The sequence below is a fragment of the Variovorax jilinensis genome (assembly GCF_030316885.1).
In the GTDB taxonomy this organism is placed as follows: Bacteria; Pseudomonadota; Gammaproteobacteria; order Burkholderiales; family Burkholderiaceae_C; genus Variovorax; species Variovorax jilinensis.
On the sequence record NZ_JASZYQ010000007.1, the window covers coordinates 56,840 to 171,311 of the forward strand.

Genomic DNA, 114,472 nt, shown 5'->3' on the forward strand with positions numbered 1-114,472 from the left:
GAACTGTTCCAGCTGCTCGGCAAGGCCTCGGAGCGAATCGGTCATTGTCAGGATTGGCGCATAGTTGAGCGGCTGACTAGTTATCCGCCTAGCAGCTCGTTGATACCCCCTGAGTGGTCGAGTATGCCTTCGGAATGCGGGCGCCTTGCGAATGTCGCCACCCACCTTTGCGGAGCCGACAAGAGCCAGCTGGCCGACTACATTGGCATTTTTGCGAGAGTGAATCCGTCCATTTGTTCACGCGCCCTCGCAGCAGCGGGAATGGGTCACTTGTGTGGAGGCGTATCTTTCGGTTACAAGTGATCACTTCCTCACTATTGGCTACCTGCCTCGCCCTCGATGGAAACGCCCGTCGTCGATTCCTTGCGCGCACGTGCTCGGCGCATTGCCGCCGATGGCCGCTTCGTTTCCGTCGATGTCGAGGCCCATCCTGAGAAGGATGACCGGATCTTCGCGATCGGTGCCGTTCGTTCAGATGACACGGCCGGCTTCAGCAGCAACTGCTCGCCCGCCAAGGCACCCTCGGTGGCGGCTTCGCTCAACACCTTCGCCCGCGAGGGCAGAGCACTGTTGGGCCACAACATCCGCCGGCACGATGTTCCCTTGTTGAGAGATCAACTCCCTCAACTCGAGTGCTTGAGCTGGCCGGTGCTGGACACCCTGGAACTGTCGGCTCTTGCCTTCCCCAGCAAACCCTACCACCGGCTCGTCAAGGGCTACAAGCTCCTCAGCGACGAACGCAACAACCCGACCAAGGACGCGCGGGTGGCGCTGAACGTGCTCGAGGAGTCCGTCGAAGCGTTGCTCGAAACGAATGAGCAAGAGAGTTGGTGGCTGGCACTTCTGCATTGCTTGTTCCGCGACGACGAGGGCATGGCCACGCTGCTGTCCCAAATCCGCGAGGAGACAGCACCGTCCAGCGAAGCGGCAGCGCGCAGCGTTGCGAACCGCTTCGCCGGGCGCTGTTGTGCCACCCGCTTGCGCAGTCTGGCGCTGGACGTCGCAGGGGCAGTCGACAGCCACGATCCTTGGTCGCTCGCCTTCGCCCTCGGCTGGATCCGCGTCTCCGGCGGCAACTCCATCCTCCCGCACTGGGTCTTCCATGAACTGCCCGCTGTCCGACAGCTGATCGCCGACCTGCGCGAGATCGACTGCGGACACCCCGACTGCGACTACTGCCGGCTGAACCACCACCCCGAGTCGCTGCTGTCGATGCTGTTCGGCAAGCCGAGCTTTCGGCCGGTGCCGGCGGCGCCCGATGGCAGCTCCCTGCAGCGCGCGATCGTCAGCGCTGGTCTGGCGCGCGAAAGCCTGCTGGCCGTGCTGCCGACCGGCGGGGGGAAATCCATCTGCTACCAGCTTCCCGCGCTCGTCCACTACCGCCGCTCGGGTCGATTGACCGTGGTGATCTCCCCGCTTCAGTCGCTGATGCGCGACCAAGTGGACAACCTCATGAAGGCCGACATCCAGTGTGCCGCCACGGTCAACGGCATGCTCACCCCCTTGGAGCGACGGGATGTCCTGGATCGCATCCGCCTGGGCGACGTCGGCATCGTGCTGGTCTCGCCCGAGCAGTTCCGAAGCCGAACCTTCGTGGAGGCGCTCCGGATGCGCGAGATCGCGGCCTGGGTGTTCGACGAGGCTCATTGCCTGTCTAAGTGGGGCCACGACTTCCGGACGGACTATCTTTACGTCTCCCGCTTCATCCGGGAGCAGTTCCCGGGCCAGGCACCGGTGGCGTGCTTCACCGCCACCGCCAAGCCCGATGTCATCGAGGACCTCTGCAGCCACTTCCAAGACAGCCTCCAGATCGAGCTGAAGACCTTCCTGGGTGGCCATGAGCGAACCAACCTGTCCTATGCGGTCGTGCCCACCTCGGGTGGAGAGAAGCCGCAGCGCATCGTCGAGCTCCTGCGCGACGGCCTGCGCAGGGAGGACGCGGCCGTGGTGTTCTGTGCCACCCGCAAGAACGCCGAGACTCTCGCACAGATCGTTGCGCAGCAGGGCATCTCCTGCGGCTGCTACCACGGAGGACTGAGCGCCGACCTGCGCAAGGAGGCCCAGCGGCAATTCCTTGACGGCGAGCTGCAGGTGATCGCCGCCACCAATGCCTTTGGCATGGGAGTGGACAAGCCCAACGTGCGCCTGGTCATTCACGCGGACATTCCCGGCTCCCTGGAGAACTACCTGCAGGAGGCGGGCAGGGCAGGGCGCGACGGCGAGGAGGCTCGGTGCGTACTGCTCTTCGACGAGCAGGATGTGGAGACCCAGTTCAAGCTTTCCTCCCGCTCACAGCTCTCGCAGCGGGATTTCAGTGGCCTGCTGCGCGCCCTGCGCGACCAGGCGAAGAAGCTGGGCAAGGACGAGATCGTCGTGTCGGCCAAGGAGCTCCTTGCGCAAAGCAGCGGCACCGCCATCGACGTCGATGCGCCAGACGCCTCCACCAAGGTGACCACCGCGATCGCCTGGCTTGAGCGAAACGACTTTCTCAAGCGCAACGAGAACGCGACCAAGGTGTTTCCCGCGAGCCTGCGGGTGGCATCCCTGCAGGAAGCCAAGGACCGGATCGACAAAGCGAACCTGCCGGCCAGCAAGCAGCAGAAGTTCCTGGCCGTCGCGATCGCGCTGTTTCGCTCCGACACGCCGGAGGGCCTGAGCACCGACGAGCTCATGCTCGATGCCGGCATCCAACCGGAGGAGTGCTTTCGGATCATCCACCAGCTGGCCAAGCTCGGAATCCTCGTCAACGACCTCGGGTTGACGGTGCGCTTGATGTGCCGCGTGCGAGGTGCTTCTTCCATTCGCCTGGAATTCCTGTGCGCCATGGAAAAGGAGCTCCTGGACTTGATGTCGGAGCAGGCACCCGACGCCGATCAGGACGAGTCGCACCAGCGCCTCAACCTGCGAGCGGTCTGCACCGAACTGCGTACGCGGCTCAAGGCGGACGGCGAAACGGTGCAGGTAGACCCATCGCAGGTGCGGGCCTGCCTGCGCTCAATGGCCGACGGATTCGGCTCCGGCAACGACAAGCGCAGCATGATCCAGCTGCAGGCCCTGGGGGACGACACCCTGCGCGTGACCTTGCGTCGCTCATGGGCCCAGATCCGCAGGATCTGCGAGCTGCGACGCGCGGTGGCGCAAGTCACCCTCGATCGCCTGCTCGCGGAGGTGCCGGAGGGTGTCAAAGGCGCCTGCATGGTGGAGTGCAAGGCCCAGGCGCTGATCGATGCGCTGAACGACGATCTGGTCCTCAAGACCCAGTTGCGGGAACCCGAGGTGGCTCTCGAGAATGCCCTCCTGTACCTGCACCAGACTCGGGTGCTCGAGCTGGACAAGGGCCGCTCGGTGTTCCGCTCCGCGATGACCATCCAGATGCAGGGCGAGACCTCCAGGCGGTTCACCGTGGCCGCCTTCGCGCCGCTGGAAGAGTTCTACAAGGAACGAACCCTCCAGACCCATGTCATGCACGAGTACGCCAAGCTCGGCGCGGAAGACCCGGCGAAGGCCCAGGACTTGGTCAAGGCGTACTTCACGCTGCCGCACAAGCAGTTCATCAAGGAGTTCTTCCGCGGACGCACGGATCTGTTGGAGCGCAAGACCACCGACGAGTCCTATCGTCGCATCGTCGACGACCTGCAGCACCCTGTGCAGGAAGCGCTCGTCACCCAATCGAAAACGGGCAATCACCTGGTCCTGGCGGGGCCGGGCTCAGGCAAGACACGTCTGATCGTGCACCGCATCGCCTACCTGTTGCGGGTACTTCGCGTCAGTCCTGGCCGCATCATCGCGCTCGCCTACAACCGGAGCGCTGCGGTCCAGCTGCGCCGACGCCTCCAAGCGCTGGCCGGAGACGACGGAAGGGGCGTGTTGGTCATGACCTACCACGCCATGGCGCTACGCTTGACCGGCACCAGCCTCGCGGGGGCCGAGCGCTCGGCCAGCGTGGTCGACTTCAAGAAGATGCTCCAGGACGCGATCGATCTGCTCGAAGGCAGGAGCTCGGCGCTGACCGATGCGGATGAGCTCCGTGACCGGCTGCTGCAGGGGTATGAATACATCTTCGTCGACGAATATCAGGACATCGACGAGCAGCAGTACGCTCTGGTGAGCGCCTTGGCCGGCCGCCGGCGCGTCGATGCGGACAGCAAGCTGAGCATCATGGCGGTAGGGGATGACGACCAGAACATCTACTCCTTCAAGGGCGCGAACGTCGAGTTCATCCGGCGCTTTCGGGCCGACTACGAAGGAGAGCTCACGTACCTGGTCGAGAACTTCCGCTCCACCCAGAACATCATCGCTGCGGCCAATCATGTGATCCAGCGTGGCGCTGATCGGATGAAGGTCGATCATCCGATCCGGATCGACGCCCGGCGCAAGGACGATCCGCACGGGGGGCGGTGGGCCGCTCTGGACGAAGAAGGCCATGGCGCGGTGCGGCTCCTGACCAGCCCGACCAGTCCGAACCTCCAAGCTCAGATCGTCTATGCGGAGATACAGCGCATCCGGCGCATCGATCCAGCCGTGAAGCTGTCAGAGATCGCGGTGCTCTGTCGCACGCATGCCCCGCTGGAGAAGATGCGGGCGATCTGTGAAGTCGAGGGGCTTCCTTGCGAGATCACCGGGCCTGAGGCAGCCAAGGGGCAGATTTCGCTGATGCGAACGCGCGAGGGCTGGGCCTTGGCGCAAGCTCTACGCCGCCGCCAGGTGCGCATGGTTCGCTTGGGCGCGTTGCGCAGGCTGTTGAGTCGACAACGAGGCGCGCAACCCCGGAACGTAGCGCTGCAGGACCTGCAGGAGATCGTCGAGGAGACTGCTTCGACACTGCAGGCGGACGTCGTCCCTGCGGCGGAGGTGTTGGAACTTCTGTACGAGGCTGCCGGAGAGAATTCACGCGATGGCCGGGAGAGTGCCATCAAGTTGATGACGGCGCACGCTGCGAAGGGCCTGGAGTTCGGCCACGTCATCGTGATGGACTGTGCCGACTGGCGTTGGGACCATGAGGACGAGAGGCGGCTTCTCTATGTCGCGATGACACGTGCGCGGCAGACGTTGTCTTTGATGCGGGCTGAAGGCGGGCGCAATCCGTACCTTGTGGATCTCGGGACGGTCAGTGGGGTGCAGGACCGCTTGCCGGCAGTTCGACCTCAGCATCGCGCGGAGCTTGAGCGTCGGTACGTGCTGCTCGGGCCCGCCGGCATGGACATTGGATTTGCAGGGCGCAACCCGCCGGAGGACCCGATCCATCGTTCGATCGCTGCCCTACGTCCTGGCGATCGCGTAGAAATGAGGGGTCGTGCCCTTCACTCGATGAATGGCCAACTTGTCGGAAGGCTCGCCGCGAGCGTCGAAGAACGTCCATTGCAAGGAGGAGCCGCGCAGGTGATAGCGGTGATGGTGCGTACGCGGTCTCAGACGCCCGAAACATACTGGCCTTCCTTGAAATCCAATCAATGGGAGACGCCGCTTGTCGAGATTCAGCTGGGCGCATGAGTGCGAGAGCTGAAGACCAGAGCGACGAAACGAGAGTGTCCGTCGAACTTCCTTTCCTACATCCGAATTTCTCAGATCGTATGAACAACAAAAACCAGGCGAAGTACGAAGCCGTCAAGATCCCCTTTTTTGGAGCTAGGCGCCTCGCAGCCGAGCAGTCCATCAAGATCCAAGAGTTGCGCGATGAGCTGCGCGAAGCTACCAATCAACTTCAGCGACTAGGCGCTTTCTCGGTTCTCGAGATGGAAGAGCGGGCCAAGAAACTTGAGCACGAGATGGCTCACCAGCGACAAGCACTCGCCCGCGAGCGCGAAGCGTCCAAAGAGGCGCTTGCTCTTTTGTTGCGGAGGCAAGAGGAACTGCGGCAAGCCATCGTCGTCACGGAAGACGCTGCGATGCTTCAAGAGGTCGGAATCTACAAGTATCGCCATCCACTGACCGATGCTGTGTCGTTTCGCCTTGCACTCGACGTCGTGCAGGCAACCATCAAAGAAATGGCCAAAAAAGATGGCGGCGCCATCCAGGCAACCACCAACTGGACGGTGAACGGATCCATCACCGAAGGCAAGGCGATGGTGCGCGATTTCTCCAAGCTTATGCTGCGCGCCTTCAACGCCGAGGCGGACAACCTTGTACGTTTACTCAAGCCATATAAGCTTGATGCTGCTATCGAGCGGCTGCGTAAGGTTGCCTCCACCATCGAACGCCTGGGGCGCAGCATGGACATCCAGATTTCAGCGCAGTATCTACGCACCCGCATTGATGAGCTGTCCTTGACCGCCGACTTTCTGCAGAGACAAGCCGAAGAGAAGGAAGCGGACCGCGCCGAGCGCGAGCGGCTCAAGGAAGAGCGAAAGGCTCAACAAGAGCTGGAGCGCGAACGCGAGCGCCTTGAGAAGGAGCGCACGCACTACACAAATGCGCTTGCCGCGCTTGAGGCCAAGGGCGACTTAGAAGCGGTGGGGCGCATGCGCGATCAGCTCGCTGACGTCGATCGGGCGCTATCGGATGTTGACTATCGAGCGGCCAACATTCGCGCGGGCTATGTCTATGTGATCTCCAACATCGGCTCCTTTGGCGAATCGATGGTCAAGGTTGGCATGACGCGCCGGCTCGATCCACGGGATCGCATTCGCGAATTGAGTGACGCCTCGGTGCCCTTCAACTTTGATGTGCACGCACTTTTTTTCTCCAAAGACGCTGTAGGCATCGAAGGTCAGATGCATGCACGTCTCGGCGAGCGACGTGTGAACGCCGTCAACCGACGTCGCGAGTTCTTTCGTGCAACGCCGCTGGAGGCGAAGCTCCACCTGAGCGCGCTCGCAGGAGAGTTGCTGGAATTCGAAGACATCCCTGAAGCTTTGGAATTTCGGCAGAGTTCGTCACAGCGCAACGCAACTACCCTACCCGCAACTTCAACCTCGACACCTTAGGCGTCGGTCATCACGAGAGAAACGCCAGCGCTGGAAGGGCGGAATCAACGCCCATCTTCGATGCAGATTGATGCACTGATTCGAAATTCAATCGCGACAACCCCTTACAAAAGCGCCTAACGCCCGCTCTTTTTTGCCTTCCGTGCGGATTCGTACGCCAGGGTCTGAATTCCGAAGTCAACGCCGTGGGTCGGCAAATGCCTCACAGTCGTTGCGCTTTGATGCGCACCCGACCGAGGCGGGGATGTACCAGCACATCCGCGTAGGGGCCGATGTGAGCTGGCCCGATGCAGCGATCCATGGCCACGCCTTCCTTTCGTAGCTTGTCAACAACGTCGTTCAGGCGCTCAGAGATGGGCCGGCGCACAGCCATATCAATTTGCACCAGAAATGCGGTCACCCAATCCTGGACATCTACAGGACCTTCGGGGGTGCTCGCTCGTCCGGGTGAGCTTGCCAGTACTGCTCACGCTCGGTAGCAGACAACCGTGCAGTTGGGCTATAGCACCACGTCACGATTAGCCATTCCAACTCCGACTCTGCACCCTGCGGCTCGTGCTCGGCAATGTGCTTGAGCAACCCGAACTCCTCAACTAGCGGCTTGAAACCCCCTCCGTATTTTGACAAGCAGTTCAGGGCTAGCAGCAGTAGATGGCCCTTGCCCAAGGTTGACCGGGCGATGTTTGAGTAAGAGACTTTCTGCGCGTAGGGGAGGTCGGCGTTCTTGATGAACTTGAAGATGTGATATAGCGAGCGGAAGTACGGTCCCAGGGCGTGTTCGTTGGATGAATCTGTGTAGATACCCTCGTAGAATTCTCCAAGCCTTTTTGCGCGATGCTCGTTGCTGACGATGGTTTGAAGCCGAAGGCCAACGAACCAGTTGTACGTGGGCAGCTCAAACGCAATGGTCGCCGCAGCTTTTTCAAGAGCCACGACCCGCTGATAGAACTGCCCGTTCTCGTAGTCGAGAAAATCCATCTCGATCCGCACTGTCTGCGCGATGCGTTCATGAATTTCCATAAGATGCAGAAAGAGAGGCTCGAATGCCTGCAAGGCGAGTTGCCGCTGCGCCGCCCTCATTGCGGACGCTTGAAAAATAAGTGCGCCGCTGGCCGCCACGAAGGCGAGCGATGCGAACAGGGCGTTGAAGCCTCCGAACAAGTCACCTGACTGACCTGCGGCCATAAGGTCTGCACTGGCCGTAGGCCCGGCGAAGCGAGCCACCACCATACTCGCGCCTTCGTGCCCCCACCAGTGCCACGCGAGGAACGCGGTCACGACACCAGTAGCTATCGTGACGTAGGGCCAAGCCGCCAAGAACGTACGGTTACGACGAGTTCCGACCGCCCAGAGGCAGAGGCCTATGATCCAAGCCCACGCAAGTGCCGTTGTCCAAGAGTGCATTCGAGATCCGATGAATGATAGTCAATAGATGGGGTGATCGAGTTCGAGTTGGCAACTAGCAAGCTCCGGCTGAGCGGCCATCGCACCTCGACGACCTGCTCGCTTGGCGGCGATCACCACGTTGATCACCCAACTTGCTCCTGGAACTAGGTATATCTGCTGAACGCCATCGTTGAATGACCGCGCGACCACCATCTGGCACGCCTAGATCCAAACCCCTAGGGTCTCTCGATGCCGAGTAAGCTAGCGAACTTTTCGTAGACTCACCCAATGCAGATTAGCCAAATCGCACTCGACAATTATAAGAGTTTTAATGACAAGCAGATCCTCGACTTTGAGTCGGGCTTCAATTTGATTGTTGGCGGCAACAACTCCGGGAAATCGTCTGTTCTAGAAGTCTTAGATCTCGTTTACGCGTCAGAACCACATCGATCGCCAAAAACGCTTCCTGCGTATGGAGACGCAGTACGCGGAAACTCGAAGATGGAAGTCGCTTTCAGTACAACCACGCAGGAGCTTGGAAGGTTATTCGCCCCGCAGTCGTTTCGACTGCCAGTAAGCCAACCCTACAACGGGACCGCTATCGGGGTGGAGTACTTGCAATCGCTGATGGGGACAAACGCACCCCTAGCAGTTAGATTTAGTTCGACGGCCGAGGGCCGTTCGCTTTTGATCTCTTCAGGAACCCCTTTTGAAGGCTTAGTTAGTGAATGGCAGAATCCTTCAATTGCATGCGCAGCTATCGGCCCGGGACCAGTGGGCGAATTTTTAGTGTCTGACTTAAGTTCGCGTCAAATAGGCGGAGAAGTTGACAGTTTCTATCAACAATTTAAGAAGAGAATCTACAAGTTCGGGGCAATGAGAAGGCCTGGTTCTGAATGTTCGATGACGAACTCTCCGATCCTTGATCGAGAAGCGATTCAACTTCCTTACTTCATAAACCAACTGCAGACCAGCGATGCGCATGGGCACCGAATGCTTTGTGAATGGGTGGCGAGAATTCTTCCGAGCATTGCATGGGTGCAGTCAACCCCAACAGGCAACACCTTCTCTCTGCAGTGTCTGCCAACTCCTCCTGAATCTCAACGCAGCGATCTCGCGACTCCTTTGGCGAGAATGGGGTCCGGCATAGGAAACATCATCGCGATACTCTACGTGGTCTTGACGGCTCGCGACCCTCAGGTCATAGCAATTGATGAGCCCAATGCCTTCCTGCATCCTCGTGCTTTGCGTGAACTGCTCGCAATCTTGGAGACCGAGGGTAGGCAGCATCAATACTTGCTCACCGCACACTCCGCAGATGTGCTGACAGCAGTCAACACAAAGACAATTAGTTTTCTTGAGCTCAAGGAGTATGCTACTGTCGCAACGCAGACGAGACAAGCTGATCTCCATTCGCTTCAAGGCGAACTTTCTAGGCTTGGCTTACGTGTGACTGATCTGCACGCCAAGGATAGTGTTTTGTGGGTAGAGGGTCAGTCGGAAGAACTGGTAATGCCAGAGCTCCTTCGATTTGCATGCCCCGAGATCGCGGCAGGAACTGCAGTGCTTCGCGTCGAACACACCGGCACGTTCGAGTCCAAGCGAAAGAGGTCCATGGCGCCCGAAGAAGTCGCTTCGATCTACGCGCGTCTTTCCGGCTCGTCGGGCCTTGTTCCCCCAATGGTTTGCATACTGCTGGACGCCGAGAAGAGGAAGCCGAAGCAACGTCAAGAAATTGAGAATAGATCCGGTGGGAAGCTTCGATTCCTTGATCGCCGCATGCTGGAAAACTATCTCCTAGAGCCCAATGCAATCCATGCAGCTCTCAACGAAATAGGGGCTTTCTTCACAGTTTCACAGATAGAGTCGACATTGGCAGAACTCGTCCCAAATCAAGATCCAGAAGTGCTTGAAGATATTGATGGGGCAGCAGTCCTTAGCGAGTTGTTCTCGTCGATTTCTGAGGCCACGCAAGAGTTTAGAAAGACAAGAGATGTACCGGCTCTAGTCACCTGGCTTCTAGAAAACAAACCAGAAAGCTTGACCGCACTGAAGGCTTCCTTGAGGCGGATTGCAGGGCTTGTGTGAGCTCAACTGAGCACCTCATCGCCCTTGCGCGCTTCACAGATCGAGTCAACTCTTCTTCGCTGAACGTCTGGCCGCCAACCTACTGCTGGTGCTTGGCGAGGTGCTATCGCACACCGGATAGTCGTCTTAGGAGGACGTAGAGCGGAGGTTGTGGTCGCGGCGCTCGATGCCGGCTTGCGCTGATCGAGCAGGATGAGGACGTGCTCGACTGAACGGCCGAAGCACCCGTTTAGGCCTTTTCGGAATCCTGCTTCCCTAAGTCCATCATTCGAGCCACCGCGCTCGCCTGTGCCGCCCCCGCCCTGAAGTACCCTGCCACCGTGTCCGTGCTCCGGTGTCCCGTCATAGCCATCGTCTCCTGCAGCGGCATGTTCTGCCGCCCAGCCTCGGTCACGAACCCCGAGCGCAGTGAATGCGCCGAGAAATCCTCCCCCACACCGGCGAGCGCACACCGCCCCTTCACGATGTCCCGCACCGCCGTCCCCGAGAGCCCGTCGGTGCCGAGCTTGCCGTTCTTGAGGATGCGCCGGAAGAGGGGCCCCGACGCGATGCCGCTCGCCTTGAGCCAGGCCTCCAAGGCCACAGCGGCTGACCCGACCACCGGCTTCACGTCCTCCGCCCGGATCTTCCCGTTGTGGTTCGTCTTCGAACTCGCCAGCGTGTATAGGTAGGCGCCTTCATCCCCGCGGTGCAGGTTCTCGAACACGGCTTCTGACACCTCTGAGCGCCGGCGCCCGCCCGAGGCCCAGGCGAAGAGAAGGAGGGCGCGGTCGCGTTTTCCTTTCAGCGAGTCGTCGCAGGTCTCCAGCACCGCCTCCAGCGGCTCTTTGGTCAGCGCACGCTGCTTGTGGGGCAGGGCGTTGCGCTTCGCATAGGCCTTTCGCGTTTTGCTCAGCAGGGCCTTCACCGCCGGGTCGACGCACGGGTTGGGCTGCTTGGAGACGTGGTGGGCCATCGAGAGCACCGAGACCCGGTGCACTAGGGTGTTGAGCGCCGGCGCCCCCAGCTTTCCCTTGAACCCGGCTTCCACCAGCGCCTGGTCGATCTCGGGCGGCAGCTGGTGCTCGAGGCCGGCCTTGGTCGAGCGCTGGGCGTGGTCGACGATGAACTGGACGACCACGGGGACGGCAACCGGCAGCGCCATCTGCCGCCCGTAGCGCGCGCCGAACCAGGCGGCCCAGTAGCGCATGGCGGCGCGGTACGCGAGACGGGTGTTGTCCGACTCGCCCTCGGCCATCAGGTCGTGCGCGGCTTCCTCTGCCATATCCGACAGCTGGCTGGGGTCGAGCAGCGCGTGGTCGTTTTTCAGGGGCACCAAGGCCTTGGTCACCTTGGGCACCTGGGACGACGACGCTTTCTCAGCAGATTTCATAGATGACCTCCATCGGCATTAGCTCAGCGGACAGCCACAGACGAAGTCCACGTCAGATCGCCTTAGCGTCATTTATCACACATCGCATGTATGATGTCTAACGTATATTCTACATAGTTTCCGATAATCTATTATTATCGCAAGTAATAAGCATGGACTAGCGATGGATCCGAGAAGTTCGCCAGACCCGGGTGACATGAAGTTCCAACATCTGCGACGTGAACGTCCATCCGCAGATCTCGGCCCGCGCCGGGCAGAAATGTTGGCCGTTTAGATTCCCCGAGCTTGAAAGGAGTGAGCCCCACATGACCACGACTGACAACATCCCGGTTTCCGTTTCTTCACCGTCTTCAGCGGCGACGCGAAGTTCGACGCACCGCTTCGCGCGTCGGCCCAGCACGCGAGGCGTTCAACTCGAAGACGTGCTCACCGCAGCCGACGAGATCGTGGCCAAGGGCCAGAAGCCCACGATCGAGCGCGTGCGCCAACACCTGGGCAGTGGCTCGCCCAACACCGTGAGCCCCATGCTCGATGTCTGGTTCGAGCGGCTCCCGCAGCGTCTGGCGGGTCTGGCCGCGCCGCAGGCGCGCCCCCAGCTCGACGGCCCTCCGCTTGCCGTGCTCCAGGCCGCCGAGCAGTTATGGGACGTCGCCCGACGCGAAGCCGAGCAGGTTCAGGTCCAGAAGGGCGAGGCGGACCGGCGCGAGATCGAACTCCAGCGTGACGCCCTCGCCCAGCAGCATGCGCAATTGCAGCAACGCGAAGCCACGTTCGAACAGTCCCGCACCCACCTCGACAAGGCGCTGGCCGTCGCCGAGCAGCGCCTTGCCGAGAAAGAGGTGGGGTGGCATGCGCAGCAGCAGGAGTCCGCACGGATCTTGAGCGAAACAGCAGCGGAAGTGCGGCGCCTGCGCAAAGCACAAGAAGAGGCTTTAACCAGCAAGGAAGCCCTGCGCGAGAAGTCAGAGATGGCGCTCGGCGCTGCGCAACGCGACGCGAAGGAAGCGGAGCAACGTCACGACGCCCGCACACGCCGGCTCCTTGCCGACATCGATCGCGAACGGGTGGCCGCGCGCCAGGCCATGGCCGACCTGAAGAAGGAGCAGAGTGCGCGTTTTGCCGAACAGGACACCTCGCGCGCCGCGCTGGAGGCAGCACGACAGGCACTCCAGGCGGAGAAAGCCGCGCGCACCGATGCCGCCGCGTCCTGGTCGCGTCAAGAGCAGGCGACCCAGATCGAGTTGGCCACGCTTCGAGAGCGCGCCGGCGCAGCCGAGCAACGAGCGGGCGACCTTGCTTCGCAGCTGATGCACCAGCAGGCGCAAGTCGAGCGCGAGATGGCACAGCTGCGCGATAGCCACGCAGCGACAACCGCCGCGCTGCGGCAGCTTGAGGCACGAGAGGCGCGTGATGAAGTCGATACCGGGAAGAAATCGTCCGGCCGGCCACCGCGAGGAAAGAAGTCTTCTGGCTGACCGCGGGACGACATCCAGTCTGTGCGCACGTCGACGATCCAATCGCCCCACCCCTAAGACCCACGCCCTGCAGACGCGCGCCAAGCGCTGGCCGCTGATCGACGACCAGCTTCACTCGACTGATCGCGCATGAGGTGTGGGAAGCCAACAGACGCCTCCCGGCGGTAGAAAGAAACCTTCGAAGTGTCAAAAGCGAAAACGCACAGTGGCGAAGCGCGGCAATGGCATCGCTAACCTCATGACCTTCTGGGCTAAGGCGCCCAATGAATGGGCGTGGCGGCGAGACGTGAAGCTGAACTACACGATACCGGGAAAGCCAAAGGACAATGGGTTGATCCAGTCATTCAACGGTCGCCTGCGGGATGAGTTCCTGAATGTCAATGAGTATCAACCCGCCCAAACTCCCACTTTAGAAGCGACCGAAAAAAGGGGGAGATGTCACACAGCATTGGGAACGGTGAGCTTGATCGCGGATGGTTGGACTTGAGCAAATCCTACAGCGGACGCGCAAGCCAGCGCTATGTATCCGATGCTTGGAAAACGTCATCATGAGGGCCCGGAAGCTCGCGCAGATGCGCAGAAGGAACTATTACCAGATTGCGCGGCAGATGCCATCAGGCATTCCTGCGTGACGCTAGCGACCAACCGCCCCGAACGATCGTGCGCGCGGCCTATGGCAAGACCGCGGCCATCGGAAGCACTTGGGCTCCAGGTGTCGAAATGAAGCCATTCGTCCGCGCGAAACGGCCGATGCAGCCACAGCGCGTGATTGAGGCTTGCAACATAGAGCTTTTCTGCGTGAGCTGCTAGCGGATCCAAGTGACCACCGACAGCTCCGTAGTTGAACCACCAGTCGGACAGGTATGCGAAAGCAGCAGCATGCAAATGTCGATCATCAGCCAATCGATGGCCAACACGCGCCCAGAAGCGAAATCTGGGCGCCGGCAGCTCGAGCCGCATACGCGCAGAACTCGGAGGCAGGCGAAGGTCCAGCACGGGCCGCACATCGTGCAGGTATCCGAGCACGCTCTGCACGTGCCGCGCCAGATCGGTCGGGAGGTCGCCCAGCCCCGGCATGGATGTAGGATCTTCCGCGCGCGCAAGAGGCTCAATGGGCCCCATGTGGTCGGGACCGTCGATCGGAACAGCGAAACTGACCTGCACATCGAACACCGTGCGCTCACCAGCCTGCACGCCGCGCACATGGCGCGAGGAGAAGCGTTTTCCATCCTGCAGCGCCGTCACATGAAAATCGATCGGCTGGTCGTACTGCGTACCTTGCAGAAACATGAATTGCATCGCGGTTGCGGGCCGACCGTCCGGCACGGACAGGCTCGCGGCCATCAGCGACTGCGCCAGCACTTGGCCGCCAAACGCGCGGCCGTGTGAATTTGGATCACCCAAGCGATTGCGGAAATGCATAGGAGCCTGCGTGTCGAGCGCGAGCAACTCGGCCAATTCCACACCGGCCCAGACCGACAGACCATCGGCGCTCAAACCTTTCGCTCCCGCAGCCGTGCGAGCCGCGCGTCGATCTCGGAACGCCCAACCGGGGTGTTCATGGCGAGCGATGCAGCCCGCTCCATTCGTAGCGCCTCGGCGAAGCTCAGTCTTGCTCCGTTATCGAGCAGGCGTTTGTAGGCAACCAGGGCATCGGGCACCCCCATCAGCATCTGGCGGGCAATCGCCTCGGCTTCGAATCTCAAGCGATCGGGCACCACGACGTGGTTGACCATTCCCCATGCCGCAGCCTCCTCTGCGCCAAGAAAGCGTCCGGTCAGCGCGAGTTCTTTGGCGCGATTCAAACCAACGCGCTCCGCCAAGCGTACTGATCCTCCCCAACCGGGGAGCAGGCCGACTTGCACATGCGTATCGGCAAATCGGGCCTCCGTGGACGCAATCAGCAGATCGCAAGCGAGCGCAATCTCCAGCCCCCCCGTAACGGCAATACCGTTGATCGCGCCGATCAACGGACCGGAAAATCGAAGAAGCGCTGCGACCGCATCGTGTTCGTAGGCGCCAGCTGCCACGACTTCTGGCGCGGCCCATTCGTCGAGATCCAGGCCCGCGGTGAATGCACGGCCCGCGCCGGTGAGAATCAGCACGCGCACTGCCGCATCGGCTTCAAGCGCATCGACCGCCTGCGCCATTTCTTGGCGTAGGCCAATCGACAACGTGTTGAGCCTATCGGGACGGTTCAGGATCAGGGTGGCAAAACCTTCGTCGGAACGCTCGACGAGGATGTGCTTGTAGGCCACGTCTCAAGCGCCTCGAAACACTGGCTTTCTGCGTTCGGTCAGGGCCGCAATGCCCTCCTGCGCATCTGTCGTTGACGCCACTCGGGCGAGGGTCAAGGCCTCGTCCTCCAACTGAGATTCGATGTGGGCGGCACCAGCACGCAGGAACAGGCGTTTGGTCTCTGCGTACGCGACCGTCGGCCCACTTGCAAACGCCTTCGCCATGGTCATGGCTTCATCCTGAAGGGACCCGTCGGGCACAACGCGATCGATCAATCCGGTCTGCAGGGCTTCGTCGCTCTTTAGAACTTCCGCCAGCAACACGAAGCGCCGGGCGCGCGATGGCCCCATCCGCGCGGTGAAAGTGGCGCTCGAGCCCGAATCGCAACTGAACCCGAGCTGCGCGAAAGCCGATCCGATCCGGGTTGACTCACCCGCCACGACCACATCGCATCCAGCCATCAGCGCCGCTCCGCCCCCCATTGCGAAGCCTTGCACTGCAGCGACGATCGGTACTGGAAGCTGCCACGCCCGCTGCAGTCCCATATGGAGGTCGGCCGTCCAGCGACGCACCAGCGGCCCCAGGCTGTCGCGGATCGGATAGAACTTCTTGAGGTCACCTCCGACGCTGAAATTCGCCCCGTCAGCACGCAGGAGAACGGCTCGCAGCCCCCGTATGTCCCAAAGGTCGCAGAATACCTGCTTGAAGTCCTGCGTAAAGTCACCGTCGAAGGGATTGCCGCGTTCGGGCTGGGCCAGACTGACGACGGCGAGACCGTCCTGCATCTCGACGCGGATCGAAGAAGTCGAACTCATGGATGTATGCCTCCGGTTGGGTCATGGTAAGTGCTATAGCGTACTGTACGCTTGTGAATTACTATTGGCATTCGTAATTCCCCGAAGGCCACGCCGCCCATGCTGACACCTCAGGACGACCTCATCGGCCACCAGTTGCCGACCACTTTCGATCAGATCGATAACAGCGACCCCGCCTGGATGGAGCGGCTCTGGTACACCGGGCATCCCGTCCCAGGCGGCGAGATCATTTTCGACGTCGGCTTGGGTTATCACCCGAACCGCAACGTGATGGACGCCTTCGCGGGCGTAGCGGTGCCCGGTCGGCAATGGAACTTCCGGGCGTCACGTCGACTTCGACCCGACCCGCTGACCACCCACGTCGGGCCGTTGTCAATCACTGTGCTCGAAGGCTTGCGCCACCATCGCATCGCCCTGGGAGAAAACAGCTCGGGTCTGCGCTTCAACATTGAGTTTCATGCCACCGTCAATCCCCATGAGGAGAAGGCTCACATGCGCCGACGTGACGGAAGAGTCACTGAGAACATGGCTCGCGCGCAGCAACTTGGCCGCTACACAGGTTGGCTTGAATTTGATGGGCGGCGCGTCGAGGTCGATGGCTGGCTCGGCCAGCGCGACCACTCATGGGGCGTTCGATCCGAGATGAGAACGGACGAAAGCAGCCCTCCACTGACTTTCTATCCGCCGTTCTTCTACTGCTGGACAACGGCCCAGTTCAAGGATCGTGGACTGCACATCTTCTTCAAGGAACGCGGCCCCGGGGACAAGATCTACCTCTCGGGCGAAGAAGTATTCACCGTCGGAAGCAAGGTTTCGTCACGGAATCAACTGGTAGACGTGATCCACGAGGCCCAGTGGCACGATGACCCTCACGGGCAATCGATGGAATCGGCGACTTTTAAACTCAGATTCGCAGATGGCAGCGAGCGCCCTATATCGATACGCGTTCTGCCGACCAAGTACTTCTTGAAGGGCGGCCTGTATGGCGGCCTCAACGGCTGGTTCCATGGCGACGACCGCGGCAAGCTCTACTTCGAGCATGAAGTCTGGGACCTTGCGGATCCGGGCACACGCAAGCTCGTCCGTACCCTCGCTGACCAGGTTGTCGAGGTGCGCGACGGCGACGATGTGGGCTACGGCATCATCGAGTACGGGGTCGGCAAGGGCTTCGAGATGTACAAATCAGTGCAGGAGCATCCGCCAATCTGAAAAGCTCGGTCAGCCTTCCTGGCCGCTGGACATCTCGGCGAAGAGCGGTCGAGGGGAATTCCTGAGTTCGATGGCCAGTTCCTCGCGCATCGCATCTCGCAACAAGGCATCGATCCGTGAAGCCGCACCGGGCTCGAGACGGGCTCGTTCGGCGTCGAGCCAATCCAGAAGAGCAACTATCCGCAAGTTCTGACTGTCACGCAACGACAGCAGCGCCTCGATGGGCGTGATCGTAGGCAGCGCGTCGAACGACTGCTCGGGCAACGAGTCCGCCGCATCGGTGTCGCCCGCCACCTGGGTAGCCTCTTCCAGCGCTTTGCGCTGTACGGCGATCTGCTGCAGCAGGAACTCTGCAGACCAATCGGCGCGGACCTTGAACATATTGAGCAGGTTGATGACACCGAACACCTGGCCTCGTGCGAACTCGTCATCGATCCGCGCTAGCACTTCTGTGCGAAGCGTGGCGCACATTCCATCGATCAAGCGATCAAAAGAATTGTTCATTTGGAGGCCTCGATTGTCTTTTCCATCTGGCGCAAGCAGGTCGCGATCTGGCTTCCCATGGCCGGCATCCGCATGTCGTTGAAGCGGCCTTCTTCGAAACAGCGCGCCGCTGCCATGTGCGTGGCGGCGAGCTTCAACAACGACAGTGCTTGGTAGTACCGCACCGATGCCATCGATACCTCGAAGCCCACCTTCTCGCTGTAGCGCGAGTAGAACCATTCGGGCTCGGCCAGGCGACTGATTAGCTTGCTGCCACCCATGTACATGGGGAGGCTGGCCCAGCCGAGGTCCTCATGCGGATCGCCAAGGTGCACAAGCTCCCAATCCAGGATCGATGTGATCCGCCCGCCCTGCTCCAAGAAGTTTCCAGTCCGATAGTCGCCGTGCACGATCGCAACGCGCGGCGCGACGGGGCAATGCGCCTTGAGCCAACGGATGCCCCATTGCGCCATCGGATAGGGGCGCATCGCCCAGCGTGCGATCTGTCCTTCCCAGTATTCAACATTGAGTCGGGCAGCATTCTGCACATCGATGCCGTGCGCCATCGCGGCGATCGGTCGCTCCTGCCAGGGCACGCAGTGCAGTACAGCAAGCGCGTCGATGAAATCCTCTGCGAGTTGCCGCCGGTAGTTCTCCTCGAGTGCAGGTTCCGTCGCCGACACCCACGGCACCACGGCATCGCCCGATACCTTCTCGCAGAAAAGGAAGGGGGCGCCGAGGATGTTTGCGTCGTCGCTGCTCCAATATGCCTTGGGCACCGGCACCGCACTACCTGCGAGCGAGCGCATCGACAGCACCTGGGGAGCCGAGCTGTAGGGGGCGAACAGGCCGTAGTCAGGGCCGAGCCGCAGGATCAGTTCCTGCATGCCCTCCTTTCCGGGTAAGCCATCGACCTGAACGGCATAGGTCAGCCAGGAGAACCCGACCGGAAAGCGCCGGATCGCGCCGACCCGGACGGCAGCGCCGACCTGCTGCGTGAGATAGGCTTCGATCCTGCTCTGCAAGCTGGCTTCGTCATCGATGGTGTTCATGCGTTCGATACCCGTGGCCATGCATGGTGGCCGGTTTCGTTGATGCTGACGACGCCGATCGAGCCCGCATCTCGCACTACCAGACGCGAGATCGATGCATAGCCCGGCCCAAAGCGGACCAACCGGTCAAGCCCCAGCGCATGGGAGAGCACCAGGCTGATCGGCAGTCCATGGGTAAAGACGGCCGTGTGGCCGTCGGCACCGCCGTATTCGACGGTCGTCGAAAACGCGTCAAGCACCCCCGCGCGGAACACATCGGCATCAACGCCCAGATACCGCAATGGGTCGGCTAGAAAGCGCTGCCATTCGCTGTCGCCCTGGGAGCGCAGCGTGTCGACAGAGCGATAGCGCGGCAGATGTTGATCAGCCTCTGCCCAACCGTCCAGGGTGCGAATCGGCAAACCCAGCCTTTCAGATGTCGCCTCTGCGGTCTGGCGGGCCCGCAATTGTGGGCTGCTGACGATGTGCGTGATGTGCTCGCGCGCGAGTTGCTCGGCCACGGCACGGGCCTGACGGAGCCCATCGACACACAATGGCGGATCGTGCGCCAGTTCCTCATGACCCTCGTCAGGCCAGCCGTGGCGTACCAGTATCAGCTTCATCGAAGCAGCTCCGGCATCACTGCGCGATGAAAACCCGAGAAGGGCCGGTTCCGGCTGCTCGGCTCGAGCTTCCAATTGTTCCGCAGATTGGGCGTTCCGCCGTCGATCCGGATACATGAGCCTGTGATGTACGCGGCCGCAGGGGACAGCAGATAGACGATGGCACCCGACACCTCCGCCTCGGTGCCGAAGCGACGCAGCGGCACGACATCGGTGAATTCGAGAATCTTCGCCTTTGCGTCGGGTGTGTACGTGTCAAAGCCACTCGATGCGATGCCTCCGGGCGCCACAGTGTTGACCCGCACGCCCGAACCGGCCCACTCACAGGCAGCTGTTTCGCTCAAGGTCAGCATTCCGCCGCGAGCTGCACCGGAGTGTGCGATGTCAGGCCAGCCGTTCCAAATGTCGGCGATCATGTTCACGATCGCTCCCCCATGGGCCTCCATGTACCGGTTGTAGGCCTCACGCATGAAGATAAAGCCGCCGGTCAGGTTGTTGCGAACCACCGCCTCGAAGCCCTTGGTCGAGATCGTCTTCATTGGCGCGCGATACTGGCCGCCGGCGTTGTTCACCAATCCGTCGAGCCGGCCGCGGTTCTGCAGCACCGAATCGATCGTTGCGCCGACGGCCACCTCATCGCGGATGTCACATGCCAGCGCACTGGCACTTCCGCCGTCCTCAATGATCTCGGCCTTGACCGCTTCGACCTTCTCGATCGAGCGTCCCACCAGCGACACGTGCGCACCAAGTGATGCGAGTTCGTGCGCGGTGCAACGCCCAATGCCACTGCCGCCCCCGGTCACGATGATGGTTTGGCCTGCGAACAGGTCAGAACGGAAAACGGATTGATAGCCCATGGCTTCTCCTGACTCAGTACTGCACCGCGGCGCGGCCGATACGCTGGCGCGCGATGATGAGCTTCATGACGCCGGCTGTCCCATCGCCGATTTCGAGCCCCATCACGTCGCGCAGACGCTGCTGATGTGGCAGGTCCTTCGACCATCCGTAATGCCCAAAGGTCAGAAGGCATTGGTGAATGACGTCGAATGCGGTCCGCGGCCCCATCCACTTCACCATCGCAGCTTCGGACGTGTGCGGCTGGCCAGCGTCGCGTAACGCAAGCGCGTGATAGGCCAGCTGCCTCACCGCAGCGATGTGCGACTCACCCTCGGCGAGCGGAAAGCTCACGCCCTGAAACTGACCGATCGGTCGCCCAAAGGCTTCGCGCTCAGCTGCGTAGGCCCAGGCTTCGTCGAGCGATGCCTGCGCGGCGCCGCAACATTGCAGGGCGATCAACGCGCGGCTGTAGTCAAAGCCCTGCATCACCTGCGTGAAGCCCTTGCCTTCTTCGCCGAGGCGATGGCTCGCCGGAACCCGGACGTCGTCGAAGAACACCGAGCCGCGGCCTATGATGGCGCTACCGACATCGTCAAAGTGCGTGCGTGAGATGCCCGCAGTCTCACCCGGGATGAAGAAGGCCGTGACGCCTTTTGCACCTTCGTCGGGGCCACCGGTACGCGCGAAGATCAGGTAGGCGTCTGCACGGTCAGCGAAGGTGATGGAAGTCTTTTCGCCGTTGATGACGTAATCGCCGCCTTGGCGGCGCGCCTTCAACTGCAGGTTGCTCGCGTCAGAGCCGCCCCGCGGCTCAGTGAGGCAAATGGCAACGATGGCTTCGCCGCGAATCATACGCGGCACCCATTCCCTCGCGACTTCAGGCTGTGCGTGACGAAGCAGTATTGCGGCGTTCAACGAGATTCCGACGGGCACAGCGCTGACATTGAAATCGCCATACGCGAGCTCCTCGGCGATGAGGCCGGTTGTCACAGCGTCTACACCGAGTCCGCCCATATCCTCAGGCAGGTCGACCCCGAGCAGACCGAGTTGACCCATCTCTCTGATGAGGTCACGATCGAGCACACCCGTCTTCTCTCGCTTCTGGTAGTCAGGAAGCAATCGCCCACGTGCGAAACGACGGGCGGTCTCTTGCAAGGCAATCTGATCGTCGGTCAAAATCATTGGGGGATCTCTTTAGAAGAGAAGATTCGGCAACCACAGAGAAAGGATTGGCAATGCGGCCAGCAGGATGATCCTGATCAAGTCGATCGTGATGAACGGGACCATACCATCGAGAATGGTTTTCATCGAGATGTCGGGGACCACCGAACGGATGACGAACAAATTCATGCCGATTGGCGGTGCAATCAGTCCGATTTCGCACGCCACCACGACGATGATCCCAAACCACACGGGGTCGTAGCCCAAGCTCATTACGATCGGAAAAAATATGGGCACCAAGATGAGGATCATCGACAGCTCCTCCATCAGCGCACCCGCGACGACGAAGATTCCGATCATGATCAGGATGACCCCGAACGGGCTTACGCCGCTAGCCTTTACCATCGACTCCAGCACCTTGTGAATGCCCGTCAGGTTGATGAATTCGACGAACATCGCTGCACCGAACACAATCGACAGCATCGCCGCTGAAACCAGGGCTGTGTCCACCAAGATGTCGAGAATCTGCTTGAGCCCAAGCGATCGATGCGTGAGCGCAAACATGAAGGCGCCTCCAGCGCCGATACCCGCAGCCTCCGTGGCCGTGAACCAACCGCCGTAGATTCCTCCCATTACCAGCGAGAAAAGTGCAATCACCGGCCACAACGCACGCAGCGTCGCCAGGCGTTCGCTCCAGTCCGAAACGTCGGCCATGGGCGCAGCGCTGGGGTCTCGCCAGACCACCCATTTCACAGCGGCCAGGTATCCAAGAATTCCAAGCGCGCCAGGGATCAAACCTGCAGCGAACAGCTTGCCGATATGAGTCTGCGTGTTGACGCCGTAGATCACCATGATCACGCTCGGAGGGATCAGAATTCCGAGCGTACCGCCTGCGGCCAACGTCGCAGCCGAAAGTCGATCTGCGTAACCGAACTTTCGCATGGCTGGAATCGCTACACGCGACATGGTGGCGGCTGTCGCGACGCTTGAACCGCAGATCGCGGCGAAGCCCCCGCAGGCGAGAACCGTCGCCATCGCCAAGCCGCCGCGTTGCCTCCCCATGAACATCTGAGCGGCCCGGAAGAGGCTTCCAGATATGCCAGCGCCCGCGACCAGGTTGCCCATCAAGATGAACAACGGCAGCACTGACAACGAGTAAGACATGGTCGAACTCTGCGCCGACATGGCCATCGTTGCCAACGCGGGAACCCAGCCGCTCACTAGTACCAGTCCGCCAAAGCCCACAAGCGCGAGCGACGGACCAATCGGGATGCGCAGGAAAATAAGGACGAACGATACTGCAAACCCGACGATCGCTGCGGTCATGCTGGTTTCCTATCTCGGCGTTTCGGATGTGTCATCACTTCTCAAGTTCCGACAAAGGGACGGGCAGCACGGGGTGGCGTGTGAACACTGCAATAGCGACCACTAGGCCGCTCAATGCCGTGACGACGGACAGGACGCCCATTCCCCACCAGATGTACGCCAAGGAAACGTGTAGCTGCGGTGTCGACTCTCCGTTGGCAGCGGCTCGCAATCCCTGTACTGTGGCCTGCCACGCGAGTAATCCAAACACGGTAGCGGCCACAATCCCGGACACCGCGACCTGGAGCTTGTTCAGGTGCCGTCCCGCCAGCATGTCGAAGAGATCGACAGTGATGTCACGCTGCCGATAGGTCAGCAGTGGAAAGGAGAGGAAGGCCAAGGCACCCATCAACATCTCCGTCAGTTCGGTGCCGCTCGCCAGTGGACGATTGAAAGCGTTGCGTCCGATTACATCGATCAGGACAACGACTACCAGAAGACTAAGGGCCGCTGCGGCGGCGATGGCCATGCCACGCTCTATACGACGGATCACCGCTGCGCACTCCAAGAAGACCTGCGGAGTGGGTCACGCAATAAACGTTCGTAGTAGGGAAGTGGCATCGGGGACATATGAACTCCTGTGAGGCATTCTCGAGTCCATACACTATCGCATCGTACGCTGCCGTACTATCTGGTTTTCCCGACCTTTTTGCTGCGTTTGACGTCCCAGTCGTTGAGCACCTCAAAGGTCTGTTCGCCAGGTCGAGGTGCCGGACGTCGCAACGACGCCGGCGTCCGGCTGAAACGAGGCGCTGGACTTGGATGAATTGCATCGTCGAAACGCTGATGCACAGCTCTTGCACGCATGTGTGGATGCTGGGGTGCTTCGTCGATGTCCAGTACCGGTGCGAAGCACGCCTCGCGCCCCGCCATTGCGCTGACCCATTCGTCGCGACTTCTCGTCGCGAAGACTTTGCCCAGACGCCTCCGCATCTCCGGCCAAGCTGCGCGGTCGTTCTGCGATGGAAGATCTTGATCCGCCATGCCCAGTACGTCCAACAATGCCGCATAGAAATGTGGCTCGATGGCGCCGACGGAGACGTACTTGCCGTCCCGCGTCTTGTACGTACCATAGTAAGGCGCTCCTCCGTCTACGAGATTTTCTCCTCGGTTCGCAGTCCAGCTCCCGGACTGCCGAAAGGCCTGAAACGCCGACATCAGGTGGGTAACGCCATCGACCATCGCGGCGTCAACGACCTGACCCTGCCCGGACACACGCGCCTCGTGCAGCGCCGCGAGCACGCCGACGACCAGATACATTGCGCCTCCACCGAGATCCGCCACTAGGTTCAACGGCGGAACAGGGCCCTGCCCCGGTGCCCCGATGCAGTGCAGGGCGCCAGTCAGCGCGAGATAATTGATGTCATGGCCAGCCTCCTGCGCAAGCGGTCCGTCCTGCCCCCACCCAGTCATACGACCATAGACTAGGCGCGTGTTGGCCTCAAGGCAGATCTCGGGTCCAAGGCCGAGGCGCTCCATGACGCCGGGTCGAAAACCTTCAAGCATGATGTCGGCGCGCCCAGCCATTTGTAGCGCCAAGTCGACCCCCGCGGGGTCCTTGAGGTCCAACACCACGGAACGCTTGTTGCGGTTGTAGAAGTCGAAACGCGGAGGCAGTTCGCCGGGCGAGTTGGACACCGGCGGCCGATCGATGCGCACGACGTCGGCACCTAGATCTGCCAGCAGAGCACCGGCGAACGGCGCAGGACCGATAGCTCCGATCTCGAGTACCCGGATCCCGTCCAACGGACCAGCCATTTCAACCTCCTCCTGCCGATTCTGCGTCGACGTCTTCGTCCCAATTTGCGTTGTCCAGCCGCGGCAGGTTCGGATAGTGCCTGGCGAAGGTCTCGAGCAGGTCCTCACGTGGGAAATCGTCGAACTCGCCGTGGAAGGTCACGTACTCCATATGGCGCCGGCCTTCGAGGTCATAGGGGTGGTAGATCGAGTCTTCGTGCCCGTCGAACTCAAGGGTGTGCAACCCCATCTTCTGGCACAGCTCCACATTGAAAGCCGGCGTCGCCTTGACCCAGCGGCCGTCGACATAGATCGCGGTGTAGCCATGTCGATAGAACATGTCGCTACCCATGGTCTCGCGAAGCCGCGCGGTCGACAAATGGTTGCGGACGTCCGCCAGGCCTACGCGAGCCGGCACGCCCACCGCCCGACATGCGGCGGCCAATAGAATCGCTTTGGGCACGCACCAGCCAAATCCGTCCGACAGCACCCGGCTCGCCTTCAGCCCGTCGACCGAGAGGTCAATCTTGTAGGGGTCATAGCGGAACCCGTCGCGCACCGCATAGTAGAGGTCCACCGCGCGCGCTCGGTCACAGCCGGACTTTGCCGTGACCATCAGCGCGAAGGCGCGCACCGCCGGATGGTCCGCATCGAGATAGGTGGTGCTCCTCAGCGCCGCTCCCAAGGTGTCGTTCATGTCTTGCCTTCGCCCCGTTGTTTACGCCGCGCCAACAGACCATCGGCCGCGCGGTCTAGTTCACCCGTGGTGCGAGTCAGAATCTGAGTCCGATTCTCAAGTTCAATCGCGGCCTGCAGGCTGCCGGCCTCGACATTGGCCCAGGTTCCACGCTTGGTCATCCACACCCCAAAGGAGCTGTTGGCGGCAATCGCGCGAGCAATCGCCATGGCCCTCGGCATCAAAAGGGCGTCGTCAACGACTTCGGAAACCAGCCCGATACGCTCGGCTTCAACGCCGTCCACCATGCGTCCCGTGAGCATGATCTCGAAGGCACGCGACAGGCCAACGCAGCGCGGCAGCAACCAGCTCACGCCGATGTCGCAGCTCGACATGCCGACTCGCACAAAGGCGGCGTTGAAGCGCGCGGAGCGACCGGCGATGCGGATCTCCGCAGCCAGCGCCAGCCCCAGGCCAGCGCCACTCGCCGATCCATTGACCGCTGCGATCACGGGCTGACGCATCGCACGTAAGCGCGTCACCAGAGATGCGAACGATTCCTGGCGCAGCATCCAGGCCGCCGTCTCACCAAGTTCGGCGGTTCCAGGCGCCTCAGTGGCGAGCCCCAGGTCGAATCCCGCACAGAAGCCTTTGCCTTCCCCCGTGATAACCAGCACGCGCACGGCGGGATCGGACGAGACAGCATCGAGCAGACGGCCGATCGCGGCCACAGTGTCATCGCCTAGCGCGTTCATTTTCTCGGCCCGATCCAGGCGCAACAGCGCAATGGTCGGCTCCGGCCGCTCAAGGCGCACTCCGGGGTTCACGTCGACGGGCTCAGACATAGATCTCCTCGATGACCTGCGCGTACTTCTCGAATACGGCCTTGCGCCGCACCTTCATCGTCGCCGTGACTTCACCGTCATCATGGTCGAGTTCCTTGGTCAACAGGTGAAACTTACGAATCTGCTGGACCTGCGGCATCTTGGAGTTGGCCTGGTCCACCTCGCGTTGAATTAGGTCACGCACCTTCTGGTTCTCGACCAGGCTGCGGAACGTGGTGTAGATCACGCCCTGCTCTTCGGACCACTTGCTTACGGTCTCGAAGTCGATCTGAATCAGTGCCGACACGAAATGACGGCGATCGGCGATCACGATCGCTTCCTTGATATAGGGCGAGAAACGCATAGCGTTCTCGATCTCCGATGGTGTGATGTTCTTGCCTCCGGCGGTGATCATGATGTCCTTTTTTCGGTCCACGATCCGCAGTTCACGCCCGGTCGGACCGTCGTCCCATCGCCCGACATCGCCGGTGTGGAGCCAGCCTTCAGCATCGATCGCCTCGCGTGTGGCCTCGTCGTTCTTAAGATAGCCGCGGAAGACGACCTCCCCTCGAATCAAAATCTCGCCATCCTCCGCCAGAGCGACTTCGACACCTGGATAGGGAACGCCCACCGTACCCACGGGCGATCCCTCGCCGGGCTGCATGGTCGTCGCGCCCGAGGCTTCGGTCATCCCGTACGCCTCGCGAATCGGCACGCCAAGCACGCGAAAAAAGCGAAGCACCTCGGGGGCAATCGGCGCCGCAGCGGACACTGCCACCCGGCAGCGCCGCAAGCCGAGAAAATTGAGCAACGCCCGCAACACCAGTAAATACCAGATGGCCCAGCGAGCACGCTGCACGACGCTCCATTGAGAGCGCGGGATCGCAGCAGTATCGTCCAGCGAAAGCATCGCTCGACGATAGAGCCACAACCGGATTCCCCCCGCCTCACGTACCTTGTTCTGGATCGAAGAGTGAAACTTCTCCCAGATGCGCGGTACGCCAAAAAAGATGCGAGGCGACAGTTCGCGCAGATCTTCCTGCACGGTGCGAAGGCTCTCTGCGAAATTGACTACGGCCCCGAACGCGATTGGAATGTGCAGAGAGAACATCTGCTCGCCCATGTGGCACAGCGGCAGATAGGAAACCAGAGAATCGCGTTCAGTGCAACCCAAGACGCTATTGAGCCCTCGAGCCGCAGTGCCGAGGCCGCGCCAACTCATCATGGCGGCCTTCGGCCTTCCCGTGGAACCGGATGTGAAGACGATCAGCCCGATGTCATCGAGCGCCGGACCAACAGTCGCGTCGGCCGCAGCCGTTGCATTCTCACTCTCAAAGCGGCGTCCCAGCGCGACTACCTCGGCGAAGTCGTGCATGCCTGTCGTGTCGTAGCGCCGCAGTCCGCGCGAGTCCATCATCACAATCGAACGCAGATGCGGCAAGCGATCTCGGATCGTCAACACCTTGTCGAGCTGCTCCTGGTCTTCGCACACAATGACAGGCGCATCCGACAGGGTCAGCAAGTATTCGAGCTCGGGTGCCGGCGACGTCGGATACACGCCAGCCGTCACGCAGCGCACCATTGCCGCTCCCATCTGAGCGAAGACCCATTCCTTGCGGTTCTCGCTCAGAACCGCAAGAGCCTGACCTGGGGCGAGGCCCAATTGCAGCAGACCAAGGCCGAACCAGCGTGATTCGTCGGCATACTCCGTCCACGTGATCGGCTGCCAGACACCAAACTCCTTCTGGCGCAATGCAACGTCACGTGGACGTTCCTTCGCCCAGTACTGGAGCTGCTGAGGCAGCGGAAGGTCTCTCAAGGCATCAAGTGAACGGGTCATGGCTTTGCGAACATTTCAGGGAATCAGGACAGCCAGCGCTTGCGCCGCTTGTAGTGCTTGATGTCGCGGAAGCTCACGTGCCCCTCGCCAGAATCACCACTGCCGAGGTAGAAGCGCTGCACGTCGGGGTCATTCAGCAGCTTGTCGGTGGAGCCGCTGATCACGATGCGCCCGCTTTCCATGATGTAGCCAGCATGCGCCACGCGAAGCGCGACATGGGCGTTCTGCTCCACTAGTAGCATGGCCACGCCCTGCTCCCGGTTGATGCGTGCGATGATCTCGAAGATGTCACGCACGACCAGCGGCGCCAGGCCGAGTGAAGGCTCGTCCAACAAAATCAGCCGCGGTTTGCCGACGATCGCTCGTCCGATGGCCAGCATCTGCTGTTCGCCGCCTGACAGATAGCCCGCCACCTGCTTTCGCCGCTCGCGCAGCCGCGGGAAATAGCCATACACCAGTTCGGGATCGACCTCGCCGCGCTGGCGCCCGATAAGCGCATTCGTCGCGGCGACAAGGTTTTCCTCGACTGTGAGGTCGCCAAAAATATGCCGTCCCTCGCGAACGTGTGCCATGCCAAGCCGCGCTAGTTGATAGGCGCTGCGACCGGCAATGTCGTCGCCGAAAAAGCGGATGCGGCCCGATGCGAGCCGGCCCTTCTCATACGGCAAGACACCCGAAGAGGCCTTTAGGGTCGTGGTCTTTCCGGCACCATTCGAGCCGAGCAATGCCACGATCTTCCCGTCTGGCACGTCGATCGAGAGGCCCCGCAGCGCCTGGACGCTGTGGTTGTATATGACTTCGATGTTCTCGATGGTCAGCGCTGCAGTCATGCTGGATCTTTCCCGGGCCGGGCGCTTACACCTTGATCCATGAACCTGCAGGCTCCATCAGCTTTTTATCAGGGTCGTAGCTGTACATGCGACCGCTCGGAATCTGATGGCTGCTGAGGTCGACAAGCAGCCCCGTGACGCCACCGGTGTCCCAGTCCTTCATGGACTCGAGCGCCGCCTTCATGTTGGGCAGAGTCAGAGGCTTGTTGGCCTTGATGCACCGTTCGGCGATCTCGGCGAATGCCATGCCACAAAGCCAACTCGAGATGTAAAAGGGGGAGATATGCTTCATTTCTGGTCTCGCCTTGGCCGCATGGTTGCGCATCGCGTTGATCATCGGGGCATCCTCATGGCCGTAGCGATAGGCGCTCACGCCAGTCAGACGAACGCCGAGCGCCGCAAGCGCGTCGTAGGCGGGCTTGTCGAGCCCCCAGGCCGTCCCCATGATCTGTGGGTTCAAACCAGCCTCACGCATCTGCCGGACAAACTCAGGCATGGGGGCAAGGATGTAACCCTGGAAGATGACAATGTCCGGCCTTGCACGACGCAGTTGTGCGACTTCCGTTGTGACGTCGACGCCTGACTGTTTGGTTACGATCTCCGCCACGATCGGTAGTCCAAGTTTCTCCGCCCGGGCTTTGCCGCCGGGAATCCCATCCCTTCCAAATTCGGTATCGGCATACACATAGGCAATCTTCGGCTTGGTTGCTGCACCTTGCGAAGTCCGCGCAATGTGTTCCATGAGAATTTCGTGCAGACGCGGGTATGTCGGACTGGGCACAAAGTGCTGGGGCATCCTGACTGGGTCAGCGACCGATGCGGCCAGCGAAGTCGACGTCGTCATCACGTGCCCCGAAGCAATCGCATCCTGCGCAACCGCCTTGACACACGGCGTGCCGTCGCAATAGAAGAAGGAAGGCTTCTCGCTGGCCATGATCTTCTTGAAGATGGCAGCCGCTTGGTCGACCTTGAAGCCGCTGTCCTCGGCGACATAACGCAGTTTGTGCCCCGCGACGCCACCATTGGCATTCTTCCACTCGACAAAGTCGCCCAGACCGTTGTTCATTGCGGCGCCCGCGAAGGCGAACACGCCCGTAATAGGTTGCGCCGCACCGATGACGATGTCGCCTTTGTGGGCCTGCGCGCGGGGCGATCCGACCGCAAAAGGGCCGATGGTTGCTGCCGCGCCGATGGCCTGCACAAGTTTGCGGCGATTGAAGTCGGTCATGGTTGTCTCCTGTTGTGGAACTGATCGAGTGAAAGCATCGGCCCGGGTCAGGTGCGAAACGGCCAGAGATGAAACGTGCGACGCACGCGTGCCCAGATCGCCGCCAGGCCGTGCGGCTCGAAGATCAGGAACACGATGATGAGAAGACCAAACACCACTTGGCCCATCGGCAGAAGCAATCCGGCAATGTTGGGAAACCACTGGGAGCTAAGCTGCGCGCTGATCCGCAGTGCCTCCGGAACGAAAGTCATGAACACGGCACCTAGTACGCTTCCAAGCACGGTTCCCAAGCCACCCACAATGACGGCCGCAAGGTAGAAGACTGCCAAGGTCAGCACGAAATAGTCTGGTGTGATGTTTCCGTAAAAGTAACCTAGCAGACCGCCAGCAACGCCGGCGTAGAAGGCGCCGACCGCGAAGGCCGTCAGCTTGGTACGCAACAGGTTGACGCCCAAGATTTCCGCCGAGATGTCACGATCGCGAACTGCAACGAAGGCCCGGCCGATATGGGTGCGGGCCAGATTGCGTGCAGCGACTGCCATCGCGAATGCGCAAATGAAGATCAGGTAGAAGTTGCGGCGATCCCCGACCAACTCGATACCGAAGAGGCTAGCGCGTGGTATGGACGTACCTGACACGCCCCCAGTCACTGAGTCCCACTCCCGGAAGATGAAGGTAAGGATGAAGTGCGCGGCGAGCGTCGCGATGGCTAGATAGAGCCCCTTCACGCGGAGGCTCGGCAGGCCAACGATGATGCCGAGGAACGCCGTCACGAAGCCGGCCAAGGGCAGCGCGAAATAGAATGGGATGCCGTGACGGCCCAACCAGGCGACGGTATAGCAGCCTACCCCGAGGAAGGCCCCATGGCTCAGGGAAATCAATCCGGCATTGCCTGTCGTTAAGTTGAGGCCCAGCGAGGCAATCACGTGGATGCCGACGATGCAGGCCATAGCGAGCATGTAATCGCTGCCCCAAAATGGGAGCGTAAAGACCGACAGTGCGAATGCGATCATCCAGTTGCGCGCGGTGGACGAATCCCACAGCCGCTCTTCGGACGCAAAGTTCTCGTGAAAGACGCCAGTTCTCACTTCACAGCCTCTCGATGGTTCGGGTGCCGAACATCCCGTACGGCTTGACGACTAGGATGGCCAGAACGACGACGTAGGGCACGATGTCGCGCGACTTGCCGCCCAGGTATCCAGCGGACACGGCCTCGACCCAGCCGATCAGCAGACTGGCGACGATGGCCCCCAGAATGCTGTCGAGCCCGCCAAGAATGATGGCGGCGAACACGCTGAGCGCCGCTGCCGCGAGCAGCGGCGAGAGGCCGGCAGAGCTGGCGATCAAGACCCCGGCCACTGTCCCAACAAGCCCTGACAAGACCCAGGTCAGTCGCTGCGAATAGTTGATGTTGATGCCCAGCGTGGCGGCGGTCACCGGGTCACTTGCCGTGGCACGCAGGGCGATGCCTGTCTTCGAGTAACGGAAGAAGGCCAGAAACCCACCGATCAGAATGGCCGCGACCGCGAAGTTGCCGAGGACCGTGCCCGGAATAAGGACTTCGCCGAGCAGCAGCGGTGTGCGGGGAAGCAGAGTCGGGGGAGAGAGCGTGTCCCCCCCCCAGAACGCCTCGACGCCCCCATGCACGATACTGGCCATCCCGATGGTTGCCATCAGCACGGCGACCGCGGGCTGGCCCGACAGGGGGCGAAGCACCGCACGCTCAAGCCCGACGACCAGCAATCCAATGACGACCAGGGACAGCACAAAGGCGATCCAAGGCGCCAGACCGAAAGTGACGGCGCCTGCGTAGTAAATGTAGGCGCCGAGCATCATGACCTCGCCCACCGCGAAGTTCACGACCCCTGTGCCCTTGTAGATCAGCACGAAGCTCAGCGCGATCAGTGCCATCACGCCTCCAGACAGCAGGCCCAGAAGGCTGTATTCCAGAAACTCGCTCATGCAACTGCCTCGCTTTCCGCGCCCAGATAGGCTTCGATGACTTTGGGATGGGAACGAACCTCCGCCGGCGTACCGCAGGCGATGACCTGGCCGAAGTTGAGCACCACGACATGGCTGGATATGTCCATGACCATGCCCATGTCGTGCTCGACGAGAAGCACGGTCACACCCCACTCCTCCTGCACGTCGAGGATGAAGCGCGCCATGTCTTCGGTTTCCTCTCGATTCATCCCGGCGACGGGCTCGTCGAGCAACAGAACCCGTGGACGCATTGCAAGGGCGCGCGCCAGTTCCACGCGCTTCTGCAGGCCGTAGGGCAACGCATCGACGGAGAGATGGCGGATGTGGTCGATCTCCAGGAAATTGATGACCTTGCGCTCAACTTCACCGCGCAGTTCGAGTTCTTCCGAACGCGCTGCGCGACCATATCCGAGCGCGGAGAAGATGCTGGCTTTCATCGTGTGATGTCCGCCGAGCTTGATGTTCTCCAGGACAGTCAACCCACGAAACAACGCGATGTTCTGAAAAGTTCGCGCGAGCCCTCGAGCAGCCCGTGCGTGCACGGGCGTCGCAGTGATGTCGTCGCCGCCAAGCAGAATCCGCCCAGCGGCCGGCCTATAGAAGCCCGAGATCGTGTTGAAGACGCTGGTCTTGCCGGCCCCGTTCGGACCGATCACCGCCGTGATCTGACCAGGCGTCGCGGCGAACGACACGCCGCGTAATGCATGAATGCCCCCGAACCGAAGGTCGACGGCTTCGACGGAAAGCCCGAGTCCATTGCAGGGAGCGGTATCAGAAGACAGCATGGTAGCGACACGTTCCGGACCGAAGGGATCAGCCCATACCGTACACTACCGCACAATATCCTGGTGCACCTTAGTGTTTTCCCGTGCCGCGGTTGCTATCGAAGGATCAGACCTCGTTCTGCTGCAGATAGTCGAGCAGGTTGCGCTTCATGGCGTCCAGCGTGGTGGCCGCCGCTTCGAGTTTTTCGTCGACGAGACCGGAAAGGATCTGCTCGTTCATCCGGTGGCTGACCTTGCGCATCTTCGCGATGAGTTGCTTGCTCTTCGGTTCGAGGAAGACGCGATTGACACGGCGATCGCTTGGATCGGCGTCCCGCCGCACAAGACCGCCCTTCTCCAACCTGTCGATCAGGCCGCCCACCGCCACCTTGCCGAGGTCGAGTTCTTCAGCCAGTTGCGATTGCGTCATGCCATCTTCGCGGGAAAGATAGGCAAGCACCCACCATTGCGAGCGGGTGACGTTCAGAGGCTTCAAACATCGGTCGAAAGCGCTGCGGCGCAGGCGCGACACATCGTGAATGAGGAAACCGAGCCGAAGCTCCCAATCAATCGACGTCGCATCGGTCGCCATAAGTTCTGAGAATCGCCCTTTGGCGATCCATTACTGTAATGATGCGTACATTCTAGCGACTGACTTCGAAACACATGGTCCGGAACGCGACAGCCGGCTGCAATCCGAGGTTGCAGATCTTGGCACCAGCGTGAGTCTAGCCGCCCCAAACCCTGAGCCTTCGCTAGAAGGCGACGGCATCTTTGCCCTTGAGCGCAAGAATCTCGCGCGCCTCCGCAGGAGTCGCGACCGCCAGCCCCAGCCCCTCAATGATCTCACGTGCTTTACGCACTTGTTGCGCATTCGATTCGGCGAGCTTTCCGGCACCGATCCAGAGGCTGTCTTCGAGGCCGACACGCACGTTACCACCCATGGACGCTGACATCGCTGCGATCGGCATCTGGCTGCGTCCGGCCCCAAGCACCGACCAACGGTAGTCGGCGCCAAAGAGGCGATCTGCTGTGCGCTTCATGTGCATCACGTCCTCCGGATGGCTACCGATGCCGCCGAGGATGCCGAACACCGTCTGTACGAAGAATGGCGCCTTGACCAGACCGCGATCGACGAAGTGTGCAAGGTTGTAGAGATGCGAAGTGTCGTAGCATTCGAATTCGTAGCGGGTGTCGTTGACCGACAATTCAGTCAGGACAGTCTCCAGGTCGCCGTACGTGTTGCGGAAGATCAGGTCCTTGCTGCCTTCGAGGTAGGGTCGCTCCCACTCGAACTTGAACTCCTTGAAGCGCTGGAGCATCGGGAATAGGCCGAAGTTCATCGTGCCCATGTTCATGGATGCGACCTCGGGCTTAAGCACCTTGGCCGGCTGCATGCGCTCCTGCACTGTCATGTATGGCGAGCCGCCGGTCGTGAGGTTGATGACCGCGTCGGAGCGCGCCTTGATGTCCTTCAGGAAGGGGACGAAGGCTTCGGGCCGCTGGTCGGGTTTGCCCGTGACGGGATCGCGCGCATGCAAATGAATGATCGCCGCGCCTGCCTCTACCGCACCCACCGCTGCATCCGCTATCTCCTGCGCCGTGACCGGCAGGTATGGCGACATCGAAGGCGTGTGGATCGCGCCGGTCACGGCGCAGGTGATGATGACTTTGCGTTGTGTGGACATGCGAGTTTCCTTGATTGTCAAACGGGATCCCAGGTGAATACGTCGCCCGAACGTTCGAGCGGGAAGAAGCTGGCGCGCAGCATCGGCAAGGCTGTCTCGATCACACCTTCGGGCGTCCACCCCTCTCCGCAGTGCGCGCTGCGAATCGGACGCGGTTGGCTGAACAGATAGATCTCGTTGTTGCGCACGCCGAATATCTGCCCGGTCACGTCCTGCGCCTCATCGGCGCACAAACCGACCACGAAAGGAGCGACGCGTTCAGGCACCAGTTTCTTGAGCCCTTCGACCCGCTTCTTCTGCTCCGGTGTCTCGCTCGGGATCGAATCAATCATACGTGTCCATGCAAAGGGAGCGACGGCATTCGAACGCACGCCGAACTTTTGCATGTCGAGTGCAATCGACTTGGACAGGCCGACAATGCCGAGCTTGGCCGCGCTGTAGTTGGCCTGACCGAAATTTCCGACAAGGCCGGAAGTCGAGGTCATGTGCACATACACGCCGCTGCCCTGCTGCTTGAAATGCGACGCCGCGGCTCGGCTGACGTTGAAGCTCCCCTTCAAATGCACGGCCAATACCTGGTCGAACTCTGGCTCGCTCATGCGGTGGAACATCACATCGCGCAGGATCCCGGCGTTGTTGACCACGATGTCGATGCGGCCGAACGCGTTGACTGCCGCCTCGACCATCCCGTTCGCCGCACCCCAATCCGATACCGAGCCGCCATCAGCAATGGCGTCGCCCCCAATCGCCTTGATCGACGAGACGACCTCGTTCGCAGGTTGCTCGTTGTCCGGTATACCGTCCAATGAAGCCCCCAGGTCGTTAACGACGACTTTGGCTCCCGCAGCTGCCATAGCCAGCGCGATGCTTCGCCCGAGGCCCCGGCCGCCGCCTGTGATCAGCGCCACTTTACCTTCGAGAAGTCTGCTCAATTCAGGTCTCCTTGGATTCCGCCGTCGAGGGTAAACCCCTGCTCAACCTCAACTTTGCGGCTTGCAAAAATATCGTGCACTAGCGTACCATGCACCACATGATGATGTACAGCCGTCGCTGGTGACCACGCGAAAATCCATGAACGAATCCGACGCTCAGTTCGGCCTGCTGGCCACCACTCGCTACGTGCCCCGCCTGCGGCTGGAACGCGCCGAAGTGGCCGCCCAGCATCGGTGGATGGCGCCCAGCCTCAAGTCACTGGCCAAAGGCCAGCGCGCCATGGCGAACTGGGACGAGGACGTGGTGACCATGGCGGTCGATGCCGCCCGCGCTCTCCTCATTGCGGCGCCGGCGTCCGGCGCGGCGGAACTGACCCTCGCCTCCACCACCCTTCCCTTCGCAGATCGGCTGAATGCCGGGATCGTCGCTGCCGCGGTTGGCCTCGACTCGGCTACTGTCACACGGGACGTCGCCTCGAGCGCTCGCTCGGCATTGACCGAACTGGCATCGGCAATGCGTCATCCTGTGACGGAGACAACACGCATCGTCGTCGCCGCCGAGCGCCGGACGGCGAAGCCGGCGAGCCCGCAGGAGCTGATCTTCGGCGATGGCGCGGCCGTGGCCTCGGTCGGCCCGGGCCGGGCGATCGCCACCTTCGTCGCGGCGCGCACCCTGCATGCCGATCTGATCGATCACTTCCGGCAGTCGGGCGAGCCGTATGTCTATGGTTGGGAAGAGCGTTGGATTCGCGACGAAGGGTACATGAAGCTCGCCACCGACACCATCGGGCACTGTCTGGCCGACGCAGGCGTTGGCCCATCGGACGTCAAGTACTTCGCGCTACCAGCGCCGATCTCACGCATCAACGAGGCGGTCGCCAAACGGGTAGGCATCGCGGCGACAGCGCTCGTTGCCACCGCTTCCGACACAGTAGGCGATCTCGGCTGCGCGCAACCACTGGCTATGCTCGATATGGCGGTCCGCGCGGCCGAGCCCGGCGCACTAATCCTTGTTGCGGCCTTCGGCAGCGGCTGCGACGTTCTGCTTCTCAAGCGCACGGCGGCGCCCTGCCCGGGCGCCATACCCGATGCGGGAAAGTCCGAGACCAGCTATCTGAAATACTTGTCGTTCACCGGCCAGCTCGATCTGGCTTGGGGCATGCGCGCAGAGATGGACAACAAGACGGCTCTCACCGCGGCTTGGCGCGATCACGCGCGCACCGAACGCTTCGAGGGGGGTCGCTGTACGCGCTGCGACACCGTTCAGTTCCCGCGTTCACGTCTGTGCGTCAACCCAGCATGCCATGCGCAGGACACGCAGCAGCCGACCAGCCTCGCCGAAGTGCCTGCACGCGTGATGTCTCACACGACCGATTTCTTGGGATACACGCCCGATCCACCGTTTCAGTTCGGCCACATTGACTTCGAGGGCGGTGGTCGCGTGCTGATGGAATTCACGGACACCGATGTCGGCGAACTCGCGGTCGGCGTGCCACTGCGCATGGTCTACCGCGTGAAGGAGTTCGATCGCAACCGAGGATTCCGGCGCTATTTCTGGAAGGCAACGCCCACCCGGGCCGCCATCTCCAGCGCGCCGTCCTCTATGGGGAGCAAGTAAATGGCCAGCGGTATTCGCGACAAGGTCGCCATCCTAGGCATGGGTTGCACTCGCTTCGGCGAACGCTGGGACTGTGGTCCGGAGGACCTCATGCTCGAAGCTTTCAACGAGGCGATAGCCGATGCTGGCATCGAAGCTGGTCAGATTGAGGCAGCCTGGTTTGGCGTCTGCCTCGAGGAAAACAACGTCGGAAAGACCGCTGGGCCACTGGCGCAGGCGCTTCGACTTCCGCGCATTGCAGCTACTCGGGTCGAGAATGCATGCGCTACCGGCACCGAGGCACTGCGCGGTGCAGCGTATGCCATCGCCGCCGGCGCCTACGACATCGTCCTGGCGCTTGGTGTTGAGAAGCTCAAGGACACCGGCTACGGCGGACTGCCGGCACGTACTCGTGGCGTTGCCAATGATCTGTGGCTGCCGAACTCGACCGCCCCGGGCGCCTTCGCCCAGCTGGCTTCGGCCTATGGCGCCAAGCATGGCATCGCGATGGCCGACCTGCGTCGGGCTATGGCTCATATCTCGATCAAGAGCCATTCCAATGCCTCGCTGAATCCGAAAGCGCATCTCCGCAACAAGATCACCGAAGAAGACGTTCTCAAGGCGATGACAATCGCGGCGCCTCTCGGGCTCTACGACTGCAGCGGTGTGAGCGATGGCGCGGCCTGTGCGATCCTAACGACGCCCGAAATCGCCCTTGCCCTCAAGGCGAATGCCGAAATCGTGACGGTGAAGGCGCTAGAGATCTCAGTCAGCAATGGCGAGGAAGCGAGCTTCAACAATTGGGATGGAGCGAACATTGCGACCGCTAAGACGGCCGCCGAGCGCGCCTACCGCGCAGCCGGTATCAACGAACCGCGCAGCCAGATCCAGATGGCCGAGGTGCACGACTGCTTCTCGATCACCGAGGCAGTGCTGATGGAGGATCTCGGCTTCAGCGCTCCCGGCCGGGTGATTCACGATGTGCTCGACGGTGTCTTTGATCTCGACGGAGCGTTGCCTATTGTTCCCGACGGCGGTCTGAAGTGCTTTGGGCATCCAATCGGTGCTTCGGGCCTGCGCATGGTCTACGAGGTCTACCAGCAACTACACGGCCGGGCAGGCGAGCGCCAACTCAAAAACGTCGACCGGGGCCTGACGCAAAACCTCGGCGGCCATCCGCACCAGAACGTCAGTGCGGTCGCAATCATCGGCCGCGCGGGCGCCTGAGCACGCCGCCTCACCGAATTTCCTTCCCAATTTTCAACTGGAGACTTCTCATGCGAGGACTGAAAGGCAAGAATGCCATCGTGACTGGCGCCGGGAGCGGCATCGGCCGCGCCATCGCGCTGCGACTGGGTGCCGAGGGCGCAATCGTAGGCGTGTTCGACATCAATCCGACGGGCGCCGCCGAGACCGTTAAGGCAATCGAGGCGGCGGACGGCAAGGCGTTCGCAGTGGCCTGCGACATCACCGACTACGCTGCGGTAGCCTCCGCGGTCGCGAGCTTCGAAAGCGAGGTCGGGGCCGGCACGGACATCCTTGTGAACAACGCGGGTTGGGACACGCCCATGCCTTTTCTGAAGACTGAAGAGGCCTTCTGGAAGAAAGTCACTGCGATCAACTGGTTCGGACCGCTGCATATGACGCATGCGGTCGCCAAGGGGATGGCCGAGCGCAAGAACGGCCGCGTGGTCAACATTGCTTCAGACGCCGGCCGCGTGGGCTCGTCTGGCGAGGTCGTCTATTCGGGATGCAAGGGTGCGACCATTGCCTTCTCAAAGGCGCTGGCCCGCGAGGTCGCACGCAGCAACGTGACGATCAACACGGTGTGCCCTGGCCCAACCGACACACCTGCCATGGACGCCTTCGTCGGCACCGGCGAGCAGGGACAGAAGATCCGGGACGCGATGGTGCGCGGCGTGCCGCTCGGCCGCATCGGCGTGCCCGACGACTACCCGGGAATCGTGGCCTTCCTGGCAAGCGACGACGCCGCCTTCATCACCGGCCAGACGATCAGCGTCTCGGGCGGCCTCAGCATGCATGGATAACAGGAGCAGAAAGATGAGCAAGGAATACAAGGACATTCTTTACGAAGTGCGCGACGGCGTCGTGAACATCACGATCAACCGCCCCGACGTCTACAACGCCTTCCGCAACCAGACGCTGGAAGAGCTGATCGACGGGCTGCGCCGCGCCGATGAGGAAAAGAGCGCGAATGTGATGGTGCTTTCGGGCGCCGGCGACAAGGCCTTCTGCACCGGAGGCGACCAGAAGGTCCATCTGAGCGAGGACGGGCTCTACGGTCCGCGCGGTACGGTCGGCATGCCGATAGAGGAGATGCAAACGGCCCTGCGCGACCTCCGCAAGGTTTCAATCGCCAAGGTGCAAGGATTCGCGATTGGCGGCGGCAATGTATTCGCCACCCTGTGCGATCTCACCATCGCCAGTGAAAAGGCGACCTTCGGCCAGGTTGGCCCGAAAGTCGGCTCTGTCGATCCCGGCTGGGGCACCGCGTATCTCGCGCGCATCGTGGGCGAGAAAAAGGCACGCGAGATCTGGTTCCTGTGCCGCAAGTACAGCGCCGCCGAGGCAGAAAGGATGGGCCTAGTGAACAAGGTGGTGCCACACGACCAGCTTGACGCCGAAGTCGCTCAATGGTGCAAGGAAATTAACGAAATGAGCCCGACGGCGCTCGCGATCGCAAAGCGCTCGTTCAACGCCGACAGCGAGAACATTCGCGGTATCGGCTTCCTTGGTATCCAGACTGTCAAGCACTACTACCAGACCGAGGAGTCGAAGGAAGGCGTGCGTGCCTTCAATGAGCGCCGCAAGGCTGACTTCAAGAAATACGCAAGCTGAGCGGCGCTGGCTGGAGCAGACAACTTGGAGACGCTGATCCACACGACCCTTGAGTCCGATGGCGTGCTTGTCGCTACCATCGACATGCCGGGTCGCACGATGAACGTGTTCTCGGCGGAACTGATGGACGCGCTCGATGCGCTGATGGACCGCGTTGACAGCGACGCGGCCATCCGCAGCGTGGTGCTGACCTCGGGCAAGTCTACTTTTCTGGCGGGTGCCGATCTCGTGATGGTGCGTGGCTACACCGACAGCGCGAAGACCGGCACGCACGACGAGTTATTCTCGATGTGCGGCCGCCTCGGACGTCAGTTCGTCCGGCTCGAGCAGTCCGACAAACCGTGGGTGGCAGCCGTAAACGGCATCGCGCTCGGCGGCGGTCTCGAGCTTGCGCTCGCTTGCCGCGTGCGTCTGGTGACGGACGAATCCCGTACCCAAATCGGCGTGCCTGAAGTGCGATGGGGACTGCTCCCGGGCGCGGGGGGAACGCAACGTTTGCCGCGGCTGGCCGGGTTTGATGCGGCGCTCGATATGTTGCTGAGCGGACGTTCGATTCCTCCGGCTGACGCCGTGCGGCTTGGCATCTTTGCGCGCGCGTTGCCGCCGGCGGTACTGTTGGACGAAGCCCGATCCGTCGCACGCGCATTGCACGGAGAACCGTTTGACGTGAAAGCGAAGTTCGCTCGTCTCACGCAGGCCGACGTGCCGCCCTACAGCCCGGAAAGCGCGCGCGCCATCGCACTCCGGTACGGCGTGAGCGCTGCCGATTTCGATCTCTATCCCGCGTATAGCGCCATCGTCGACAGCGTTCTCAAGGGCGCGCGGCTGTCGCTTGCGGAGGCAACGGACGTGGAGATGACACAGTTCTTGCGACTGATGTTCAATCCGGTCGCAGGCCACATGGTGCGCACCCTGTTTCTCGAGCGACTACGCGCCGAGCGTGAATTGGCTGCGCCGAAAGGTAGCGGCATTGAGCGCGTCGAGATCGGCGCGCTCGGCCCCGCATGCACGTCTTGGGCCGACGCACTCGCTAGAGGCAAGGTGACACAGGCGGCGAACGGATCGCTTCCGAAAGACACGATCGAAATCGTTGACCTGCAAGGAGAGCGCCATCGCGTGGCCCTCGCAGTTCTCGACACGGAAGCCGGCACCGCCCCGACAATGTGCCTTCTGTCGCCCGCGGGGCCATATGGCCGGGTGATGGAGATCATCGGAGCCAACGATGCGGCTGCGATGGCACTCGCGGCCTTAGCACCGCGGCTCGGCGCCTTGCCGTGGCGCACACCGGGTCCCACCAGCGTACTGCAGAAGCTGAAAGGCGCATCGCTCGAAGACCAGGCACGAACAGCCGTCCAATACGCGACCACCTCAGGCGCCGGCGACTTGGCATTCCTGGATGTCGCAACTTGCTTGGCAGGCGTGACACCCGCCTGGAGTGGCGGTCCCCTGCATTGGCTCTGGGATGAGCGCGCCAATGTCGTGCCCCTTTTCGATGCGGCATCGCGTGACGCATGGAACCGGCTTCAGCCCGCGCTGCATCGCGCGTTCGCATGATCGACCGGACACGCATTGGCTTTGAAACAGAGGCCACCATGGCGGTCATCGACGGCTGGAGGGTGAAGCTCTTCTGCCAGGCCATCGGCGAGGACGATCCGGTCTACCGCGATCCGAATGCCGCTCGTGCGGCAGGCCACCCTGCATGCCCTGTGCCGCCGACTTTCCTGAAGGCGGTCGAGGGAGACCACTTCAGCAGTGCGCAGCTGATGTCGCTCCTTCGGGTGCCGCTGCGCGGCGTCCTCCATGCCGAGCAGAGCTTCGATCATCTGGCACCGGTGTACGTTGGCGACCAGATCGAGGTCAGCCGCAAGGTGGCGGACATTTTCGACAAGAAGAATGGCGCATTTACCTTCATCGTCGTTGATACACACTATTTTCGCGCGGGGCAAGCCGTGGCAAACAGCCGTCAGACGATCCTGGTGCGCAATGCGCTGGAGGGGACATGAGCGTGGCGACCTTTCCAGAGCGACTCGAACTTCGCTGCGGTCCTGTCACCGCGGTTGATCTCGCTCTGTTCGCGGCAGCGTCAGGGGATCACAACCCTCTTCACCTCGACACGGATGTGGCACGTGCCGCCGGCTTCGACCGGCCTATCGTGCACGGCATGCTGACCATGGCGTTCACGGCACGGCTTTTCACGAAAGCCTTCGGTCCGATCGGCCTTCGACACCTCCAGACGCGTTTTACCGGTGTCGCTCGACTTGGCGACATCGTGGTGTTGAGCGCAACGCTGACGGGCTCCGACGGAGCCATGGGCCGATATGAGCTCGTCGCACGCACGGCGACCGGCGACGAACTGATGTCCGGCACGGCTCGCGTGGCGCAAGGTTCGCCGCGATGAGCCGTCTGATTGAAACACTGCAGCCCGGCATGCGTGTCTTCGTGCCGACTTTGAGCACCGAGTCGTCGCTGCTCCTCGACGAACTGCGTGCCGATCCGGACCGCGCCCGCGGAGTTGTCTTTACTGGCGTACAGTTCCCAGGCATTGATCGCGCCGACTATCTCGCCCTCCATCCCGAAGCACGCCAGGCCGCCTTCTTCATGACGCGTTCGGTACGCGCCGGCCTCGACAATGGCCGCGCGGACTTGCTATCTCTGGACTACCTCGGCATTGCGCGTCATCTCCGACAGGCCGCCTCGATGGACTTGGCGGTTGCCCACCTCACCCTCCCCGACGTCGACGGCTGGTGCAGCCCAGGCCTCTCGAGCGATTTCATGCCCCTGGTTTGGTCCCATGCCCGGAGGCGAGTGGCACATCTCAATCCGCGCATGCCACGCACGCAGGGTTCGTTTCGCGTTCACATCTCGGAACTGGATGCCGCCGTCGAAGCAGATGCGCCTCTCAATGAGTTCATCGAGTCGCCCTCCGGCGGCGTGGAGACCCAGATTGGTAGACACGTCGCCGAGCTCGTCCGTAACGGCGACACGCTCCAGTTCGGCATCGGCTCCGTTCCGTTGGCGCTGGCAGGCGCATTGAGCGGCCATCGCGGGCTGCGCTTTCATGGCGGGCTGGTGTCGAGCGCCTTGCAGACACTTTGGGAAGCCGGCGCCATGGATCCCGACGCACCGATTAAGACCGGCGTGGTACTGGGCAACGCGTCCTTTCACGACTTCGTCGCTCGCCTTGACCCGCTTCGCTTGGCCGACGTGACGAAGACACACGATCCGGCCATCTTGGCGACAATTCCGCGCTTCATGGCGATCAATGCGGCCGCCGAGGTCGACCTCTTCGGTCAGATCAACGGCGAACGCGTGGGCGGGATGATCCAGGCCGGATCGGGCGGGCTGCCCGCTTTCGCGCAGGGTGCGCTTGCCTCGCCCGGAGGACGGCTTCTGATCTGCCTCGGTGCCACCGCACGCAAGGGCACCGTCTCGCGCATCGTTCCAGTACTGGGAGATCAGAGCTTATGCACGGTGCCTCGCTACCAAGCAGATGCCGTGGTCACAGAACACGGCGTAGCCGAACTCCGCGGCTTGTCGTTGGATGCACGGGCTGAGGCCCTGATCGGCATCGCCGCACCCGAGCACCGCACGGCCCTGCAGGAAGCCTGGAGCTCCATTCGAAGGGCAGCTTGACGAGCATGAGCAAGGATTCGTCTCTCCTCCCACCTCCTCCTGGGTTCGAGGCCGTTGAATTGGGCGGTACCTTCGCCAGCTTGAACGGGCCGCTGTTCGCGCGCTGGTCCGGTGAACGCTTGGAGTTGGGCTTCCGAGTTGGGCTTGGACACGTCAACCCTGGCCAGAACTGCCACGGTGGCATGCTTTGCACTTTCGCGGACATCCTGATCTCGACTGCGGCGCAGTACCAGACGGACATCCCGCGTCAGTTCCTCCCCACGATCAGCCTGCAAGCGGACTTTCTGGCCGGGGCACCCCTGGGAAGTTGGGTCCAGGGGCAGGCCGAAATTCTCAGGGTCACGCGCAATCTCGTCTTCTCTCAGGGCCTGATCCAGGCGGACGGACAGGTAGTCATGCGCGCGAGCGGCGTGTTCAAGCGCGGACCTCTGCTGCCTGAAGCAGCGGGCGACCAGGCGCTGCGCCTGCCGGGCATGCCGGCGCGCCCCTAGCGAGCCATTCATTCGTTAGCGGTGAATCCGCTGGACTTGATGATTGGCTCCCAGCGCCGGGTATCGGCGACAATCAGGTCGACTAGAGCACTCGGTGAACTCGTCGCAGGTTCCATCCCGAACTTGGCAAAGCGCTCGCGCAATTCGGGCGACGAGGTCGCCTTGTTCAGGACATCCGCGACATGGGTCACTAGCGCCGGTGGCGATTTGGGGGGGCATCAACACGGCGAGCCAGGCTTCGGACACCACGTCCTTGTAGCCGGACTCCACCATGGTGGGGACCTCGGGCATGAAGGGGCTGCGCACGGCGCCAAAGGTGCCCAGCACTCTGAGCTTGCCGGCGTGGTAGTGTGGCAAGGCCTCGCCAACCGCGTTGATGCTCACAGGGATCTGCCCGCCCATCACATCCGTCGACAGTGCCCCGCCCTTGTAGGGCACGTGCGTCAAAATCAGGCCGGTGGCCTTCTCGAGCATGATGCCGGCGAAATGCAGCGTCGTTCCAGCGCCCGACGATCCATACAAGGCCGATTGAGGGTTGGCCTTGACCCACTCGACATACTCGCGCATGTTCTTGACTGACGCGGGCACTGCCGGACCCGCGCAGAAGGCATAGCCGGATCGGACGTAGACCGTCACAGGCGTCAGATCCTTGATGGGGTCGTACCCCAGCTTCTTGAAGCTGTGCGGATAGTCCGTCAGCGCTAAGTCAGGCGTGAACAGCAGCGCGCTGCCGTCGGGATCGGAGGCTCGAGGTGCCTGCACAGCCAGTCTGCCCGAAGCGCCGAGCTTGCTCTCGACAAAGATGCCACCCGGAACGGCAGGTCGGATCGCCTCGGCCAGAACGCGCGCCAATGCGTCAGTACACCGCCTGGCGCGAAGCCGACGAACATCTTCGTCGCCTTGTTGGCCGGCTGGGCGATCGAAACTGTCGCCGTGAGCGCGCCTGGGAAGAGCGCTGCAGGTGCGATCAGGAAAGTGCGCCGATTGACCATAATGTCCCCTCTTGAACTTCTTCCCTGCAAATCATTGGTGCGATCAGATCTTGCGGCTTAGACCCGTCCAGTAGGCATCGCGAAGCACGTTCTTTCGGATCTTCCCGACTGGCGTGGTCGGCAGCGGCTCGGTACGGAACTCGACGCTACGCGGACACTTGTAGCCGCCGATCAATGACTTGCAGTGGACGATGAGTTCATCCCCGGTGGCCACATGCCCGTCCTTGAGAACCACCACCGCATGCACCGCTTCGCCCCACTTCTCGCTCGGGATGCCGATAACAGCAGTCTCACGCACGGCGGGATGCTGGTAGAGGGCACGCTCGACGTCGACGGAGTAGACGTTCTCTCCCCCTGTGACGATCATGTCCTTGATGCGGTCGGCCACGTAGAGAAACCCGTCCTCGTCAACATAGCCGGCATCGCCGCTGTGCATCCAGCCTTCCTTCAACACATCCTTCGACGCCGCGGGATTGTTGAAGTAGCGAGTCATCACGTTGTCGCCGCGAATCTGGATCTCCCCGTTCTCACGCGGCTTGGCCTCCGTGCCGTCCGGACGGGCAATACGCACCTGCATTCCCGTCACGGCACGTCCCGCAGATTTCATGCGCTCGGGATGGTCGGCGACGGCTTCCAGGTGATCGCGCCATTTGAACGCGGTCGCGTACCCAGCGGTTTCGGTCATGCCGTAGATCTGGTGGAAGCCCCAGGTTGGCAACTCGCGCATTGCGGCCTTCATGATGCTCTCTGGCATCGGTGAGCCGCCGTAGACACAGGTCCTCACGCTGCTCAGGTCGTAGTCCTTCAGGTTCGGCTGATTCATCAGCATGTTGATCATCGTCGGCACCAACACCACATTGGTCACCTTGTGCTGCGAGATCGCGGACATCACCGGTTCTGGATCGAACTTCGGAAGGATCACGTGCGTGCCTGCGGCCAGCGTGATGTACCAGGAAGGACCGGCGCCCGACAGGTGGAACATGCCGCCGACATGCATGTGCGTCAGGTCGTCGCGATAGGGCAGCGTGGCGAGGAAGCACACAGACACATAAACCACATTGCGGTGTGACAGAGCGACGCCCTTGGATTGAAGCGTCGTACCCGACGTGTACAGCACAATGTAGAGATCGTCGTTCTTGCGATCTGCGTCTTGAATCGGCTGATGGTCGGCGATCAGTTGCTCGTAGCTCAACATCCCGTCTGGCGTTGCTTCCTCCCCGATGTAGATCAGTTGCAGATCGGATCCGATCTGCAATTCCTTTGCTTGTTCGAGAAAGGCATCGTCGACGAACATGACGAGGGCGCCGGAATCGCGCAGAGCGAAACTGTTCTCGGGGACTGACCAGCGAACATTCAGCGGGGCAAACGCCGCGCCGCACCAGGGAATCGCAAAGAAAAGCTCGAGATAGCGGTCCGAATTCATTGCCAACGCGGCGACGCACTGGCCAGGCTCTACACCAAGCTGGCGCAGTGCGGCAGCCATACGCGGGACGCGGTCGCCGATCTCGCGCCACGTGCGGCGTCTGTCACGATAGATTGTTCCGGGGCGGTCGGGCTGCTCCATCACAGCTTGCTTTAGGATCTGCGTAGCCTGCATTTATGAACTCCTCGCGATGATTGGTAAGAGATCAGCCCGCGGCGATCGCCGGCTGAGGATCCGTAAACCAGCGTCCGCGGCGCACGGACATGCCTGGAATGCCCATCGTCTCCATGACGCAGCCATAGCCTTGGCGCCCGTCGAGAAGCCACTTCATCTGAGCCGTGAAAGTCACGGTCGCCGCGTAGGCATTCCAGGGCGCACCCACATCGGCCACCGCGTGCATGTGGAATACCTTGCCGCGCACATCGGTGACCTTCATGTCCATGCCAACGACGGCGACGCCCAGCCGAGTGTTGGTCAGCTCCAAATCGGTGACGCCGTAGACCTCTCCCTTGTCGAGGACGTATCCGTGGGCGAGCGTGTGGTCCTTGCCGTTGGGCGCATCCATGTCCAGCAACGTGATGATGTGGAAGGCAAGGTCGTCGTCAAACGCCGCGGAGATCGAGTTCTGCGCGTTCATTGTGACTGGATTGCGGTGGCCCCAACTGTGGTCCATGCGCTCGACACAATCGACCTTGAACTCCTTTCCACGGATCTTTACCGTGCCGGTGACACGCCCTGTCATGTCGAAGTGGCCGCCCCAAGCCGCCCCCAGGCCCGATCCCGCATGCTGCTTCTCCACGGTCTTCGCGGCCTTCGGACTGTGGGCAGGGTCGTGGATGTCGAACGGATCCATCATGCCGATCCAGTCGACGTGGATCTCGGTGTCGTTGTAGCCCACATAGTCGATGCGATAGTCACGCGGCGGCTTGACGGCCTTGATCCTGAGGCCAGTGGGCGAGTCGATCTCGGACCAGCGCTTGGGCGCCGGCAGATGTGGCTGCACGTCAAAATACAGAAGGTCTGATCGTGTATCGGACAGCGCACCGTACACCGTGACGTCGTTCACCATCACACCGATGCCGGGACGCACAACAACGTAGACCGTGACAAGCAGATGCTCTTCGGGCAGCGCGATCGGGAAGAAGTAGGTCTCGGCCCAGGTGTAGCCGGCGTCGGCCGGCGTGTGGTATTCGAGATCTTGTGCGGTAATCATTTGTCAATTCCTTGTCAATCGGGTCAGTCGGTCGTTCGGATTCGCAGCGCCACATCGAGCGGCAGGATCGCGTCAGGTTCAGGTTCAATGCTCTGAGGTAGGAACCAAGAGCGCTGCGCGTCGAGCAGATGGCGTGTTTTCAAGACCACCACCCTTTCGATGTCGTGCCGAGCCTCTTCGGCGAACTCGCGGGACCCTCGGACCACAACGCTGATCTCGTCTTCGAGCCGCGCGGTCACCGCCCGCACCTCTGGCGGCCGCGGGCCCAGTCTTTCGTGGACCACTGTGGCTTCGGCGACCGCCGTTTGCAGTGAAGTTCCCATATCGACGGGCACCGCCCTCACAACCTCGCGCGCAATCTCGAGCTGAACCGCGAGTTCGAGCCGCTCGCGATCCATGCTGTAGGGCAGACGGCTGCGGTAGAAATCGAGCCAGTCCACCACAAGCTTCAACTGCTGCCGCGCGAGCGGGTTCTGGGGGTCGATCGCAGGGGCGACGACATCCATCAGAGCCTTAGCGGCCGCGCGGAAATCATTGTCGGCATGATTGGCCATCAGAGCACCTCCTCGAGCGCACTGCGCAGTTCCTCGGCCAGAAGGTAGGCTGCAGTCTGCAGCCGTGCCACGACGATGTTCTGGTGCGACTTGCCCAGGCGCACCACCCGATAGGCTGTTCCGAGCACTGTGGTCACCTGCTGGTAGCGATTGAGGACTTCGTAGAAGTGCAGCTTGACCGGATCGATCTCCAGGCCCGATGCCTCCTGGTAGCGGTCGTAGAACTCCTCGAGGGGCATTAGTCCGCAGATCAGGTAGGTCTTTCCGTCTTCGGCCATGTGGCCGATCACACGGGCGGTCGACCATGCGAGGTCACGGTGGCGGTCTCCGATATAGGCACGTTCCCAGTCGAGGACTGCCGTGAATGCGCCACTGGCTTCGTCGAAAAGGAAGTTGCCGGCGCGGTAGTCGCCATGCACCACGCTGGCCCGGTCCAGCGTGGGCACATTGCGCGCGAGCCAGCTGGCCGCGACGTCCATCAGCGCGAACTCCTCGCCGCGATCCTCCTCCCAGACCCTTAACGTGCGGTTGATCTGCAGTTGAGCGCTCTCCGTGGTCCCGATCTCGGGTCGACTGAAGGACTCGAGATGCGCACCTTCGTGGTCAAAGGTGTGGATCTTCGCGAGGTAGTCCACGAACTGCGGCCCCAGCATCTGCCGAAGCCGTGGACCGAAGTTTGTGCCGATACCGGTCACGCTGCCGCTCACAATAGACGTCGGCTTCGCAACGCCATTCGCAAACGCGTAGATCAGTGCCGGCTCTGGGAACCACTTGCCGTCGGGGTCAACCCAATACATCTTCGGCACCGGCACGAGGCCCTCTAGAGCGCGCAGCAACTCGAACTCGCGCAGGCGGCTCGATGCATTGATCGACTCCGACGGCTCCATGCGCACGACCAGATCGGAAATCGTCCGTCCTAGGGTCGGATCGTTCCAGCGAAGCGTGAATCGCATCTGCAGCTTGGAGGCGCCACCGGCTAGCCAGCATTGATCAGACACTTCAAAGTCGTCCTGGAGCGTGTCCTTCAGCAATGCGATCAGTGAGCCGGACAACACTTCCAGACTCACCATCGAATAGGACGGCCCGCTGCGGCGTTCCATCTTTCGCGTCAGGAGCCGATCGATCTCGGGTTCGATCGGGTAGCGCCTGCGCAGCGCCTCGACAAACTCCGACGTCGGCGTATCGCGAATGTCGAATGTGTTCACTTTTCTCCCTGCTGACATGAATTGATCTCCTTGCTCATCTGGCGCAGATGGCACCTATGAGCTGTTCCCACGGTGGCGGCCTGCATCCCGCCGGCGATAAACCGATCGGCGGCAAGAAGGAGATCCTCTGGTGACCGTCCGCGCGGCGATCTCAACGACAAGGCTTCTCCGGCCTGTGTGCAGGTGTGGCCCATGACTTCAGGCGAGGCTTTCTCTCAAAACCTGCTTGAGCACCTTGCCGGCGCCGCTCAGCGGCAGTTCAGCGGCGACCTTCAACTCCTTCGGAATCTTGTAACGAGCGAGCCTCGGTCCGCAGAACGCCTGCAGCGTTTCGATGGTGACCGCGGCGCCTGGCTTCAGTACCAACACAGCGCAGACGCGCTCGCCCCATTGAGGATCAGGCCTGCCAATTACCGCGGCCTGAAGGATCTCCGGGTGCTCCTGCAGCGCACTCTCGATCTCGGCCGGATAGATGTTCTCACCGCCACTGATGATCATGTCCTTGAGGCGGTCGTTGACATAGAGATAGCCATCGTCATCCAAGCTCCCCACGTCGCCCGTGCGGAACCAGCCGTCGCTCCCAAGGGCAGCCGCAGTGGCCTCAGGACGACGCCAGTAGCCAGCCATGACTGTCGCGCCGCGGACACAGATCTCGCCCTTGATCCCGGCTTGATGAATCGTCTTCCCGTCGGCCGCAATCAGCTTTACCTCGGAGAGGGGCACTGCACGGCCGGCGGAGTTCAGTCGGTCCATCGCCGACGCAGTCTCGAGAAAGGTGCACAGCGAGACGACTTCGCTCATGCCGTAGGTATGGCTGACAGCGATGTGACGGCTCGCGTAGAGGCGTAGCAGCGATTCCGGGCTTGGTGCCCCACCCACAATCAGCAGGCGCAGGCTGGACAGGTCAGCAGCATCAAAATCGGCGTTCTGGCTGAGCATCAACATCATCGTCGGGACTGAGAACGTCATCGTGATCCGATGCTCCTCAATGGCGGCTATTACAGCGCCAGCCTCGAAGCCGCGATGCAAAACGACCTCACCACCCATGATCAGCAGTGGCGACAGGAGCACGAACAGGCCACCAACGTGGAACATAGGCGCGGTCGTGAGCAGCTTGTCTTCCGCAGTGATGCCATAGCAGAGAATCCAGTTGAGATTGTTGGCCCAGAGGTTGCCGTGAGTCAGCATCGCGCCCTTTGGGACACCCGTCGTGCCGGAGGTGTAGACCAAGGCAGCGATGTCATTCGCCTGCACCTCGGCACGCGGCGGCGGTTCGGAAGGCCGCGCCAGGAACCCGTCAAGTGACAGCCAGTCCGGGGCAGGACCGCCAGCGTGGATGTACTCGCGGCATGGCAGCTCGGCACGCATCGGCTCGATGAGCTGGAGATGTTCGGTTCCGACGATCAAAGTGTGAACGTCCGCGTCGACGATCAGTTTCCCAAGCTCCGCTGCTGTCAGTCGAAAGTTGAACGGGACGAAGATTGCGCCCAATGAGCCTGCCGCCAGCAGCCCGAACAGGCATTCGGGGCGATTGAACCCGAGGAACCCGACGCGATCGCCCTTGCGAACGCCCAGCTCGTACAGCATGGCGGCGAAACGCTCGGCGGCCAATGCCATTGCCGCGTATGTCCAGGTTCTTCCTTCGAAGGTGAGCGCCGGCCGATCCGCAGCGAGCGCGGCTCTGCGCGCGAAGGACGCCCACAGCGTTGTCGGGTCCTGGACTGGCGTCGCCATCCTCATGCTGGTTTCCCCCATGGCGATCGTTCAGCGACCCACAAAGTTCGGCTTGCGGCGGGCGGCGACATCGCAAATGCCGTTCCAGCCATCCTCGGTGCGCGTGACACGAGTCATGGCACGCGCCTCCTGCTCCATCTGCGACTCAATCGGCTGTGACCATGTCGACAGCAACAAGTTCTTGATCTCGCCGAATGCCACGGTAGGTCCCGCGGCCAACTCACGGGCCAGCGCCCAGGCCTCGTCGTGAAGCGCGGCATCATCGACCACATGACTGATCAGGCCGGCCTCCAACGCCTGCTCGGCACTCCAAGTCTGGTTGCGCATGAAGAATTCGGCGGCGCGACGGATGCCGACGCGCCTTGGAATGAACGTTGTCCCGCCGCCGTCAGGCAGCAAGCCGATGCCGGTGTAGGCGGCATAGAAGTTCGCGGAGCGGGCCGCAATGCAAAAGTCCGCCGCCGCACACATCGCAACGAAGCCACCGACGGCCAGCGAATGAACCGATACGACAACAGGGGCATTCATTCGCGCGAGTCGCGACAGCGCGGAATGCAACCCTACAGTCGCGTTCTTGATGAAAATCTGCAGCGCTGCACGGTCGCGGTTCATGGTCTTGAGGTCGGCGCCCACGCCAAAGTACTTGCCGGCGGCGTCGATAAGTACACAGCGCACCGAAGGGTCCTCATCGCATTCGGTTGCAATGCGGCTCAGCTCAGTGTTGAAGCGCAGGTCCATGGGGTTGCCGCGCTCGGGCTGATTGAAGGTGACGTGAGCAATTCCGTCCTGGATATTGAGCTTGAACGATTCGTATGTCATGGTGGTTCCGGTGATTCAGTCGCGGCACTTCTGGCGTGCAATGACCATCTTCATGATCTGCGCAGTACCATCGCCAATCTGCAGGCCGAGCAGGTCTCGCAGGCGCTGTTCGAACGGCATTTCCTTCGAGTAGCCGCCGTGACCATGGGTCAGCAGGCAGGTGTTGACAATGTCGTAGGCGAGCTTCGGTCCCCACCACTTGCACATGGCCGCCTCGGCGGTGTGTGGGATGCCCTGATCTTTCATCCAGAGCGTCTGCAGACAGAGCAAGCGTGCACCGGTCCAGTGCGTCTCGGCCTCGGCCAGCGGAAAGGTCACGCCCTGGTATTCGCTCAATGCCTTGCCGAAGGTGAAGCGCTCGCGTGTGTATCGCCATGCGGCATCGAGCGAGAGCCGCGCTACTCCCAGGCAAAGAATTCCGAGCAAGGCGCGGCTGTAGTCGAAGCCGGCCATGACCTGCGAGAAGGCGTTGTTTTCTTCGCCCAATCGATACTCTGCAGGAATCCGTACGCCATCGAAAAAGAGCGAACCGCGGCCAACGCTGCGAGTCCCGTGATCGTCGAATTCGGTTCGAGTGATTCCTTTCGTGTCGAGAGGAATGAGGAATGAACTGATGCCCTTGGCGCGCGATTCCGTCGTTCCCGTCCGCGCGAATACGACCGCGAAATCGGCCTGCGAAGCCATACTTATCGATGTTTTCTCCCCGTCGATCACGTACGAATCGCCTTCGCGACGTGCCTTCAGCTTGAGGTTGGCGGCATCGGAACCACCGCCTGGCTCGGTCAAGGCGATCGCAGGGATCAGCTTGCCCCGCAGCATCCCCTCGATCCAGGGCTTGACGACTTCTCTTTCGCCGAAGGCGTTAAGAATCTGGCCCAGTAGCGAGGCCGTGATGGTGATGTAGCCGATGTTCAGGTCGTCGCCGCACAAGGCCTCCACCACAAGCCCGGCTGTGAGGCAATTCTGTCCAAGCCCGCCAACATCTTCCGGCAACTCGATGCCGAACAGGCCCAAGTCGCCCATCTTCTCCAGTGTCGGTCGATGCAGCTTCCCCTGTTGGTCGCGCAGCCGATAGTTTGGAGCGATGTGGTCTCTAGCGAAGACACGCGCAGCTTCAACGAGTTCGTTCTGCTCTGATGAAAGAGTGAAATCCATCTGGCTTCCTCAGACCTGAATCCAGTCGCTGATCGGATCCATCTGCTTGGTGCCTGCGTTGTAGGAGTACATGCGACCGGTAGCGATCCGGTGGAGGCTGAGGTCGACCGGCAGGCCGATTAGCCCACCGCTGTCCCAGTTCTTGATCGACTCCAGCGCGACCTTCATGTTCGCGAGGTTCAAAGGCTTACCGGCCTTGATGCATCGCTCGGCGATCTCCGCGAAGATCATTCCGGACAGCCAAGCTTGAATGGTGAAGATCGAGATGTCTTTCAGGTCCGGCTTAGCCTTGGTGATCTGCTCGCGCATGGTCCTTGCCATCGTCGCCTCCTTGTCGTAGGCATAGCGATACGGAAAGAGGCCGGTCCACTTCTCTCCCAGGGCACCAATCGCCTGGTAAGTAGGGATGTCCATGCTATAGGTTGTTCCAACAACCTGAGATGTCAGCCCAGCCTCGCGCATCTGACGAATGAACTCTGGGATCGGCGCGAGCACATAGCCCTGAAAGATCACAAAGTCGGGCTTGGCGCGCCGAAGCTTGGCGACTTCGCCAGAGACGTCCACGCCGGCCGGTTTGGTGACGATTTCCGCCACGATCGGGAGACCAAGCTTCTCAGCGCGCGCCTTCCCCGCAGGAATTCCCTCCCGCCCGAACTCTAGCTCGCTGTATACGTAGGCGACAGTGGGCTTCTTCGCCGAGCCTTTCGCCGTGCTGGCGATGTACTCCATAAGAATTTCCTGCATCAACGGATATGTGGGCCCCGTGCTGAAGTAGTGAGGCATGCTCACCGGATCGACCAGAGCCTGAGCACAGGAAGTGCTGGTGACCATGACAGTTCCGGCTTCGATCAGATCGCGTGCTGTGGCCTTGCCCAATCCCGTCCCGTCGACAAAGAAAAAGGATGGCTTGTATTCAGCCATCATCTTCTTGACCACTGGAACACCCACATCCACCTTGTAGGACGTGTCTTCAGAGACGTATTTCAGCTTGTGGCCCAGAACGCCACCGTTGGCGTTTCGCCAATTGCAGTACTCGGCCAATCCGAGGTCCGAAGCAACACCTGCGAAGGAAAATAGGCCTGTCAGAGGTTGTGCGCCGGCGATCACGATGTCCGGCTTGGTGCCCTGTGCGCGAACCGCGAGCGGGCCTAGGACGGCAGCGGCACCGATGCCTGCGGTGATTGTTCGTCTTGCGAAATTGACCATGTTTATCTCCTTTGAATACGATCACCACCGACGGATCCGGCAGTTCTGATCGGCCAGGCGGCTCGACCTTTCAGTGATCGTACACATGCACACGATACGATAGTGTTCGGGTTTACCCAGAGTTCACCCATGGACAGTGTTCGTCCAGATTCCGACCGGCTCTCATAGCGAAAACACCGAGTGACCGCTCTAGTACACATGCATACTATCTGCTACAGCACGGCATAAACGGTGGCGTGCCGCCTTGAAGCAACGATCAGCTCGTCCGAGTCCATCAACCTTATGGAGACCGCTATGAACAAGTACTGGAAACGAATGGCCGCCCCGCTAGTGGCAGCCCTCACACTCATCGCTTCGGCAGCGCAGGCCCAGACCACTCTTCGCTACTCGAACTGGCTGCCGCTGGGCCATCCTCTTCGCGCACAGGTCATGGAGCCCTGGGCGGAAGAGGTTGCCAAGGCGACGCAGGGGCGAGTGAAGGTCGAGGTGTCTCCCAAGGTCATCGGGACCGTGGCGGGACAGTTCGACGCCATTGTCGATGGCCTCGCCGATGTCGCGCTGTTCGTCCCTTCCTATTCAGCCGGCCGCTTCGAACTCACCGAGTTGATGGAACTGCCCTTCCTGGCCGACAGCGCCGCGGTCCGTTCACCCGTGACGTACAAGTTCTATGCCCAAAACCTGGCAAAGTTCGATGAGTACAAGGGAGTGACGGTGTTGAGCCTCTTTCCGGGTCCCGCACAGCACGTGTCGACTGCAAAGCGTCCGGTCAAGACAATCGAGGATTTCCAAGGCTTGAAGCTGCGCAGCCCGAGCCCGATCGCCTCGCAAACCATCACGCTGTTGGGCGGTATTCCAGTACTCAAGCCGGCGACCGAGATCTACGAGATGGTCTCCGGGGGACTGCTTGACGGCGCCGTCTTTACGATTCCGGATGCGCTGAGCTTCAAGCTGACCAACCTCTTGCCACGCGTCGGCATCGTTCCCGGCGGTCTGGGCGCCACGGTGATCGTCCTCGGCGTGAACCCGGCTAAGTGGAAGACGATCGGCGAGGCAGATCAGCAGGCCATCATGAAGGTGTCCGGCGAGAAACTCGCACAAGCCGTCGGCACGGCGTATGACATTGCCGAGAAAGAGTCACTTGAAGCCACCCGCAAAGCCGGCGGTACTGTCGAGACCCTTAGTCCTGCATTGGTTACCGCAATGAAGCAGCGGGTGTTGCCGATCGAGCAAGGCGCCATCGAGAAGGCCCGAAAGAAAGGAGTCGCTGATCCGGCCGCATTGATCGCCATCCTTCGATCCGATCTGGCCAAGGCCACCAAGTAAGGGAAGAAAAGGATCCCGTTGCGCACTCGACGCCACGGGATCCTTCCAGGTCAGGTATTGGAGAGTCCCTCCAGGCTAGACCCAGACGGTTGGCGACGGATCGGTATAGAAGCGGCCTCGCCTCTGGTTGAGATATGGCAGGTTGTAGTTCGGCAGCACCACGCCGTAGCCTTCGCGCTCGCCAAGCGACCAGCGCATCATCGAATTGAACGTGATCGCGCTCGGATATGGACTCCAAGGCGCGCCTATGTCTGCGGTGGCCCGTAGGTGAAAGACCTCCCCGCGGGTGTCCTTCACGGTCATCTGAAGCCCGGTGCACATCAGGCCGTGGTGATTGCTCGTCATAGTAACTTCGCTGGTCAGACCGTAGACCTTGCCGTCTTGCAGCACGTAGCCATGTGTGAGCTTGAACTGCTCGGCGCCCTTGAGGTCTGGATTCCAGGGACAGATCATGTGGAACGCCAGGTCTTCGCCGAAAGTTGCCGACACGATGTACATGTTCTTGATCACCATCGGGTCCCGCGGCCCCCAGCTATGGTCCATCCGTTCGATGCTGTCGACTTTGAAGGTCTTGCCGCGAACGGTGAGGGTTCCCGTCGCACGTCCGGTCAGGTCGAAATGGCCGGCCAGGTGCTTCTTGCGCGTGTCGATGTCGGCATGCATGTCTTCGACCCGACCCGCCTGGGGGCTGTGCGCGGGGTCATGGATGTCAAAGGGATCCATCAAGCCCTCCCAGTCGACATGGATTTCGGTACCATCGAAGCCTTCGTAGTCGATGCGGAAGTTCCTAGGCGCCGACGTCGCGCGGATGCTCAAGCCGATTGGCGAGGTCAGCTCCGAGAACTTCTTCGGGGCCGGCAAGTGCTGGTTGTCGTTGTAGTGCAGCAGATCGGATCGGTTGTCTGACAGCGCCCCGCAAACCATGATCTGGTTCGACATCACGCCCATCGCGGGCCGTGCGCACACGTAGACCAGCGCGTAGATGTGCTCTTCGGGAATGACGATCGGAATGAGATAGGTCTCAACCCAGTTGTGGTCGGCGTCTGGGGGATTCTGATAGTCGATTTGTTCGGCGGTGATCATGCAGGGGCCTTCTCGGTAGGAGTGGAAAGTGCGAGTGCAGCAGCGATGGAAGGGAGCCGGTTGGACTCAGTATCGAAGCCAAGAGGCAGGAACCACGCGCGCTGGACGTCGAGCCACGCCTTCGCGTTCACGGCGACGGCGCGGTCGATCCGCCGGCGGGTGGCTTCGTCGATGTCGGCGGACGATCGCACGAGCGCACTCGTGGCGGCCGTCAGCCGGGCGGTCGCGGCCTGTATGTCGGTCTCGGTCGCGTCGGGCTCCTTTATAAATCCGACGCCGCAAGCAAGGGAGCGCTCGAGTGCGGAAACAGCATCACGATCGCACGCTCTGGTGCACGGCATGAGAGCCTGAGCTAGCTCGACGGCGCTTCGCAGTTCGAAGCGAATGCGCTCGGACCGGTATGGAAGCCGGTCGCACACCATTGACAGAAACCCGCAGACCATGCGCAGTTGTTCCACCGCCAGCGGGTTCGACGTATCGACCGCTGGTGTGACGACATCCTTCAAGGCCTTGATCGCGGCGCGCAGCCCGATGACGGTGTGATCTGACATCAGAGCAACTCCTCAAGTGTCTTGCGCAGCTGTTCAGCCGCGAGATAGCCCACGGGCTCAGCCGAAGCGAGCAAGATGTCCTGGTGCGTCTTTCCTAGATGCACAACCCGGTAGGCAGACGCAAGAGCCGACACGACGAGCTGGTAGCTGTTGAAAATCGTGTAGTAGCGAAGCCTCGCCGGATCGACGCTCAGTCCCGACAGCTTCTCGTAGCTCTCGAAGAACTCGTCAAGTGGCACCAACCCGCTGGCAAGGAAGGTCTTTCCGTCCTCTGCCATGTGGCCGAAAGCATGGTTCGCGGTCCACGCGAGGTCGCGGTGGCGATCGCCAAGATAGCCGCGCTCCCAGTCCAGCACGGCGGTGATTTCGAGGCTGTTCTCGTCGAAAAGGAAGTTCCCTGAACGGTAGTCGCCATGCACGATGCCCACCGCATCGAGGGTCGGCAGATTTCGCTCCAACCAGTTGGCCGCGACCTCGGCCAGCGGGAAGTCGTCCCCACGGTCCTCCTCCCAAATGCGGCGCGCACGATTCAGCTGCCTGAGTGCGCTTTCCGTCGTTCCGATCGGGGGCACGTCGAATGCCGACATGTCGGCTTCGCCCACGTCGAACGTGTGAATCGTCGCCAGCATGCGCACGAATTGCGGGGCTAGGCGCTGACGCAGTTCGGGACCAAAATTGGTACCGATGCCAGCCAGTCGTCCCGAAGCCGTCGCACGCGGCTTGGTGACCCCCTCACAGAACGAATAGAGCAGAGCCGGCTCCGGAAACCACTCCGCCTCCGCGTCGACCCAGAATGCATGAGGTACAGGCACCACGCCCTCAAAGGCCTTCAGAAGTTGGAACTCTCGGGCTCGGCTTGTCGAATTGACCGATTCGCTGGGCTCCATGCGCACAACCATCCGGTCCGCAGAGGCACCTCGTCCGGGCGCGTTCCAATGCAGGGTGTAGCCCATCTGGATCTTCGATGCGCCACCGGCAAACCAGCGTTGATCGGCGATGCGGAAAGGGCCTTCGACCGCATTGCTGAGGAACGCCGTCAGGTGTTCGGTCATGCGCTCAAGGCTCGCGCCCGCATAGGCCGGATCCGCTCGATGCGTCATCTTGCGTGTCAGCATCTTGTCCATCTCGCGCTCGGCCGGAAAAGTTGAGCGCATCCGCTCGATCAATGCAGGCCCTGGGCGGTCGCGATCCGATTGGGTGACAGACAGCGGTGCGAGCCGATGAGCCCTGCCGTAGGGCGTACCAGATGTCGTATGCATGTGTACGATCATGCTGCACACGATATGCAGATGCATGAGTACTTTCCCCAGTGGGGGCTCTTTGGTTGTACGTTAGCGTACGACGTCGCTTCATCATCGGGCGAGCCCTCCAACCAACAGTCAACCACTATGGAATTCGATCCCGTGTTGGCGCGGCAGCGCGCCAAGGCTATGCGTGATGACGGGCAGTGGAACGACCAGACCATCCACGACTACTTCAGTGCCGCACTCGCAGCCTTCCCGGACAAGACGGCGATCGCGGACCATGCCTCGCGCTCGGCGCCGACGCACCGGCTTACCTATCGCGAACTCGATGCGCTAGCCGAAAGGATCGCGGCATCGCTCACCCGTATGGGGATCCGCCGCGGCGAAGTTGTCTCTGTCCAGCTGCAGAACTGCTGGCAGTATCTCGCCATCGCGCTCGCCTGCGCCAGGACCGGCGTCGCGATCAATCCGTTGATGCCGATCTTCCGCGAACGTGAGCTTGAGTTCATGCTCAACCTCTGCGAGTCGTCAGTGTTCATCGTGCCGGCTACCTTCAAGGGCCGGGATCATGCGGGCATGGTGCGAGCGCTTCGACCGCGCCTGCCCAGGCTGCGCCATCTGATCGTGGTGGGGGAAGACGGCGAGGATGGGTTCGATCGGATCTTACTGAACGACAGTTTGCAGTCTTGCTGTAACGAGGCGGCACGGCCCTCCTCCCGACCCTTGCACCCCGATGAGGTTGCCCTCGTGATGTTCACCTCCGGTACGACCGGCGAGCCCAAGGGCGTCATGCACACGTCGAACACGATGCTCTCGACCTTGAGCACGGCGATGCGCTCCCTCGAGATGACCCCGGGCGACGTCGCTCTGTGCGCCGCACCGATGGGCCACCTGCTCGGCTTCGCACTGCTCGGTGTCTTCCCGTTTATGTTCAAGGGAACCACCGTCATCATGGACAGTTGGGATGTGGATCAGGCCGTTCGCCTCATGGTTGAAGAAAGAGTCACCTTCACGGCTGGCCCCACGCCGTACTTGGCGGACCTCTGCAATGCAGTGGCCAAGGGAGCCGCTCGGCCCTCAAGCCTGCGCGTATTCTGCTGCGCCGGCGCACCGATTCCGCCTGTTCTGATCGAACGGGCCGACACCGAGCTCAACATGACAGTCTGCTCGCTCTGGGGCATGACCGAAGTGCAGGCCGGCCTGATCACCGAGATCGGCCGCGGCCGAGCACATTCAGCGCTGGCCGATGGGCGTCCGCCGCCCGGCATGGAGGCGAGGATCGTCGATGATGCAAGTTCGCAGCTGCCGGTGGGGCAGACCGGACGGCTCCAAGTGCGCGGCAGCGGTGTGTTCGCGGGTTACCTGAAGCATCCGGAATGGAACGACACCGATTCCGAAGGCTGGTTTGACACCGGCGACTTGGCCTACGTGGTCAACGATGGAGGCGACATCCGCATCAACGGCCGTTCGAAGGACATCATCAAGCGCGGCGGCGAAAGCGTGCCGGTCGTGGAGGTCGAGGCCCTGCTGGCACGACACCCGGCCGTCTCCGCGGTCGCCATCGTCGGCTGGCCCGATGCGCGGCTCGGCGAGCGGGTGTGCGCCTTCATCACGCTGCGTGACGCAGCGACGTTCAACCTCGATGAGATGCAGCGCTATCTGAGGGCTTGCAAGTTAACGCCGCAGTACTGGCCAGAGCGGATCGAGCTCCGGGATGACCTCCCGCGTACACCCAGCGGCAAGGTGCAGAAATTCAAGCTGCGCGAGCTAGTTCAGACTTTGACCGATAAGGCGACCTAGTGTCATCGCTGGTTCAATCAGGTACCAGGCGGATCAAGCGCTTACCGAGGTTCTCACCACGGTACAGGCCGGCGATTGCATCCGGCGCCTTTTCGATTCCATCCAATACTTCCTCGATGTAGCGAAGGCTGCCGTCGCGTAACCACTTCGCGAGATCGACGCGAGCCACGCTGGCATACTCCGGATGGTCGAAGATCACGAAGCCCTGCATGCGCGCACGCTTGGTAAGCAGGTGACGCTCGACTCGGGGACCCCGCGGGGGCGGGTCCCAGTTCGCAACCGAAGCTGTTCCGCAGATCACGATGCGTGCACCGACATTGAGATGAGCCATCACCGCGTCGCTGATCGCCCCCGCGGTGTTGTCGTAGTAGACGTCAACGCCCCCGCTACACGCCCGCGCCAAGTGCTCCTCAAAATCAACGGCCTTGTAGTCGACGGCGACGTCGAAGCCGAAACGCTCTGCGCACAGCGCGCGTTTGACCCGCCCGCCCGCGATACCCACCGTGCGGCACCCCTGCAGCCGCGCGATCTGTCCAACGCAGGAGCCGACCGCGCCAGCCGCCGTGGAAACCACGACCGTCTCGCCGGCGCGCGGCTGCCCAAGTTGCAACAGGCCGTAGTGCGCAGTGACACCGTTGATGCCCATCACGCCCAGCGCACTTGACATCGGAAGCCCGTCGTCCTCGATGCGGCGCTGAATGGCGGCGCCCTCGACCAGAGCGAAATCCTGCCAGCCAAACAGGCCTGTGACGGCAACACCGACCGGCCACGCCGGGTCGTTCGATGCCACGACCCGCCCGCAGGCGAATGAGCGCATCACGGCTCCCACCGCGACCGGCTCCGCGTAGTTGCCGACAGCATTGACCCAGCCGCGCATTGCAGGCTCGACCGACAACCACAGATTGCGAACTAACACTTGGCCCGGGCCTGGTGTCCCGACCGACCCCTCGACGATCTCGAAGTGCTCGGCCTGCGGGATGCCCGACGGACGGCTTCGCAGCCGCACTTGCCGGTTAATCAAAGAGTTCATCGCAGCGTCTCCATCAAGGTTCCACCTGAGTTGCAAATCGGAGAGAGTTGGTATAGTACACATGCGTACCATGCACATCCATACGCTGAAGCAACTTTCTATTTAAGAGGTAACCCCGATGGCAGGCCGATGGTTTGAGGAATTCGAAGTGGGGCAGTCCTTCGATCATGAGATCCGTCGGACCGTCATCGAGGCCGACAACATGTGGTTCAGCAACGCCACCTGCAATCCAGCGGCTATCCACATCGACTCAGAGTACTGCAAGAACACGGAGTTCGGCCGTCCATTGGTCAACAGCATATTCACCCTCGGCCTCGTCATCGGTCTCTCGGTACAGGAGACCACGCTCGGCACCACAGTCGCCAATCTCGGCATGACCGACACACGCTTTCCGAGTCCGGTGTTTGCGGGTGACACGATCCGCTCCCGCACGACGGTCAAGTCGGTACGCGAAAGCAAGTCTCGCCCGAACGCCGGAATCGTGACCTTTCTCCATCAGGGGCTGAATCAGCGCGACGAGGAAGTGTGCGTGTGCACGCGCCAAGCCCTCATGCTTCGCAAGCCAGAATGAAGACGATCAAGCTCCGCTCGATGCTCTTCGTGCCCGCGGACAGCGAACGCAAGCTGACGAAGTCGATCGGCAGCGTGGCCGATGCATTGATCCTCGACCTCGAAGACTCGGTCGCCGATTCGCGAAAGATAGGTGCTCGCACTACTGCCGCGGACTTCATTGCTTCACGGGCATCGGAGGTCAGTGCCAGCCTCTTCGTTCGCATCAATCCGCTCGACACCCTGCTGGCGATGGGCGATCTTGCTTCAATCGTCGTTCCCGGGCTGGCAGGCATCATGCTGCCGAAGACACACACTGCTGCCGACATCGACCGATTGGGGCACTGCCTTGACGCCCTCGAGGCACGCGCCGGCATCGAACCCGGTACCGTACGGATCGTTCCGGTCGCCACCGAGACCCCGCAGGCCATGCTGACGATGCAGAGTTTCGCGGCTCGGCTGAGCGAGCGCCTCGCGGGCATCACATGGGGCGCTGAGGATCTCTCGGCAGCCATCGGCGCAGTTTCCAATCGCGACGACGATGGCACCCTTTCGCCGCTCTATGCATGGGCCAACTCACTGTGTCTCTGCGCCGCCGCATCCTCCCGGGTGCCAGCAATTGATACGCTCTATGCAGACTTCCGCGACCCCGCCGGCCTTGCCGCAGCCTGTCGCGCTTCGCGTCGAAGAGGCTTTCGCGGCCGCATTGCGATCCACCCAGACCAGGTCGGCATCATAAACGAAGCCTATTCGCCGACGGAGACGGAGATCGCGCACGCACGCCGAATTGTTGACGCCTTCGAGGCGGCGCCTGAGGCAGGCACGCTGAGCATTGACGGCGTGATGCTCGACAAGCCGCATCTGACGCAAGCGCTCGAGACATTGAAGATGGCTTCCTAGACGGCCGCCAACACCAGTATTACGGAGACCCCTATGGATTTCTCAATCACAGAAGATCATCGCGCGATTCGCGACGGCGTGAGTACGGTCGTACGATCGTTCGACGATGAGTACTGGCTCGCGCGAGACGACGACGGCGAGTTCCCGCGCGCCTTTCATCGGGCCATGGCCGATGCTGGTTGGCTCGGCATCACAATGCCTCCAGAATACGGCGGTGCCGGGCTCGGTGTGACAGAAGCGGTGATCATGCTGCACGAAGTCGCGAGCCACGGCGGCGGAATGGCTGCAGCATCGACGGTGCATATCAATCTCTTCGGCCCGCATCCGATCGTGGTGTTCGGCACCGCTGAACAGCGCCAGCGGTGGCTGCCCCGGTTGGTCGAAGGCAAAGACCAATGCTGCTTCGGCTTCACCGAACCCGACGCCGGGCTCAACACGACAGCGATCAAGACCTTCGCGCAGAAGGTGCCAGGCGGCTATTTGGTACACGGTCAGAAGGTCTGGACCTCGACCGCGCAGGTGGCCAACAAGATCATGCTGCTGACGCGCACCACCAAGCTTGAAGATTGCAAGAGGCCTACCGACGGCATCACGATCTTCTACACCGACCTGGACCGCAGCAAGATCGAGGTGCATCGCATCCCCAAGATGGGGCGCAAGGCGGTCGACTCGAACTCGATCTTCATCGACGGCCTGTTCATTCCTGATGAGGACCGCGTCGGCGAGGAAGGAAAGGGCTTCTCGTACATCCTGCACAGCCTCAATCCGGAGCGCCTGCTCGTAGCGGCCGAAGCCGTGGCGATCGGTCAGGACGCCTTGCGCAGAGCCTCCAAATACGCCCGCGAGCGGGTTGTCTTCGATCGTCCCATCGGACAGAACCAGGGTATCCAGCATCCCCTGGCCGAGCGATGGATGGCGCTGGAGGCCGCGTGGGCCATGGTGATGAAGGGCGCGTGGCTCTACGACCAGCACCAGCCCTGTGGTGCAGAAGCCAACGCCGCCAAATTTCTCGGTGCACGTGCGGGTTTTGATTCGTGCATGCAGGCCGTGCTGACCCACGGTGGCTTCGGGTACGCGAAGGAATACCACGTCGAACGCCTGTTGCGCGAAGTCACGGTGACGCGCATCGCTCCCGTGACTGAGCAACTGATTCTGTCGTTCATCGCCGAGAAGGTACTGGACCTTCCCAAGTCCTACTAATCACAAGGGAGCCAAACGTGTTCAAACGAAAACTGTTTAACGAAGACCATGATGGATTCCGCAGCATGGTGCGTCGATTCATCGAGAACGAGATCGCACCTTGTCATGCCGCATGGGAAGAGTCTGGCGTCGTGCCACGAGAACTTTGGCTGAAGGCCGGCGCGGCGGGCATGTTGTGCTGCACCGTGCCAGAGCAGTACGGCGGGGCCGGCGCGGACTACCTGTTCGATGTGGTGGTGTTCGAGGAAATGGCGCGCTCGGGCTTCACCGGGCCGGGCTTCATGATCCACTGCGATCTGGTCGCGACTTACATCGCCAGCTTCGGCAGTGAGGCGCAGAAGAAGAAGTGGCTTCCACTGATGGTGGCCGGCGAGGCCATCGGCTCGCTCGGCATGACCGAGCCCCATGCTGGATCGGATCTCAAGGCGATTCGGACCAAGGCGGTGCGCGATGGTGATGACTTTGTCATCTCTGGCCAAAAGGTCTTCATCTCGAACGGGCAGCTTTGCGATGTGATCGTACTGGCGACAAAGACAGATTCGACTGCTGGTGCCAAGGGCGTTACCCTGTTCCTCGTCGACACCAGTCTGCCCGGCTTCCGCCGCGGAAAGAACCTGCACAAGCTCGGCATGAAGGCGCAGGACACCTCCGAACTTTTCTTCGACGAAGTCCGCGTACCGGCCAGTTCTATGCTCGGCGAAGAGGGGCGCGGCTTCGAACTGATGATGACCAAGCTCGCGCAGGAGCGGCTCGCGCAAGCCATCCGTTCTGCCACGGTGGCCGAAACGGTTATCGACTGGACAATCGAGTACACCGGCAACCGAAAGGCTTTCGGCAAGACAATCGGGGACTTCCAGAACACCCAGTTCAAGCTAGCAGAGCTGAAGACGGAGGCAGTCGTCGGGCGGCAGTTCACCGACAAGTGCATCGAGAACTTCATGAACGGCGAACTCAACGCGGTCGACGCCGCAATGGCCAAGATGTGGCTCAGCAACATGCACTGCAAGGTCGTCGATGAATGTCTGCAACTTTTTGGCGGCTGGGGCTACATGTGGGAATATCCAATAGCGCGCGCCTATGCCGATGCACGCATCGTCAAAATTGCTGGCGGATCAATCGAGGTGATGAAGCACATCATTGGTCGCCAGCTCTTCGCCGAATTCCGCCCGGGCAAGGACGCCGCGGTCAACGGCGTCGCAGGCATCAACCCCGTATAGGAGACTCTCAGTGACACTTTCCACCTTCCGGCCCGACGTACTGGCGGGCAAGCGGATTCTTATCACCGGCGGGGGCACCGGCCTCGGCAAGGAGTTGGCGCGGCACTTCGCCGCCCACGGTGCCGCGGTGCATATCTGCGGTCGCCGCGAAGCAGTCTTGCAGGCGGCGGTGGCCGAGTTGAACGAGACGGCGCATCATGGCGGAAGCGCCGAGTATCACATCTGCGATGTGCGCGATGCCGATCAGATCGAGGCGATGGTCGATCGCATCTGGGCTGGCGGCGCGTTGACAGGCCTGGTGAACAATGCAGCCGCCAACTTCATTTCGCCATCCATCGACATCAGCCCCCGCGGCTTTGCCGCAGTGCGCTCCACCGTGATGGATGGTGCCCTCTTTGCGACCTTGGCCTGCGGAAGGCGCTGGATTGCGCAGGGCCTGCCAGGCTCCGTCGTGAGCATGCTTGTCACGTGGGTCTGGACAGGCTCCGCCTATGTGCTGCCGTCGGTGATGGCCAAGACCGCCGTGCATGCGATGACCATGTCCCTCGCCGTCGAATGGGGCGCGAAAAACATACGGGTCAATGCAGTCGCTCCCGGCCCATTTCCGACGGAAAGCGCGTGGGAGAAGCTGGCACCCATTCCCAAGGCCAATGTGGGCGCTGCGTCGGCGGACGAAGTGCCCATGCAGCGCTTCGGTCGCATGCCCGAGCTGTGCAACTTGCTCACCTTTTTGCAGGCCGACGGTTGCGAATATCTTACCGGACAGAACATCGCCATCGACGGCGGCCATCACCTCGCTGCTCCGAGCACGTTTGCGGCGCTGGGCAAACTGACTCCCGAGGACTGGTCCGAAGCGAAGACCCTCGTACGCGGCCGCGCCGAACAGGAAAAGGCGCAGCGCAGCGCGGGTTGACTCCCATGGCCGAAACGGGGGGGTGCGGTGCGTGACCTGCGACGCAATGCGCACGGAACGCCAGACCGCGCCGCGATCGTCTGCGGCGACGAGACATGGAGCTACGCGGCGCTTGAGGCGACAAGCAACCGGATGGCGGCGGTGCTGCGCAGCCTGGGTGCGGTGCGCGGCGATCACGTTGCCTCGCTGATCGGCAACCGGGCGGAGGCCGTGGCCCTGGGATGGGCTGCGTGGCGTTCGGGCGTCTACTTGACGCCGATGCCGACTGGCCTCACGGTGCGCGAACTGCACTACCTGGTAGAGGATTGCGATGCGAAAGTCGTGGTCGCCGACGCCATCTTGGCAGACGTGGCAGTGGAACTCCCAGCCCTGTCGAGAACGGAGATTTCGTGGCTCTCGCTACGCGGCCCGATTCCAGGGTTCGTTGCGATGGAGACGCTCCTGTCGCAGGCCTCACCAAAGTCCCGTGCCGATGAAACCCCGGGCGCGCTGATGGTGTACACCTCTGGCACGACAGGGGCGCCCAAAGGCGTGTTCCGTCCGTTGCTCCCAGCCGACTATCGCGGGACACCGCCGTTCGCGAAGGATCTGCTCTCGCTATTCGGACTCGACGACGCCAACGTTCGCTATTTATCGACCGCACCGCTGTACCATGCGGCCCCGCTGCGATTCGCACTTGCCGTCACCGCGGGCGGAGGCACGGTGTACGTGATGGAGCGGTTCGATGCGGATGAAGCGCTGAGGCTGCTGGAGCAGCACGCGATCACGCACAGCCAATGGGTGCCAGCGATGTTCCAGCGATTGCTCGACCTTCCCGTCGAGCGCCGCGCTGCGTTTGCCGCGCCGGCGCACCGATCCGCGATCCATGGAGCGGCGCCCTGCCCCGCCCCGGTCAAGAAATCCATGATCGAGTGGTGGGGCCCGATCGTGCGAGAGTACTACTCTGGCAGCGAAGGCGTCGGGCTGACCCTAATCGATTCGACCGAAGCACTCACCCATCCCGGGTCGGTGGGGCGGGCCCACAAAGGCATCCTGCACGTGACGGATGAGGCCGGCCATCTGTTGCCAGCCGGCGTCACGGGGTTGGTGTACTTTTCCGGCGTCGCGTCCTTCGCGTACTACAAAGCACCCGAGAAGACCGCCGCCCGCACCCTGCCGCACGGGTGGCAGACTTTCGGTGACGTCGGCCACGTCAACGAGGACGGGTATCTCTACCTCACTGATCGCCAGGATGACATGATCATTTCTGGTGGCGTCAACGTGTACCCGCAGGAGATCGAGGCGGCGATCCTGAGCGTCAAGGGCGTTTGGGATTGCGCAGTGGTCGGGGTCCCGGACGAGCGCTTCGGTGAACGGCCTGTAGCTTTTGTAGTGCCTGCACGAGGCACCGCCACCAGCGGTCCGGACACATTGATCGCCTCAGTGCGTTCGCACTGCGAGTCGCACCTCGGCCGTATCAAAAGACCTTCAGATTTCCGAGTCGTCGAGAGCCTGCCCCGTTCGCCCACGGGCAAACTCCTGCGCCGGCGGCTCCGCGAGTGGCTAGCCCAGCCCGACCGCCCAGCGAGCTGAACGTCGAATGTCGGGCTGACCGCTCAGGACGGCCTGGAGGTGAGTTCGCTGGCGCGATCGCGTAGCTTGAATTTTTGGACCTTTCCGCTAGCGGTCTTCGGAAGATCGTCACAGATGACCAGCTTCTCGGGCCAATACTGCTTGGCGGTCTGCGAAGTTTGCATGTATCGGGTCAGCTCGTCCATGTCGAGCGTCTGGCCGGGCTTGGTCACGACGAACGCACACGCACGCTCGCCGAGCCGATCATCCGGGTAGCCGACGATTGCGGCCACCGCGACAGCGGGATGGCGATGCAGGAGCGCCTCAATCTCGAAAACAGGGATGTTTTCTCCACCGCGGATGATGATGTCCTTGCTTCGCCCGTTAATCCGGATGTAGCCCTCGTCATTCACCACGTAAGCGAGATCTCCAGTGTCGAACCAGCCCTCTGCATCGACGGAGTTGAGGTCTGGGCGCTTCAGATACCCAGCGAACAGCGAGCTTCCGCGAAACAATAGACGCCCCGTAGTGCCGACGGGAGCCGACTTGCGGTCTTCATCAACCACCTTAACTTCGACTCCACGGACCGCGCGGCCATCCGCAGTGGCCGATAGGTCACTCGCGCGCTCAATCTGCGTCAGAGTTCCTGCGACGACCTCGGTCATGCCCCAGATGGAACAGACGGTTAGCTTCATTGCCTTGGCCGCACGCTCGATCAGCACTGGGGGAATGGGAGCGCCAGCACAACCGAACAACCGGAAATCAGGCGCACCTGGATCGCCTGCCTCCACCGCGCCAACCAGATCTGAAAGGAATGGTGTCGCAGCCGAGCTGTAACTCACATTCTCGCTACGCATAAGTTCGAGTGCAGCGCGAACCTCCCAGACATCCATCAGCACGACCGTGGCGCCAAGAATGAGCGGCATGGTGGTGAGATACGCATAGCCCATCAGATGACCGACGGGAGATGCTGCGAGGACGACATCGTCCGGAGTGAGTCGCAGATCCTCGATTGAGGTGAACAGGGTTGATAGCAGCGTGTTGGAGGTGTGCATAACACCTTTAGGTGCACCGGTGGTGCCGGAGCTGAACATCAGCAGCGCCACATCGTCCGGCTCGAGCAACGCATCGGCGAGACTGGGTGCCTCCCGATCTGATCCCGACAGCAAGACCTCCTCGAATCCATCGGGGCCGTCCTCGCCCACGACAACAAGACGCGTTAGATGTGGCAGTTTCGGGAGCATGCCGCGTGCCATGGCAGCATGGTCATGCCCACGATAGTTGGCTGGGACGATCAGAACCTTCGCCTCGCAGAACTCCAGCATGTAGACGAGCTCTCGCTCACGGAGAATGGGCATCAGAGGGTTCGCGACTGCACCGATACGCGCAACCGCTAGCATCGTCACGACAAACTGCCAGACATTGGGCAACTGCATCGAAACGACGTCGCCCCGCCCCACGCCGAGCGCGCGTAGATTCGACGCGGCCTGCGCCGCCAAGGCATCCAACTCGCGATAGGTGATGCGGCGCGCCATCCCTCCGCCCTGGACGTGCCCGACAAGCGCTGTCTTGTCTGGCGTAACCGCCAGCACTTTGGCCAGACAATCGTTGATGGTCATGTCCTTCCACCATCCCTGCGCGCGCATGGCCTGGGCACGGGACTGAAGAAGTGAGGTTTCGAAAGTCATGCGGTCTCTCTTTCCGGAAAGCGAATTGAGGGTTGCTTCAACAGTCGTACAGTAGCGCACGATCTGCATGAGGATCTATTGGGATTACCCTGATGTCTCGGCATTTCAAGCGCGGCTGTACGTCCCAAGGGCCGTTCCGGCGATGACCGCCACCAGACCCACACCGTGCCAGGCGGTCAAAGTCTCGCCGAGCAAGAGTGCCGCGAAGCCCACCCCAAACACAGGCACCCAGTAGAACCACAGTGACACCCGCGCCACGCCAAGCCTCGCGATGGCATGGTTCCATGCCAAATTGCCAAAAGTCGTAGCGATCAAGGAAGAGAACAGCACCAGCATCAGTGGCCAGAATCCAGGCACCCAGGCCTTGACATTGGTTGCCGCGCCGACGAAGGCCGTATGCATGGCGAGCATCAGAGTGCCGCACGCGTAGATCATCGCACTCGCGTGTAGCGCGTCTGTCTCTCTCGCGAGGCGCTGGACGAGAACGCCGCCCACCGCGAAAGTGACGACCGATGCAACCACCATCGCGTCGCCGAGACCCGCCTCCGCCACCCTAGCACCAGGAGATTGAAGAACGACGATCAGGACGCCGCCGAAGCCGAGCGCCACGCCTGCGATTCGCAGATACCCAAGGCGATCACGCAACACGAGAGCGGCCATCAACGACGATACCAACGGGCTCAATGCAATCGCGACCGACGCGTTGGTGGCCGTCGTGCGGAAAAGGCCTGCAGAAAGTAGTATCTGGTTCAAGTAGACCATCAGCACCGCGCAGGCAATCACTGTTGCCAACTGATTGCGCGTCATTCGCGTACGCGGTCGCGTCCCATGCTGCCTCCAAAGCATAAGTCCCATGAAAACTGCAGCGATGCCGGCCCGTTCCGTCGCCATTACCGCCGGGTCATAGTAAGAGGCAATGGTCTTCATCGCCGTCATATTCAACCCCCAGAGCGCCGTGACAAGAAGCAGAAGAGCTGCGAGCCGGCGGCCTTCGGCCTGCGTAGGCCTGCCGTGGGACGGCATCATGGCCGCCGAAGCCTGCAGGTTGATTGCCTCATTGCCTTCATGTCGTACGGTAGTGTACAGTCTCAATCGTTACTGTCTACCAAAAGATCCGGAGCCAACCAATGAAGATTCTTGTTCCCGTCAAGCGGGTCGTCGACTACAACGTCAAGGTTCGCGTCAAGTCCGATGGCACGGGCGTCGATTTCGCCAACGTCAAGATGAGCATGAACCCCTTCGACGAGATCGCTGTCGAAGAAGCGGTTCGTCTAAAGGAAAAGGGCGTGGCCACCGAGATCATCGCGGTCTCGTGCGGCGACGCGAAGTGCCAGGAAACCCTGCGCACCGCGATGGCCATCGGCGCCGATCGCGGCATCCTGGTCGAGTCCACCGAAGAGCTGCAGCCGCTGGCCGTGGCCAAGCTGCTCAAGGCGCTGGTCGACAAGGAGCAGCCCTCGCTGATCATCCTCGGCAAGCAGGCGATCGACGACGACGCCAACCAGACGGGCCAGATGCTGGCCGCGCTCGCCGACCTGCCGCAAGCCACCTTCGCCTCGAAGGTGGAAGTGGCGGGCGACAAGGTCAGCGTCACGCGTGAAGTGGACGGCGGCCTCGAGACCATCTCGCTGAGCGTGCCGGCCGTCATCACGACCGACCTGCGGCTGAACGAGCCGCGCTACGTCACGCTGCCCAACATCATGAAGGCCAAGAAGAAGCAGCTCAACGTCGTGAAGCCCGAGGACCTGGGCGTGGACGTAAAGCCGCGCCTGAAGACGTTGAAGGTGTCGGAGCCGCCGAAGCGCGGAGCCGGCATCAAGGTGGCCGATGTGGCCGCCCTCGTCGACAAGCTGAAGAACGAAGCCAAGGTCATCTGAGACTCCGAAGAAGGAATACCAACATGACCGTCCTCGTCATCGCAGAACACGACCACGCCACCCTCAAGCCGGCGACCCTCAACACCGTGACCGCGGGCATCGCCTGCGCGAGCGGCGACGTCCACGTGCTGGTGGCCGGTGCCAACGCCGCCGAGGCCGCCAAGGCTGCCGCGCAGGTCGCAGGCGTGGCCAAGGTGATCGTCGCCGACAGCCCGAGCCTGGCCGAGAACCTGGCCGAGAACGTGGCCGCGCAGGTGCTCGCCATCGCGAAGAACTACAGCCACATCCTGTTCCCCTCGACCGCCAACGGCAAGAACGTGGCGCCGCGCGTGGCGGCCTTGCTCGACGTGGCGCAGATCAGCGACGTCACCAAGGTCGACAGCCCCGACACCTTCGAGCGTCCGATCTACGCGGGCAACGCCATCGCCATCGTGCAGAGCAGCGATGCGATCAAGGTGATCACGGTGCGCACCACCGGCTTCGACGCCGCGGCTGCCACCGGCGGCAGCGCCGCGACCGAGACGGTCGACGGCGTCGCCGACAGCGGCAAGTCGAGCTTCGTGGGCCGCGAGGTCACCAAGAGCGACCGCCCTGAGCTCACCGCCGCCAAGATCATCGTCTCGGGTGGCCGGGCCCTGGGCAGCGCCGAGAAGTTCACCGAAGTCATGACGCCGCTGGCCGACAAGCTCAACGCGGGCCTCGGTGCCAGCCGCGCCGCAGTGGACGCGGGCTACGCACCGAACGACTGGCAGGTGGGCCAGACCGGCAAGATCGTGGCGCCGCAGCTCTACATCGCGGCCGGCATCTCGGGTGCGATCCAGCATCTGGCCGGCATGAAGGATTCGAAGGTCATCGTCGCGATCAACAAGGACGAAGAGGCGCCGATCTTCTCGGTGGCCGACTACGGCCTGGTGGCCGACCTGTTCGTGGCGGTACCTGAACTGGTCAAGGTGATCTGACACTTTGAGGATCCATCCAGAGCAAACCAATGGCCGAGAAGGAACTGAGTTCTCCCTTTTTGGCGCGTAGGCTGTACCGCCTTACTACTAGCGAACTCCCATGTTGGCTCATTTCGCCAGCAAGAGTGAAATTAAGGCTACTCGGGGACCTCCGATCCTTACGGGAGGGCAGGGTCCGAAACGCCGGCATCGAGTCCACTGTGTATGGAGGAATCTCGTCGTCAGATGATCGAGCTGGCCCATGCCGGCCGCATGCCGACGCAGCTCGCGCGCCAATTCGGCTGCTCTGCCCAGAGCATCTCCACTGGATGACGGCTGCCGCCGCCGACAGTGGTAAGGCGCAAGGCGACTTTCCGGCTCGCTCGGCAACAACGGCGATGCGTGCCTTTTGCACGTCTTACACTCGAATCGTGGTGGTGGAAACGGGGGCGCACAGGAACTTTCAAGACAAGAAGCACCGTAGCCATTCGTGCTATGAATTGATCGAGCGCAGTGGTCTCAGATCAGGCTTACTTCGAGATAGCAACCTCTGCGCGAGCGCTCCGCCGTTGCTGAGAAACAGGCACTATCTTCATCCCCACTAAGACCGGTCGAGATGCGAGATCACGCAGTTCTGCGAGAGCTATGCTTCAACGACAGCCGCGATCCGCCTGGTCGATGTATATCTCTTGGAGAGCGGAAAGGCGTCCCCTCGGCCGAGGCAAGCGATCTCCGAAGTAGCCCTTTGTCTGGGGGCGTGCCAGGCATCTAGGTGCGCGGGTCTGTCGTGCGCTCCGGGTATGTCGATTTCCGGACGGCGAGAAGAGCTTCGGCGCAGCGGCACCCGACCTCCTCGGCGTCGGGCTGTTAGTCATGTGCGCGATTTCGGCGCAAGCGAAGGTTCAGTCTCCTATCGCGACGACGCATTCGGCGCGCGCCACCGGGCGCGCCAAATCGCCTTGGTGCGCGATTGCCGTCAGCACGTCGATGCGCGCACCGCTCTTTACAATGTCTGCGGCGACGCTGGTCGCGCTGGCGCCCGCTGCGCGAAGGAACTGGACCGCGACGCTCAGCAAGCGACGTGGTCTGGCGGCATCGAGTGCGAGCCGCCGCGATGTATGAAGCGAGGTCGCACCCAACGCCGCCGCCGTGCTGCCGCCATGAAGCGAAGGCAGCGACTGCGCTCCGACCAGGGCCTCGCGAAAGGGCATCGTCGTACCGAGGTCGGAATGCTGCAGGCCCAGCAACGCGGCGAAGCCGCCCGCCTCCAGAAGGGCGTGGGTTTGAGGCGGGGGCGCAATAGAGAGCGCAGCTCCCGTCTTTGCCGCACCGGGATGCGAGCCCTTGGCATAGGCCGAACTTGCAAAGGCTAGTGCGGCACCTGTGGAGGCGCATCGCGCCTCGGCACGCGTCAGCGCCCAGCCCGCGTCGGACCAGACGGTCCACGCCTCGCACATAACGTCATTGCCGTCGGTGGGCTGGTCTGCGAACTCGACGCGAAGGTCCACGGTGGCAATGAGTTGCGCCTGCATCAACCCTGCATACACGCCGGCGCTGCAGGCATGATCCAGAGCGCCCAGGATGGCCAGGGGATCGACAGCCCTGCGACGCACATCCAGCACGCTCTCGCCGAAGGGAAGGAGGATGGAGATTCGGCCATTCGCCTGGCCATTCCACCGCAGGTCCAGCGCACGCGGATAGGCCATGGAACGCAGGTGCAGCGCCGGGTCGCCTGCGGGATAGAAGCCACCGTGCTCCGGCAGTCGCGCCGGATCGTCGATAGGGACGCGCCCCGCCGTCATTTCAGAATGTGCTTGGCGATCATGTTGCGCTGAATCTCCGAAGCGCCTTCATAGATGCGCAGCACACGAAGATCGCGGAACACCCGCTCGACGACCATGCCCTTGATGTAGCCCGCGCCACCGAAGACCTGCAACGCCTTGTCCGCAGTCCTGTTCGCGGTCTCGGTGCAGAACACCTTCACGTAGGCGGATTTGAGACGCACATCCTGGTCGTGCTGTACGCCAAAGGCAGCTTCGAGCAGAAGCAGACGCGCGATGTGCTGCTCCATGGTCATGTCGGCCAGCATATGTTGAATCACCTGGTGGCTCGCGAGCGGAACGCCGAAGGTGAAGCGCTCCTTGGCGTAGCGCAGCGCATGCTCCAGGGCGATATCGCCGCCGCCGAGCGCCTGACACCCTACGTTCACGCGTGCTTCACTGAGCCCCTCGAGCGCATAGTAGAAGCCACGGCCCTCTTCGCCGAGCAGGTTCTCCGCAGGAATTTCGCAGTCGTCGAATGACAGTTCGAACAGGCCGTCGACCATCCACCCCATGGTCTTCATCGGGGCACTGATGGCAAAGCCCTTGGTCGATGGCTCGATGATGAATGCGGAGACGCCGTCGCGTCCCTTCGACTTGTCGGTCTTGGCGAACACGACGATGATGTCCGCCTTGTTCGCATTGGAGATGAAGGTCTTGGTCCCGTTCAGGATCCACTTGTCACCCTTGCGGACGGCCGTGGTCTTCATGGCGTTCACGTCGGAACCGCCACCCGGCTCCGTGAGGGCAAAGCAGACGCGCTTCGTGCCGGCAGCAATCCCCGGCAGCCACTTGTCCTTCTGCGCCGGCGTGCCATGCCGGATGAGCGCATGCGGCGTCGGTCCGACGGCCGAACGGATCAATGGCCAGAACTGCGGCGGCATGCGCGCAAGTTCCAGTTGAACGGTCACGCTCGTGATCTTGTCGACATTGGTGCCGCCGTACTCCTCCGGAATCGTGAGGCCGTAGTAGCCCATCTTCATCAGGGTCTCGTCGACGATCGGCGGCACCTCGTTCGTTTCCTGGAATCTGGGCTCGTGCAACAGGAGATCGTCGACGACCTCACGCGTCGATTGCTGCATGGCGATCGTATCGGGAGAAAGGTTGAAGTCCATTTTGAATGCTATAAGTTGAAGAGATGAAATGAAGCCTATTGGGTCACCCTATAATGAAGACGAGCTGCATCCCCTGGTAGCGTGAAAACCCTCGTCCTGGGTGGCCCGCCGTCAGGCGACGACGGCCACGGGATCAAAGGTCCCCGCGACACCCTCCGCGACCAGGCGCTCGACGTCGGACGAATCCTTGCCAAGCAGCCTTTCGAGCACTTCCCGCGTGTGCTCGCCCAGCCGCGGAACCTTCGGCACGATCACCGGCCGCGCGGGCTCGCCATTGAGGCGGAACGGAAGGCTCGCGATGGCATAGTCCCCCGCTCCATCACGCGCCGTGCCGAAGAACTCGCGCTGCGCCAGTTGTCGATTGCCGAGCGCATCTGCGACCGTGGCGTGCCGCGAGGCGGGAACGCCGGCCTTGTCGAGTCTGGCCAGGCATTCGACACTCGACAGCAGGCTCGACCAGGCCTCGACTTCGCCAATGAGGATGTCCCAGTTGACGACGCGGTCGAGAGGGTCTGCGAAGCGCGGATCGCTCCTGAGCTCCGGCCTTCCAATTCCCACGCACAGGTCGACGAAGTTCTTGGGCGTGATGGGCGTGACGATGATGTAGCCGTCTGCCGCCTTGATCGGCCGGTACTGTGCACGGCGGGCATCCTCGGGAAACTGGGCCTGCACGATTTCGAGCGGCATGAGCGTAAGCATGCCTTCCATCAGCGAAAGGTCGACGTGTTGTCCACGGCCGGAGCCCTGGCGCGCGAGGAGCGCCGTCTGGATCGCCATGGTGGCGAAGCTCCCCGCCAGCACGTCGGCAATCTGCACCCCGCATGTCGGGGGCTGCGACTGGTTGGGCTGAGAGGCCCGCCAGGCCTCGTCGAAGCCGCTGGTGGCATGCACGATGGCGGCGTACGCCGGGCTTTCGGCCAGCGGTCCGTCCTGACCGTAGCCGGATATCGAACAGTAGATCAATGAAGGGCATTGCTCCTTCAGCGACTCATGGTCGAGACCGAATCTCGCCATCACGCCCGGTCGGAAGCCCTCCAGGAGCACATCGCTCTTGGCAGCGAGCGAACGCACGATGTCCGCGGCCTCCGGCTTCTTGAGATCGAGCACGATGCTGCGTTTGCCGCAGTTCACGTGACCGAAGTAGGCGCTGTGCTCGTTGCGCAACGGTGGCCGGTTGCGCATGGGGTCGCCTTCCGGCGACTCGATCTTGATGACATCGGCGCCGAGGTCCGCAAGCCAGCGCCCGCAGTACGGCCCCGCAAGCATGTTCGAAAAGTCGAGAACGCGAAGCCCTGAGAGCGGTTTGGGGGCAGTGTCAGTCATAAGGGTTGCAAGGGGTATGCGACGGGCCGTGGTCGGAAGAGAATGCAGTGTCTGTATTTGGGTGATCCATTTTAGGAGATGCACTGTCCGATGTCCATCAAAGGCGCTCGCATCGACCGAGATGCGGGAAAATGCCTACTTTGCTTCATTCGGGACAAGGAACCTCATGCCTCGCGCATTGAAATTCGGAAAGATCGTGGACGACGCCAACCCGTCCCAGAATCTCGTGGAGCAGGTGCGCGTCAAGATCGCCAAGGGGCTGCTGAAGGAAGGAGATCGATTGCCCACGGAGCGCGAGTTTGCCGAGCAGCTCGAACTGAGCCGGAACACGGTCCGCAAGGCCATGGCATCGCTGGTTCAGCTCGGCCTCGTGACCGTGCGCAAGGGTGCGTCCGGCGGCGCCTTCATCAGCCTCGGCGGCAGCCAGACGATCCGCACGGCGATGCGAGATCTCTATCATCTCGGAGGCATCAGCTCGGATGAACTGGCCGAGGCAAGGCTGGTCTTGAGCCAATCCGTCGTGCGGCTGGCCTGCCAGCGCCGCACCGACGCCGACCTCGTGACGCTCGAGAGGAATGTGGCCAATGCCGAGGCCGCCATAGCGCGTGGCGACATCGCAAGCCGGATGAAGATCAACATCGACTTCTACGTGTTGCTTGGCGTCGCGTCCAAGAACCAGGTCCTGACCCTGCTGATGGATTCCGTGGGCCAGAGCCTGATCCAGTTCGTGCGCTCCGCGGGACTTCTCGAGCCGAAGGACATCATGCCGGTGCGCCACCGGATCATCGAATGCCTGCGAGACAGGGACCAGTCGGGTGCGGTCGAGGCCATCACCACCCACTTGCAGACCACCAAGGACCTCTACACCAAGCCGGCAGCCAGACGCGCGATCAAGCTGCCCGCCTCGGCGGACGCGCGGGGCTAGCTAGCGCCAACGCTTCGAGACATCCCCCATCGGCACGACTTCGAGCGGCGCAGGCCCCTGGATCATCGAGGGCGTGCGCGAGAAGCGCGGCGCGGGCGCAGGCTGGTTCACGCCGGCGACCGTGACGAAAGAGCGGCGCGCGACATTGTGCGGATGCGTCGAGGCCCGGCTCAACGGCAATACTTCGGCAAAGCAGGCATCCGTTCCGCTCAACACGCGCACCCATTCGGCCTGCGTACGCGACTTGAACAAGCGCGCGAGCGCATCGCGCATCTCCGGCCAGCGCGACCTGTCGTTCTGCGCATCATGCAGGGCGGGAGGCAGCTCTGCGCGGCGACAGAATTCCGCGAAGAACTGAGGCTCGATAGCGCCGATCGACACGTGCTCGCCGTCCAGCGTCTCGTAGGCGCCATACCACGGCGTGCCCCCGTCGAGCAGGTTGGCTCCTCGGACCTCGTCGAAAGCTCCGCGCAGGGAGCGGCCGGCGGTGGCAGCCATCATGTTGATGACTCCGTCCGTGATGGCGGCATCCACGACCTGCCCCCGGCCGGAGCGACGCGACTCGTGCAGCGCAGCCAGAATTCCCACCAGCAGGTAGAGACTTCCCCCCCCGTAGTCGCCTACGAGATTCATGGGGGGAACCGGACCGCTGTCGGCCGTCCCGATGGCATGCAGAGCACCGGTGACTGCGATGTAGTTGATGTCGTGGCCCGCAGATCTGGCAAGCGGGCCTTCCTGGCCCCAACCGGTCATTCGCGCATAGATCAGTCGCGGGTTGCTCGCGCCGACGTCGAGCGGTCCCAGGCCTAGACGCTCCATGACGCCGGGCCGAAAGCCCTCCACGAGCACGTCGGCCTTGTCGAGCAGGGCCAGGGTTTCCCCCCGCGCCGCCGGGTCCTTGAGGTCGGCCGTGACCACGGTCCTGCCGCGCCCGACGATCTGGGTTGGGTCCGCTGGCTTCCTGTCCGGCCGGTCGATGGTGACCACGTCGGCGCCCATGTCGGACAACTGCATGCACGCGAACGGCGCCGGGCCGATGCCAGCGAACTCGATCACGCGGAGTCCCGCAAGCGGGCCCGAGGCCGTTCCAATGGATGTCGTCATAGTTCGGCGAGTCTAGGTTCGAGACAGGTTGTCACCCATAATCTTCGCCAGCGTTCCGCAGAGCGGAAAACGCCGGAGGCAACCAGATGGACAAAGACCCGGATTTCGTGACCTCGCTCGCGCGCGGCCTCAGTATCCTCACCTGCTTTCAGGCCAGCGACGCCGAACTGGGCAACGGCGAGATCGCCGAACGAGCCGGCCTGCCGCCAGCCACCGTCGCCCGTCTCACCTACACGCTCACGCAGCTCGGCTACCTGCGCAGCATCCCGCTGCGCCGCAAATACGCACTGAGCGCGAACGTGCTATCCATCGGCTATCCGGTCCTCGCGGCACTGCCCGAGCGCGAGCTGGCACGCATCCACATCAAGCATCTCGCCGACGTGACCGGCGGCTCGGTCTGCCTCGCAATCTGCGAGGGTCTGCAGGCGGTGTATATCGAAGCCTCGCGAGGCGCCGAAGCCGGCCAGTTCCCCGACATCGGCACGCACCGCCATGTGCTGGACAGCTCTGTCGGCCGCGCGCTCTTCGTGACGATGGATGCCGCCCTGCAGCAATCGGTGCTGAATCAGCTGTGTCTCATCAGCCCGCAGCGTGCCGACGAGTTGCGCACGGCGGCCCAGACAGCGCTGAGTGACTATCAGCGCTTCGGCATGTGCCGCTCCGAAAACCTGGCCATCAAGGGGTGGTCGGGCGTCGCGATGCCGATCAAGGGGCTGGCGGGACGCAAGCTGGCGCTCAGCCTCGGCCTGCGCTCCGAGACCCTCGAGGAAGACTCGAGCCTGCGAAGCGCCGGACTCGCGCTGGCTGCAGCGGCGTCGCGCATCAGCGAGGCGTTCCGCGCGGTGAATGCGAGCGGCAGAAAGCCGGAAGCCCCTGGCGCTTCCGCCATGCGGAAGACTTCCGAGCATCGGATTGAGCACGCCCCCTCGCGGATAACGTGAGCGCATGACAAGGTCCTGCCGGCACGAGGTGCGCGCGGTGTCGCGCGCCCGGCCAGGACTGGCGCGCGATATTCACTCAAGAGGATTTTCATGACCGAAGCAACCGGCCCGCTCAAGGGCCTGCGCGTTCTCGAGTTGGGCCACTACGTCTCTGCACCTTTCTGCACGCGGCTGCTTGGCGATCTCGGCGCCGAGATCATCAAGGTCGAGGCGCCCGGCTCCGGCGATCCCATGAGAGCCAACGGAAAGCAGATCAACGGGCGCGCGCTGTGGTGGTCCTCGCTGAACCGGAACAAGAAGCTGATCACGCTGGACCTGCGACAAAGGGCTGGCCAGGAGATCGCCCTGCAGCTGGCCGAACGCGTCGATGTGGTGGTTGAGAATTTCCGTGCGGGTCAGCTTGAAAAGTGGAATCTCGGCTGGGACGTCCTGCAGCAGATCAATCCGCGGGCGATCCTGGTTCGGATATCGGGATTCGGCCAGGACGGCCCGTACAGCGATCGGGTCTGCTTCGCACCAATCGCCGAGGCAGTGAGCGGCATGACCTATGTCACCGGCGGCGTCGGAGGCACGGCCCCTGTTCGTCCCAACATCAGCCTGGGCGACAGCGTGACTGGCTTGAACGCCTTCGGCATGCTGCTGGCGGCCATCTACGAACGAGATGTCGGGGGCACGGGCCGAGGGCGCTGCATCGACATCGCGATGTTCGAAAGCCTCTTTGCGATGATGGATGCGGCGGTGACCGAGTATGGTGCGCTGGGCGCCATCCGCGAGCCGAGCGCGAACACCGTCGTGTTCAGTCCTTCGGGCTCCTTCATGGGCCGCGACGGCGGGTGGGTCTACGTGACGGCCAGCGGAAACGCCGTCTTCTATCGCCTGGCCGCCGCCATCGGCAAGCCGGAGTTGATCAGTGATCCACGCTTCATCGAGAACGCCGGCCGCGTCGAGCATCGTGCCGCGCTGTCCACCATCATCAGCGAGTGGTCCGCACGACACGATGCTGGCGAGGTCGAGCGAATCCTGAACGCTGCCTCCGTGCCGGCCAGCAAGATCTTCTCGATGGCCGATTGCGCGGCCGATCCGCACTACGCTGCGCGTGGCACCGTGCTGAAGGTGGACGACCCGCATGCGGGTCCCTTGCTGCATCCACCCATTGCCGCGAGGTTCGACGCCAATGGCAGCCAGCCTGGTGTAGCCTGGACTGGCGGTGCGCTGGGCGAGCACAACCACGAGGTGTTCGCAGATCTGCTCGGCATGCCGGCCGACACGCTCGATGCCTTGAGGCGCGAGGCGGTCATCTGACCGGCGGACGAGACGATGACATCCCGGCTGAACTCCCTTGCTGATGCGGCGCCACGTTTGACTGCCACCGTCATGCTGCTGCGCGATGGCGATGCGGGGCTCGAGGTGCTGTTGCTCAAGCGGCACCTGCGCTCCGACGTGCACGGTGGTGTTCATGTGTTTCCGGGTGGCAAGGTCGATGAGACTGATGCAATGGCCGCGGCAACGCGATTCGGCGACGGCGTCTCGCTGCTTGCCGGGTTCGCAAGCGCCGCGCTGACGCCCGCGCGGGCCGCGATCCTCTACACGGCTGCCTTGCGCGAACTTCAGGAGGAATGCAATGTGTGCATCGAGGATGTCTCGGTCATGCATCCTCACTCGAGATGGATCACTCCCGCGCTGTCCACCTCGAGCAAGCGCTTCGACACCTGGTTCTTTGTCGCGCTGCTGCCGCACGGCGCGGTCGCGTGCCACGACGACTACGAAGCGGTGGAGAGCATCTGGCTCCGGCCTCGCGATGCCATCGGGATGTTCAGAGACGGTGCGATTCAACTCGCGCCACCGCAGATCATGAGTCTTGCGGCCCTTTCGCACCAAGTGTCGGCACGCGCTGCACTGGATTCGGCGCGCAGCTGCCGCCCGCCGCTGATCCAGCCCGAGCATGTGGGTACCGAAACGCAACGCATCATCGCGTTTCCAGGCGACATTGCGCATTCGGTGTCGACGCCTGCGCTGACGGGCCCGACGCGTCTCGTGCTTCGCAACGAGCGATACGAGCCCGAAGACGGCTTCGACGCCCTGCTGGGCCGAGGGTAAACCCTCCGATCGGGCGCTGCGCCTTCCGTCCTGCGGAAGAGCGCGATGGTTGCATCGACGGGCTCGCCGCCGCGGCGTAGCTTGGAGTCCCGCAACGCCAACCACAACGCCCAATGAGACAACATGTGACGGTCGCGCTCGCACTCCTGACCATCGCATGGGCTGCCCAGGCCCAGACCTTCCCGACCAGGCCGATCACGGTCGTCGTGCCGCAGCAGGCCGGCTCGTTCAGCGACAACGTGATCCGCCCCCTCCTGCCCGGATTGCAGGAACAACTCAACCAGACGGTGATCATCGACAACAAGGCCGGCGCCAACGGCATCATCGGCGCCGAGGCCGTCATGCGTGCCAAGCCCGACGGGTATACGGTGCTGCTGGCGGCCAGCTCGGTGTTCGTCACCAACGCCAACCTCTACAAGAAGCTCAGCTACGACCCCGTGAAGGACTTTCGATCGGTCGCCAGTCTGGGGCGCGTGTCGATGATGTACGTCACGCGACCGGATTTCCCCGCGAAGAGCGTCGAAGAGCTCGTGGCCTACGCCAAGGCACAGGACAAGCCGCTGGACATCGCCTATGGCTCATCGACCGCGCAGCTCGCCATCGCGCTGATCGGTTCCGTGTCCGGCGTCAAGTTCAACACCATTCCATACAAGGGCTCGCCGCAGCTCATGACGGACCTGCTGGGCGGCACCGTGCAGCTGGGCGTGGTCGATGCTGCCAGCGGCACGCCCTACGTGAAGTCCGGCAAGGTCCGCGCGCTCGCCACCACGGACACCATGCGCAGCCCGTTCCTGCCCGAGGTACCCGGTCTTGCGGAGCGCTATCCGGGTGCCTCGCTCGTGTCATGGAATGGCCTCGTCGTGCCAGCCGGCACGCCCGATGACGTCGTGCAGCGGCTCTACGAGGCCGTGCGAAAGGTCATCGATACGCCCGAGGTTGCCGCCCGCTACAACGCCGCTTCCGTCACACCATCGCTGTCCACGCCCGCCGAGCTGGACAAGACGATTCGCGAGGACATCGTACGCTGGGGCGCCCTGATGCGCACTGCCGGGATCGAGAAGGAATGAAGGGACCTCTTGCAGGACTTCGGGTCCTCGACCTCTCGGCGTTCCTCGCCGGACCCTGGGCCAGTACGCTGCTCGCCGACTTCGGCGCCGAAGTGATCAAGGTCGAGCTGCCTGCGTCGAGCGGTGCCGGCGACGCCATGCGTGCTTCGACCCCGCTGAAGGACGGTCATTCGCTGTGGTGGAAGACCCTGAATCGCAACAAGCGGGGCATCACGCTGGATGTTCGCCAGGCAGAGGGCCGTGCGCTGTTTCTTCGACTGCTGCCGCGCCACGATGTCCTGGTGGAAAACTTCCGGCCCGGCACGCTCGACAAGTGGGGCCTCGGAGCGGACGTGCTGCGTGCCGCCCACCCGCGCATCACCATCCTCCGGACCACCGGCTTCGGCCAAACCGGTCCCTACCGCTCGCGGCCGGGCTTCGGTCGCATGTTCGAGGCGATGTCGGGCTTCACGTACCTTTGCGGCAGCCCCGACGGACCGCCCATGCACCTGGGCTTTCCGGTCGGCGATGCGGTCGGAGGCCTGTTCGGTGCGCTCGGTATCCTGGCCGCGCTCTTCGAACTGAAGGGCAATCCCGCGCTGCAGGGCCAGGAGATCGATCTGTCGTGCACGGAGGCCATGTTCCGCATGGTCGAATTCCTCGCGGCCGAACACGCAGAGCTCGGCGTCGTGCGCGAGCGCACCGGCAACATCAGCCCCAACTCGGCGCCGAACAACATGTATGGCTGTTCAGACGGTCGATGGGTGAGCATGACGACGACCTCGGAAGTGAGCTTCGAACGACTGCTGCAAGCGATGGAAATGTCCGCACTGGTGCTGGACCCGCGGTTCGCCACTTCGAGCCAGCGCGTGGCGCACCGCGACGCGATCGATGCCATCGTGGAGCGGTGGGTCGGCGACCGCAGCTACGCCGAGGTGGCGAAGCTCTTCGATGCCTTCGACGTGGCGTACGCCCCCGTGTATTCGATCGCCGATGTGGCCGCGGATCCGCATTTCCTGGCGCGCCGGTCGATCGTTCGCGTCGACGACGAGGAGATAGGCTCCATGGCGATGCATGACGTGGTGCCGCGCTTCTCCCGCACACCGGGACAAGTGCGCAGCGCCGGTCCACGGCTCGGTGCCGACAACGAATCCGTGTTCGCGGAGATCGGCATATCGGCATCCGAGCTCGCCCGGCTGACCGAGCGAGGTGTCGTATGACGGCAGCTGGACCCCGGCGCGTGTCCGTGGTCACCGGCGCAGGTGCCGGCATCGGCGCGGCCTGCGCACTCGCGCTCGCCGAGTCGGGGCTGCACGTGGTCTGCGTGGACAGAAATGCCCTCGCCCTGGATCACGTCCTGGCGGAAGTGCAGCGCCAGGGTGGATCGGCGCAGGCCGAATGCGTCGACCTGTCCGACCTCGCCGCGGCGCAGGTATTGATCCACGGGATCGGGGCGAGCTTCGGCCGTCTCGACGTGCTGGTGAACAATGCCGCCATCCATCCCAAGCAGGATGGCCGCAAGCATCGCCTCGACGAGCTCGATGTCGCGCAGTGGCAGGCAGTGCTCGAGGTGAACCTGACCGCGCCCTTCGTGCTGTGCCAGGCCGCGGTGCCGCTGATGGCACGCCATGCGTGGGGACGGATCGTCAACATCGTTTCCAGGGCAGGCCGGACCTATTCACCGCAGGCGGGTGCGCACTATGCCGCGTCCAAGGCCGGGCTCATCGGATTCACGCGCATCCTGGCGGGAGAGGTCGGACCGATGGGGATCACGGCCAACTGCATCGCACCCGGTCGCATCGACACGCCGCTCGCAGGTGAAGGCGGGCCGGCGGCCAACGCCGGCTACGCGGCGCAGACACCGGTGGGACGCGTCGGCACGCCGCGGGAGATCGGCGCAGCGGTCCGCTTCCTGGCCGGCGAAGAGTCCGGCTTCACCACCGGCGCCACGCTGGATGTCAACGGTGGCGCCTTCATGGGCTGAGGACGCGCAGCGCGGTCAATTGAGCTTGATGCCGGAGTCCTGCGCGAGCTTGCTCCACTTCGGAATCTCCGACAGGATGAAGCTGTGGAACTCCTTCGAAGTACCGGTCGAGACGAATCCACCCATCGAAGCTATCTTGGCCTTCATCTCGGGACTGTTCATGATCTTCACGGTCGCGGCGTTGAGCCGCTCGGTGACGGCTGCGGGCAGGCCTGCCGGCGCGATCAGTCCATACCAGGCCGTGATCTCGTAGCCCGGCAGCCCGGCCTCTTGCATGGTCGGGACATCGGGAAACAGCGGCACGCGCTGGGCCGACGTCACTGCCAATGCGCGCAGCTTGCCGGCCTTGATCTGCTCAGCGGTGGTACCCAGGCTCAGGAACGCCATCGGGATCTGGCCGCCCAGCACGTCGACCAGCGCGGGCCCGTCACCCTTGTAGGGCACGGCGTTGGTCTTGACGCCGGCGATGGTGTTGAGCAGCTCTCCCGAGAAATTGGAACTGCTGCCCGGGCCGCCGGTGCCATAGGCCATCTCGCCGGGCTTGGCGCGGATGAGCTTGAGCATCTCGGCCAGGTTCTTGGCCGGAAAGTCGGCTCGAACGACCAGGGCATTCGGCGCCTGGAAAAGCAGGCTGACTGCCGTGAAGTCCTTGACCGGGTCGTACGGCAGCTTGCCCATGAGTTGCAGGTTCGCGGCCAGCGGGCCGTTCACCCCGATGCCGACGGTGTAGCCATCCGGCGCCGCCTTGGCGACCGCGTCGGTGCCGATGTTGCCGCCTGCGCCGGGCTTGTTCTCGACCACCACGGGCTGCCCGAGCGCGGCGCCGAGGTCCTGGCCGAACACGCGCGCGAAGCCGTCCGTGGGCCCTCCGGGGACGAAGGGAACGATCAGCCGGATCGGCTTGCTCGGGAAGCCCTGCGCCAGCGCAGGCGCGAGCAGTCCTCCGACAGACAAGGCGGCCAGTGCCCGGACGGCCATGCGGCGATTCAGATTCGATTTCATAAAGTCTTCCTTTGATCTTCTGTTGAGTCTTGGCGGCAGCAGGTCTGTTCAGCGAAGCAGGTGCTTGGCGATCATGTTGCGGTGAATCTCGGACGCGCCCTCGAAGATGCGCAACACGCGCACATCCCGGTAGACGCGCTCCACCACGGTTCCGCGGCAGTAGCCCGAGCCGCCGTGCAACTGCACGGCGCGATCGGCCGTGCGGCCCGCGGCTTCGGTGCACATCACCTTCACCATCGACGAGCGAAGGCGTACATCCTCGCCGCGCGAAAGGCGCCACACGGCTTCAAACAACACCTGGCGCGCGCCATGCTGGTCCATCGCCATGTCGGCCAGCATGTGCTGCACGGCCTGGTGGCTCGCGAGCGCGGCGCCGAAGGTCTTGCGCTGCTTGGCGTACTCGAGCGTCGTGTCCAGCGCGATGTCGCCACAGCCGACCGCCTGGCAGCCGACGTTGAGCCTGGCCTCGTTGAGACCCTCGAGCGCATAGAAGAATCCGCGCCCCTCCTCACCGACCAGGGCATCCGCGGGGATCTCGCAGTTGTTGAAGTTGAGTTCGAACAGGCCGTCTTCCATCCAGCCCGTGGTGGGCATTGCCGGACTTAGCGTCAGGCCCGGCGTGCGCGCATCGACCAGCAGCGCAGTGATGCCTTCGCGGCCCTTGCTGCGATCCGTGTAGGCGAACACCAGGATGACGTCGGCCTTGTTGGCATTCGAGATGAACGTCTTCGTGCCGTTGAGCATGTAGACGCTGCCCTTCTTCACCGCCGTGGTGCGCATCGCGAGGACATCGGAACCGCAGTCCGGCTCGGTGACGGCAAAGGAGATCTTTCGCGTGCCGTTCGCCATATGGGGCAGGTTCGCCCGCTTCTGCGCTTGCGTGCCATGGTTGACCAGCGCATGCGTCACGGGGCCGACCGCCGAGCGGATCAACGGCCAGAACTGGGGCGGCAGGCGCGACAGCTCGACGTGCACCGCCGCGGCGGCCAGCTTGTCGGTCTCGAGGCCGCCATAGGCCTCGGGGATCGTCATCCCGTAATAGCCCATCTTGCGCAGCGTCTCCTGCACCACTTCCGGTACCGTGTCGGTGCGATGGTATTCGGGCTCGTACTGCAGCAGGTCGTCGACGACCTCGCGTGTGGCGCGGCGAAAGGCTTCCGCTTCTGCGGGCAGGTCCAGATCCATGGGAGTCTCCTTTTCGTTGGTTCAGATGGTCGCGGCGTGCGCGAGCATCGCGCGCAGCGCATGCGTGTGCTCGCCCAGGTCGGGCGCGCGTGGGGATTCGGGAAGATGGCTGGCCGACAGCGTGAACGGCAGGCCGGAAGCGAGCAGTGAACCGGAGCCGTCCTCGACCTGGCGAATGCCGCCGCGCCGCGTCATCTGCGGATCGCGCAGCATCTCTGCCAGCGGCACGTAGCGGGACGCCGGCACCCCGGCCGCCTCGAGTTGCGCCTGGCAGTCGGCGGCCAGGCGTTCGCAGGTCCAGGCCGCCATCGCGTCGAGCAGGGACTGCCAGTGCTCCGCCCGGGCCACGGGCTCGCGAAAGCGCGGGTCCACCAGCCACTCCGGACGATCCATCGCCCTGGACATCGCCACGAAATTGGCCTGACTCAACGGTGCGACGACGACGAAGCCGTCCTGCGTCGGCAGCGGCTTGTAGAGGTTGCGAGAGTGTTCCCCCGGGAACTGCAGGCACTGCATCTCGAATGGCATCAGGCTCATCAGGGCATCCATCAGCGCCAGGTCGATGTGCTGGCCGGCACCCGTGCGCAACCGGTGAAGCAGCGCCGTCTGGATCGCGAAGCCGGCGAAGGTGGCGGCCAGCACATCGGCGATCTGGATACCGCAATTGGCGGGCTGGGTCTGGACATCCTGCAACTCGAGTATCGCCAGGTCGAGCCCGCTGGCCGCATGCACGATCGGCGCGTAGGCGGCGCGCTCCGAGCCCTCTCCGCTTTGTCCGTAGCCCGAGATCGAGCAGTAGACGAGCGCCGGGTTGGCGTCGCGCACCGAAGCGTAGTCCAACCCGAAGCGTTGCATGACACCGGGGCGATAGTTCTCGAGCAGCACGTCCGACTGAGCCATCAGGTCGCGCGCGACCTCGGCATCCTCGGCCTTTTTGAGATCGAGAACCACGCTTTTCTTTCCCGCATTGAGATGCGCGAAGTAGGCGCTCCGGCCCTCGCGCAACGGCACCCGCGAACGCATGAAGTCGCCTTCGGGCGGTTCGATCTTCCATACCTCCGCGCCCATGTCCGCCATCCATCGCGAACAGTAGGGGCCGGCCATCATGGTGCTGAAGTCGGCGACGCGAACGCCCTTGAGCGGCGCGTCGGTCGAATGAAGGGAGGAGGTCTGGATCATGGGTTCTCGTTCACGATTCGTTCGGATGCAGGCGAGACCTTGCGACGGGCAAGCCACCAGCTGTATTCCAGTGGCAGGTGCTCGAAGGTGGATTCGACGCCGAGCGTGCGCGCTGCATGCGCCGCCCAGAAGGGGTCGTAGAGCATCTCGCGTCCGATCGCCACCATGTCCGCACGGCCCTCTGCGATCACCTCCTGCGCCTGCACCGCATCGAGGATCAAGCCGACCGCGAGCGTCGGCATGTCGGCTTCTCGCCGGATGTACTCGGCAAACGGAACCTGGAAGCCCGCGGGTCTTTCCGCGCCTCCGGCCGTCGCCGTCCTGCCGCTGATTCCGCCGGCGGAGCAGTCGATCGCATCGACGCCCACGGCCGCCAAGCGACGCGCGAGAGACACGGAATCGTCGAGGGTCCAGCCTGCGTCGTCCTGCGACGCGATGCGATAGAAGAGCGCCTTGTCGGCCGGCCAGTGGCGACGCACTTCGTCGACGACCTCCAGCACGAAGCGCATCCGCTTCTCGGCGCTTCCGCCCCAGCGATCGGTGCGCTGGTTCGATGCCGGCGACAAGAACTGGTGCAGCAGATAGCCGTGCGCCCCGTGCAACTCGATCACCTGAAATCCGGCCTCGTCCGCGCGCCGGGCTGCCTGGCCGAAGGCGGCGATCGCCTCGCGAACCTGCGCCTCGCTCATGGCCTCGGGAACGGGCCAGCCTTCCATGAAGGGGATCGCGCTCGGGCCCAGCACGGGCCAATGTTCGCGTCCTTCCACCGGGCGGCTGCGGTCCAGCGGGCCGAAGCCCTCCCATGGGCGCGAGGTTCCAGCCTTGCGCCCCGCGTGATTGAGTTGCACGCCGGCCACCGCACCCTGCGAACGTACGAAGCGCGCGATCCGCGCCAGCGCAGGCACCTGCGCGTCATCCCAGAGACCCATGTCGCCGACTGTGCCCAGCCCGCGACTGTCGACCTTGATGGCCTCGGTAAACACCAGTCCGGCGCCACCCAGGGCGAACTTTCCGAAATGCGCAAGGTGCCAGTCGTTGGCGACGCCGTCTTGCGCACGGTAGGTCGCCATCGGCGATACGACCACGCGGTTGCGCAGCGTCACTCCCCGCACGCACAGAGGGGAGAAGAGATGCGGCACCGGGCCCGCTTCGTCACGTCGCCCGTCACTCATGGCATGAAGGTTCCGCCGTTGACATCGATCAGCGCACCGGTCAGGTAGGCCGCGCCTTCGCCCGCCAGGAACGACACCGTGTGGCCGATCTCTTCTGGCGCACCAATGCGGCCGACCGGGATGGTGGCGTTGAGTCCGGCCTGGCGTTGCGCGCTGCCCTGCTGCGTGAGCGGCGACGAGATGCGTCCTGGCGCCACGCAATTGACCGTGATGCCCTGGCCCGCGAACTCGCTGGCCAGCATCCGCGACAGACCGATAATTCCGGCCTTGGTGGCCGCGTAGTGGGCACCGGCAGTGGCGACCGGCGCACGTCCTGCACGCGACGAGATGTTGACGACGCGGCCCCAGCGACGCGCCTGCATCGCCGGCAGCGCCTCGCGACACAGCACGAACACCGCGGTCAGGTTCACCGACATCACTTCCTGCCACTGCGCGGTCGATATCTCGGCGACGCTGTTTCTTTCACCTGCGTTCTTGGGATGAATCGCAGCGTTGTTGACCAGGATATCGAGGCGGTCATGGCGCCTCTGCGTGCTCGCGATCAGCGCACGCACGGCCTGTTCGTTCGTGATGTCGATCTCGGCGCCTTCCACTTCCAGGCCTTCCGACGACATCGATCGGACGGCCTCATGCAGCTGCGGCGCTCGGTCGACCGCGATGACCCTGGCGCCGCGCTCGGCGAGCACCCGCGCGATCCCCAGGCCGATGCCGCCCGCCGCACCGGTCACGACTGCAACCCTCCCGGCGTGGGGGAATCGGATGTCCACTGGCAAGTCTGTCTCCGGCATTCCGGCCTTTCCTTCTTCTGTGAGCCGAAGCGATGCTAGGCAAGGGCCAGGTGAAAGGCAGCGGCACGCGGCGGAAATTCCGCGTAGCGGAAATGACCCGGATATTGCCGGGTTCGACTTTGGCATCGGACCAAATGGTCATACCATCCTGGTCCTACCATTTATAACGATCAGGAGACTTCGAATGGGATCCAGGACTTCCGTTCTGATTGCTGGCGGCGGCCCGGTCGGCTTGGCGCTGGCCGGCGATCTTGGTTGGCGCGGCATCGATTGCCGCCTCGCCGAACGCAGCGATGGATCGATCAGCCAGCCCAAGATGGACATGGTGGGCATTCGCTCCATGGAGTTCTGTCGCCGTTGGGGGATCGTTCCGTGGGTCGAGGCCGCAGGCTACAACCGCGACTACCCGCAGGACTGCGCCTGGGTGACCGACCTCAACGGCTACGAGTTCGGACGTGAGCCCTTCGCCTCGCCAAGCCGCGAGAAGCCGCCAGTGCACAGCCCGCAGAAGCGGGAACGCTGCCCGCAGAACTTCTTCGATCCGGTCCTCAAGCGCTTCGCCTCGGGTTTTCCCGAGGTCCACTTGAGCTTCGACACCGAACTGCTCGGATTCGACGACAAGGGCGACTGCGTGGAGGCAAGACTGCGCGACACCATGACCGGACAGACCGAGACCGTGATCTGCGACTACCTGGTCGGCTGCGATGGCGGCGCCAGTGCGGTGCGCCACGCACTCGGCATCGAGATGGAAGGCGAGCCGGTCCTCACCTACACGACCAACGTGGTCTTCCGCTGCGAGGGCCTGGAAGAGCTCCATACGAAGCAGCCGGGCTATCGCTTCATCTTCATCGGCCCCGAAGGCACCTGGGCCACGCTCGTGGCGATCAACGGACGCGACCAATGGCGCTTCTCGTTGGTCGGAGACGACCAGAAGCGCGCGCTCAGCGAGGACGAAGCGCGCGCCGCGATCGTGCGCGCCATGGGCAAGCCCTTCGATTTCGAGATCCTGTCGATGCTGCCGTGGGTACGGCGGCAGCTGGTGGCCAGGGAATATGGTCGCGGACGGGTCTTCATCGCAGGCGACGCGGCGCACCTCACCTCGCCGACCGGCGGCTTCGGAATGAACACCGGACTGCTCGACGTCGTCAACCTGTCGTGGAAGCTTGCCGCCATGGTGCAGGGCTGGGGCGGTCCCCGACTGCTCGAAAGCTACGAGACCGAGCAGCATCCGGTGGCAGTGCGCAACGTCGGGGAAGCGGGGGAGAACCTGCGCCGAATGCTGTCCCCTCGCATCCTCAAGCCCGATCCGGCCGTCTTCGACCGGGATTCGCCCGACATCGAGGCGGCGCGCCGCGAGTACGGCCAGCGCTACACGGACATGATGCGGCGCGAGTGGTACTCGATCGGGATTCACCTCGGCTATGTCTACGAGGGCTCGCCGGTCATCGTTCCGGACGGCACTCCGGCGCCGGTCCAGGAGGTTTCCTCCTACACGCCGAGTGCGCGACCGGGCTCCCGCGCGCCGCATGCGTGGCTGGCCGATGGTCGCTCGACACTCGACCTGTTCGGAAAGGCGTTCGTCCTGATGCGCTTCGGCAGTGACGCGCCGGATGTGCACCCGCTGCCGAGCGCCGCAGCCGCGGTCGGCGTGCCGCTGTCGATCGAGACCATCGACGACCCCGCGGCCGCGGCCCTGTACGGCCGTCGACTGGTGCTGGTGCGTCCGGATGGCCAGGTAGCCTGGCGCGCAGACCGGCTGCCCGCAGATTGCGCCGCCTTGGTCGATCGGATTCGCGGCGCCGCATTCGCCACAGATGACATGCGCATGCAGCACGATGCGTCGTCGACGACAACGGAGGCCTGAGATGGCGCAGACAGCACCCATGGAGGACCAGGCAGCGCGCCTGGCGTTGCGGGAGGATCTGGCCCGATTCGATTGCAGGATCGCGCAACCCGACGATCCGCCGCTGTTCACCAGGTCGCCGAACTCGGCCAGCCAGACCACGCTGTGGCGCTGGAAGGATCTCGAGCCGCTGCTCGAACGCCTCGGCGAGCAATTGACACTGGACGCCGGCGGTCAGCGCCGGACCCTGCGCCTGCAGAATCCCGGACTTCCCTTCGGCACCACGACGACCTTCTGGGGATCGATCCAGGTCATCCTGCCGGGAGAGATTGCCGGCGCGCATCGGCACACGGCCAATGCCTTCCGATTCATCCTGAAGGGAAGTGGCGCCACCACCACGGTGAACGGCGAGCGCTACACGATGAACGAGGGCGATCTCGTGCTCACACCGGGAATGACCTGGCATGACCACGAGTACCACGGCGAGACCCCCATGATCTGGCTCGACGTGCTCGACATCTCGCTCATGCGATCGATGCATGCCACGTTTTTCGAGCCTGGCGAGAAGATCCAGCAGGAGGTGTCTGCGGTGCCCGACGCCTCCTGGCGCAAGTGGGGCAGCGGACTCATGAGCCCTCCGGGCCAGGCGCCGCGCACGGCCGACAATCCGCTCCTGGTCTATCCGCACGAGGTCGCGCAAGCGGCGCTTCAGGCGGCCGCGGGCCTGCCGCCCGACCCATTCGACGACGTCGTCCTCGAGTACCGAAACCCCCTGACCGGCGGGCCTGCCATGCGGACCATGGGCATGCGGCTGCAGACGCTCAGGCCGGGCATGCGAGGGCGCGCGCGCCGCCACACCGGAAGCAAGCTCTACTACGTCGTGCGCGGCGAAGGAGCGACCATCGTCGAAGGTCGGACCTACGAATGGAGCACCGGCGACTTCCTCACGATTCAGCCCTGGGCCTGGCACGAACACCTGAACCGCTCCAGCACCGGGGAGGCCACGCTCTTTCAGGTCAACGACTTCCCGGCGATGAGCGTGCTGGGCTACTACTTCGAAGAAGAACGCGCAGAGGCTGCATCGTGAAGATTGCAACATTCAATGACCATCGCGTCGGTGTCGTCCAAGGTGACCAGATATGGGACGTCACCTTCCTGCTGCCCGCGGCACTGGACCAGCTTCCGCAGCAACGGATGAACTGGTTGATCGCCCATTGGGCTCAGATGGGGCCTCGGCTTGCGGATGCACGCACACAATGCCTGCCCTTGGCATCGGTCGCTCTGCTTGCGCCCAATCCGGCTCCCCCCCACGTGTTCGCAGCACCCGCGAACTATCGCAAGCACATCGGCGAGCTCGGCTCGCGAGCGGTGACCAAGGGTGGACGCACGGCGCGGGAGCAAGGCTTCTTCCTGATGGCACCAGGCTCCATCTCGGGCCCGGGCAGTCCGATCCGCGTGCCCCGCGATTCGGTTCGTCGCTTCGACCACGAATCGGAACTCGCCGTGATCATCGGTCGCGCCGGACGCAACATTCCCCGCGAGGAGGCGATGTCGTACGTGTTCGGGTATTCGTGCCTGATCGACGCCACGATGCGCATAGAGAAGGACAGCCACGAGGAAGAGCGCTCGATGCGCAAGTCCTTCGAGACCTTCACCCCGATCGGACCGTACATCGTGACCGCAGACGAAGTGCCCGACCCGGGAAGGCTTCGCAATCGACTCTGGGTGAACGGACAGCTGAAGCAGGATGCGAACACCGGAGAAATGATCGTCGGTGTCGCCGAGCTCATCGAACTGGTGTCGTCGGTGCTGCCGATACAGCCCGGGGACATCATCGCTTCGGGCACGCCCGAAGGGGTCGGCCCCTTCGGCCCCGGCGACGAACTGCGCATCGAGATCGAATCGGTCGGGACCATGAGCCTGTCTGTGCAGGAATGCGACGCACGCTCGCCGCGTCCGTTCTGAATCGGTCCGAGAGATGAGAAGCGCCTATCCAGCGGCCTTCATCCGCGGCGGAAGCAGCAAGGCGCTGGTCTTCCACCGACGCGACCTTCCGGTCGAGCAGGCGAAGTGGGACGCGATCTTTCTGGCGGCCATGGGCAGCCCGGATCCCCACGGCCGCCAACTCGACGGCATGGGCGGCGGTGTTTCATCACTGTCGAAGGTGTGCGTAGTGGGTCCGCCAAGTCGCCCCGATGCGGATGTCGACTACACCTTTGCACAGGTTCAGGTGCATGACGCCAAGGTCGACTACAGCGGCAACTGCGGCAATATGTCATCCGCCATCGGCCCCTTCGCAGTGGACGAGGGATTGGTGCAGGCCAGCACACAAGGCGATGCCGTCGTGCGCATCCACAACACGAACACGCGCAAGGTGATCCTAGCGACCTTCGCAGTCCACGGAGGTCGCAGCGTGCGAGAGGGGCAACTTTCCATTCCTGGCGTGTCGGGTACCGGTGCCCCCGTTCGATTGGACTTCCTGGACCCCGGAGGCGCGTCAACCGGCAGACTGCTGCCAACGGGCGCATCGACCCATAGTCTCGAGCTGCCCGGCCGCAGGCGGATTCTGGTTTCCCTCGTCGATGCGGCGAATGCATGCGTTTTCGTCAAGGCCACGGACATTGGTTTGTCCGGCGCCGAAAGTCCCGATGAATTGGCGATGCGCCCCGAGACGTTGAAGACCTTGCAGGACATCCGGTTGCGAAGCTCCGTGGCCATGGGCATCGCTCCCACGGTTGCGGCAGCAGCCGACGTCCGCATGATTCCTCTCATCGCTGTCGTGAGCGCGCCGCAGGAGACGCTGGCGCTGGGCGGACATCGGATCGCCGCCGGCGAGGCCGACCTGGTGATCCGCATGATCTCCAACGGCCAGCCCCATCGCGCCTTGCCACTGACGGGAGCGCTGTGTACCGCCGTCGCGATGCAGATCGACGGCAGCGTCCCGTCGACGCTGGCAGCGCCGGGCCGGGTGACCTCCGCGCTGCGCATCGCCATGCCTTCGGGCGTGCTGACGGTGGCAGCCGACGTCCGGCACGGCGAGGACGGCTGGCGAGCCGACTACGGTTCCTTCTATCGCACCACCCGACGTCTGTTCGACGGCCTGGTTCATATCTGAGCTTATGGAGACCACACAATGAAAATCCTTTCCTGCACCGTCGTCCTCGCGCTGGGAGCAGGCATCTGCCTCCAGGCGGCGGCCCAGGGTTCGGCGACTTCGTTTCCCGCCAAGCCGGTTCGAATCATCGTTCCATTCGCACCCGGCGGCGGCATCGACGTGCTCACGCGTGCGTTGGGCCCCAGGCTCACAGCGCGCTGGGGCCAGCCCATCGTGGTGGAGAACAAGCCGGGCGCGGGATCCTTAATCGGCACCCAGTACGTAGCGCAATCGCCTGCCGACGGCTACACACTGCTGGCGACGGTCAATCAAACCATGGTCGGGAACCGATACCTCTACAAGAAGCTGCCCTACGACCCGGACAAGAGCTTCGACCCGATCACCCTGATGGTCCAGGCCGATCAATTGGTCGTGGCCCACGTCGGCTTTCCGGCCAATACCCTGAGGGAAGCTGTGGAGATCGCTCGCGCCAAGCCGGGGACCGTCAACTACGGCTCGTTCGGAAATGGCAGTCAGCCGCACCTGCTGTTCTCGCTCGTGAACGAACGCGAGAAGGTCGATCTGACGCACATCCCGTACAACGGCATCACGCCGAATCTGACTGCCCTTGCCGCAGGCGACGTGCAACTCGGCACGGGTAGCGCTGCGGTGGTCGCGCCTTTCGTGGCCTCGGGGAAGGTCAAGCCGCTGGCGGTGGCCGGCGACAGCGTCATCGCGCAGTATCCCAGGGTGAGCACGACATCTCAGCAGGGGCTGCCGTACGCCAAGATCTCAATCTGGTACGGCCTCTTCGCGCCAGCGGGCACGCCGGCTGAGGTTCTCAACGAGATCCGAGCGGCCGTGCAGGCCGCATTGGCAGATCCGGAATTTGCGCAGCAACAGGTCGTGTCCAAAGGCTTGGCCGTTGTGGCGGGCGACGGCAAGCAGCTGCGCGAGGCCATCGCTCGTGAGGTCGAATCCACGGCGGTGATGGTCAAGGCCGCCGGGGTGGTGGCCGAGTGAGCGGCACCGCAAATGTCGCAACACCGACGCGCGCGCCGCGCGTGTTCGAGGCGATCTGCGACCAGTTGCGCGACAAGCTTTCACGCGGTGACCTGCAGCCCGGCGACAAGCTTCCATCGGAACGCGACCTCGCGGAATCGTACGGTGCCTCGCGCGCAGCCGTACGCGAGGCACTGCGCAATCTGGAACGGGGCGGCGTCGTCGAACAGCGTCGCGGAGTAAAGGGGGGAACGTTCGTACGCCAGGCGGATTCGACCCAGGTGAGCCGATCGCTCAATGACTTGTTGAGCGTTGGCGGCATCTCCATCGCATCCCTCACCGAGAGTCGCACGATCGTCCAGAGCGCGGTGGTGCGCCTGGCCTGCGAACGTGGCACCAAGGAAGACTTCGATCTGCTCGATCAGAGCCTCGACCGCACGGCGCTTCTCACACGACAAGGGCATCTCGACGAGCGCCGCGTACAGCTTCTGCAGTTCTACCGCCTGCTGGGACGCGCCACGCACAACGACGTCATGGTCATACTCGTGGAGTCGCTCACGGACATGGTATTGACGCTTCTGGCACGCAGCAATGCACCTCCGCGTACATCTACCGTTCGCACGCACAGGCAGATCGTGCGGTGCCTTCGCGAGGGCGACCCCGATCGCGCACAAGCCCTCATGACCACCCACCTCACCCGGCTGCATTCGCACTTTTCCAGGGCAGCTGCGGACTCCCAGGCCCGGAAGCCATGAATCCAGATCCTCACTACGGGAAGCCCCGACCCGGAACGGCCTTGCGGACGCTGCTCGAAAGCCGGCGCGGCATGCTGGTTCCCGGTTGCGGGAACGCACTTGCTGCCCGGGTCATCGAGTCCATGGGCTTCGAGGCGGTATACCTGAGTGGCGCCGGCCTCACGAACAATTTCTATGGCGTACCGGACCTCGGGTTCATGAACCTGTCGGATGTCGCGAATCACACGGCGGCAGTGCGCGATGTCGTTTCGATTCCGCTGATCGTCGACGCGGATACGGGCTTCGGCAACGCCCTCAACGTGCGCCACACGGTGCGAACGCTGGAACGCGCAGGGGCCAACGCGATTCAACTAGAGGATCAGGTCATGCCGAAGAAGTGCGGACACTTCTCGGGCACGACTATCATTGATGCCTCCGAAATGATCGCCAAGATCAAGGCAGCCGTGGATGCACGCCAAGAGCACGATTTTCTCGTCATCGCACGCACTGATGCACGTGCTGCCCAGGGCCTTCCAGAAGCTCTCGACCGCGCCCGACGCTACGCATCGGCAGGCGCCGACCTGACCTTCGTGGAAGCACCCCTGAGTGTCGGCGAGTTGAGGCAGATTGCCGGCCTCCCCTGCCCGCAGGTTGCCAACGTCGTAGTCGGAGGCAAGACCCCTGCCCTGTCGGCGGCTCAATTTGCCGAACTGGGCTTCGGAATGGTCTTGTACGCGAACGCGGCGCTGCAAGGCGCCTTGCGCGGGATGATGAATGCGCTGGGTTGCCTGAAGGCAGAAGGAATCCTGCTCGAAGACCCCACACTCGTCGCCGGATTCGCCGAGAGGCAGGCCATGGTCAACAAGGATCTGTTCGACGAACTGTCGAGTCGGTACGAGGTCCCAGCCAACGGCTAGCCCGACACGAAGGACACCACGTCATCCAGATCTGCCCGAGTGGTGCGGAACCGGTTGACCGGATGCGCGGGGTCGGCATAGCCGAACGAGATCCCGCAGACGACCAGGCGGTCATCGCCCAATCCGAAAAACTCCCGCACGCGCTTCGGCCGCCCGGCAAGCGACGCCTGCGGAACCGTCGCGATGCCGACGCTGGTGGCGGCCAGCAGGAAGTTGGCGACGAAGGCCCCGCAGTCCACGGCGCCGTAGACGCTCAATGCCGCGTCGCTGGTGATGATCGCGACGTGAGGGGCGCCGAAAAGGCGGAAGTTCTCGCGTGCCTGGCGCGCCGAAGCCTCCCGGTCGCCCCGCGCGATTCCCACGCTGTCGTAGAGCTGCATCGCGCAGTCGAAGCGACGTTGTCGGTGTGCGCCTTCGTAGGCCTTCGGCCATTCGAAGTCGGGACCCGCCTCGCCGGGCTCGGGGGCGGAGAGCATGAGCGCGCGAAACCTCTCTGTGGCCGCGCCCTGCGTGATGTGCAGCTTCCACGGCTGCGCATTGCACCACGAGGCAGTGCGCAATGCATGCTCGAGGATCTGCCGCTGCACGGCAAGCGGCACCGGATCCGCAAGGAATGCACGACAGCTGTGCCGGGCGTCCAGGAGTTGGCCGAGCACGCGGCTCGCCTCCCCGTCTTCCGCATACCTCTCGTGCGTCATGCGTACCGCCATTGCAGCAGCGAATAGGGCACTGCTGCGTTGGGGTGATGCTCATACTGGCCCGTCACCGCGGCGCCGATCCGGACCTCCTGCACGGGATCGCCCAACAGATTGCCGACCAGGCGCACGCGGCCCGCATGCGGCAATTCAACCAGAACGGCCAAGTACGGGCCGCAGCTCTGGAGCGCCGGATGCACCGGATGCCAGGCGCGTTCCCAGCTGTAGATCACACCCTCCGCGGGGATCTCCACCCACGCCGGATCGAAGGCATGGCAATGGTGACAGAGGCATTCCGGGCCGAACTGCCAGGTACTGCAACGGGCGCATCGCTGTACGCGCAGACGCTCCTGCCGCAAACCGCTCCAGAACGGCTCCGCCACGCCGTCGGATTCGGCAACAGGGGCCGGCAACCCCTCTGGTAGGTAGAACTTGGTCGTCATCGATGCCCCTTCAAAGTGCCGCGGCAGAGCCGAGCATCAGGTTGCTCGAGGGCGCCACCATCGGCCCACCGATGACCAGCCCCACGTCGTTCCGGGGCGCCTGGTTGGTGGAGGTGCCGCGCACCTGGCGCACGGCTTCGAGCACCAGTTCGAAACCGTGCATGTAGCACTCCGCAAGGTTGCCGCCGCTCGTGTTGAGAGGCAGTCGGCCCGCGGGCGCCGTCAGGTTGTCGAGCGTCAGGAAATCGTTGGCCTGCCCGGGCTCGAAGAAGCCATGCTCGGCCAGCGCCATGATCACCCCGCCCGTGAAGTTCTCGTAGCTCTGCACCACCCCCACATCGGCGGGCGAGACCCGCGCCATGCGGTAGAGATCGCGAGCCACGGTGGTGAAGTTGGCCGACGCATAGTCCGGCGAGTTGTGCGCCTGGCTGCCGAAGCGCTCGCTCGCGCCCGATGCGGCACCCAGCACGTACACGGGCTTCTGTCGAAGGTCCCTGGCCCGCTCGGCATCCATGAGTATCAGCGCAGCGGCGCCGTCGTTTTCCATGCAGCAGTCGAACAGATGGAAGGGCTCGACGATCCAGCGCGATGCGTCATAGCGCTCTTCGCTCAGGGGCTTGCCGTGCATCACCGCTCGGGGGTTGTTCTGCGCGTGGTGATAGGAAGCCATCGCGATCGCCCGCAGCGCCTCCTGCCGGACGCCGTGCTCGTGCATGTAGCGCATGACCCGCATGGCAAATCGCTGCGGCGGTGCGATCACGCCATACGGCACGAGATAGGAGCGCTCGCCCGAGATCGTGCCCGAGGCCGAGTTCTGCCCGAAGCGTCCGAACTGCCCTTGGGCCAGGGAACGGAAGACCACCACGCAATCGGCCTGGCCGGTGGCGATCGCGGCCGCACCGTTGGCGACTGCGCCGCAGCATCCACCGCCACCACCGCCCCATTGCATGGTCGACGAACGCAGGCGCGGCAGGCCGAGGGCCGTCGCGAGCCTGACGGCGTCGCTTCGGTCGTCGCTGTACGACGCGAAGCCGTCGATCTCGTGGGCACTGATGCCCGCATCGCCGCAGGCCGCAAGAATCGCGCGCAGTGCCAGCTTGAACTCGGGTTCAGGCGACTGGCCGTGCTTGAAGTACTCGGTCTCGCCGATGCCGACGACCGCGACCTTGCCTCGCAATGTTCGCTCGCTCATCGCTGTCCTTGTTCCCTGAGGGTTGGTTCCTTCGCTTTCCAGCGCTGCAGTGCGGCTTCGGCGGTGGAAGCCGCCACCGACGGCGCGGCCACCGCGCTGGTCGGCGTGCGCGAGAAGCGAGGTGCAGGCGCGGGATGCACCACGCCCTCGATCTCCACGAAGTTGCCGCGCGCCAGATTGTGCGGATGCACCATCGCTTCGCTGAGCGTGAGTACCGGAGAAACACAGGCGTCGCTGTCTGCAAAGACTGCTTCCCATTCGGAACGGGGGCGAGACTTGAACGCCGACGCGATCGCTGCTCGCAGTTCGGGCCAGCGTGATTCGTCGTGCTGCGCTGCGTTCCAGCTTTCGTCGAGGCCGAGGCGGTCGGTGAAGAGCGAGAAGAACTGGGGTTCGATGGCACCGACGCCGACGTGCTGTGCGTCTGCAGTGGCATAGACGCCGTACCAGGGCGCACCGCCGTCCAGCATGTTGCCTTCACGCTCTTCGGTGAAGCGCCCGCGCTGCTGCTGGGCGATGAAGTGCGTCATCAGCTGAATCACACCGTCGGTGATGGCCGAGTCCACGACCTGTCCCTTGCCCGAACGACTGGTCTCATGCACGGCCGCCAGCACACCGAGCGCCAGGTACAGGCTGCCGCCCGCGTAGTCGCCCACGAGGTTGAGGGGCGGGGTGGGCCGATCCTTAGGACCGATCGCTGCGAGCGCCCCGGTCAGGGCGATGTAGTTGATGTCGTGGCCGGCGGTCTTCGCCAGTGGCCCTTCCTGGCCCCACCCGGTCATGCGACCGTAGACCAGCCTCGGATTTCTGGCCATCACGACCTCGGGCCCCAGTCCCAGGCGCTCCATGACACCCGGCCGGAAGCCCTCGACGAGCACATCGGCCGCGTCGAGCAGGGCAAGTACCTGCTCCTTGTCTGCGGGGGCCTTGAGATCGGCGGCCACCACCGTGCGACCACGGTTGACGATCTGCAAGGGGTCTGACGTGCGCGCACCGGGCCGATCGACCAGCACGACGTCGGCGCCCATGTCGGCAAGCAGCATGCATGCAAAGGGCGCCGGCCCGAGGCCGGCGAACTCGACCACCCGCAGGCCTGCGAGCGGGCCCCGCGCCACGAAGGCGTTCGAGTTCATCAATCCAAGCGGATGTTCGCGCGCTGGGCCACCGGCCCCCACTGCGCCATCTCGTCGCGGATCATGCGGCCCATCTCTTCGGGCGTGCTGCTGCGGGCTTCGATGTTTCGATCAGCGAACATCTTCTTGACCTCCGGCTGGGCGACGGCATGCACGACCGCTTCGTGCAGCTTCGCGGCCACTGCGTCCGGCACGCCGCTGGGTGCCAGCACGCCGAACCAGGCGACGCTGCGGAAGCCGGGCACCTCCTCGGCGATGGCCGGCAGGCCTGCCACCGTCGCAGTGCGCTGCGGAGTGCCCACCGCGATGTACCGCACCTTGCCGGCCTGCACCATCGCCTGGCCGTCGAGGCCGGTCACGAAGGCCGCCTGCAGTTGGCCGCCGCCAAAGGCCGTCATCATGGGCGCGCCTCCGTTGTAGGGCACGTGAAGCATCTGGAGGCTGGCCAGGCCATTGAAGTATTCGCCCGTCAGGTGCGACAGCGAGCCGTTGCCCACCGAGCCGAAGTTCCATGCGTTCCCGGACTTCTTCGCCGCAGCGAGAAACTCCTTCAGATTCTTCGCGGGGCTGTCGGCGGCGATGGCCAGGATCATTGGCGTGATGGCGACGGTGGAGATCGGACGCAGATCCTTCAAGGCGTCGTACGGCGTCTTCTTCAGCAGCGGCAAAATCGCATTCGGGCCCGAGTTTCCGAAAACCAGCGTGTAGCCGTCGGCGGGTGCCTTGGCGACGAAGTCCGTGCCGATGGAGCCACCCGCGCCGACCTTGTTCTCGACGATGACCGGCTGCTTGAGGAAGTCCGACATGGGCTGCTGGATCGCCCGTGCCAACTGGTCCGTGCTTCCGCCCGCGGCGTAGGGCACCACGATGCGGATCGGCTTCGAAGGAAACTTGTCCTGGGCCGAGACGAGCGGTGCGACAGCGGCAAGCGAAAAAAGGAGGCCCGTGGTCAGGGCGGCGCGACGAGAGTGGGGCATGTTGTCTCCGGATGGAGCGGTTTTAATGAGTCATCAATGGTAGAACCATACTAACAATGAGTCAATGCGTGGCGACCCCTCGATGAAAGACCAGCGGCTTGGCGCCCAGCCGCTGCTTGCAGATCCACGTGGCCAGCGCCGAGTCCAGGTGCGTCGCATGGGCTGGAAACCATTCGCCCAAGGCCCGGATGAACGACCGACCAATCACGAAATTCCCCGCGGCGACCAGCGGGCGCACCTCGCTCGCCGAGCGCAGGACTGCAGCATGTTCGGCCGCATGGCAATCGCGAGGCGGAAAGTCTCCGCCCGACATCCAGTTGTCTTCCATCGCGAAATGGCTTTCGAGATGAACGATCAATGCATCCAAGGTGCAAAGGAGTTCCTGGTCGCTGCAGACACCGGCAGTAGACAGGAGTTCTTCGAATTCGGCATGCACGTCGTCCATTTCTGCATGGCCGAGCACGATCGGTTGGTTCATGTATCGCCTCGCTTCAAAGGTCCAGGACCAGGTTGCCCGATCGGGCGCCGGAGCAGCAGATCAGCATGGCGCTGTTAGAGGCCTGCTCGTCCTGCGTGAGGAAACAATCCCGGTGGTCCACGTCGCCCGAGATGACCTTCGTGTAGCACGAACCGCAGACGCCCTGGCCGCAGGAATACGGCATGTCCATGCCTGCCGCCAGCAGCACGTCGAGGATCGTCTTGCCACTCGGCACGGTGTGACGCTGGCCGGTGCTGGCCAGTTCCACCGTGTAGCCGCCCTCGGTGGCCAGCGGCTGGGCGGCGGCGAAGCGTTCGTAGTGCACTGTCTCGGACGAACGATTCTTTGCCGCATCCAGGAAGTCGTCGACCATGCGAGCAGGACCACAGCAATACAGGTGCGCAGCCGGTGATCCTTCCAATGCGCGAACCACCTGACTCACGTCCATGCGCGGCGTCGATCCGTCGGAGAAGTGGAAGAAGACCTGCCCGCCGCCTCCCGCCAGTTCCATCAATCGATCGTGGAATGCCATGCGTGAAGGCGCCGGGGCTGCGTAGTGAAGCTGCCAAGGATGTCCCAGTTCGGCGAGCCGCTCGATCATCGGCAACAGCGGCGTGATGCCGATCCCGCCGGCCAAGAAGCAACTCAGTTCCGACTGCTCCACCAGCGTGAAGTCACCCTTCGGAACACTGATTTCCAGGGCGGCCCCCACGACGGCCTTGTCGTGCAGACACGCAGAGCCTCCGCGTCCCTGCGCTTCGCGCTTGACGGCGATGAGATAGGCGCAACGGTCCACTGCGCGCCTCACGAGCGAGTAGCTCCTGAGCTGTCCTTCGGGCATCTGGACATCGACATGGGCCCCGGGCATGAAGTCGGGCAAAGGTTCACCGCCGGCCGAGGCCAGTTCCAGGCAGACCACTTCTGCTGTCTCCATTCTTCGGTCTCGAACGACCACGGGGAATTTGATCGGGTTCATGTAGACAGCGTATCACGAATCTGCTAAATTCTATCAATGGTTGAACCATTAATAAGGATAACGCGATGCTGAAAACCGAAGACAACGAACTGCTGGTGCGCGTCGGCCCGCAGACGGCCATGGGCGATCTGATGCGCATGTACTGGCTTCCTTTCCTGCTTTCGGACGACGTTCCGGTGGATGGTCAGCCGTACCGGGTCCGCCTGCTGGGCGAAGACCTGGTGGCGTTTCGCGACAGCGAGGGGCGCGTAGGCCTGGTCGACCAGGCCTGCCCTCACCGTGGTGCCCCGCTCGTGTTCGCGCGCAACGAAGAAGGCGGCCTGCGCTGCGTCTATCACGGCTGGAAGTTCTCGGTCGATGGCCGCTGTCAGGACATGCCCGCCGAGCCGGCAAACACACCGATGCTCAATCGGGTCCGGGTGAAGGCCTACCCCGTTCGCGAACGCAACGGCATGCTCTGGACCTACATGGGCCCCGACGAGAACCCGCCGGAACTGCCCAGCATGGAATGGAACATGGTCCCTCAGGAGAACGTGCATGTGTCCATGCGCATCCAGGACTGCAACTGGCTTCAGGCGCTCGAGGGCGAGATCGATTCGGCACACGCGGCCATCCTGCACGGGCGCGTCGACGCGGGCGGCAGCATCGACCAATGGAAACAGGCAGCGGATCTGACGCCGAAGTTCGAAGTCGTGCAGCACGATGGCGGCCTGCATGTCGCGTCGCGGCGAAAGCTGGGCGAAGACCACAACTACATCCGCGTCAACCAGTTCCTGATGCCGTTCTGGACCCTCGTGCCTCCCTTCTCGCAGTATCCCGAGCTGAGCGGCCATGCCTGGGTGCCGATCGACGACGAGCACACGCTGTGCATCATGTTCTCGTACCATCCCGCGCAGCCCTTCTACGAGAAGACACGCAAGCTTTTCAAGAGCGGCTACAAGGACCGGGAAACCGGTCACGCATCCGAGGCATCGTTCGCCGAACCGCGCCCCGTGACCCATCCGTACCACACGTACTGGAGCAGGTACAACCGCGACAACGCCTACGGCTATGCGCCGGAGCTGGCCAAGACCTACAACGCCGGAATGCCCGGACTGTGGCTGCAGGACGCGGCCTGCCAATCCGGCGTCTCGCCCATCTACGACCGCAGCAAGGAAAACCTGGGCCTGAGCGACAGCGGCGTTGCGAGAACCCGTCGCGTGCTGCTGGAGGCGGTCAAGCGCCTGCGCGCCGAAGGCGTGCGTCCGCCATCGGTCCAGGACGCATCGAAGTTCCTCGTCCGCGCGATCTCCATCACGGTGCCCGAAGGAGCGGACTGGATGGCTGCAGGCAGCGAATTCATGCGAGCCGAGCCCGGCAAGGACTTCGGCTACGCGCCGTGAACCACATCCAGCATTCATGACCACCTCCATTCAGCCCACACTCGCCCAACGCGCGGCGGAATTCCCGGCCCACGTCGCTCGACCCGCGCAGGCGCCGACGGCCCTGCAGGGCATCCGCGTGGTCGACTTCACCCACTTCATCGCCGGGCCGCTGGCGACGATGTTCCTCGCCGACATGGGCGCCGATGTGGTGAAGATCGAGCCGCCCGAGCGCGGCGACGAGCTCCGCTACTACCCGCCCGCAGTCCCGGGGCTGGAAGCCCAGGGCGGCCCATTCCTCTGGAGCAATCGCAACAAGCGCAGCGTTGCCATCGACCTCAAGGCTCCCGCGGGAATCGAGGTCGTACGGAGCCTGATTGCAGGCGCCGACGTGGTCGTCGAGAACTTCTCGACCGGCGTCATGGCGCGGTTCGGCCTCGACTACGAGGCCTGCCGAGAGCTCAATCCCAAGCTGATCTACTGCTCCGTCTCGGCCTACGGCCGCGAAGGTCCGTTCTCCGACCGCCTCGGCTTCGACCCCGTGGTCCAGGCGGAGAGCGGCTTCGTCTCCATGAACGGATACCCGGACCGCATGGGTGTTCGCGCCTCGTCAGCCGTCATGGACATCAGCACCGCGATGATGGTTTCCAACGCGATCCTGGGCGCCCTCTTCGCACGCGAGCGGCAAGGCGAAGGCCAGTTCGTCGAGGTGGCCCTGTTCGACACCGGCCTGCTGATGACGGGGTGGGCCACCATGCAGCATCTTGTCTCCGGCAAGGAGCCTGAGCGCAATGGCAACACGAGCCCCGACACCTGCCCCTCGGGTGTCTTCGAGGCCTCCGACAAGCCCTTCTACATCAACTGCGGCAACGACAAGATCTTCCAGAGGCTGGTCGGACAGGTCCTCGAACGGCCCGACCTGGCGGGCGACGAGACGCTGATGAACCGCAACGGCCGCATCGCCCGGCGCGACTTCCTGTTTCAGGAACTCGGCGAGGCTTTTCGACAGCACCCTTGGCCGCACTGGCAAGCCCGGATGCGCGAGGCGCAGATCCCGTGCGGCGAGGTTCGCACCGTGGGAGAAGCGATGCGCTCGGCCGAAGCCGAGGCGCGTCGCGTGGTGACGCACATCCCCCATCCCACGCTGGGCCAGATTCCGAACATCGCCTCGCCGATCCGCTACGCGCGCACACCGATGGTCGATCCGACACCTGCGCCGAGCATCGGGCAGGACACCGAGGCGGTGCTGCGCGAGGTTCTGGGCTGGAGTCCTGACAAGGTGGCAGACATGGCACGCTCGGGAGCGTTCGGGCGGCGAGTTGCTGCACCAACGGTTGGATCCGCATGACGCCGACATGGCGGTGTTGAAGGCGGATCGTCCTGACGAGTGTCATAACGACCTCGTCGTGGTCGGCGCCGGCGCAGCAGGCATGACCGCAGCGCTGGTTGCCGCGCTGCATGGCTTGAAGGTGACACTGCTCGAGGCCACCGAGCAGGTGGGCGGCACCACCTCCACATCGGCCGGCACACTCTGGATCCCGGGCAGCAGTCACGGCACGCGCGCCGGTCATGGCGACAGTCTCGACGAGGCGCGGACCTACCTCGATGCGTTGATCGGTCCGGACGATCCGCAAGGCTTGCGGACGGCCTACCTGTCTTGCGCAGCGGAGGCTATCGACTATCTCGAAGCGAACTCGAGCGTGGAGTTTCGATCCGCGGGCACTCATCCTGACTATCTCGAACTGCCCGGTGCTGCCATGGCCGGCAGAGCGATCTCTCCGGTGGAATTCGATGGCCGACGGCTAGGCAACGCATTCTTTCGCGTGCGGCCGCCAATGCCGCATTTCATGGTTCTTGGCGGCATGATGGTCGGCAAGGCGGACATCAGCGCATTGCTCGGGCGCTTTCGCTCCACGGGCAAGCTTCTTCACACTGCGCGCCTGCTCAGCCGCTACGCCCTCGACCGCCTCAGGGGCTACCGCCGCGGCACACGCCTGGTGATGGGCAACGCGCTGGTGGCGCGCCTGCTCATGAGCCTGCAGCAAGCGGGGGTGACCGTGTTGTATGGCATGCGTTGCGAGAGCCTTGTCCACGAGGCCGGACGCGTCTCAGGTGCCCGGATCCGGAGGGGAGAGTCCGGCGAGAGCCGGGTCATCGGCTCGACGGCCGGCGTTGTGCTGTGCACGGGCGGCGTGGGACACTCCAGCGAATTGCGGCGAGCGTTCGGCACCGATGTCCTGCAATCGCGCTCCCTGTCCTTCGAGGGCAATCGGGGCGAAGGAATCACGGCCGCGCTCGCCGTGGGCGCAGCGCTCGAGCGCAGTACGCCCGATTTCCTGTGGCAACCCGTGTCGCTGGTGCCCGAGCGGGCCGGGCGCCAATCGCTCTACCCTCACCTGTTCCTGGACCGCGCCAAGCCCGGCCTGCTCGCGGTCGATCGCGCCGGCCGGCGCTTCGTCAACGAAGGCGCGTCGTATCACCACTTCGTCGAAGCCATGCGGCTGGCAAGCGAAAAGGTGCAAGGCCCGGCGCCCGCCTATCTCATCTGCAACGTCGCCTTCGTGAAACAGTACGGCCTGGGCGCCATCCATCCGGGCAAAACGGACCTGGGCACCTGGGTGGAGCGCGGCTATGTCGCTGTCGCCGACACATTTGAAGCCCTGGCCCGCAAATTGGGCATCGAAGCCGAAGGGCTCGAGTCAAGCGTCAGGCAGATGAACGAAGCCGCCGTCCAGGGTGGTGACGTCGTGTTCGGCAAGGGCAGTACGGCGGTGAGTCGCTTCAACGGCGATCCGGACCAGGTGCCCAATCCTTGCCTGGCGCCCTTGATCGAAGGTCCCTATGTCGGTCTCGAGATCTGGCCTGGCGAGTCAGCGAGCAGTTCGGGCATTTCGACGACAGCGGATGGTGAGGTGCTCACCGCTTCGGGGCTCGTCGTCCCCGGGCTCTACGCGTGCGGGAACGACATGGCATCGATCTGGCGGGGTACCTATCCCGGGCCCGGCGCTACGCTGGGGCCGGCGATGGTGTTCGCCTACCGACTGGTGCGAGGCATCGTTGCGAAGCGTCAGCGCTAATCGGCACCGTGTGAGGCCGCCAATCGGGCATCCCACTGGTCCATGTACTTCGTCTGCAACCTGGTCAGCGCCTTGGTCATCTCGGCGACGGCTGCGGTGGCGTCACGAGCGCGCAGATGCTTCAAGAAGCGGCGGCGCGAAGGCAGGATGAACGAGTTGTCGCTCGGCCCGATCTGGGCGATGAAATGGGCGAAGACTTCGACGATGCCTTCCATCGTGATCACGAGAATCGGATTGCGTGTGGCTTGGGCCAGGAGGACATGGAACTGGCGGTTGTGCCGGGCGCGCTCATCGAACTCGGAGGCCTTCGCCACGGCGTTGATGTTGCCCTCGAGCGCCGCGAAGTCCTCGTCCGTCGCTCGTTCGCACGCCACGCGCACGACGACTTCGGACAGCCATACCCTCGCCTCGGTGAGTTGCTCGGGCGTAATGGCGCCCAGGTGATAGAGGTCGCGCATTCCACTGACGATCACGCCGGAGCTTCCGAAACGCACGAAGGCGCCGCCGGTGGCGCCCTTCCGCATCTCGACGATGCCTGCATGTTCGAGCGCACGCAAGGCTTCACGAAGCGTGTTGCGACTCACGCCAAGTCGCGCCGAAAGGTCGCGCTCGGATGGCAGACGGTCACCGGGCTTGAGTCGCCCGCCCGCGATCATTTCCCTCACTTGAGCGGAGATTTCGTCGACGGCCCGGGTCGGTGCGATGGCAGAAAAATCCATGGGGAGAGAACCAGAGTTCATTGGCTCAATCATTCTACCCGAACGCTTCTTTTCGCAAATCCATCGCCATGCACTATCGGACTGTCCAAGAGACCGAAAAGATAGGTCCGCGCGAACCTAGGGAAATCGAGCACGCGAAAAATGTTGAACGTTCAACTAAATGTCTCTACATTCGATTCTTGCCCACGAAAGGATGTAAGACATGGAAGCGATAGCAACGCAGATTCCCCGGATCGACGTCGACCCATTCAGCGACGCGATGATCGACGAACCGTACGAGATGCACGATATCCTGCGCGAGGCCGGACCTGTCGTCTTCATACCCAAATACGACTTGCACGTCGTCGCGCGACACGCGCAGGTCCAGTCTGTCCTGACGAACTGGGAAAGCTTCATTTCCTCGGCTGGCGTCGGCCTGGCGAATTTCAAGCACGAAGCGCCCTTCCGTCCCAAGAGCCTGCTGCTCGAAGCGGACCCGCCAGATCACACGGTCGTGCGGACGGTCATTTCGCGCGTCATGTCTCCCAAGACCATCCAGCAGCTGCGCGACCTCTTCGAGGCGGAAGCCGAAGCAATGTTCGATCGCTTGCTGGAGAAAGGACGAATCGAGGGCGTCAAGGAGCTTGCGGAACACTTTCCCCTCAAGGTGTTTCCGGACGCGGTGGGTCTCGAGTCCGAAGGCCGCGACAACCTGCTCCTCTACGGAGATATGGTGTTCAATGCGCTGGGGCCTCGCAACGACCTGTTCGAGCGTTCGATGGAGCGTTTCAAACCGGTATCGTCCTGGGTCATGGACCATTGCGAGCGGAAGGCCCTGCGTCCGGGCGGACTTGGCCATCTGATTTACCAGGCGGCCGATACAGGCGAGATCACGCACGAGCAGGCTCCGATGCTTGTTCGATCGTTCCTTTCTGCAGGCGTCGACACCACCATCAACGGCATCGCCAATGTTCTGTTGACGCTCGCGCGCCACCCGGGCGAGTACGCCAAGCTGCATGCCAATCCGGCACTCGCGCGGCAGACCTTCGAAGAGGGCCTGCGGTACGAGTCCATCGTGCAGACCATTTTCCGTACGACGTCGCGTCCGGTCGAGATTGACGGCGTTGAGATCGACGGCGATCGCAAGGTGCTGACGCTCCTGGGCGCTGCGAACCGGGATCCGCGCAAGTGGTCCGAACCGGATCGCTTCAATGTCGATCGCAACCCCGTGGGCCATCTCGTGTTCGGCGCCGGCATCCATGGCTGCGTGGGCCAGATCATTGCGCGGATGGAAGGCGAGATCGTCCTGAGGACACTGGCCCGCAGGGTAAAGCGCATCGAACTGACCGCACCCCACGAGCGCCACCTGAACAACTCGCTGCGAGCCATGCGAAAGCTCCCGCTGGAAATCTTCCCTGCCTGACGCAGTCAACGAACATGCCCATCGTCAACGTCACGCTGCCCGGTGGCCGGGAGATCCAGCTCGATGCCGTCGCCGGCAACACCTTCATGCGCACGGCGGTCGATGCCGCGACCGAAGGAATCATCGGCGAATGCGGCGGCGCCGCGATGTGCGGAACGTGCCACGTGCTGGTGCATCCCGAGTGGCTGGATCGGCTTCCCGCCATGAGCCAGAACGAGAACGACATGCTCGACTGCACCGCCGCACCCCGACAACCTCAGAGTCGGCTGGGGTGCCAGTTGCAGATCACCCACGTCCTGGATGGGCTCCAGCTGACACTTCCTGAGCGGCAGCGGTAGGCGGCTCCCCGAGGCGGGGCGGAAAAGGCGTTAGGCTTGAGGGATGGCATCCATCCCCAGCCTTTCGTGAGCTCCCGAAAAGCATCCAACCCCCATCCCCGCTCGTCGCTGCGCCCCACCCGGGAGGGACCCGTGCTCGACCTCAACCGGTACGTGCCGGGTCTTCTCACTCTCATCGCCAGCAACCTCTCGGGCGGCGCATCGAGTGCCTATCTGTCTCTCTACGCCATCGGCATCGAGACCTGGCGGGTCATGGTCATGCTGGCCATCGAAGGCAGGGTCACTGCGCAGCGCATTGTTCAACTGCTGGATGCGGACAAGGGAGCGATCTCGCGCACGCTCAAGTCGATGCAGGCGCAGGGCCTGGTCCGGCTGGAACCCGACGAGAACGATGGTCGGGTGCGCCACGCGGTGTTCACGAGCAAGGGGCGGCGCCTGCACGACCGCATCATTCGCCTGGCGCTGGTTCGCGAAGCGGCAGCGATCTCCGTGCTGACGGACGAGGAAGCCGAGACGTTTCGATCGCTGCTGCGACGCGTCTACATGAACCTGCCCAACGTCGAGAACGCCACGGTCGACTTCAGCCGTGAAGAGCGCGAGGCGCTCGGGCTTCCCGCCGATGGGCCGCCGCTGCGCCGCAGAGGTGGATCGACCGCCACCGCAGACCCGGAGCCGGAACCGAAACCGAAACCGGAGCCGGAATGGGAACCCGACCTCCAGGCTAGTAGCCAACCTGCGAAAAGAACGCGCGGACCTCGTCGCTGAACGCCACCGGCTCCTCCATGGCCGCGAAGTGACCGCCTGCGCCCATCTCGGTCCATCGCGCCACCGCATAGGCGCGCTCCGCGACGATCCTGGGCGGGTACGGAATGAATTCCGAAGGGAAGCATGCCACCCCTGTGGGCACCTCGACCCTCGGCACACGTGATCCGGGCGGGCTTTCCTCTGCGCGTCCCCGGTACATCCAGAGCGCCGGCCCCACGGCATCATTGACCAGATAGATCATCAGGTTCGTGATCAAGGTGTCTCGCGAGAAGCGACTCTCGATGTCGCCCCGCGTGTCGCCCCACGATCTGAATTTCTCGCAGACCCAGGCGGCGAAACCCAGCGGGCTGTCCGTCAGCGCAAGTGCGACGGTCTGCGGCTTGGTGCTTTGAATCGCGAAGTAGCCCAATTCAGCCGACCGTACCGTTGCGACCCGTGCGTGATACGCCAATTCGCTAACCGTGGCCGAGTCCGAAGGCGTGAAGACCCAGCTCGGCAGCATGTTGAGATGGATGGCGCGCGTCACGTCCGCATGGTCGATGCCCAGCCAACTGGTGACGGCCGCTCCCCAATCGCCTCCCTGAGCCGCGAACTCCTTGTAGCCAAGCACCTCCACCATCAACTGGCGCCACAGCGCGGCAACCGCTCGCGGCCCGATCGGGCGTGGCGGCGCCGCAGAGAAGCCGTATCCGGGCAAAGACGGAATGACGAGATCGAAACCCTCGCGCGCATCACCGCCGCGACGTTCGGGAAAGGCCAGGCGCTCGATGCACGCCTGAAACTCCAGGATCGAGCCCGGCCAGCCATGCGTGAGCAACAAGGGGCGCGGCCGGGCCGAGGATCCCTTGATGTACTGGAAGTGGATGTCCAAGCCGTTCAACGAAGCCTTGAACTGCGGCCAGCGATTGAGCTGCTGCTCGGCCGCCCGCCAGTCGTACGCCGTGATCCAGTGATCGACAAGGCCATGCAACCATGCGGCATCCGTGCCATAGACCCAGCCGGCGTCGTCGGCCGGCGCAGTGGCCCAACGAGCGCCCGCCAGGCGTCGACGAAGGGAGTCGATCACCGCGTCTTCGACCTGAATCGTGAATGGGGTCAATCGACGATCCTCCGACGCGTTCTGCGTGCTTCTAAGCCAGGACGACTTCGGGCCGAGGCACGGCAAGGCCACGTTCCTGCTGCGCCTGATTCAGGATGAAGGCGGCGACGCGTTCGCCGATCATCATGGTCGGCGCGCTGGTATTGCCGCCGATGATGTTGGGCATGATGGACGCATCCGCGACGCGCAGCCGACCGACGCCGTGCACACGCAGCTTGGCATCCACCACGGCCGCGGCATCGGAAGCCGGCCCCATCTTGCAGGTACCCACCGGGTGATAGACCGTCGAAAGCGTGGCCCTGATGGCACGTTCGAGTTCCTCGTCCGACTGGTTGTCCTTGCCCGGCGTGCGCTCGAGGCCGAGATGCTCGCTGATCGGCGCGAGAGACAGGATTCGGCGCGTCTCCCTGACGCCCGCGATCAACGTCTTGATCTCTTCCCTGGCTTCCAGGAAAGCTGGATGGAGCACCGGCTTGTCTACGGGATTGGACGAGGACAACGACAGCCAGCCGCGGCTCGTCGGCCGCAACAGCGAGACGAGCAGCATGATGCCGTGCTCGCGCGGAATTGCGCGGGCGGTGCCCTTCAAGCCTGCCAGCAGCGTAACCTGAACATCCGGACGGTCGAGTTCAGGGCGTGTGCGAAAGAACCCCCCGCCTTCGGCCGCATTGGACGCCAGCATGCCGCGACGCCCGACAAGGTACTCGAGCGGACTCATGGCTGCACGAGGCAGCGAACGCCAAGACAGGGCGTACGCGCGCGAAGTGCGATCCATCATCGCGATCGGAACGGAGGGATGGTCCTGCAGGTTGCGCCCCACACCTGGCAGATCGTGCAGCACGCGGACGCCGCTCTTCTCGAGCTCATGCGCTGCACCGATGCCTGAGACCATCAGGAGGTGCGGAGAGTTGATCGCGCCCCCTGCGAGAATGACTTCCTGCGAGGCAGTCAAGGATTCACGCTGGCCACCCTTGATCACCGTCACGCCGGTGGCTTCGGCTCTGGAAACGTCGACGCGCTCCACGAAGCAATCTGTGAGGACCGTCAGGTTGGGGCGCGACATCACGGGATGCAGAAACGCACGAGAACTCGACAGCCGTGTCCCGGTTCGCTGGTTGACATCCCAGACGCCGAAGCCGTCCTGTTCCTGGCCGTTGAAATCATCGGTCGCATGGTGTCCGCCTGCCACTGCGGCAGCCACGAAGGCCTTGGTGAGCGGATTCACCGCCCGGGGCTGCTGCACATCCAGTTCGCCCTCGCTGCCATGCAGGGCCTGGTCGCCGAACAGCCGGCGCTCGTGGCGCTTGAAGTACGGCAGCACGTCCTCGAAGCCCCAGCCCGGATTGCCTTCGGCCAGCCAGCCATCGTAGTCACTGCGGTGTCCCCGGATGTAGACCGATCCGTTCACCGAACTGCAGCCACCCAGCATCTTGCCGCGCGGGCAGGGAATCGCTCGACCACCGACCCCTGCTCCCCCGGTAAATTCGTACTGCCAGTTGTATCTGGCGTGAGGCAGCAGAAAGATGTTCCCGATTGGAAGCGTCGCCTTGAGATTGGTCGGAAAGCCCAGATCCGAAGGCCCCGCTTCGATCAAGGCGACTCGAACGGACGGATCGGCCGAGAGGCGATTCGCGATGACGCAGCCGGCCGAGCCGGCGCCCACGATGATGTAGTCGAAGCCAGTCATTCGGTCTTTCCAATCCATCTTTTCATACCGTTCTCTCAATCACTTCCCGCCGTGCCAGACGGGCCAACCCGTCAGGTCAAACCCCTAAATACTGTTCGAGTAGCTCAGGCCGCTCCTTGAGTTCCCGGCAACTGCTGCGCAAGGTCGGCTCGCCCCGGCTCATCACGATTGCGTCATCGCAGGTGTCGAAGATCGTCTCGAGCCGTTGGTCCACCACGATTGCCGTCAGCCCGCTCTTTCGCAAGCGCTGCAACAGATCGACGACCTCGTCCACGATCTTCGGCGCCAATCCCTCTGTGGGTTCGTCGAGCAGCAGCATGCGCGGCTGGCAGACCAACGCACGCGCGATGGCCAGCATCTGCTGCTCGCCGCCGGACAGACCGCCGCCCGGCGCCTTCGAACGCTCGGCCAAGCGCGGGAACATGTCCAGCACGTCGTCCACCGACCAGCGCTGGACCTTGTCCTTGTGCAGCCTCGCGGCCAGCCGCAGGTTCTCGATCACCGAAAGGCTGCGAAAGATTCCCTTGCGGTCCAACACCAGGGCCAGGCCCGCTCGCGCGATGGCGGAAGTGTTCCAATGCGCCACATCGACGCCGCCGAAAACGA

General features: G+C 63.0%; 106 protein-coding genes and 1 pseudogene (2 of these 107 cut by a window edge). 45 read left to right on the forward strand and 62 right to left on the reverse strand.

The genetic code is table 11. The annotated features are described in order from the left end of the window. Positions 1-45: the 5' end (the start) of a nucleotide pyrophosphohydrolase gene (locus QTH87_RS21775; protein ID WP_286612157.1), read on the reverse strand. Its footprint begins 306 nt before the window's first position; only the first 45 of its 351 coding nucleotides appear in the window; it begins with the start codon at positions 43-45; the stop codon falls past the left edge of the window. A 294-nt stretch (positions 46-339) separates the two neighbouring features. Here QTH87_RS21775 and QTH87_RS21780 point away from each other — a divergent pair, with 294 nt between their 5' ends. Beyond that, positions 340-5,490, forward strand: coding sequence for a RecQ family ATP-dependent DNA helicase (locus QTH87_RS21780; protein WP_286612158.1), 5,151 nt, complete (start codon positions 340-342; stop codon positions 5,488-5,490). Between the two features lie 80 nt (positions 5,491-5,570). Then, positions 5,571-6,923: an SNIPE associated domain-containing protein gene (locus tag QTH87_RS21785; protein WP_286612159.1), complete on the forward strand. Its 1,353-nt coding sequence runs from the start codon at positions 5,571-5,573 to the stop codon at positions 6,921-6,923. 202 nt (positions 6,924-7,125) lie between these two features. On the opposite strand, the gene QTH87_RS21790 is transcribed toward QTH87_RS21785, so the two are convergent. Further along, entirely contained in the window at positions 7,126-7,323 is a 198-nt protein-coding gene (locus QTH87_RS21790; protein ID WP_286612160.1) for a hypothetical protein, read from the reverse strand. A gap of 14 nt (positions 7,324-7,337) precedes the next feature. After that, positions 7,338-8,201 carry a putative phage abortive infection protein gene (locus QTH87_RS21795; RefSeq protein WP_286612161.1) on the reverse strand — a complete coding sequence of 288 codons (864 nt, stop codon included), beginning with the start codon at positions 8,199-8,201 and terminating at the stop codon, positions 7,338-7,340. Between the two features lie 396 nt (positions 8,202-8,597). On the opposite strand from QTH87_RS21795, the gene QTH87_RS21800 reads away from it, so the two are divergent. Next, positions 8,598-10,397 carry an AAA family ATPase gene (locus tag QTH87_RS21800; protein WP_286612162.1) on the forward strand — a complete coding sequence of 600 codons (1,800 nt, stop codon included), beginning with the start codon at positions 8,598-8,600 and terminating at the stop codon, positions 10,395-10,397. Between the two features lie 229 nt (positions 10,398-10,626). On the opposite strand, the gene QTH87_RS21805 is transcribed toward QTH87_RS21800, so the two are convergent. Continuing rightward, positions 10,627-11,661, reverse strand: a complete 1,035-nt coding sequence (locus QTH87_RS21805) for a site-specific integrase (protein WP_286612276.1) — start codon at positions 11,659-11,661, stop codon at positions 10,627-10,629. 413 nt (positions 11,662-12,074) lie between these two features. Here QTH87_RS21805 and QTH87_RS21810 point away from each other — a divergent pair, with 413 nt between their 5' ends. Next, on the forward strand, positions 12,075-13,244 hold the full coding sequence (locus QTH87_RS21810; RefSeq protein ID WP_286612163.1) for a DNA-binding protein: 1,170 nt from the start codon (positions 12,075-12,077) through the stop codon (positions 13,242-13,244). A 238-nt stretch (positions 13,245-13,482) separates the two neighbouring features. Further along, entirely contained in the window at positions 13,483-13,731 is a 249-nt protein-coding gene (locus QTH87_RS26230; protein ID WP_444812826.1) for an integrase core domain-containing protein, read from the forward strand. Positions 13,732-13,790: 59 nt separating this feature from the next. Here the strand turns inward: QTH87_RS26230 and QTH87_RS21820 are convergent, their stop codons facing one another. Genes QTH87_RS21820 through QTH87_RS21830 form a run of 3 tightly spaced genes read right to left on the reverse strand, consistent with a single transcriptional unit; the run spans position 13,791 to position 16,297 of the window. Continuing rightward, positions 13,791-14,741, reverse strand: a complete 951-nt coding sequence (locus QTH87_RS21820) for an acyl-CoA thioesterase (RefSeq protein ID WP_286612164.1) — start codon at positions 14,739-14,741, stop codon at positions 13,791-13,793. Further along, positions 14,738-15,502, reverse strand: coding sequence for an enoyl-CoA hydratase (locus QTH87_RS21825; RefSeq protein ID WP_286612165.1), 765 nt, complete (start codon positions 15,500-15,502; stop codon positions 14,738-14,740). The genes QTH87_RS21820 and QTH87_RS21825 overlap by 4 nt, the downstream gene beginning before the upstream one ends. A 3-nt stretch (positions 15,503-15,505) precedes the next feature. Beyond that, complete coding sequence (locus QTH87_RS21830; RefSeq protein WP_286612166.1) at positions 15,506-16,297, reverse strand: enoyl-CoA hydratase/isomerase family protein; 792 nt, start codon at positions 16,295-16,297, stop codon at positions 15,506-15,508. Positions 16,298-16,396: 99 nt separating this feature from the next. Here QTH87_RS21830 and QTH87_RS21835 point away from each other — a divergent pair, with 99 nt between their 5' ends. After that, positions 16,397-17,506, forward strand: a complete 1,110-nt coding sequence (locus tag QTH87_RS21835) for an Rv3169 family protein (protein ID WP_286612167.1) — start codon at positions 16,397-16,399, stop codon at positions 17,504-17,506. A gap of 9 nt (positions 17,507-17,515) precedes the next feature. Here the strand turns inward: QTH87_RS21835 and QTH87_RS21840 are convergent, their stop codons facing one another. The 19 genes from QTH87_RS21840 to QTH87_RS21930 all read right to left on the reverse strand — a co-directional run bounded on the left by QTH87_RS21840 (position 17,516) and on the right by QTH87_RS21930 (position 35,508). Further along, complete coding sequence (locus tag QTH87_RS21840) at positions 17,516-18,010, reverse strand: hypothetical protein (protein WP_286612168.1); 495 nt, start codon at positions 18,008-18,010, stop codon at positions 17,516-17,518. After that, on the reverse strand, positions 18,007-19,041 hold the full coding sequence (locus tag QTH87_RS21845) for a phosphotransferase family protein (protein ID WP_286612169.1): 1,035 nt from the start codon (positions 19,039-19,041) through the stop codon (positions 18,007-18,009). Before QTH87_RS21845 ends, QTH87_RS21840 begins: the two co-directional genes overlap by 4 nt. Then, positions 19,038-19,643 carry a histidine phosphatase family protein gene (locus tag QTH87_RS21850; protein ID WP_286612170.1) on the reverse strand — a complete coding sequence of 202 codons (606 nt, stop codon included), beginning with the start codon at positions 19,641-19,643 and terminating at the stop codon, positions 19,038-19,040. Before QTH87_RS21850 ends, QTH87_RS21845 begins: the two co-directional genes overlap by 4 nt. Further along, positions 19,640-20,500, reverse strand: coding sequence for an SDR family oxidoreductase (locus QTH87_RS21855; RefSeq protein ID WP_286612171.1), 861 nt, complete (start codon positions 20,498-20,500; stop codon positions 19,640-19,642). Before QTH87_RS21855 ends, QTH87_RS21850 begins: the two co-directional genes overlap by 4 nt. A gap of 13 nt (positions 20,501-20,513) precedes the next feature. Beyond that, entirely contained in the window at positions 20,514-21,662 is a 1,149-nt protein-coding gene (locus tag QTH87_RS21860) for an acyl-CoA dehydrogenase family protein (protein WP_286612172.1), read from the reverse strand. Between the two features lie 12 nt (positions 21,663-21,674). After that, positions 21,675-22,967, reverse strand: a complete 1,293-nt coding sequence (locus QTH87_RS21865; protein ID WP_286612173.1) for a TRAP transporter large permease — start codon at positions 22,965-22,967, stop codon at positions 21,675-21,677. A 34-nt stretch (positions 22,968-23,001) separates the two neighbouring features. Next, positions 23,002-23,475, reverse strand: a complete 474-nt coding sequence (locus QTH87_RS21870) for a TRAP transporter small permease (protein WP_286612174.1) — start codon at positions 23,473-23,475, stop codon at positions 23,002-23,004. A gap of 158 nt (positions 23,476-23,633) precedes the next feature. Further along, positions 23,634-24,764, reverse strand: coding sequence for a CaiB/BaiF CoA transferase family protein (locus QTH87_RS21875; RefSeq protein ID WP_286612175.1), 1,131 nt, complete (start codon positions 24,762-24,764; stop codon positions 23,634-23,636). A gap of 1 nt (position 24,765) precedes the next feature. Next, positions 24,766-25,440, reverse strand: coding sequence for a transglutaminase-like domain-containing protein (locus QTH87_RS21880; RefSeq protein ID WP_286612176.1), 675 nt, complete (start codon positions 25,438-25,440; stop codon positions 24,766-24,768). After that, entirely contained in the window at positions 25,437-26,264 is an 828-nt protein-coding gene (locus QTH87_RS21885) for an enoyl-CoA hydratase-related protein (protein ID WP_286612177.1), read from the reverse strand. Before QTH87_RS21885 ends, QTH87_RS21880 begins: the two co-directional genes overlap by 4 nt. Next, positions 26,257-28,083 carry an AMP-dependent synthetase/ligase gene (locus QTH87_RS21890; protein WP_286612178.1) on the reverse strand — a complete coding sequence of 609 codons (1,827 nt, stop codon included), beginning with the start codon at positions 28,081-28,083 and terminating at the stop codon, positions 26,257-26,259. Before QTH87_RS21890 ends, QTH87_RS21885 begins: the two co-directional genes overlap by 8 nt. 23 nt (positions 28,084-28,106) lie before the next feature. Next, a complete protein-coding gene (locus QTH87_RS21895; RefSeq protein WP_286612179.1) occupies positions 28,107-28,913 on the reverse strand; it encodes an ABC transporter ATP-binding protein in 807 nt (268 codons plus the stop codon). A gap of 25 nt (positions 28,914-28,938) precedes the next feature. Beyond that, on the reverse strand, positions 28,939-30,141 hold the full coding sequence (locus tag QTH87_RS21900; RefSeq protein ID WP_286612180.1) for an ABC transporter substrate-binding protein: 1,203 nt from the start codon (positions 30,139-30,141) through the stop codon (positions 28,939-28,941). A 47-nt stretch (positions 30,142-30,188) separates the two neighbouring features. After that, complete coding sequence (locus QTH87_RS21905) at positions 30,189-31,229, reverse strand: branched-chain amino acid ABC transporter permease (protein WP_286612181.1); 1,041 nt, start codon at positions 31,227-31,229, stop codon at positions 30,189-30,191. 1 nt (position 31,230) lies between these two features. Continuing rightward, positions 31,231-32,103, reverse strand: coding sequence for a branched-chain amino acid ABC transporter permease (locus tag QTH87_RS21910; protein ID WP_286612182.1), 873 nt, complete (start codon positions 32,101-32,103; stop codon positions 31,231-31,233). Then, positions 32,100-32,909: an ABC transporter ATP-binding protein gene (locus tag QTH87_RS21915; protein WP_286612183.1), complete on the reverse strand. Its 810-nt coding sequence runs from the start codon at positions 32,907-32,909 to the stop codon at positions 32,100-32,102. The genes QTH87_RS21910 and QTH87_RS21915 overlap by 4 nt, the downstream gene beginning before the upstream one ends. Before the next feature lie 106 nt (positions 32,910-33,015). Beyond that, positions 33,016-33,480: a MarR family winged helix-turn-helix transcriptional regulator gene (locus QTH87_RS21920; protein WP_286612184.1), complete on the reverse strand. Its 465-nt coding sequence runs from the start codon at positions 33,478-33,480 to the stop codon at positions 33,016-33,018. Positions 33,481-33,643: 163 nt separating this feature from the next. Beyond that, positions 33,644-34,576, reverse strand: a complete 933-nt coding sequence (gene kce / locus QTH87_RS21925; RefSeq protein WP_286612185.1) for a 3,5-dioxohexanoate:acetyl-CoA acetone transferase — start codon at positions 34,574-34,576, stop codon at positions 33,644-33,646. Between the two features lie 17 nt (positions 34,577-34,593). Next, a complete protein-coding gene (locus tag QTH87_RS21930) occupies positions 34,594-35,508 on the reverse strand; it encodes an SDR family NAD(P)-dependent oxidoreductase (protein ID WP_286612186.1) in 915 nt (304 codons plus the stop codon). 139 nt (positions 35,509-35,647) lie between these two features. On the opposite strand from QTH87_RS21930, the gene QTH87_RS21935 reads away from it, so the two are divergent. The 9 genes from QTH87_RS21935 to QTH87_RS21975 are packed head-to-tail and all read left to right on the forward strand — an operon-like array spanning position 35,648 to position 44,088. After that, the gene (locus tag QTH87_RS21935) at positions 35,648-37,126 is read left to right on the forward strand and encodes a 3-oxoacyl-[acyl-carrier-protein] synthase III C-terminal domain-containing protein (RefSeq protein WP_286612187.1); all 1,479 of its coding nucleotides are present in this window, start codon (positions 35,648-35,650) and stop codon (positions 37,124-37,126) included. Continuing rightward, positions 37,127-38,332, forward strand: a complete 1,206-nt coding sequence (locus QTH87_RS21940; protein ID WP_286612188.1) for an acetyl-CoA acetyltransferase — start codon at positions 37,127-37,129, stop codon at positions 38,330-38,332. It begins immediately after the preceding gene. A 50-nt stretch (positions 38,333-38,382) separates the two neighbouring features. Then, entirely contained in the window at positions 38,383-39,153 is a 771-nt protein-coding gene (locus QTH87_RS21945; RefSeq protein ID WP_286612189.1) for a glucose 1-dehydrogenase, read from the forward strand. 13 nt (positions 39,154-39,166) lie between these two features. Further along, positions 39,167-39,964 carry an enoyl-CoA hydratase-related protein gene (locus QTH87_RS21950; protein ID WP_286612190.1) on the forward strand — a complete coding sequence of 266 codons (798 nt, stop codon included), beginning with the start codon at positions 39,167-39,169 and terminating at the stop codon, positions 39,962-39,964. A gap of 24 nt (positions 39,965-39,988) precedes the next feature. Next, positions 39,989-41,518 (forward strand): enoyl-CoA hydratase-related protein, encoded by a 1,530-nt coding sequence (locus tag QTH87_RS21955; protein ID WP_286612191.1) that lies wholly within the window; start codon positions 39,989-39,991, stop codon positions 41,516-41,518. After that, positions 41,515-41,967, forward strand: a complete 453-nt coding sequence (locus tag QTH87_RS21960; protein ID WP_286612192.1) for a MaoC family dehydratase N-terminal domain-containing protein — start codon at positions 41,515-41,517, stop codon at positions 41,965-41,967. Before QTH87_RS21955 ends, QTH87_RS21960 begins: the two co-directional genes overlap by 4 nt. Further along, the gene (locus tag QTH87_RS21965; protein ID WP_286612193.1) at positions 41,964-42,362 is read left to right on the forward strand and encodes a MaoC family dehydratase; all 399 of its coding nucleotides are present in this window, start codon (positions 41,964-41,966) and stop codon (positions 42,360-42,362) included. Before QTH87_RS21960 ends, QTH87_RS21965 begins: the two co-directional genes overlap by 4 nt. After that, complete coding sequence (locus QTH87_RS21970; RefSeq protein WP_286612194.1) at positions 42,359-43,597, forward strand: acetyl-CoA hydrolase/transferase family protein; 1,239 nt, start codon at positions 42,359-42,361, stop codon at positions 43,595-43,597. The genes QTH87_RS21965 and QTH87_RS21970 overlap by 4 nt, the downstream gene beginning before the upstream one ends. 5 nt (positions 43,598-43,602) lie before the next feature. Beyond that, positions 43,603-44,088 (forward strand): PaaI family thioesterase, encoded by a 486-nt coding sequence (locus QTH87_RS21975; RefSeq protein WP_286612195.1) that lies wholly within the window; start codon positions 43,603-43,605, stop codon positions 44,086-44,088. 8 nt (positions 44,089-44,096) lie between these two features. On the opposite strand, the gene QTH87_RS26215 is transcribed toward QTH87_RS21975, so the two are convergent. The 10 genes and pseudogenes from QTH87_RS26215 to QTH87_RS22020 form a co-directional block, all read right to left on the reverse strand. Continuing rightward, positions 44,097-44,279, reverse strand: coding sequence for a tripartite tricarboxylate transporter substrate-binding protein (locus QTH87_RS26215; protein WP_353506160.1), 183 nt, complete (start codon positions 44,277-44,279; stop codon positions 44,097-44,099). 28 nt (positions 44,280-44,307) lie between these two features. Continuing rightward, positions 44,308-44,940 (reverse strand): annotated as a pseudogene (locus tag QTH87_RS21980) (tripartite tricarboxylate transporter substrate-binding protein); the annotation flags it as partial. A 183-nt stretch (positions 44,941-45,123) separates the two neighbouring features. Further along, complete coding sequence (locus QTH87_RS21985; RefSeq protein ID WP_286612197.1) at positions 45,124-46,677, reverse strand: acyl-CoA synthetase; 1,554 nt, start codon at positions 46,675-46,677, stop codon at positions 45,124-45,126. Between the two features lie 31 nt (positions 46,678-46,708). After that, positions 46,709-47,716, reverse strand: a complete 1,008-nt coding sequence (locus QTH87_RS21990) for a DUF7064 domain-containing protein (RefSeq protein ID WP_286612198.1) — start codon at positions 47,714-47,716, stop codon at positions 46,709-46,711. Positions 47,717-47,739: 23 nt separating this feature from the next. After that, the gene (locus QTH87_RS21995; RefSeq protein ID WP_286612199.1) at positions 47,740-48,270 is read right to left on the reverse strand and encodes a hypothetical protein; all 531 of its coding nucleotides are present in this window, start codon (positions 48,268-48,270) and stop codon (positions 47,740-47,742) included. After that, positions 48,270-49,475: a phosphotransferase family protein gene (locus tag QTH87_RS22000; protein WP_286612200.1), complete on the reverse strand. Its 1,206-nt coding sequence runs from the start codon at positions 49,473-49,475 to the stop codon at positions 48,270-48,272. The genes QTH87_RS21995 and QTH87_RS22000 overlap by 1 nt, the downstream gene beginning before the upstream one ends. A gap of 198 nt (positions 49,476-49,673) precedes the next feature. Beyond that, complete coding sequence (locus QTH87_RS22005; protein ID WP_353506161.1) at positions 49,674-51,230, reverse strand: acyl-CoA synthetase; 1,557 nt, start codon at positions 51,228-51,230, stop codon at positions 49,674-49,676. Positions 51,231-51,239: 9 nt separating this feature from the next. Further along, positions 51,240-52,028 carry an enoyl-CoA hydratase/isomerase family protein gene (locus QTH87_RS22010; RefSeq protein ID WP_286612202.1) on the reverse strand — a complete coding sequence of 263 codons (789 nt, stop codon included), beginning with the start codon at positions 52,026-52,028 and terminating at the stop codon, positions 51,240-51,242. A 15-nt stretch (positions 52,029-52,043) separates the two neighbouring features. Continuing rightward, positions 52,044-53,183: an acyl-CoA dehydrogenase family protein gene (locus QTH87_RS22015; protein ID WP_286612203.1), complete on the reverse strand. Its 1,140-nt coding sequence runs from the start codon at positions 53,181-53,183 to the stop codon at positions 52,044-52,046. A gap of 9 nt (positions 53,184-53,192) precedes the next feature. Next, positions 53,193-54,389 carry an ABC transporter substrate-binding protein gene (locus QTH87_RS22020; RefSeq protein WP_286612204.1) on the reverse strand — a complete coding sequence of 399 codons (1,197 nt, stop codon included), beginning with the start codon at positions 54,387-54,389 and terminating at the stop codon, positions 53,193-53,195. Positions 54,390-54,683: 294 nt separating this feature from the next. Between QTH87_RS22020 and QTH87_RS22025 the strand changes: the two genes are divergently transcribed. Beyond that, the gene (locus QTH87_RS22025) at positions 54,684-55,712 is read left to right on the forward strand and encodes a TRAP transporter substrate-binding protein (protein ID WP_286612205.1); all 1,029 of its coding nucleotides are present in this window, start codon (positions 54,684-54,686) and stop codon (positions 55,710-55,712) included. 75 nt (positions 55,713-55,787) lie between these two features. Here QTH87_RS22025 and QTH87_RS22030 read toward each other — a convergent pair whose 3' ends face one another. From QTH87_RS22030 to QTH87_RS22040, 3 genes are read right to left on the reverse strand one after another with little or no spacing between them, the layout of a single operon-like run. Continuing rightward, on the reverse strand, positions 55,788-56,795 hold the full coding sequence (locus QTH87_RS22030) for a DUF7064 domain-containing protein (RefSeq protein WP_286612206.1): 1,008 nt from the start codon (positions 56,793-56,795) through the stop codon (positions 55,788-55,790). After that, the gene (locus tag QTH87_RS22035) at positions 56,792-57,346 is read right to left on the reverse strand and encodes a hypothetical protein (protein WP_286612207.1); all 555 of its coding nucleotides are present in this window, start codon (positions 57,344-57,346) and stop codon (positions 56,792-56,794) included. Before QTH87_RS22035 ends, QTH87_RS22030 begins: the two co-directional genes overlap by 4 nt. After that, positions 57,346-58,641: a phosphotransferase family protein gene (locus tag QTH87_RS22040; RefSeq protein ID WP_286612208.1), complete on the reverse strand. Its 1,296-nt coding sequence runs from the start codon at positions 58,639-58,641 to the stop codon at positions 57,346-57,348. The genes QTH87_RS22035 and QTH87_RS22040 overlap by 1 nt, the downstream gene beginning before the upstream one ends. A 93-nt stretch (positions 58,642-58,734) precedes the next feature. On the opposite strand from QTH87_RS22040, the gene QTH87_RS22045 reads away from it, so the two are divergent. After that, entirely contained in the window at positions 58,735-60,390 is a 1,656-nt protein-coding gene (locus QTH87_RS22045; protein ID WP_286612209.1) for an AMP-binding protein, read from the forward strand. Between the two features lie 13 nt (positions 60,391-60,403). On the opposite strand, the gene QTH87_RS22050 is transcribed toward QTH87_RS22045, so the two are convergent. After that, positions 60,404-61,420, reverse strand: coding sequence for an NADP-dependent oxidoreductase (locus QTH87_RS22050; RefSeq protein WP_286612210.1), 1,017 nt, complete (start codon positions 61,418-61,420; stop codon positions 60,404-60,406). 118 nt (positions 61,421-61,538) lie between these two features. Here QTH87_RS22050 and QTH87_RS22055 point away from each other — a divergent pair, with 118 nt between their 5' ends. From QTH87_RS22055 to QTH87_RS22080, 6 genes are read left to right on the forward strand one after another with little or no spacing between them, the layout of a single operon-like run. Then, positions 61,539-61,991, forward strand: a complete 453-nt coding sequence (locus QTH87_RS22055) for a MaoC family dehydratase (protein WP_286612211.1) — start codon at positions 61,539-61,541, stop codon at positions 61,989-61,991. Further along, positions 61,988-62,869, forward strand: a complete 882-nt coding sequence (locus QTH87_RS22060; protein WP_286612212.1) for an HpcH/HpaI aldolase/citrate lyase family protein — start codon at positions 61,988-61,990, stop codon at positions 62,867-62,869. Before QTH87_RS22055 ends, QTH87_RS22060 begins: the two co-directional genes overlap by 4 nt. A 33-nt stretch (positions 62,870-62,902) precedes the next feature. Further along, on the forward strand, positions 62,903-64,069 hold the full coding sequence (locus tag QTH87_RS22065) for an acyl-CoA dehydrogenase family protein (protein WP_286612213.1): 1,167 nt from the start codon (positions 62,903-62,905) through the stop codon (positions 64,067-64,069). 17 nt (positions 64,070-64,086) lie between these two features. Continuing rightward, positions 64,087-65,286, forward strand: coding sequence for an acyl-CoA dehydrogenase family protein (locus tag QTH87_RS22070; protein WP_286612214.1), 1,200 nt, complete (start codon positions 64,087-64,089; stop codon positions 65,284-65,286). Positions 65,287-65,296: 10 nt separating this feature from the next. Beyond that, positions 65,297-66,199, forward strand: coding sequence for an SDR family oxidoreductase (locus tag QTH87_RS22075; RefSeq protein WP_286612215.1), 903 nt, complete (start codon positions 65,297-65,299; stop codon positions 66,197-66,199). 27 nt (positions 66,200-66,226) lie between these two features. Further along, positions 66,227-67,771 carry an AMP-binding protein gene (locus QTH87_RS22080; RefSeq protein ID WP_286612216.1) on the forward strand — a complete coding sequence of 515 codons (1,545 nt, stop codon included), beginning with the start codon at positions 66,227-66,229 and terminating at the stop codon, positions 67,769-67,771. Between the two features lie 23 nt (positions 67,772-67,794). Here QTH87_RS22080 and QTH87_RS22085 read toward each other — a convergent pair whose 3' ends face one another. Then, positions 67,795-69,438 carry an AMP-binding protein gene (locus QTH87_RS22085; RefSeq protein ID WP_286612217.1) on the reverse strand — a complete coding sequence of 548 codons (1,644 nt, stop codon included), beginning with the start codon at positions 69,436-69,438 and terminating at the stop codon, positions 67,795-67,797. Between the two features lie 105 nt (positions 69,439-69,543). After that, positions 69,544-70,530 (reverse strand): DMT family transporter, encoded by a 987-nt coding sequence (locus QTH87_RS22090; RefSeq protein WP_286612218.1) that lies wholly within the window; start codon positions 70,528-70,530, stop codon positions 69,544-69,546. Between the two features lie 35 nt (positions 70,531-70,565). On the opposite strand from QTH87_RS22090, the gene QTH87_RS22095 reads away from it, so the two are divergent. Both QTH87_RS22095 and QTH87_RS22100 read left to right on the forward strand, forming a co-directional pair. After that, positions 70,566-71,315: an electron transfer flavoprotein subunit beta/FixA family protein gene (locus tag QTH87_RS22095; RefSeq protein ID WP_286612219.1), complete on the forward strand. Its 750-nt coding sequence runs from the start codon at positions 70,566-70,568 to the stop codon at positions 71,313-71,315. Positions 71,316-71,338: 23 nt separating this feature from the next. Continuing rightward, the gene (locus tag QTH87_RS22100) at positions 71,339-72,274 is read left to right on the forward strand and encodes an electron transfer flavoprotein subunit alpha/FixB family protein (protein ID WP_286612220.1); all 936 of its coding nucleotides are present in this window, start codon (positions 71,339-71,341) and stop codon (positions 72,272-72,274) included. 881 nt (positions 72,275-73,155) lie between these two features. Here QTH87_RS22100 and QTH87_RS22105 read toward each other — a convergent pair. The 3 genes from QTH87_RS22105 to QTH87_RS22115 all read right to left on the reverse strand — a co-directional run bounded on the left by QTH87_RS22105 (position 73,156) and on the right by QTH87_RS22115 (position 76,511). Continuing rightward, on the reverse strand, positions 73,156-74,055 hold the full coding sequence (locus QTH87_RS22105) for a PaaI family thioesterase (RefSeq protein WP_286612221.1): 900 nt from the start codon (positions 74,053-74,055) through the stop codon (positions 73,156-73,158). After that, the gene (locus QTH87_RS22110; protein ID WP_286612222.1) at positions 74,052-75,188 is read right to left on the reverse strand and encodes an acyl-CoA dehydrogenase family protein; all 1,137 of its coding nucleotides are present in this window, start codon (positions 75,186-75,188) and stop codon (positions 74,052-74,054) included. The genes QTH87_RS22105 and QTH87_RS22110 overlap by 4 nt, the downstream gene beginning before the upstream one ends. Positions 75,189-75,299: 111 nt before the next feature. Next, positions 75,300-76,511, reverse strand: a complete 1,212-nt coding sequence (locus tag QTH87_RS22115) for a CaiB/BaiF CoA transferase family protein (protein ID WP_286612223.1) — start codon at positions 76,509-76,511, stop codon at positions 75,300-75,302. 196 nt (positions 76,512-76,707) lie between these two features. On the opposite strand from QTH87_RS22115, the gene QTH87_RS22120 reads away from it, so the two are divergent. Further along, a complete protein-coding gene (locus QTH87_RS22120) occupies positions 76,708-77,436 on the forward strand; it encodes a FadR/GntR family transcriptional regulator (RefSeq protein ID WP_286612224.1) in 729 nt (242 codons plus the stop codon). Here the strand turns inward: QTH87_RS22120 and QTH87_RS22125 are convergent, their stop codons facing one another. Continuing rightward, on the reverse strand, positions 77,437-78,540 hold the full coding sequence (locus QTH87_RS22125) for a CaiB/BaiF CoA transferase family protein (protein WP_286612225.1): 1,104 nt from the start codon (positions 78,538-78,540) through the stop codon (positions 77,437-77,439). It abuts the gene before it with no gap. An 86-nt stretch (positions 78,541-78,626) separates the two neighbouring features. On the opposite strand from QTH87_RS22125, the gene QTH87_RS22130 reads away from it, so the two are divergent. The 6 genes from QTH87_RS22130 (at position 78,627) to QTH87_RS22155 (ending at position 84,608) form a co-directional block, all read left to right on the forward strand. Continuing rightward, complete coding sequence (locus tag QTH87_RS22130) at positions 78,627-79,481, forward strand: IclR family transcriptional regulator (protein ID WP_286612226.1); 855 nt, start codon at positions 78,627-78,629, stop codon at positions 79,479-79,481. 90 nt (positions 79,482-79,571) lie between these two features. Continuing rightward, positions 79,572-80,783 carry a CaiB/BaiF CoA transferase family protein gene (locus QTH87_RS22135; RefSeq protein WP_286612227.1) on the forward strand — a complete coding sequence of 404 codons (1,212 nt, stop codon included), beginning with the start codon at positions 79,572-79,574 and terminating at the stop codon, positions 80,781-80,783. Positions 80,784-80,798: 15 nt separating this feature from the next. After that, positions 80,799-81,578: an NUDIX hydrolase gene (locus QTH87_RS22140; RefSeq protein ID WP_286612228.1), complete on the forward strand. Its 780-nt coding sequence runs from the start codon at positions 80,799-80,801 to the stop codon at positions 81,576-81,578. Between the two features lie 113 nt (positions 81,579-81,691). Next, a complete protein-coding gene (locus QTH87_RS22145) occupies positions 81,692-82,645 on the forward strand; it encodes a Bug family tripartite tricarboxylate transporter substrate binding protein (protein ID WP_286612229.1) in 954 nt (317 codons plus the stop codon). Beyond that, positions 82,642-83,844, forward strand: a complete 1,203-nt coding sequence (locus tag QTH87_RS22150; RefSeq protein WP_286612230.1) for a CaiB/BaiF CoA transferase family protein — start codon at positions 82,642-82,644, stop codon at positions 83,842-83,844. The genes QTH87_RS22145 and QTH87_RS22150 overlap by 4 nt, the downstream gene beginning before the upstream one ends. 20 nt (positions 83,845-83,864) lie before the next feature. Beyond that, positions 83,865-84,608 carry an SDR family oxidoreductase gene (locus QTH87_RS22155; protein ID WP_286612231.1) on the forward strand — a complete coding sequence of 248 codons (744 nt, stop codon included), beginning with the start codon at positions 83,865-83,867 and terminating at the stop codon, positions 84,606-84,608. A gap of 15 nt (positions 84,609-84,623) precedes the next feature. On the opposite strand, the gene QTH87_RS22160 is transcribed toward QTH87_RS22155, so the two are convergent. The 5 genes from QTH87_RS22160 to QTH87_RS22180 are packed head-to-tail and all read right to left on the reverse strand — an operon-like array spanning position 84,624 to position 89,874. Further along, positions 84,624-85,610: a Bug family tripartite tricarboxylate transporter substrate binding protein gene (locus QTH87_RS22160; RefSeq protein WP_286612232.1), complete on the reverse strand. Its 987-nt coding sequence runs from the start codon at positions 85,608-85,610 to the stop codon at positions 84,624-84,626. A gap of 48 nt (positions 85,611-85,658) precedes the next feature. Next, complete coding sequence (locus QTH87_RS22165; protein ID WP_286612233.1) at positions 85,659-86,795, reverse strand: acyl-CoA dehydrogenase family protein; 1,137 nt, start codon at positions 86,793-86,795, stop codon at positions 85,659-85,661. 21 nt (positions 86,796-86,816) lie between these two features. After that, positions 86,817-87,974 (reverse strand): CaiB/BaiF CoA transferase family protein, encoded by a 1,158-nt coding sequence (locus QTH87_RS22170; protein WP_286612234.1) that lies wholly within the window; start codon positions 87,972-87,974, stop codon positions 86,817-86,819. Next, the gene (locus QTH87_RS22175) at positions 87,971-89,146 is read right to left on the reverse strand and encodes an NADH:flavin oxidoreductase/NADH oxidase (RefSeq protein ID WP_286612235.1); all 1,176 of its coding nucleotides are present in this window, start codon (positions 89,144-89,146) and stop codon (positions 87,971-87,973) included. The genes QTH87_RS22170 and QTH87_RS22175 overlap by 4 nt, the downstream gene beginning before the upstream one ends. Further along, positions 89,143-89,874, reverse strand: a complete 732-nt coding sequence (locus QTH87_RS22180; protein ID WP_286612236.1) for an SDR family oxidoreductase — start codon at positions 89,872-89,874, stop codon at positions 89,143-89,145. Before QTH87_RS22180 ends, QTH87_RS22175 begins: the two co-directional genes overlap by 4 nt. A 31-nt stretch (positions 89,875-89,905) precedes the next feature. On the opposite strand from QTH87_RS22180, the gene QTH87_RS22185 reads away from it, so the two are divergent. The 7 genes from QTH87_RS22185 to QTH87_RS22215 are packed head-to-tail and all read left to right on the forward strand — an operon-like array spanning position 89,906 to position 97,524. Next, complete coding sequence (locus QTH87_RS22185) at positions 89,906-91,798, forward strand: FAD-dependent oxidoreductase (protein ID WP_286612237.1); 1,893 nt, start codon at positions 89,906-89,908, stop codon at positions 91,796-91,798. A 1-nt stretch (position 91,799) separates the two neighbouring features. Beyond that, entirely contained in the window at positions 91,800-92,864 is a 1,065-nt protein-coding gene (locus tag QTH87_RS22190; RefSeq protein WP_286612238.1) for a cupin domain-containing protein, read from the forward strand. Continuing rightward, on the forward strand, positions 92,861-93,742 hold the full coding sequence (locus tag QTH87_RS22195; RefSeq protein ID WP_286612239.1) for a fumarylacetoacetate hydrolase family protein: 882 nt from the start codon (positions 92,861-92,863) through the stop codon (positions 93,740-93,742). The genes QTH87_RS22190 and QTH87_RS22195 overlap by 4 nt, the downstream gene beginning before the upstream one ends. 13 nt (positions 93,743-93,755) lie before the next feature. Beyond that, positions 93,756-94,892 carry a 2-methylaconitate cis-trans isomerase PrpF family protein gene (locus QTH87_RS22200; protein ID WP_286612240.1) on the forward strand — a complete coding sequence of 379 codons (1,137 nt, stop codon included), beginning with the start codon at positions 93,756-93,758 and terminating at the stop codon, positions 94,890-94,892. Positions 94,893-94,910: 18 nt separating this feature from the next. Next, the gene (locus QTH87_RS22205; protein ID WP_286612241.1) at positions 94,911-95,894 is read left to right on the forward strand and encodes a Bug family tripartite tricarboxylate transporter substrate binding protein; all 984 of its coding nucleotides are present in this window, start codon (positions 94,911-94,913) and stop codon (positions 95,892-95,894) included. Further along, positions 95,891-96,628 carry a FadR/GntR family transcriptional regulator gene (locus tag QTH87_RS22210; RefSeq protein ID WP_286612242.1) on the forward strand — a complete coding sequence of 246 codons (738 nt, stop codon included), beginning with the start codon at positions 95,891-95,893 and terminating at the stop codon, positions 96,626-96,628. Before QTH87_RS22205 ends, QTH87_RS22210 begins: the two co-directional genes overlap by 4 nt. Continuing rightward, complete coding sequence (locus tag QTH87_RS22215) at positions 96,625-97,524, forward strand: isocitrate lyase/PEP mutase family protein (RefSeq protein WP_444812827.1); 900 nt, start codon at positions 96,625-96,627, stop codon at positions 97,522-97,524. Before QTH87_RS22210 ends, QTH87_RS22215 begins: the two co-directional genes overlap by 4 nt. On the opposite strand, the gene QTH87_RS22220 is transcribed toward QTH87_RS22215, so the two are convergent. The 7 genes from QTH87_RS22220 to QTH87_RS22250 form a co-directional block, all read right to left on the reverse strand. Further along, positions 97,521-98,222 (reverse strand): nitroreductase, encoded by a 702-nt coding sequence (locus QTH87_RS22220; protein WP_286612243.1) that lies wholly within the window; start codon positions 98,220-98,222, stop codon positions 97,521-97,523. The two genes, QTH87_RS22215 and QTH87_RS22220, sit on opposite strands and share 4 nt — an antisense overlap. Beyond that, entirely contained in the window at positions 98,219-98,662 is a 444-nt protein-coding gene (locus QTH87_RS22225; RefSeq protein ID WP_286612244.1) for a Zn-ribbon domain-containing OB-fold protein, read from the reverse strand. The genes QTH87_RS22220 and QTH87_RS22225 overlap by 4 nt, the downstream gene beginning before the upstream one ends. Positions 98,663-98,672: 10 nt before the next feature. Next, entirely contained in the window at positions 98,673-99,854 is a 1,182-nt protein-coding gene (locus QTH87_RS22230) for a thiolase C-terminal domain-containing protein (RefSeq protein WP_286612245.1), read from the reverse strand. Next, complete coding sequence (locus QTH87_RS22235; protein WP_286612246.1) at positions 99,851-100,987, reverse strand: CaiB/BaiF CoA transferase family protein; 1,137 nt, start codon at positions 100,985-100,987, stop codon at positions 99,851-99,853. Before QTH87_RS22235 ends, QTH87_RS22230 begins: the two co-directional genes overlap by 4 nt. Then, entirely contained in the window at positions 100,987-101,964 is a 978-nt protein-coding gene (locus tag QTH87_RS22240; protein WP_286612247.1) for a Bug family tripartite tricarboxylate transporter substrate binding protein, read from the reverse strand. Before QTH87_RS22240 ends, QTH87_RS22235 begins: the two co-directional genes overlap by 1 nt. A gap of 61 nt (positions 101,965-102,025) precedes the next feature. Then, positions 102,026-102,442 carry a hemerythrin domain-containing protein gene (locus QTH87_RS22245; RefSeq protein ID WP_286612248.1) on the reverse strand — a complete coding sequence of 139 codons (417 nt, stop codon included), beginning with the start codon at positions 102,440-102,442 and terminating at the stop codon, positions 102,026-102,028. A 13-nt stretch (positions 102,443-102,455) separates the two neighbouring features. Then, complete coding sequence (locus QTH87_RS22250; RefSeq protein WP_286612249.1) at positions 102,456-103,418, reverse strand: PDR/VanB family oxidoreductase; 963 nt, start codon at positions 103,416-103,418, stop codon at positions 102,456-102,458. Positions 103,419-103,483: 65 nt separating this feature from the next. Here QTH87_RS22250 and QTH87_RS22255 point away from each other — a divergent pair, with 65 nt between their 5' ends. The 3 genes from QTH87_RS22255 to QTH87_RS22265 are packed head-to-tail and all read left to right on the forward strand — an operon-like array spanning position 103,484 to position 107,856. Further along, entirely contained in the window at positions 103,484-104,800 is a 1,317-nt protein-coding gene (locus QTH87_RS22255; protein ID WP_286612250.1) for a Rieske 2Fe-2S domain-containing protein, read from the forward strand. Between the two features lie 16 nt (positions 104,801-104,816). Then, the gene (locus tag QTH87_RS22260) at positions 104,817-106,127 is read left to right on the forward strand and encodes a CaiB/BaiF CoA transferase family protein (RefSeq protein WP_286612251.1); all 1,311 of its coding nucleotides are present in this window, start codon (positions 104,817-104,819) and stop codon (positions 106,125-106,127) included. Next, positions 106,114-107,856, forward strand: coding sequence for an FAD-dependent oxidoreductase (locus QTH87_RS22265; protein ID WP_286612252.1), 1,743 nt, complete (start codon positions 106,114-106,116; stop codon positions 107,854-107,856). Before QTH87_RS22260 ends, QTH87_RS22265 begins: the two co-directional genes overlap by 14 nt. Here the strand turns inward: QTH87_RS22265 and QTH87_RS22270 are convergent. Then, positions 107,853-108,596 (reverse strand): FadR/GntR family transcriptional regulator, encoded by a 744-nt coding sequence (locus tag QTH87_RS22270; RefSeq protein WP_286612253.1) that lies wholly within the window; start codon positions 108,594-108,596, stop codon positions 107,853-107,855. The two genes, QTH87_RS22265 and QTH87_RS22270, sit on opposite strands and share 4 nt — an antisense overlap. 181 nt (positions 108,597-108,777) lie before the next feature. On the opposite strand from QTH87_RS22270, the gene QTH87_RS22275 reads away from it, so the two are divergent. From QTH87_RS22275 to QTH87_RS22285, 3 genes are all read left to right on the forward strand, one after another. After that, on the forward strand, positions 108,778-109,977 hold the full coding sequence (locus QTH87_RS22275; RefSeq protein WP_286612254.1) for a cytochrome P450: 1,200 nt from the start codon (positions 108,778-108,780) through the stop codon (positions 109,975-109,977). 14 nt (positions 109,978-109,991) lie between these two features. Then, positions 109,992-110,315, forward strand: a complete 324-nt coding sequence (locus QTH87_RS22280) for a 2Fe-2S iron-sulfur cluster-binding protein (RefSeq protein ID WP_286612255.1) — start codon at positions 109,992-109,994, stop codon at positions 110,313-110,315. A gap of 132 nt (positions 110,316-110,447) precedes the next feature. Next, a complete protein-coding gene (locus QTH87_RS22285; protein WP_286612256.1) occupies positions 110,448-111,080 on the forward strand; it encodes a MarR family winged helix-turn-helix transcriptional regulator in 633 nt (210 codons plus the stop codon). Here QTH87_RS22285 and QTH87_RS22290 read toward each other — a convergent pair. From QTH87_RS22290 to QTH87_RS22300, 3 genes are all read right to left on the reverse strand, one after another. Then, entirely contained in the window at positions 111,037-112,179 is a 1,143-nt protein-coding gene (locus QTH87_RS22290) for an epoxide hydrolase family protein (protein WP_286612257.1), read from the reverse strand. The two genes, QTH87_RS22285 and QTH87_RS22290, sit on opposite strands and share 44 nt — an antisense overlap. 31 nt (positions 112,180-112,210) lie before the next feature. Further along, positions 112,211-113,866 carry a GMC family oxidoreductase gene (locus QTH87_RS22295; protein WP_286612258.1) on the reverse strand — a complete coding sequence of 552 codons (1,656 nt, stop codon included), beginning with the start codon at positions 113,864-113,866 and terminating at the stop codon, positions 112,211-112,213. Positions 113,867-113,942: 76 nt separating this feature from the next. After that, positions 113,943-114,472, reverse strand: the 3' portion of a protein-coding gene (locus QTH87_RS22300) for an ABC transporter ATP-binding protein (RefSeq protein WP_286612259.1). Its footprint extends 172 nt past the window's final position; 530 of the gene's 702 nt are visible here — the last part of the coding sequence; its start codon lies beyond the right edge, outside the window — the gene reads right to left on this strand; the stop codon is at positions 113,943-113,945.

Bases quoted from the DNA above. Each gene is read 5' to 3' on its own strand.
- QTH87_RS21835 (WP_286612167.1), top strand. From the start codon at position 16,397: ATGCTGACACCTCAGGACGACCTCATCGGCCACCAGTTGCCGACCACT.
- QTH87_RS26230 (WP_444812826.1), top strand. From the start codon at position 13,483: ATGACCTTCTGGGCTAAGGCGCCCAATGAATGGGCGTGGCGGCGAGAC.
- QTH87_RS22185 (WP_286612237.1), top strand. From the start codon at position 89,906: ATGTCCACTGGCAAGTCTGTCTCCGGCATTCCGGCCTTTCCTTCTTCT.
- QTH87_RS22085 (WP_286612217.1), bottom strand. From the start codon at position 69,438: ATGACTTTCGAAACCTCACTTCTTCAGTCCCGTGCCCAGGCCATGCGC.
- QTH87_RS22190 (WP_286612238.1), top strand. From the start codon at position 91,800: ATGGCGCAGACAGCACCCATGGAGGACCAGGCAGCGCGCCTGGCGTTG.
- QTH87_RS22025 (WP_286612205.1), top strand. From the start codon at position 54,684: ATGAACAAGTACTGGAAACGAATGGCCGCCCCGCTAGTGGCAGCCCTC.
- QTH87_RS21900 (WP_286612180.1), bottom strand. From the start codon at position 30,141: ATGACCGACTTCAATCGCCGCAAACTTGTGCAGGCCATCGGCGCGGCA.
- QTH87_RS21985 (WP_286612197.1), bottom strand. From the start codon at position 46,677: ATGCAGGCTACGCAGATCCTAAAGCAAGCTGTGATGGAGCAGCCCGAC.
- QTH87_RS22225 (WP_286612244.1), bottom strand. From the start codon at position 98,662: ATGACGACCAAGTTCTACCTACCAGAGGGGTTGCCGGCCCCTGTTGCC.
- QTH87_RS21965 (WP_286612193.1), top strand. From the start codon at position 41,964: ATGAGCGTGGCGACCTTTCCAGAGCGACTCGAACTTCGCTGCGGTCCT.
- QTH87_RS22060 (WP_286612212.1), top strand. From the start codon at position 61,988: ATGAAGACGATCAAGCTCCGCTCGATGCTCTTCGTGCCCGCGGACAGC.
- QTH87_RS22050 (WP_286612210.1), bottom strand. From the start codon at position 61,420: ATGAACTCTTTGATTAACCGGCAAGTGCGGCTGCGAAGCCGTCCGTCG.
- QTH87_RS22135 (WP_286612227.1), top strand. From the start codon at position 79,572: ATGACCGAAGCAACCGGCCCGCTCAAGGGCCTGCGCGTTCTCGAGTTG.
- QTH87_RS21950 (WP_286612190.1), top strand. From the start codon at position 39,167: ATGAGCAAGGAATACAAGGACATTCTTTACGAAGTGCGCGACGGCGTC.
- QTH87_RS21890 (WP_286612178.1), bottom strand. From the start codon at position 28,083: ATGACCCGTTCACTTGATGCCTTGAGAGACCTTCCGCTGCCTCAGCAG.
- QTH87_RS21960 (WP_286612192.1), top strand. From the start codon at position 41,515: ATGATCGACCGGACACGCATTGGCTTTGAAACAGAGGCCACCATGGCG.
- QTH87_RS22170 (WP_286612234.1), bottom strand. From the start codon at position 87,974: ATGATCCAGACCTCCTCCCTTCATTCGACCGACGCGCCGCTCAAGGGC.
- QTH87_RS22015 (WP_286612203.1), bottom strand. From the start codon at position 53,183: ATGGATTTCACTCTTTCATCAGAGCAGAACGAACTCGTTGAAGCTGCG.
- QTH87_RS21860 (WP_286612172.1), bottom strand. From the start codon at position 21,662: ATGATTTTGACCGACGATCAGATTGCCTTGCAAGAGACCGCCCGTCGT.
- QTH87_RS22200 (WP_286612240.1), top strand. From the start codon at position 93,756: ATGAGAAGCGCCTATCCAGCGGCCTTCATCCGCGGCGGAAGCAGCAAG.
- QTH87_RS21975 (WP_286612195.1), top strand. From the start codon at position 43,603: ATGAGCAAGGATTCGTCTCTCCTCCCACCTCCTCCTGGGTTCGAGGCC.
- QTH87_RS21910 (WP_286612182.1), bottom strand. From the start codon at position 32,103: ATGAGCGAGTTTCTGGAATACAGCCTTCTGGGCCTGCTGTCTGGAGGC.
- kce (WP_286612185.1), bottom strand. From the start codon at position 34,576: ATGTCCACACAACGCAAAGTCATCATCACCTGCGCCGTGACCGGCGCG.
- QTH87_RS22030 (WP_286612206.1), bottom strand. From the start codon at position 56,795: ATGATCACCGCCGAACAAATCGACTATCAGAATCCCCCAGACGCCGAC.
- QTH87_RS21945 (WP_286612189.1), top strand. From the start codon at position 38,383: ATGCGAGGACTGAAAGGCAAGAATGCCATCGTGACTGGCGCCGGGAGC.
- QTH87_RS22035 (WP_286612207.1), bottom strand. From the start codon at position 57,346: ATGTCAGATCACACCGTCATCGGGCTGCGCGCCGCGATCAAGGCCTTG.
- QTH87_RS22245 (WP_286612248.1), bottom strand. From the start codon at position 102,442: ATGAACCAACCGATCGTGCTCGGCCATGCAGAAATGGACGACGTGCAT.
- QTH87_RS22105 (WP_286612221.1), bottom strand. From the start codon at position 74,055: ATGACGGCGGGGCGCGTCCCTATCGACGATCCGGCGCGACTGCCGGAG.
- QTH87_RS21915 (WP_286612183.1), bottom strand. From the start codon at position 32,909: ATGCTGTCTTCTGATACCGCTCCCTGCAATGGACTCGGGCTTTCCGTC.
- QTH87_RS21840 (WP_286612168.1), bottom strand. From the start codon at position 18,010: ATGAACAATTCTTTTGATCGCTTGATCGATGGAATGTGCGCCACGCTT.
- QTH87_RS21865 (WP_286612173.1), bottom strand. From the start codon at position 22,967: ATGACCGCAGCGATCGTCGGGTTTGCAGTATCGTTCGTCCTTATTTTC.
- QTH87_RS22280 (WP_286612255.1), top strand. From the start codon at position 109,992: ATGCCCATCGTCAACGTCACGCTGCCCGGTGGCCGGGAGATCCAGCTC.
- QTH87_RS22005 (WP_353506161.1), bottom strand. From the start codon at position 51,230: ATGGGGGAAACCAGCATGAGGATGGCGACGCCAGTCCAGGACCCGACA.
- QTH87_RS21855 (WP_286612171.1), bottom strand. From the start codon at position 20,500: ATGGGCTATCAATCCGTTTTCCGTTCTGACCTGTTCGCAGGCCAAACC.
- QTH87_RS22020 (WP_286612204.1), bottom strand. From the start codon at position 54,389: ATGGTCAATTTCGCAAGACGAACAATCACCGCAGGCATCGGTGCCGCT.
- QTH87_RS22260 (WP_286612251.1), top strand. From the start codon at position 104,817: ATGACCACCTCCATTCAGCCCACACTCGCCCAACGCGCGGCGGAATTC.
- QTH87_RS22175 (WP_286612235.1), bottom strand. From the start codon at position 89,146: ATGAGTGACGGGCGACGTGACGAAGCGGGCCCGGTGCCGCATCTCTTC.
- QTH87_RS22230 (WP_286612245.1), bottom strand. From the start codon at position 99,854: ATGAGCGAGCGAACATTGCGAGGCAAGGTCGCGGTCGTCGGCATCGGC.
- QTH87_RS22110 (WP_286612222.1), bottom strand. From the start codon at position 75,188: ATGGACTTCAACCTTTCTCCCGATACGATCGCCATGCAGCAATCGACG.
- QTH87_RS22100 (WP_286612220.1), top strand. From the start codon at position 71,339: ATGACCGTCCTCGTCATCGCAGAACACGACCACGCCACCCTCAAGCCG.
- QTH87_RS22010 (WP_286612202.1), bottom strand. From the start codon at position 52,028: ATGACATACGAATCGTTCAAGCTCAATATCCAGGACGGAATTGCTCAC.
- QTH87_RS22045 (WP_286612209.1), top strand. From the start codon at position 58,735: ATGGAATTCGATCCCGTGTTGGCGCGGCAGCGCGCCAAGGCTATGCGT.
- QTH87_RS22130 (WP_286612226.1), top strand. From the start codon at position 78,627: ATGGACAAAGACCCGGATTTCGTGACCTCGCTCGCGCGCGGCCTCAGT.
- QTH87_RS22205 (WP_286612241.1), top strand. From the start codon at position 94,911: ATGAAAATCCTTTCCTGCACCGTCGTCCTCGCGCTGGGAGCAGGCATC.
- QTH87_RS21870 (WP_286612174.1), bottom strand. From the start codon at position 23,475: ATGGCCATCGCCGCCGCAGCGGCCCTTAGTCTTCTGGTAGTCGTTGTC.
- QTH87_RS22115 (WP_286612223.1), bottom strand. From the start codon at position 76,511: ATGACTGACACTGCCCCCAAACCGCTCTCAGGGCTTCGCGTTCTCGAC.
- QTH87_RS22055 (WP_286612211.1), top strand. From the start codon at position 61,539: ATGGCAGGCCGATGGTTTGAGGAATTCGAAGTGGGGCAGTCCTTCGAT.
- QTH87_RS21885 (WP_286612177.1), bottom strand. From the start codon at position 26,264: ATGTCTGAGCCCGTCGACGTGAACCCCGGAGTGCGCCTTGAGCGGCCG.
- QTH87_RS21920 (WP_286612184.1), bottom strand. From the start codon at position 33,480: ATGGCGACCGATGCGACGTCGATTGATTGGGAGCTTCGGCTCGGTTTC.
- QTH87_RS22240 (WP_286612247.1), bottom strand. From the start codon at position 101,964: ATGCCCCACTCTCGTCGCGCCGCCCTGACCACGGGCCTCCTTTTTTCG.
- QTH87_RS22160 (WP_286612232.1), bottom strand. From the start codon at position 85,610: ATGAAATCGAATCTGAATCGCCGCATGGCCGTCCGGGCACTGGCCGCC.
- QTH87_RS21830 (WP_286612166.1), bottom strand. From the start codon at position 16,297: ATGAGTTCGACTTCTTCGATCCGCGTCGAGATGCAGGACGGTCTCGCC.
- QTH87_RS21970 (WP_286612194.1), top strand. From the start codon at position 42,359: ATGAGCCGTCTGATTGAAACACTGCAGCCCGGCATGCGTGTCTTCGTG.
- QTH87_RS21995 (WP_286612199.1), bottom strand. From the start codon at position 48,270: ATGGCCAATCATGCCGACAATGATTTCCGCGCGGCCGCTAAGGCTCTG.
- QTH87_RS21785 (WP_286612159.1), top strand. From the start codon at position 5,571: ATGAACAACAAAAACCAGGCGAAGTACGAAGCCGTCAAGATCCCCTTT.
- QTH87_RS21935 (WP_286612187.1), top strand. From the start codon at position 35,648: ATGAACGAATCCGACGCTCAGTTCGGCCTGCTGGCCACCACTCGCTAC.
- QTH87_RS22095 (WP_286612219.1), top strand. From the start codon at position 70,566: ATGAAGATTCTTGTTCCCGTCAAGCGGGTCGTCGACTACAACGTCAAG.
- QTH87_RS22250 (WP_286612249.1), bottom strand. From the start codon at position 103,418: ATGAACCCGATCAAATTCCCCGTGGTCGTTCGAGACCGAAGAATGGAG.
- QTH87_RS22270 (WP_286612253.1), bottom strand. From the start codon at position 108,596: ATGAACTCTGGTTCTCTCCCCATGGATTTTTCTGCCATCGCACCGACC.
- QTH87_RS22215 (WP_444812827.1), top strand. From the start codon at position 96,625: ATGAATCCAGATCCTCACTACGGGAAGCCCCGACCCGGAACGGCCTTG.
- QTH87_RS22150 (WP_286612230.1), top strand. From the start codon at position 82,642: ATGAAGGGACCTCTTGCAGGACTTCGGGTCCTCGACCTCTCGGCGTTC.
- QTH87_RS21810 (WP_286612163.1), top strand. From the start codon at position 12,075: ATGACCACGACTGACAACATCCCGGTTTCCGTTTCTTCACCGTCTTCA.
- QTH87_RS21990 (WP_286612198.1), bottom strand. From the start codon at position 47,716: ATGATTACCGCACAAGATCTCGAATACCACACGCCGGCCGACGCCGGC.
- QTH87_RS22255 (WP_286612250.1), top strand. From the start codon at position 103,484: ATGCTGAAAACCGAAGACAACGAACTGCTGGTGCGCGTCGGCCCGCAG.
- QTH87_RS21895 (WP_286612179.1), bottom strand. From the start codon at position 28,913: ATGACTGCAGCGCTGACCATCGAGAACATCGAAGTCATATACAACCAC.
- QTH87_RS22125 (WP_286612225.1), bottom strand. From the start codon at position 78,540: ATGACGACATCCATTGGAACGGCCTCGGGCCCGCTTGCGGGACTCCGC.
- QTH87_RS22145 (WP_286612229.1), top strand. From the start codon at position 81,692: ATGAGACAACATGTGACGGTCGCGCTCGCACTCCTGACCATCGCATGG.
- QTH87_RS22065 (WP_286612213.1), top strand. From the start codon at position 62,903: ATGGATTTCTCAATCACAGAAGATCATCGCGCGATTCGCGACGGCGTG.
- QTH87_RS22140 (WP_286612228.1), top strand. From the start codon at position 80,799: ATGACATCCCGGCTGAACTCCCTTGCTGATGCGGCGCCACGTTTGACT.
- QTH87_RS21800 (WP_286612162.1), top strand. From the start codon at position 8,598: ATGCAGATTAGCCAAATCGCACTCGACAATTATAAGAGTTTTAATGAC.
- QTH87_RS21875 (WP_286612175.1), bottom strand. From the start codon at position 24,764: ATGGCTGGTCCGTTGGACGGGATCCGGGTACTCGAGATCGGAGCTATC.
- QTH87_RS21780 (WP_286612158.1), top strand. From the start codon at position 340: ATGGAAACGCCCGTCGTCGATTCCTTGCGCGCACGTGCTCGGCGCATT.
- QTH87_RS22165 (WP_286612233.1), bottom strand. From the start codon at position 86,795: ATGGATCTGGACCTGCCCGCAGAAGCGGAAGCCTTTCGCCGCGCCACA.
- QTH87_RS22220 (WP_286612243.1), bottom strand. From the start codon at position 98,222: ATGACGCACGAGAGGTATGCGGAAGACGGGGAGGCGAGCCGCGTGCTC.
- QTH87_RS21850 (WP_286612170.1), bottom strand. From the start codon at position 19,643: ATGAAGCTGATACTGGTACGCCACGGCTGGCCTGACGAGGGTCATGAG.
- QTH87_RS21880 (WP_286612176.1), bottom strand. From the start codon at position 25,440: ATGAACGACACCTTGGGAGCGGCGCTGAGGAGCACCACCTATCTCGAT.
- QTH87_RS22235 (WP_286612246.1), bottom strand. From the start codon at position 100,987: ATGAACTCGAACGCCTTCGTGGCGCGGGGCCCGCTCGCAGGCCTGCGG.
- QTH87_RS21940 (WP_286612188.1), top strand. From the start codon at position 37,127: ATGGCCAGCGGTATTCGCGACAAGGTCGCCATCCTAGGCATGGGTTGC.
- QTH87_RS21805 (WP_286612276.1), bottom strand. From the start codon at position 11,661: ATGGCAGAGGAAGCCGCGCACGACCTGATGGCCGAGGGCGAGTCGGAC.
- QTH87_RS22275 (WP_286612254.1), top strand. From the start codon at position 108,778: ATGGAAGCGATAGCAACGCAGATTCCCCGGATCGACGTCGACCCATTC.
- QTH87_RS22040 (WP_286612208.1), bottom strand. From the start codon at position 58,641: ATGCATCTGCATATCGTGTGCAGCATGATCGTACACATGCATACGACA.
- QTH87_RS22295 (WP_286612258.1), bottom strand. From the start codon at position 113,866: ATGACTGGCTTCGACTACATCATCGTGGGCGCCGGCTCGGCCGGCTGC.
- QTH87_RS21845 (WP_286612169.1), bottom strand. From the start codon at position 19,041: ATGAACACCATCGATGACGAAGCCAGCTTGCAGAGCAGGATCGAAGCC.